Origin of the sequence: Brevibacterium sp. FAM 24630 (genome assembly GCF_049804075.1) — a bacterium.
GTDB lineage: Bacteria > Actinomycetota > Actinomycetes > Actinomycetales > Brevibacteriaceae > Brevibacterium.
Map to the genome: position 1 here is coordinate 172040 of NZ_JBNBZD010000001.1, position 115343 is coordinate 287382.

Annotated in this window: 101 protein-coding genes and 4 tRNA genes (2 of these 105 running past the window's edge); 40 read left to right on the forward strand and 65 right to left on the reverse strand. The window is 65.8% G+C overall.

The window, feature by feature from the left end; genetic code table 11:
- Positions 1–758, reverse strand: the 5' end (the start) of a protein-coding gene (locus tag ACPUD7_RS00780) for a DAK2 domain-containing protein (RefSeq protein ID WP_135539490.1). Its footprint begins 874 nt before the window's first position; the window shows 758 of its 1632 coding nt (coding positions 1–758); it begins with the start codon at positions 756–758; its stop codon lies beyond the left edge, outside the window.
- A gap of 1 nt (position 759) precedes the next feature.
- Positions 760–1803, reverse strand: coding sequence for a thiamine-phosphate kinase (gene thiL, locus ACPUD7_RS00785; protein ID WP_135539492.1), 1044 nt, complete (start codon positions 1801–1803; stop codon positions 760–762).
- Positions 1804–1835: 32 nt separating this feature from the next.
- On the opposite strand from thiL, the gene ACPUD7_RS00790 reads away from it, so the two are divergent.
- Positions 1836–2384: a DUF3515 domain-containing protein gene (locus tag ACPUD7_RS00790; RefSeq protein ID WP_135539494.1), complete on the forward strand. Its 549-nt coding sequence runs from the start codon at positions 1836–1838 to the stop codon at positions 2382–2384.
- 4 nt (positions 2385–2388) lie between these two features.
- Here ACPUD7_RS00790 and ACPUD7_RS00795 read toward each other — a convergent pair whose 3' ends face one another.
- The 7 genes from ACPUD7_RS00795 to leuC form a co-directional block, all read right to left on the reverse strand.
- On the reverse strand, positions 2389–3504 hold the full coding sequence (locus ACPUD7_RS00795; protein ID WP_135539496.1) for a D-alanine--D-alanine ligase family protein: 1116 nt from the start codon (positions 3502–3504) through the stop codon (positions 2389–2391).
- A 92-nt stretch (positions 3505–3596) separates the two neighbouring features.
- Positions 3597–4130 carry a YbhB/YbcL family Raf kinase inhibitor-like protein gene (locus tag ACPUD7_RS00800; RefSeq protein ID WP_135539498.1) on the reverse strand — a complete coding sequence of 178 codons (534 nt, stop codon included), beginning with the start codon at positions 4128–4130 and terminating at the stop codon, positions 3597–3599.
- 8 nt (positions 4131–4138) lie between these two features.
- Positions 4139–5152 carry an NAD(P)H-dependent glycerol-3-phosphate dehydrogenase gene (locus tag ACPUD7_RS00805; RefSeq protein WP_425118817.1) on the reverse strand — a complete coding sequence of 338 codons (1014 nt, stop codon included), beginning with the start codon at positions 5150–5152 and terminating at the stop codon, positions 4139–4141.
- Entirely contained in the window at positions 5149–5916 is a 768-nt protein-coding gene (locus tag ACPUD7_RS00810; RefSeq protein ID WP_425118818.1) for a lysophospholipid acyltransferase family protein, read from the reverse strand. The genes ACPUD7_RS00805 and ACPUD7_RS00810 overlap by 4 nt, the downstream gene beginning before the upstream one ends.
- Positions 5913–7229 (reverse strand): UDP-N-acetylglucosamine 1-carboxyvinyltransferase, encoded by a 1317-nt coding sequence (gene murA, locus ACPUD7_RS00815; RefSeq protein WP_425118820.1) that lies wholly within the window; start codon positions 7227–7229, stop codon positions 5913–5915. Before murA ends, ACPUD7_RS00810 begins: the two co-directional genes overlap by 4 nt.
- 162 nt (positions 7230–7391) lie before the next feature.
- On the reverse strand, positions 7392–7991 hold the full coding sequence (gene leuD, locus ACPUD7_RS00820) for a 3-isopropylmalate dehydratase small subunit (protein WP_135539506.1): 600 nt from the start codon (positions 7989–7991) through the stop codon (positions 7392–7394).
- A gap of 16 nt (positions 7992–8007) precedes the next feature.
- The gene (gene leuC / locus ACPUD7_RS00825; protein ID WP_425118821.1) at positions 8008–9492 is read right to left on the reverse strand and encodes a 3-isopropylmalate dehydratase large subunit; all 1485 of its coding nucleotides are present in this window, start codon (positions 9490–9492) and stop codon (positions 8008–8010) included.
- A 176-nt stretch (positions 9493–9668) separates the two neighbouring features.
- Here leuC and ACPUD7_RS00830 point away from each other — a divergent pair, with 176 nt between their 5' ends.
- The 4 genes from ACPUD7_RS00830 to ACPUD7_RS00845 all read left to right on the forward strand — a co-directional run bounded on the left by ACPUD7_RS00830 (position 9669) and on the right by ACPUD7_RS00845 (position 13395).
- On the forward strand, positions 9669–10385 hold the full coding sequence (locus tag ACPUD7_RS00830) for an IclR family transcriptional regulator (protein ID WP_166972796.1): 717 nt from the start codon (positions 9669–9671) through the stop codon (positions 10383–10385).
- Positions 10386–10461: 76 nt separating this feature from the next.
- Positions 10462–11220, forward strand: coding sequence for a DeoR/GlpR family DNA-binding transcription regulator (locus tag ACPUD7_RS00835; protein ID WP_135539512.1), 759 nt, complete (start codon positions 10462–10464; stop codon positions 11218–11220).
- Positions 11221–11392: 172 nt separating this feature from the next.
- Positions 11393–13090: a sodium:solute symporter family protein gene (locus ACPUD7_RS00840; protein ID WP_135539514.1), complete on the forward strand. Its 1698-nt coding sequence runs from the start codon at positions 11393–11395 to the stop codon at positions 13088–13090.
- 17 nt (positions 13091–13107) lie between these two features.
- A complete protein-coding gene (locus ACPUD7_RS00845; protein WP_135539515.1) occupies positions 13108–13395 on the forward strand; it encodes a hypothetical protein in 288 nt (95 codons plus the stop codon).
- Positions 13396–13422: 27 nt separating this feature from the next.
- Here ACPUD7_RS00845 and galK read toward each other — a convergent pair whose 3' ends face one another.
- Complete coding sequence (gene galK, locus ACPUD7_RS00850) at positions 13423–14715, reverse strand: galactokinase (RefSeq protein ID WP_135539517.1); 1293 nt, start codon at positions 14713–14715, stop codon at positions 13423–13425.
- A complete protein-coding gene (gene galT, locus ACPUD7_RS00855) occupies positions 14712–15938 on the reverse strand; it encodes a galactose-1-phosphate uridylyltransferase (RefSeq protein ID WP_135539519.1) in 1227 nt (408 codons plus the stop codon). Before galT ends, galK begins: the two co-directional genes overlap by 4 nt.
- A 122-nt stretch (positions 15939–16060) precedes the next feature.
- On the opposite strand from galT, the gene ACPUD7_RS00860 reads away from it, so the two are divergent.
- Entirely contained in the window at positions 16061–17134 is a 1074-nt protein-coding gene (locus tag ACPUD7_RS00860; protein WP_135539521.1) for an aldose 1-epimerase family protein, read from the forward strand.
- A 138-nt stretch (positions 17135–17272) separates the two neighbouring features.
- Positions 17273–17989, forward strand: a complete 717-nt coding sequence (locus ACPUD7_RS00865; protein ID WP_135539523.1) for a DUF4282 domain-containing protein — start codon at positions 17273–17275, stop codon at positions 17987–17989.
- 118 nt (positions 17990–18107) lie between these two features.
- Here the strand turns inward: ACPUD7_RS00865 and ACPUD7_RS00870 are convergent.
- The 5 genes from ACPUD7_RS00870 to ACPUD7_RS00890 form a co-directional block, all read right to left on the reverse strand.
- A tRNA-Glu gene (locus tag ACPUD7_RS00870) sits at positions 18108–18180 on the reverse strand.
- 40 nt (positions 18181–18220) lie between these two features.
- A tRNA-Gln gene (locus tag ACPUD7_RS00875) sits at positions 18221–18292 on the reverse strand.
- Between the two features lie 126 nt (positions 18293–18418).
- On the reverse strand, positions 18419–19759 hold the full coding sequence (locus tag ACPUD7_RS00880; protein WP_135539525.1) for an alpha/beta fold hydrolase: 1341 nt from the start codon (positions 19757–19759) through the stop codon (positions 18419–18421).
- Positions 19760–19761: 2 nt separating this feature from the next.
- Entirely contained in the window at positions 19762–21174 is a 1413-nt protein-coding gene (gene gltX / locus ACPUD7_RS00885; RefSeq protein ID WP_240689777.1) for a glutamate--tRNA ligase, read from the reverse strand.
- A 122-nt stretch (positions 21175–21296) separates the two neighbouring features.
- Positions 21297–22103 carry a fumarylacetoacetate hydrolase family protein gene (locus ACPUD7_RS00890; RefSeq protein ID WP_135539529.1) on the reverse strand — a complete coding sequence of 269 codons (807 nt, stop codon included), beginning with the start codon at positions 22101–22103 and terminating at the stop codon, positions 21297–21299.
- A 179-nt stretch (positions 22104–22282) separates the two neighbouring features.
- Between ACPUD7_RS00890 and hrpB the strand changes: the two genes are divergently transcribed.
- The 3 genes from hrpB to ACPUD7_RS00905 all read left to right on the forward strand — a co-directional run bounded on the left by hrpB (position 22283) and on the right by ACPUD7_RS00905 (position 27172).
- A complete protein-coding gene (gene hrpB / locus ACPUD7_RS00895) occupies positions 22283–25018 on the forward strand; it encodes an ATP-dependent helicase HrpB (RefSeq protein ID WP_135539531.1) in 2736 nt (911 codons plus the stop codon).
- Positions 25019–25102: 84 nt separating this feature from the next.
- Complete coding sequence (locus ACPUD7_RS00900; RefSeq protein WP_346763084.1) at positions 25103–26056, forward strand: 3-methyladenine DNA glycosylase; 954 nt, start codon at positions 25103–25105, stop codon at positions 26054–26056.
- A 60-nt stretch (positions 26057–26116) separates the two neighbouring features.
- Entirely contained in the window at positions 26117–27172 is a 1056-nt protein-coding gene (locus ACPUD7_RS00905; protein WP_135539533.1) for a zinc-binding dehydrogenase, read from the forward strand.
- A gap of 45 nt (positions 27173–27217) precedes the next feature.
- Here the strand turns inward: ACPUD7_RS00905 and ACPUD7_RS00910 are convergent, their stop codons facing one another.
- The 10 genes from ACPUD7_RS00910 to ACPUD7_RS00955 form a co-directional block, all read right to left on the reverse strand.
- A complete protein-coding gene (locus ACPUD7_RS00910) occupies positions 27218–27796 on the reverse strand; it encodes a CG0192-related protein (RefSeq protein WP_135539535.1) in 579 nt (192 codons plus the stop codon).
- A 23-nt stretch (positions 27797–27819) separates the two neighbouring features.
- On the reverse strand, positions 27820–28605 hold the full coding sequence (thyX, locus tag ACPUD7_RS00915) for an FAD-dependent thymidylate synthase (RefSeq protein WP_135539536.1): 786 nt from the start codon (positions 28603–28605) through the stop codon (positions 27820–27822).
- 63 nt (positions 28606–28668) lie between these two features.
- On the reverse strand, positions 28669–29538 hold the full coding sequence (locus tag ACPUD7_RS00920; protein WP_135539538.1) for a peptidase E: 870 nt from the start codon (positions 29536–29538) through the stop codon (positions 28669–28671).
- A 28-nt stretch (positions 29539–29566) separates the two neighbouring features.
- Complete coding sequence (locus ACPUD7_RS00925; RefSeq protein WP_135539540.1) at positions 29567–30646, reverse strand: lipoate--protein ligase family protein; 1080 nt, start codon at positions 30644–30646, stop codon at positions 29567–29569.
- Positions 30647–30655: 9 nt separating this feature from the next.
- On the reverse strand, positions 30656–32887 hold the full coding sequence (locus ACPUD7_RS00930; RefSeq protein ID WP_135539542.1) for a prolyl oligopeptidase family serine peptidase: 2232 nt from the start codon (positions 32885–32887) through the stop codon (positions 30656–30658).
- A 65-nt stretch (positions 32888–32952) separates the two neighbouring features.
- A complete protein-coding gene (locus tag ACPUD7_RS00935; protein ID WP_135539693.1) occupies positions 32953–33600 on the reverse strand; it encodes a GNAT family N-acetyltransferase in 648 nt (215 codons plus the stop codon).
- 189 nt (positions 33601–33789) lie between these two features.
- Complete coding sequence (locus ACPUD7_RS00940; RefSeq protein WP_135539544.1) at positions 33790–35319, reverse strand: HNH endonuclease; 1530 nt, start codon at positions 35317–35319, stop codon at positions 33790–33792.
- Positions 35320–35475: 156 nt separating this feature from the next.
- A complete protein-coding gene (locus tag ACPUD7_RS00945) occupies positions 35476–36993 on the reverse strand; it encodes an MFS transporter (protein WP_135539546.1) in 1518 nt (505 codons plus the stop codon).
- 250 nt (positions 36994–37243) lie between these two features.
- Positions 37244–38335, reverse strand: a complete 1092-nt coding sequence (locus ACPUD7_RS00950) for a branched-chain amino acid aminotransferase (RefSeq protein WP_135539548.1) — start codon at positions 38333–38335, stop codon at positions 37244–37246.
- Positions 38336–38571: 236 nt separating this feature from the next.
- Positions 38572–39609, reverse strand: coding sequence for a 3-isopropylmalate dehydrogenase (locus tag ACPUD7_RS00955; protein ID WP_135539550.1), 1038 nt, complete (start codon positions 39607–39609; stop codon positions 38572–38574).
- A gap of 249 nt (positions 39610–39858) precedes the next feature.
- On the opposite strand from ACPUD7_RS00955, the gene ACPUD7_RS00960 reads away from it, so the two are divergent.
- Together ACPUD7_RS00960 and ACPUD7_RS00965 are read left to right on the forward strand one after the other, a co-directional pair.
- Complete coding sequence (locus tag ACPUD7_RS00960; RefSeq protein WP_135539552.1) at positions 39859–40710, forward strand: HpcH/HpaI aldolase/citrate lyase family protein; 852 nt, start codon at positions 39859–39861, stop codon at positions 40708–40710.
- A complete protein-coding gene (locus ACPUD7_RS00965; RefSeq protein ID WP_135539554.1) occupies positions 40707–41450 on the forward strand; it encodes a phosphatase PAP2 family protein in 744 nt (247 codons plus the stop codon). The genes ACPUD7_RS00960 and ACPUD7_RS00965 overlap by 4 nt, the downstream gene beginning before the upstream one ends.
- A gap of 29 nt (positions 41451–41479) precedes the next feature.
- Here the strand turns inward: ACPUD7_RS00965 and serA are convergent, their stop codons facing one another.
- The 5 genes from serA to ACPUD7_RS00990 all read right to left on the reverse strand — a co-directional run bounded on the left by serA (position 41480) and on the right by ACPUD7_RS00990 (position 48348).
- Positions 41480–43072 (reverse strand): phosphoglycerate dehydrogenase, encoded by a 1593-nt coding sequence (serA, locus tag ACPUD7_RS00970; RefSeq protein ID WP_135539556.1) that lies wholly within the window; start codon positions 43070–43072, stop codon positions 41480–41482.
- A gap of 106 nt (positions 43073–43178) precedes the next feature.
- On the reverse strand, positions 43179–44471 hold the full coding sequence (locus ACPUD7_RS00975; RefSeq protein WP_135539558.1) for a GNAT family N-acetyltransferase: 1293 nt from the start codon (positions 44469–44471) through the stop codon (positions 43179–43181).
- 245 nt (positions 44472–44716) lie between these two features.
- On the reverse strand, positions 44717–45748 hold the full coding sequence (gene ilvC / locus ACPUD7_RS00980; protein ID WP_135539560.1) for a ketol-acid reductoisomerase: 1032 nt from the start codon (positions 45746–45748) through the stop codon (positions 44717–44719).
- A 156-nt stretch (positions 45749–45904) separates the two neighbouring features.
- A complete protein-coding gene (gene ilvN, locus ACPUD7_RS00985) occupies positions 45905–46417 on the reverse strand; it encodes an acetolactate synthase small subunit (RefSeq protein WP_135539562.1) in 513 nt (170 codons plus the stop codon).
- Positions 46414–48348, reverse strand: a complete 1935-nt coding sequence (locus ACPUD7_RS00990; RefSeq protein WP_135539564.1) for an acetolactate synthase large subunit — start codon at positions 48346–48348, stop codon at positions 46414–46416. The genes ilvN and ACPUD7_RS00990 overlap by 4 nt, the downstream gene beginning before the upstream one ends.
- Positions 48349–48706: 358 nt before the next feature.
- Between ACPUD7_RS00990 and ACPUD7_RS00995 the strand changes: the two genes are divergently transcribed.
- The 3 genes from ACPUD7_RS00995 (at position 48707) to ACPUD7_RS01005 (ending at position 52845) form a co-directional block, all read left to right on the forward strand.
- Positions 48707–50488 (forward strand): ABC transporter ATP-binding protein, encoded by a 1782-nt coding sequence (locus ACPUD7_RS00995; protein WP_346763085.1) that lies wholly within the window; start codon positions 48707–48709, stop codon positions 50486–50488.
- Complete coding sequence (locus ACPUD7_RS01000; protein WP_135539565.1) at positions 50485–52299, forward strand: ABC transporter ATP-binding protein; 1815 nt, start codon at positions 50485–50487, stop codon at positions 52297–52299. Before ACPUD7_RS00995 ends, ACPUD7_RS01000 begins: the two co-directional genes overlap by 4 nt.
- Positions 52300–52365: 66 nt before the next feature.
- A complete protein-coding gene (locus tag ACPUD7_RS01005; RefSeq protein WP_135539567.1) occupies positions 52366–52845 on the forward strand; it encodes a hypothetical protein in 480 nt (159 codons plus the stop codon).
- Positions 52846–52877: 32 nt separating this feature from the next.
- Here ACPUD7_RS01005 and ACPUD7_RS01010 read toward each other — a convergent pair whose 3' ends face one another.
- Positions 52878–53498: a protein-L-isoaspartate O-methyltransferase family protein gene (locus ACPUD7_RS01010; protein ID WP_135539569.1), complete on the reverse strand. Its 621-nt coding sequence runs from the start codon at positions 53496–53498 to the stop codon at positions 52878–52880.
- Between the two features lie 131 nt (positions 53499–53629).
- Here ACPUD7_RS01010 and ACPUD7_RS01015 point away from each other — a divergent pair, with 131 nt between their 5' ends.
- Entirely contained in the window at positions 53630–54148 is a 519-nt protein-coding gene (locus tag ACPUD7_RS01015) for an adenine phosphoribosyltransferase (protein ID WP_425118824.1), read from the forward strand.
- 33 nt (positions 54149–54181) lie between these two features.
- Here ACPUD7_RS01015 and ACPUD7_RS01020 read toward each other — a convergent pair whose 3' ends face one another.
- On the reverse strand, positions 54182–54655 hold the full coding sequence (locus ACPUD7_RS01020) for a PTS sugar transporter subunit IIA (RefSeq protein ID WP_135539573.1): 474 nt from the start codon (positions 54653–54655) through the stop codon (positions 54182–54184).
- Between the two features lie 108 nt (positions 54656–54763).
- Complete coding sequence (locus ACPUD7_RS01025; RefSeq protein WP_135539575.1) at positions 54764–55099, reverse strand: glucose PTS transporter subunit EIIB; 336 nt, start codon at positions 55097–55099, stop codon at positions 54764–54766.
- A gap of 84 nt (positions 55100–55183) precedes the next feature.
- On the opposite strand from ACPUD7_RS01025, the gene ACPUD7_RS01030 reads away from it, so the two are divergent.
- Positions 55184–56554, forward strand: a complete 1371-nt coding sequence (locus ACPUD7_RS01030) for a PTS transporter subunit EIIC (protein ID WP_135539577.1) — start codon at positions 55184–55186, stop codon at positions 56552–56554.
- A 45-nt stretch (positions 56555–56599) separates the two neighbouring features.
- On the opposite strand, the gene ACPUD7_RS01035 is transcribed toward ACPUD7_RS01030, so the two are convergent.
- Complete coding sequence (locus tag ACPUD7_RS01035) at positions 56600–57574, reverse strand: hypothetical protein (protein WP_135539578.1); 975 nt, start codon at positions 57572–57574, stop codon at positions 56600–56602.
- A gap of 172 nt (positions 57575–57746) precedes the next feature.
- Between ACPUD7_RS01035 and ACPUD7_RS01040 the strand changes: the two genes are divergently transcribed.
- On the forward strand, positions 57747–58568 hold the full coding sequence (locus ACPUD7_RS01040) for an aldo/keto reductase (protein ID WP_425118826.1): 822 nt from the start codon (positions 57747–57749) through the stop codon (positions 58566–58568).
- 126 nt (positions 58569–58694) lie between these two features.
- On the opposite strand, the gene ACPUD7_RS01045 is transcribed toward ACPUD7_RS01040, so the two are convergent.
- Positions 58695–59636 carry a D-2-hydroxyacid dehydrogenase family protein gene (locus ACPUD7_RS01045; protein WP_425118827.1) on the reverse strand — a complete coding sequence of 314 codons (942 nt, stop codon included), beginning with the start codon at positions 59634–59636 and terminating at the stop codon, positions 58695–58697.
- 452 nt (positions 59637–60088) lie between these two features.
- Here ACPUD7_RS01045 and ACPUD7_RS01050 point away from each other — a divergent pair, with 452 nt between their 5' ends.
- The 4 genes from ACPUD7_RS01050 to ACPUD7_RS01065 all read left to right on the forward strand — a co-directional run bounded on the left by ACPUD7_RS01050 (position 60089) and on the right by ACPUD7_RS01065 (position 65719).
- Complete coding sequence (locus tag ACPUD7_RS01050; RefSeq protein ID WP_425118829.1) at positions 60089–61069, forward strand: ABC transporter permease; 981 nt, start codon at positions 60089–60091, stop codon at positions 61067–61069.
- A 101-nt stretch (positions 61070–61170) separates the two neighbouring features.
- Positions 61171–62043 carry an ABC transporter permease gene (locus tag ACPUD7_RS01055; protein ID WP_425118831.1) on the forward strand — a complete coding sequence of 291 codons (873 nt, stop codon included), beginning with the start codon at positions 61171–61173 and terminating at the stop codon, positions 62041–62043.
- A gap of 11 nt (positions 62044–62054) precedes the next feature.
- The gene (locus tag ACPUD7_RS01060; protein ID WP_425118834.1) at positions 62055–63794 is read left to right on the forward strand and encodes an ABC transporter ATP-binding protein; all 1740 of its coding nucleotides are present in this window, start codon (positions 62055–62057) and stop codon (positions 63792–63794) included.
- A 212-nt stretch (positions 63795–64006) separates the two neighbouring features.
- Positions 64007–65719, forward strand: coding sequence for an ABC transporter family substrate-binding protein (locus ACPUD7_RS01065; RefSeq protein ID WP_425118835.1), 1713 nt, complete (start codon positions 64007–64009; stop codon positions 65717–65719).
- A gap of 206 nt (positions 65720–65925) precedes the next feature.
- Here ACPUD7_RS01065 and ilvD read toward each other — a convergent pair whose 3' ends face one another.
- The 7 genes from ilvD to cysK form a co-directional block, all read right to left on the reverse strand.
- Positions 65926–67638: a dihydroxy-acid dehydratase gene (gene ilvD / locus ACPUD7_RS01070; protein WP_425118837.1), complete on the reverse strand. Its 1713-nt coding sequence runs from the start codon at positions 67636–67638 to the stop codon at positions 65926–65928.
- A gap of 144 nt (positions 67639–67782) precedes the next feature.
- A complete protein-coding gene (locus ACPUD7_RS01075) occupies positions 67783–68727 on the reverse strand; it encodes a 2-hydroxyacid dehydrogenase (RefSeq protein WP_135539591.1) in 945 nt (314 codons plus the stop codon).
- Between the two features lie 67 nt (positions 68728–68794).
- Positions 68795–69259 (reverse strand): MarR family winged helix-turn-helix transcriptional regulator, encoded by a 465-nt coding sequence (locus ACPUD7_RS01080; RefSeq protein WP_135539593.1) that lies wholly within the window; start codon positions 69257–69259, stop codon positions 68795–68797.
- Position 69260: 1 nt separating this feature from the next.
- Positions 69261–69962, reverse strand: a complete 702-nt coding sequence (locus ACPUD7_RS01085; protein ID WP_425118839.1) for a CE1759 family FMN reductase — start codon at positions 69960–69962, stop codon at positions 69261–69263.
- Complete coding sequence (locus ACPUD7_RS01090) at positions 69959–71137, reverse strand: LLM class flavin-dependent oxidoreductase (RefSeq protein WP_425118840.1); 1179 nt, start codon at positions 71135–71137, stop codon at positions 69959–69961. Before ACPUD7_RS01090 ends, ACPUD7_RS01085 begins: the two co-directional genes overlap by 4 nt.
- Positions 71138–71328: 191 nt before the next feature.
- The gene (gene cysE / locus ACPUD7_RS01095; protein ID WP_425118893.1) at positions 71329–72072 is read right to left on the reverse strand and encodes a serine O-acetyltransferase; all 744 of its coding nucleotides are present in this window, start codon (positions 72070–72072) and stop codon (positions 71329–71331) included.
- 196 nt (positions 72073–72268) lie between these two features.
- Positions 72269–73195: a cysteine synthase A gene (cysK, locus tag ACPUD7_RS01100; protein ID WP_135539597.1), complete on the reverse strand. Its 927-nt coding sequence runs from the start codon at positions 73193–73195 to the stop codon at positions 72269–72271.
- Positions 73196–73552: 357 nt separating this feature from the next.
- On the opposite strand from cysK, the gene def reads away from it, so the two are divergent.
- A complete protein-coding gene (def, locus tag ACPUD7_RS01105; RefSeq protein ID WP_135539599.1) occupies positions 73553–74125 on the forward strand; it encodes a peptide deformylase in 573 nt (190 codons plus the stop codon).
- A 55-nt stretch (positions 74126–74180) separates the two neighbouring features.
- Here def and ACPUD7_RS01110 read toward each other — a convergent pair whose 3' ends face one another.
- From ACPUD7_RS01110 to ACPUD7_RS01130, 5 genes are all read right to left on the reverse strand, one after another.
- Entirely contained in the window at positions 74181–75215 is a 1035-nt protein-coding gene (locus ACPUD7_RS01110) for a hypothetical protein (protein WP_425118841.1), read from the reverse strand.
- A 174-nt stretch (positions 75216–75389) separates the two neighbouring features.
- Positions 75390–76871, reverse strand: coding sequence for an Asp-tRNA(Asn)/Glu-tRNA(Gln) amidotransferase subunit GatB (gatB, locus tag ACPUD7_RS01115; protein WP_135539601.1), 1482 nt, complete (start codon positions 76869–76871; stop codon positions 75390–75392).
- On the reverse strand, positions 76868–78370 hold the full coding sequence (gatA, locus tag ACPUD7_RS01120; protein WP_135539603.1) for an Asp-tRNA(Asn)/Glu-tRNA(Gln) amidotransferase subunit GatA: 1503 nt from the start codon (positions 78368–78370) through the stop codon (positions 76868–76870). The genes gatB and gatA overlap by 4 nt, the downstream gene beginning before the upstream one ends.
- 1 nt (position 78371) lies before the next feature.
- Positions 78372–78677 (reverse strand): Asp-tRNA(Asn)/Glu-tRNA(Gln) amidotransferase subunit GatC, encoded by a 306-nt coding sequence (gatC, locus tag ACPUD7_RS01125; RefSeq protein ID WP_425118842.1) that lies wholly within the window; start codon positions 78675–78677, stop codon positions 78372–78374.
- A 92-nt stretch (positions 78678–78769) separates the two neighbouring features.
- Positions 78770–79669: a LysR family transcriptional regulator gene (locus ACPUD7_RS01130; RefSeq protein ID WP_425118843.1), complete on the reverse strand. Its 900-nt coding sequence runs from the start codon at positions 79667–79669 to the stop codon at positions 78770–78772.
- 108 nt (positions 79670–79777) lie between these two features.
- Between ACPUD7_RS01130 and ACPUD7_RS01135 the strand changes: the two genes are divergently transcribed.
- Entirely contained in the window at positions 79778–81193 is a 1416-nt protein-coding gene (locus ACPUD7_RS01135) for a YfcC family protein (RefSeq protein ID WP_425118844.1), read from the forward strand.
- A 70-nt stretch (positions 81194–81263) separates the two neighbouring features.
- Positions 81264–82385: a mandelate racemase/muconate lactonizing enzyme family protein gene (locus ACPUD7_RS01140; protein ID WP_425118845.1), complete on the forward strand. Its 1122-nt coding sequence runs from the start codon at positions 81264–81266 to the stop codon at positions 82383–82385.
- Between the two features lie 39 nt (positions 82386–82424).
- Here the strand turns inward: ACPUD7_RS01140 and ACPUD7_RS01145 are convergent, their stop codons facing one another.
- From ACPUD7_RS01145 to ACPUD7_RS01170, 6 genes are all read right to left on the reverse strand, one after another.
- Entirely contained in the window at positions 82425–82820 is a 396-nt protein-coding gene (locus ACPUD7_RS01145) for a hypothetical protein (protein ID WP_425118846.1), read from the reverse strand.
- Positions 82821–82976: 156 nt separating this feature from the next.
- Complete coding sequence (ligA, locus tag ACPUD7_RS01150; protein ID WP_425118847.1) at positions 82977–85223, reverse strand: NAD-dependent DNA ligase LigA; 2247 nt, start codon at positions 85221–85223, stop codon at positions 82977–82979.
- Positions 85220–86413, reverse strand: coding sequence for a hypothetical protein (locus ACPUD7_RS01155; protein WP_240689766.1), 1194 nt, complete (start codon positions 86411–86413; stop codon positions 85220–85222). Before ACPUD7_RS01155 ends, ligA begins: the two co-directional genes overlap by 4 nt.
- On the reverse strand, positions 86379–88397 hold the full coding sequence (locus tag ACPUD7_RS01160; protein ID WP_425118848.1) for a S9 family peptidase: 2019 nt from the start codon (positions 88395–88397) through the stop codon (positions 86379–86381). Before ACPUD7_RS01160 ends, ACPUD7_RS01155 begins: the two co-directional genes overlap by 35 nt.
- 148 nt (positions 88398–88545) lie before the next feature.
- Positions 88546–89766 (reverse strand): tRNA 2-thiouridine(34) synthase MnmA, encoded by a 1221-nt coding sequence (gene mnmA, locus ACPUD7_RS01165; RefSeq protein WP_135539613.1) that lies wholly within the window; start codon positions 89764–89766, stop codon positions 88546–88548.
- Positions 89763–90974 carry a cysteine desulfurase family protein gene (locus ACPUD7_RS01170; protein WP_425118849.1) on the reverse strand — a complete coding sequence of 404 codons (1212 nt, stop codon included), beginning with the start codon at positions 90972–90974 and terminating at the stop codon, positions 89763–89765. The genes mnmA and ACPUD7_RS01170 overlap by 4 nt, the downstream gene beginning before the upstream one ends.
- 115 nt (positions 90975–91089) lie before the next feature.
- Here ACPUD7_RS01170 and ACPUD7_RS01175 point away from each other — a divergent pair, with 115 nt between their 5' ends.
- On the forward strand, positions 91090–91440 hold the full coding sequence (locus ACPUD7_RS01175; protein WP_135539617.1) for a hypothetical protein: 351 nt from the start codon (positions 91090–91092) through the stop codon (positions 91438–91440).
- Between the two features lie 29 nt (positions 91441–91469).
- Positions 91470–91862, forward strand: a complete 393-nt coding sequence (locus tag ACPUD7_RS01180; RefSeq protein ID WP_425118894.1) for a hypothetical protein — start codon at positions 91470–91472, stop codon at positions 91860–91862.
- Positions 91863–91949: 87 nt separating this feature from the next.
- Here ACPUD7_RS01180 and ACPUD7_RS01185 read toward each other — a convergent pair whose 3' ends face one another.
- The 3 genes from ACPUD7_RS01185 to ACPUD7_RS01195 form a co-directional block, all read right to left on the reverse strand.
- A complete protein-coding gene (locus ACPUD7_RS01185; RefSeq protein ID WP_240689768.1) occupies positions 91950–93701 on the reverse strand; it encodes a hypothetical protein in 1752 nt (583 codons plus the stop codon).
- Positions 93702–93763: 62 nt separating this feature from the next.
- Entirely contained in the window at positions 93764–94732 is a 969-nt protein-coding gene (locus ACPUD7_RS01190; protein ID WP_425118895.1) for a tetratricopeptide repeat protein, read from the reverse strand.
- 149 nt (positions 94733–94881) lie between these two features.
- The gene (locus ACPUD7_RS01195; RefSeq protein ID WP_135539621.1) at positions 94882–96501 is read right to left on the reverse strand and encodes a hypothetical protein; all 1620 of its coding nucleotides are present in this window, start codon (positions 96499–96501) and stop codon (positions 94882–94884) included.
- Positions 96502–96728: 227 nt separating this feature from the next.
- Between ACPUD7_RS01195 and orn the strand changes: the two genes are divergently transcribed.
- The 3 genes from orn to ACPUD7_RS01210 all read left to right on the forward strand — a co-directional run bounded on the left by orn (position 96729) and on the right by ACPUD7_RS01210 (position 99546).
- Positions 96729–97334 carry an oligoribonuclease gene (gene orn, locus ACPUD7_RS01200; protein ID WP_276606433.1) on the forward strand — a complete coding sequence of 202 codons (606 nt, stop codon included), beginning with the start codon at positions 96729–96731 and terminating at the stop codon, positions 97332–97334.
- A gap of 143 nt (positions 97335–97477) precedes the next feature.
- On the forward strand, positions 97478–97861 hold the full coding sequence (locus ACPUD7_RS01205) for an ArsR/SmtB family transcription factor (RefSeq protein WP_135539623.1): 384 nt from the start codon (positions 97478–97480) through the stop codon (positions 97859–97861).
- Positions 97858–99546: a SulP family inorganic anion transporter gene (locus ACPUD7_RS01210; protein WP_425118851.1), complete on the forward strand. Its 1689-nt coding sequence runs from the start codon at positions 97858–97860 to the stop codon at positions 99544–99546. Before ACPUD7_RS01205 ends, ACPUD7_RS01210 begins: the two co-directional genes overlap by 4 nt.
- Positions 99547–99571: 25 nt before the next feature.
- Here the strand turns inward: ACPUD7_RS01210 and ACPUD7_RS01215 are convergent, their stop codons facing one another.
- A complete protein-coding gene (locus tag ACPUD7_RS01215) occupies positions 99572–100492 on the reverse strand; it encodes an SCO6745 family protein (protein ID WP_135539626.1) in 921 nt (306 codons plus the stop codon).
- 95 nt (positions 100493–100587) lie between these two features.
- Here ACPUD7_RS01215 and ACPUD7_RS01220 point away from each other — a divergent pair, with 95 nt between their 5' ends.
- Together ACPUD7_RS01220 and ACPUD7_RS01225 are read left to right on the forward strand one after the other, a co-directional pair.
- The gene (locus tag ACPUD7_RS01220; protein ID WP_135539628.1) at positions 100588–101322 is read left to right on the forward strand and encodes a DUF2993 domain-containing protein; all 735 of its coding nucleotides are present in this window, start codon (positions 100588–100590) and stop codon (positions 101320–101322) included.
- Positions 101319–102827 carry a SulP family inorganic anion transporter gene (locus ACPUD7_RS01225; RefSeq protein ID WP_425118852.1) on the forward strand — a complete coding sequence of 503 codons (1509 nt, stop codon included), beginning with the start codon at positions 101319–101321 and terminating at the stop codon, positions 102825–102827. The genes ACPUD7_RS01220 and ACPUD7_RS01225 overlap by 4 nt, the downstream gene beginning before the upstream one ends.
- Positions 102828–102907: 80 nt before the next feature.
- Here ACPUD7_RS01225 and ACPUD7_RS01230 read toward each other — a convergent pair whose 3' ends face one another.
- Together ACPUD7_RS01230 and ACPUD7_RS01235 are read right to left on the reverse strand one after the other, a co-directional pair.
- Positions 102908–103642, reverse strand: a complete 735-nt coding sequence (locus ACPUD7_RS01230; protein WP_425118853.1) for a hypothetical protein — start codon at positions 103640–103642, stop codon at positions 102908–102910.
- Positions 103643–103725: 83 nt separating this feature from the next.
- Positions 103726–104652, reverse strand: a complete 927-nt coding sequence (locus ACPUD7_RS01235; RefSeq protein WP_425118854.1) for a hypothetical protein — start codon at positions 104650–104652, stop codon at positions 103726–103728.
- 111 nt (positions 104653–104763) lie between these two features.
- Here ACPUD7_RS01235 and ACPUD7_RS01240 point away from each other — a divergent pair, with 111 nt between their 5' ends.
- On the forward strand, positions 104764–106095 hold the full coding sequence (locus ACPUD7_RS01240; RefSeq protein ID WP_135539636.1) for a glutaminase: 1332 nt from the start codon (positions 104764–104766) through the stop codon (positions 106093–106095).
- A 74-nt stretch (positions 106096–106169) separates the two neighbouring features.
- Positions 106170–106991, forward strand: a complete 822-nt coding sequence (locus ACPUD7_RS01245) for a siderophore-interacting protein (protein ID WP_425118855.1) — start codon at positions 106170–106172, stop codon at positions 106989–106991.
- 27 nt (positions 106992–107018) lie between these two features.
- On the opposite strand, the gene ACPUD7_RS01250 is transcribed toward ACPUD7_RS01245, so the two are convergent.
- From ACPUD7_RS01250 to ACPUD7_RS01260, 3 genes are all read right to left on the reverse strand, one after another.
- Positions 107019–107942, reverse strand: coding sequence for a dihydrodipicolinate synthase family protein (locus tag ACPUD7_RS01250; protein ID WP_425118856.1), 924 nt, complete (start codon positions 107940–107942; stop codon positions 107019–107021).
- A gap of 84 nt (positions 107943–108026) precedes the next feature.
- Complete coding sequence (locus ACPUD7_RS01255) at positions 108027–108905, reverse strand: ribokinase (protein WP_425118857.1); 879 nt, start codon at positions 108903–108905, stop codon at positions 108027–108029.
- A gap of 79 nt (positions 108906–108984) precedes the next feature.
- Positions 108985–109057: transfer RNA gene (locus tag ACPUD7_RS01260), tRNA-His, on the reverse strand.
- 227 nt (positions 109058–109284) lie between these two features.
- Between ACPUD7_RS01260 and ACPUD7_RS01265 the strand changes: the two genes are divergently transcribed.
- The 6 genes from ACPUD7_RS01265 (at position 109285) to ACPUD7_RS01290 (ending at position 114417) form a co-directional block, all read left to right on the forward strand.
- Entirely contained in the window at positions 109285–110916 is a 1632-nt protein-coding gene (locus ACPUD7_RS01265) for a hypothetical protein (protein WP_425118858.1), read from the forward strand.
- Positions 110917–111063: 147 nt separating this feature from the next.
- Positions 111064–112689 carry a hypothetical protein gene (locus tag ACPUD7_RS01270; protein ID WP_425118859.1) on the forward strand — a complete coding sequence of 542 codons (1626 nt, stop codon included), beginning with the start codon at positions 111064–111066 and terminating at the stop codon, positions 112687–112689.
- A 92-nt stretch (positions 112690–112781) separates the two neighbouring features.
- Positions 112782–113504, forward strand: a complete 723-nt coding sequence (locus tag ACPUD7_RS01275) for an ASCH domain-containing protein (RefSeq protein WP_425118860.1) — start codon at positions 112782–112784, stop codon at positions 113502–113504.
- Between the two features lie 96 nt (positions 113505–113600).
- Positions 113601–113888: a DUF3618 domain-containing protein gene (locus ACPUD7_RS01280; RefSeq protein ID WP_135539651.1), complete on the forward strand. Its 288-nt coding sequence runs from the start codon at positions 113601–113603 to the stop codon at positions 113886–113888.
- Positions 113881–114201, forward strand: coding sequence for a GroES family chaperonin (locus tag ACPUD7_RS01285; protein ID WP_135539653.1), 321 nt, complete (start codon positions 113881–113883; stop codon positions 114199–114201). The genes ACPUD7_RS01280 and ACPUD7_RS01285 overlap by 8 nt, the downstream gene beginning before the upstream one ends.
- A 140-nt stretch (positions 114202–114341) precedes the next feature.
- Positions 114342–114417: transfer RNA gene (locus tag ACPUD7_RS01290), tRNA-Lys, on the forward strand.
- An 81-nt stretch (positions 114418–114498) separates the two neighbouring features.
- Here the strand turns inward: ACPUD7_RS01290 and ACPUD7_RS01295 are convergent.
- Together ACPUD7_RS01295 and ACPUD7_RS01300 are read right to left on the reverse strand one after the other, a co-directional pair.
- On the reverse strand, positions 114499–114705 hold the full coding sequence (locus ACPUD7_RS01295; RefSeq protein ID WP_135541357.1) for a hypothetical protein: 207 nt from the start codon (positions 114703–114705) through the stop codon (positions 114499–114501).
- Positions 114706–114842: 137 nt separating this feature from the next.
- On the reverse strand, positions 114843–115343 hold the 3' portion of the coding sequence (locus ACPUD7_RS01300) for a GntR family transcriptional regulator (protein WP_425118861.1). Its footprint extends 138 nt past the window's final position; 501 of the gene's 639 nt are visible here — the last part of the coding sequence; its start codon lies beyond the right edge, outside the window; it ends in the stop codon at positions 114843–114845.

Sequence of the window (115343 nt, forward strand, 5' to 3'; positions counted from 1 at the left end):
CGGTCGAGCTCCTCAGCGAGCTCGGCGGCGGGGGCGGTCGCGAGGATCACGACGATCTCGAGCTCCTCGGCCGTGGCCTCGTGGATGATCTTCGGGGCGCGGGCCACCTCGGTGAGCATCGAATCCTGCGGGGTGCGTCCGGTGACGGTCGCGTAGAGGAGGTCGAAGAGTTCGACGATGCCGGTCGATCCCGCGTCGACGACTTCGGCTTCGCGCAGGACCGTGAGCTGACCGGTGGTCTCACGCAGGGCCGAACGCGAGCGTTCGCGCACGGCTTCGATGACTTCGAGCAGGTCACCACCGGTCTCGGCGCGTTCACGCGCCTCGGTGGCCATCGCGTCAAGGACCGTGAGCATGGTGCCGTCGACGGGCCGGGCGACGGCGGCGCGGGCCCGGTCGGATGCGGTCTCGAGGGCGGTGGCCATCGCGTCGGCGGTGGCGACGGTGACCTCGGCCAAGGCATCGGCGACGCCTTGGAGGGCGACGGCGAGGATGAGTCCGGAGTTGCCGCGTGCGCCTCGGCCGGCACCGGCGGCGAGTGCGGCCACGACCTGCGGGAGGGTGACGGGTCCGGTGAGTTCTTCGACGGCGAGGTAGGCCGAGCGCAGGGTGTGGTACATGTTCGTGCCGGTGTCGCCGTCGGGGACGGGGAAGACGTTGAGTTCGTCGATCTCGGTGCGTTCCTTGCGCAGCCGGTCGACCGCCCGACGGGCCCAACGGGCGGCCAGTCGACCGTTGAGGCTGATGGCGTTGCTCATGTCACTTCCCGAAATGGCTGAAACCGCTCGTCGGCACGGGTGTGCCGTCGAGGCTGACATCGTGTCCGGTGCGGATCTCACCGATTCTCCGCCAGCCTACTCCAGGGTCCTGACTCGAGGCGCTCGACGCGACGAAGCCGTGGTCCTCTCCTCCGTGGAGGACCCAGGACAGGGCGAGGTCCGCTGCACCCGCCACTTCACCGAGCACCTGTTCAGCGGCCGGCAGCAGCGGGTCGACGAGATCCTGCAGCGCCGTCCGGTCGAGCTCGACGCCGACCCCCGAGGCGACGGCGATCCGGGCCAGATCGAGGCTCAGACCGTCGGAGACGTCGATCATCGCCGAGGCGGCCCTCAGACCGAGCAGCGCCCCGTAGTCGGGGCGTGGGGCCAGTTGGGCGGTGATGAGGGAGGCGAGTTCGGGTGCGGCCGTGTCCGGTCGGAGACCGGAGAAGAGGAGGTCGAGTCCGGCCGCGGCCCGACCGACCGTCCCGGCGAGGTAGAGAGAATCTCCCGGTCGGGCGCCGGAGCGCAGAATCGCCGGACCCGTGCCCGGCCCGTCCACACCTGCGGTGCCGACAGCGGCCGCGGTGCTGCCCTGGCCCACGGTCCCGAGTGCGGTGATCGCGACGACGATGAGGCCGGAGGACGACAGATCTCCGCCGATGATCGGCACGGTGGTCTCGAGTGCGGCACCGGCACGCCCCGCCTCGGCGAAAAGACCCGAGTACAGGGCTTCGACGGCGGTGATGTCCGTGTCGTCGGGAACGGCCAGGGACACGAGCAGTCCGTGCGGGCGGGCACCCATGGCGCAGACATCGGCGAGGTTCTGGGCGGCGGCCTTCCGGCCGAGCTTCTCCCATTCCAACCAGTCGCGGGTGAAATCCTCGTTCTCCACCAGCATGTCCGCCGTCGATACGAGCCGACCGTCCGGTGCGGTCACGGCCGCATCGTCTCCGGGTCCGACGATCACGTGAGCGCTGCTCGGGTTGCCAGTGAGCACGCGGGCGATGATGTGTGATTCGCGAAGTTCGGACAGTCGGGTCATGCCTCCAGGTTATCGGGAGATACGGTAGTCCTATGAGATCTCGCTCTGCTTCGCCGCGCCGCGTCTCACAGTCGCCGCGCCGCGCCTCGCGGTCGCCGCATCGCCCGCGCTCTCTGGCCCTGGCCGCCGTGGCCGCCGTATTGGTCGGCGTCGCGCTCTCCGGCTGTGCGCACAAGGTCATCGTCGAACCGGCGAAGGATGCCGCGAACCCGAAGTGTGCGGACATCATGCTCACCCTGCCCGATGAGATCTCCGGGCAGAAGGCCCGCACCACGTCCTCACAGGGCACGAAGGCGTGGGGCGATCCGAACATCGCGGTGCTGCGCTGCGGGGTCACCCCGCCCGGGCCGACGACCGATCAGTGTGTGAGTGTCAGCGGAGTCGATTGGATCTCGAAGCCGTCGGACGACGATGACGATGCGACGTGGATGTTCACCAGCTATGGCCGGAAGCCCGCCGTCGAGGTGCTCGTCAACCGCAAGGCCGAATCCGGCAACGATGTGCTCGCCGCGGTCTCCCCGGCCCTGGCGAAGCTCGAGCCCGAAGCCGAATGCGTCGGCGCCGAGGACGTCGAAGACTAGAGGTTCACTTCGCGCGGGCGTGATCGACGAGCGCGATGGAGATGAGTTCGCCGATGAGCTCGGAGTATTCGACTCCCGACTTCGCCCACATGAACGGGTACGCCGAGGTGGGGGTGAACCCGGGCAGGGTGTTGAGTTCGTTGACGACGACGTCCCCGGTGTCCGTGACGAAGGTGTCGACACGGGCCAGGCCGGTGCAGTCGAAGAGACGGAACACCGCTGCGGCCACGTCCTGCACCGCCTCCGTCGTCATCTCATCGAGGTCGGCCGGGCAGGTGACCTCGGCATCGGCGAGATCGAGATACTTCGCATCGAAATCGTAGAAGGCGTGGTCGCCGGTGACGCTGATCTCCCCCGGTGAGGACACGCGCAGGGTCGTATCGTAGAGCGAGCCGAGCACCGCGCATTCGACCTCTCGGCCGTTGACCTGGGGTTCGACGATGACCTTGGAATCGTGTTCGAAGGCTCCGGCGAGTGCGGCCTCGAGGTCGGCCGCCTCGGCGACTCGGCTCACGCCCATGGACGAGCCGGCGCGGGCAGGTTTGACGAACACGGGCAGGCCCAGGCCGGCGATGCGGGCCTCGACCTCGGCACGGTCGATCTCCCACATCGTCTCGGTCACGAGCTCCCACGGGCAGGTGGGGATCCCGGCCTGCGCCATGAGCGACTTCGTGAAGTGCTTGTCCATGCTCGCGGCCGAGGAGAACACACCGGAACCGACGAACGCGGTATCGCTGAGCTCGAACAGACCCTGCAGCGTCCCGTCCTCACCGAAGCGTCCGTGCAGGAGCGGGAAGAACACATCCACGGAGCCGAGTTCGGAGCAGTTGCCCTCGGCGTCGCGCTGCAGAAGAGGCGCCCCGTCTGCGGCCAGCGGAGGAATCACCTCGGTGCCGTTGTCGGTGACCTCGGGCATGTCCTGGGGGTCGAAGCGCATGCTCGCCCAGTCGTCGACGACCCGCCACACGCCGGTCTTCGTGATGCCGATCGGCAGGACGTCGAAGGCTTCGGCGTCGATGGCACCGATCACTCCGGCCGCGGTGACGCAGCTGACGGAATGCTCGCTCGAACGCCCGCCGAAGAGAACTGCGACGAGGGGCCGGTGATCGTTGTCTGCCATGAGATTCCTTGTTGTGTGGAGCTCCCCCGAACTGGGACCGGAAACGGGGGTGCGCACGCCGTCGAGGTGTGCGCGGACTGAAAGACTCTAGCTCACTTGGCCTCGAAGGTGCATTCCAGCCACGCGCGGCCGATGCCCTTGAAGAACATGTTGAAACCGGCGAAGGCAGGTGAGGCGGATTCGTCGATGCCCAGCGGTTCGGCCAGGGCCGTGACGATGAAGAAGTAGCGGTGCGGGCCGTGGCCTTCCGGAGGGGCGGCACCGACGAAGCGCGGCTCTCCGGCGTCGTTGCGCAGCGTCACGGCACCACCGGGCAGCAGGTCTGCGGCCGGGTCACCGGCGTTGGCGGGCAGGCTCGTCGTCGTGGCGTCGAGGTCGGTGACGACCCAGTGCCAGAATCCCGATCCGGTCGGGGCATCGGGGTCGAAGCAGGTCACGGCGAAGGCCTTGGTCTCGGCCGGGAAGCCGGACCAGGACAGCTGCGGGGAGACGTCCTCGCCGCCGGGAACACCCATGGCACCGGAGAGCTGGGGGCCGGTGAGCACCCCGCCGTCCTCGATGTCAGTGCTGGTCAGCGTGAAGGTCGGGAGTTCGGGAAGATTGTAGAACGGTGAGTTCGCACTCATGATGCTCCTTAGGCCGGGGGTCCTTCGTGCTTACGCTTCCGAGACAACAGCAAACCGGCGAGTTCGTCAACCCGCAGCTTGCCGGCGAGCACCGCGCACACCGCCTCGGTGATGGGCAGGTCGACGTCGAAGCGGCGGCCCAGGGCGAGCACGGCCGGGGCCGACTTCACGCCTTCGGCCGTCTGCGAGGTGTGGGCGATGACGTCCTCGAGGCTCATCCCCTCACCGAGGTGGCGCCCGAAGGTGCGGTTGCGCGACAAGGGTGAGGCGCAGGTGGCGACGAGGTCGCCGAGCCCGGCCAGCCCGGACAGGGTGTGCGCTTCCGCGCCCATGGCCGCGGCCAGTCGGGAGGTCTCGGCGAGTCCGCGGGTGATGATCGAGGCCTTCGAGTTGTCGCCGAGCTTCTGCCCGTCGGCGATGCCCACGGACAGGGCGATGATGTTCTTGATCGCACCGCCGACCTCCACGCCGACGACGTCGGTGTTCGTGTACGGACGGAAGTACGCGTTCGCGCTGATCTCCGCGACCACCTCGGCGGTGGTGATATCGGCCGATGCCACGACGGTGGCGGTCGGCTGCCGGTCCGCGATCTCACGGGCGAGGTTCGGGCCCGAGACGACGGCGATCTGGTTCTCGTCCACCTCGGCGACCTCGGCGATGACTTCGGACATGCGTTTGCCGGTGTCGACCTCGATGCCCTTCATCAGGCTCACGAGCTTGACCCCGGGACGCAGGTGCGGCTTCCACCGGGAGAGGTTCTGTCGCAGAGTCTGGGCGGGAACGGCGAGCACGATGACCTCGGCGTCGGTGACGGCGGCGATGTCATCAGCGGTCGCGGACAGACCCGCGGGCAGGATGCGCTCGCCGAGGTAGCGGTCGTTCGTGTGTGAGGTGTTGATCTCCTCGGCGACCTCGGCGCGGCGGGCCCACAGGGTGACGGGGAACCCGGCGTCGGCGATGACCGCGGCATAGGTCGTCCCCCACGATCCGGCTCCGAGGACCGCGATCTTGTCCACACTCATTCGCCCGTCTCCTTCTCTTCGAATCGCTGCGGCAGTGCACGTTCGGACAGTTCGGCGACCATCCGTGCGATGGTGTCCTTCAGCCGTTTGGACAGCTTCCCCATCGTCGCCTTCTCGGCACGGTGGACCCACAGGTCCGAGTAGTCGACGGGCGGTCCGAAGACGACCGTCGACTCATTGCTGAAGGGTTTGAAGCGCAGCTTCTTCTGGCCGCGCGGGAAGATCGTGTTCAGTCCCCAGTGGGCGGCGGGGATGATCGGGGCTCCGGTCTCGAGCGCGAGCCGGGCGGTGCCGGTCTTGAAATGCTGGGGCCAGAGCTCGGGGTCCTTCGTCAGCGTGCCTTCGGGGTAGATGACGACGGTCTGCCCGTGGGCCAGGGCGTCTTTCGCGTATTCGAGGGAGTCTCCCGCCGAAGCCGATGACCGCAGCACGGGGATCTGTCCGATCGTCTTGAGGATGAGGCCGAGTGCCCCGGAGAACAGGGTGGACTTCGCGAGGAAGTGCGGCATCCGACCGTTGCGTTTGAGGGCGAGGCCGACGAGGATCGGGTCGAGGTGGTTCGCGTGGTAGGCCGCGACGATGATTCCGGTGCCCTTCGGCGGCAGGTGTTCGATGCCGCGCACGCTCATCTTCGTGGCTGTGCGCATGAGCCCGAAGGCCGCGGTCGCGGCCACGGTGCCCGCCCGGTTCTGAGACCGCACCGAGGCGGGGTCGAAGGAGACCAGGTCGTGGTTGTTCGAGTCCGGTTCGGTGACCGCGCTCATGCGGACACCTCGGCGCCGAGTCCGACGAGCTTGTCGAGGAAGTTCTCGTATCCGCGGTTGATGAGTTCGATGCCGTGGACTTCGCTCGCGCCCTGGGCGGCCAGAGCGGCGATGAGGTGGCTGAATCCGCCGCGCAGGTCCGGTACGTCGATGCGGGTGCCCTTGAGGTCGGTGGGGCCGGAGACCACGGCCGAATGCTGGTAGTTGCGGCGGCCGAAGCGGCAGGGGGTGCCGCCGAGGCATTCGCGGTAGAGCTGGATCTGTGCCCCCATATCGCGCAGGGCCTCGGTGAAGCCGAAGCGGTTCTCATACACGGTTTCGTGAATGATCGACAGTCCCTCGGCCTGGGTCATTGCGACGACGAGCGGCTGCTGCCAGTCGGTCATGAAGCCGGGGTGGACGTCGGTTTCGAGGGCGAAGGATTTGAGTTTGCCGCCGGGATGGCGGAAACGGATCCCCGATTCCTGGACCTCGAACTCGCCGCCGATCTTGCGGAAGATGTTGAGGAAGGTGATGAGCTCGGGCTGGCTGGCTCCGGCGACGAAGATGTCTCCCCCGGTGGCCAGGGCGGCCGAGGCCCAGGAGGCGGTCTCATTGCGATCGGGCAGGGCACGGTGGATGAAGCCGCGCAGCGACTCCACGCCTTCGATGCGCACGACCCGGTCGGTGTCGACGGTGATGATCGCACCCATCTTCTGCAGCAGCGCAATGAGGTCCATGATCTCGGGTTCGATCGCGGCATTGCGCAGCTCGGTCACGCCTTCGGCACGCACGGCCGTCAGCAGCACCTGTTCGGTGGCGCCGACCGAGGGGTAGGGCAGTTCGACCTTCGTTCCCTGCAGGCAGCTGGTCGCCTTGAGCATGATGCCGCCGGGAGTCTTGTCGACCTCGGCACCGAACTGGCGGAGGACGTCGAGGTGGAAGTTGATGGGCCGGTCCCCGATATGGCAGCCGCCGAGGTCGGGGATGAAGGCCTGCCCGAGACTGTGCAGCAGCGGTCCGCAGAAGAGGATCGGGATGCGCGAGGAGCCGGCGTGAGCGTCGATGTCGACGATCGAGCCCTGCGCGACGTCGGCCGGGTCGAGGTGGAGTTCACCGTCGGGCTGGTCTCCGTCGGGGGCCGAGCTCACACGCACCCCGTGGAGCTCGAGGAGTCCGGTGACGATTTCGACGTCGCGGATCTGGGGCACACCGCGGAGCACGGATGGGGTCTCTCCCAGCAGGGAGGCGACCATCGCCTTGGGCACCAGGTTCTTGGCGCCGCGGACTCTGACGGTGCCGTCCAGCGGGTTTCCCCCACGTACTTCGAGCATGTTCCTCCCTGATTCCGATGATCGGATCCGGGCATGGTGACGCCCGGAGACGGTGCCCGAACGTTGGCCGGGGCACCGTCCTAGACTATCGCAGGCATCGGGTTCCCACCGACTCGCCGAGGCGGGGCCGACCCGAGCCGGAGTCGGCCGCCTCGGCGAGGGTCAGACCTTGGCGGGCAGGGTCTTGGGCTTGAATGCGAACCGGGAGGATTCGTAGGCGACGATGTCCTCTTCCTTGGCCAGGGTGAGGCTGATGTCGTCGTGGCCTTCGAGCAGGCGCCAGCGCGTGTAGTCGTCGATCTGGAAGGGCACGGTGACCGAATCGCAGGTCACTGTCTTCTCCTCGAGATCGACGGTGATGGAAGTACCCGGCTGGTTTTCGAGGATCTTCCAGATCAGCTCGATGTCGTGCTGTTCGAGCTGCGCGGCCAGCAGGCCCTCCTTGCCGGAGTTGCCGCGGAAGATGTCGCCGAAGCGCGAGGACAGCACGACCCGGAAGCCGTAGTCCTTGAGCGCCCAGACGGCATGTTCGCGTGAGGACCCGGTGCCGAAGTCGGGGCCGGCCACGAGCACGGAGCCGGCCGAGAAGTCCGGGTCATTGAGGACGAAGTCGTCACTGGTCCGCCACCGGTAGAACAGAGCATCTTCGAAGCCGGTGCGGGTGACCCGCTTGAGGAACTTCGCGGGGATGATCTGGTCGGTGTCGATATTGGATCGGCGCAGAGGAACGCCGACGCCGGTGTGGGTGCTGAAAGCTTCCATGGCTCGTCTTCCTTCTTCAGTCGTTCGCCGAGATCGGGGTCAGGGACAGGCTGAGTCGTTCGTCGGCCCATTCCACGGGTTCGGCGTCCCGCGGCAGGTCGGCGACGTCGCCAGGCGAGGACAGGGTGCCGCGCACCGCGGTGGCCGCAGCCACGAGCGGTGAGACGAGGTGGGTGCGTCCGCCCTTGCCCTGGCGGCCTTCGAAGTTGCGGTTCGATGTCGAGGCGCAGCGTTCGCCTTCGGCGAGCTGGTCGGGGTTCATGCCCAGGCACATCGAGCAGCCGGCGAAGCGCCATTCGCCGCCGAAGTCCTTGAAGATCCTGTCCAGGCCTTCCTCCTCGGCCTGGAGGCGGACCTTCGCCGAGCCGGGCACGACCATGAAGCGGACGTTCTCGGCTTTCTTCCGGCTGCGGACGATCTCGGCAGCGGCCCGCAGGTCCTCGATCCGGGAGTTCGTGCAGGAGCCGAGGAAGACGGTGTCCACGGCGATCTCGCGCAGTGGGGTGCCCGGGGTCAGCCCCATGTAGGCCAGGGCGTTGGCCGCGGCGGTCTTGTCGTTCTCGTCGGTGAAGTCATCGGGGCTGGGCACCGAGGCCGACAGCGGCAGGCCCTGCCCGGGGTTCGTGCCCCAGGTGACGAAGGGTTCGATGTCTTCGGCCTTGAGGACGACCTCGGCGTCGAATTCGGCGCCTTCATCGGTGTAGAGGGTCTTCCAGTATTCGACTGCGGCGTCCCAGTCTTCGCCTTCGGGGGCATGCGGGCGGCCCTTGACGTAGTCGAAGGTCGTCTCGTCGGGGGCGACCATTCCGGCGCGGGCGCCGGCTTCGATCGACATATTGCAGATCGTCATGCGCGCTTCCATCGACAGCTGGCGGATGGCCGAGCCGCGGTATTCGAGGACGTAGCCCTGTCCGCCGCCGGTGCCGATCTTCGCGATGATGGCGAGGATGATGTCCTTGGCGCTCGAGCCTTCGGGCAGGTCACCGTCGACGGTGATCGACATCGTCTTGAACGGTTTGAGACTCAGCGTCTGAGTGGCGAGCACATGCTCGACCTCGGAGGTGCCGATGCCGAAGGCCAGAGCCCCGAAAGCACCGTGGGTGGAGGTGTGCGAGTCGCCGCAGACGACGGTCGTGCCCGGCTGGGTCAAGCCCAGCTGCGGTCCGACCACGTGGACGATGCCCTGGTCGGCGTCGCCGAGGCTGTGCAGGCGGATCCCGAACTCTTCGGCGTTCTTGCGCAGGGTGTTGATCTGCGTGGCCGAGGTGGGTTCGGCGATCGGCTTGTCGATGTCCCAGGTCGGTGTGTTGTGGTCCTCGGTGGCGATCGTGAGGTCGGGGCGGCGCACGGGGCGCCCGGCGAGTCGGAGTCCATCGAAGGCCTGCGGGCTGGTGACCTCGTGGACGAGGTGGAGGTCGATGTAGATAAGGTCCGGCGCACCGTCAACACCAAGTGAGACGACGTGATCGGCCCAGACCTTCTCGGCCAATGTGCGTGGCATGGTTCCTCCCGCCGGTGCAGGGGTTCCCTGCACCCGATGTAGATCTGACGCGACGAGGGTCGGCGCGTCGATGAACTGGGTTGTCTGCACTGGAGTGAGTGCGTAAGGGAAATCTACTCGCCCGTATCGCAATGCGAACTTGCATCTCGCCCACTGAGACGCGCACAATGGTGTCTATGACAAGCAATGGTAGCGGCGTCGGGGTCATCGACAAGGCCGCAATGGTTCTCTCCGCACTTGAGGCCGGACCCGCCTCTCTCGCCGAATTGGTGACGCTGACCGGACTGGCACGCCCCACTGCCCACCGCCTGGCTGTTGCCCTCGAATTCCACCGCATCGTCGGTCGTGACCTGCAGGGGCGCTTCGTCCTCGGTCCGCGCCTGGCCGAGCTGTCCTCGGCCGCCGGCGAGGATCGCCTGCTGGCCGCGGCCGGTCCCGTGCTCGGGCAGCTGCGCGATCAGACCGGTGAGTCCGCCCAGCTCTTCCGCCGTCAGGGCGATCTGCGTCTGTGCGTGGCCGCGGCCGAACGCCCCGTGGGCCTGCGCGACTCCGTGCCGATCGGGGCGACCCTGTCGATGCGCGCCGGTTCCGCCGCCCAGGTGCTGCTGGCCTGGGAGGAGCCCGACCGTCTGCACACCGGGCTGCGCGGGGCCCGGTTCTCCGCGACCATGCTCTCCGGCGTCCGTCGCCGAGGATGGGCGCAGTCGATCGCTGAACGCGAGCGCGGTGTCGCCTCGGTGTCGGCCCCCGTGCGCGGGCCGAGCAATCGCGTGGTCGCGGCCGTCTCGATCTCCGGCCCCGTCGACCGGCTCACCCGGCAGCCGGGTCGCCTGCACGCGAAGTCCGTCATCGACGCCGCGAGGACGCTGACCGAAGCACTCGTGCGCGGCTAGCCACGCTCCCGAAGCCGCACCCGACCGCGGGCCCGGAGGAACTCTCCTCCGGGCCCGCGGTCTGTACTATGGCCCCATGATCGCCGCTCAGAGACGCAACATCATCGTCGACACGATCGAACGCGATGGAGCCGTATCGATCTCCTCGCTCTCGGAGAAGCTCGACACCTCGGCCGTGACCATCCGGCGCGACCTCGACCAGCTCGCCGATGAGGGGCGGCTCATCCGCACGCATGGCGGCGCCGTGCTGGTATCGAGTGCCCGCGAGTCGAGCTATGCGGAGAAGCTCGAACAGGCGCTGGCAGAGAAGACCGCAATCGCCAGGGCCGCGGCGGCGCATGTGCGCAACGGCGACGTCGTGGCACTCGGCCCCGGCACGACGACCGAACTGCTGGCCAAGGAGCTCGTCGGCCGCTCAGGACTGCGAGTCGTGACGAACTCACTCCTCGTCGCCGAGGCCATGGTCTCCTCCCCCGACAACGAGGTCATCGTCGTCGGGGGAATCCTCCGCCACTCCATCCGAGCCTTCGTCGGCGGCGGGACGGTCTCCCAGCTGCTCGGACTGCGCGCCGACACCGTGTTCCTCTCCGGCAATGGGCTGGCCGCGGACTTCGGTCTCTCGACTCCCGCCTTCCCCGTCGCCGACACGGATCGCGCCATGGCTGCCGGCGCCACTCGCGTCATCGCGCTCGTCGATCACACGAAGATCGGCCTGCGTTCCTCTGTGCTCACCGTGCCCACCGACGAGATCGACCACCTCATCACCGACGGCAAGAGCGAGAAGACCCCGCTCGAGGCGCTGCGGTCTGCAGGCGTCGATGTCGAAGTTGCGTGACCTTCCGACCCACTGTCGACGCCTCCGTCGACACCGGCTTCGACACACCCCCGGACAAGCGATCAAAACTGTTCAGGTTCGATCACTAGCGATCAAGCTCACAATCCTCTAAAGTGTCGGTTTGGGTGGCTCAGACCACAGACGACCATTCACCGACGCTGTTGGAGGAACCTTGGAAGCAATCCGCTTGGACGCACAGTGGATCGACTATCTGCTGATTGCGATCTACTTCATCTTCGTCCTCGGAATCGGGTGGTTCGCCAAACGCGGGATCTCCTCGAGCATCGAGTTCCTCCTCTCGGGCCGGAGCCTTCCGGCGTGGGTCACGGCTCTCGCGTTCGTCTCGGCCAACCTCGGTGCCGTGGAGATCATGGGCATGTCGGCCACCGGCGCTCAGTACGGCATGCCGACGATGCACTACTTCTGGATCGGAGCGGTGCCGGCGATGCTCTTCCTCGGCGTCGTCATGATGCCCTTCTACTACGGGTCGAAGGTCAGATCCGTACCGGAGTTCATGCGCAAGCGCTTCGGTCCGGGTGCTCACCTGGTCAATGCGCTGTCGTTCGCGGTCGCGCAGATCCTCATCGCCGGCGTCAACCTCTTCCTGCTCGGCACGATCGTCAACCGTCTGCTCGGGTGGCCGCTGTGGATCGCCCTCGTCGTCGCCGCGGTCATCGTCCTGTCCTACATCACCCTCGGCGGACTGACCGCAGCGATCTACAACGAGGTGCTCCAGTTCTTCGTCATCGTCGCAGCCCTTCTGCCGCTGACGATCATCGGGCTGAACCGGGTCGGCGGCTGGGACGGCCTCGTGGAGAAGGTGAGCAACGACGGCATGCTCGGTGCCGAGCAGCTGAGCAGCTGGCCCGGTGAGCAGCTTTCCGGTTTCGCCAACCCCGTGCTCTCGGTCGTCGGCATCGTCTTCGGTCTCGGCTTCGTCCTCTCCTTCGGCTACTGGACGACGAACTTCGTCGAAGTCCAGCGGGCCATGGCCTCGAAGAGCATCAATGCCGCGCGGATGACACCGATCCTCGGTGCATTCCCGAAGATGCTCATCCCCTTCATCGTCGTCATCCCCGGCATGATCGCCGCCGTCCTCGTCACCCAGCTGTCGAAGTTCAAGGAGATCTCCGCCTCCGTCGGCGAGGCCAGCGCCGCCGCCGAGACGGGAGTGACCTACAACGATGCGCTCCTGCTGCTCATGCGCGAGGTGCTGCCCAACGGCCTGCTGGGCGTCGCGATCGCCGGTCTCCTCGCCGCATTCATGGCCGGAATGGCCGCGAACATCTCCGCGTTCAACACCGTCTTCAGCTACGACCTGTGGCAGCAGTACGTGGTCAAGGACCGCGAGGACGACTACTACCTCAAGGTCGGCCGCTTCGCCACGATCGGCGCCTGCATCGTCGCGATCTTCACCGCGCTCATCGCCGGCAACTTCTCCAACCTCATGGACTACCTGCAGACGCTGTTCGGCTTCTTCAACGCGCCGCTGTTCGCCACGTTCATCCTCGGTATGTTCTGGAAGCGGATGTCCGCAACCGCCGGTTGGGTCGGTCTGGTCGGCGGTACGCTCTCGGCCGTCGCGGTCTTCATCCTCAGCGAGACCGGGGTCTTCGACCTGCCGGGCCAGGGCGCGGCGTTCCTCGCCGCCAGCACGGCCTTCGTCGTCGATATCCTCCTCTCGGTGATCGTCACCTTCCGGACGGCACCGAAGCCTGCCCATGAGCTGCGCGGACTCGTCTACTCCGAGACTCCGAAGGCCGACTTCGAGGACTTCAACGAGCCGAAGCCGCCGGTGTGGAAGCGTCCGGTCCCGGTGGCCGGAGCCGCGCTCGTCCTCGTCATCATCCTCAACGTGACCTTCGGGTGAAGGAGCCAGTGAATCCAATGAGCAATTCGAACGAACTGACCAAGACCGCGGGCGCCTTCGACATCCGCAATTTCATCGGCGTGCTGCTGGGGATCTTCGGGATCGTCCTCACGATCGCCGGCATCGTCGACTTCACTCCCGATGAGGCGGAGCGGACGGGAGGCATCGACGCGAACCTGTGGACCGGAATCGGCCTCATCATCGCGGCCGCACTCTTCCTCGCCTGGGCCAAGGTGCGACCGATCCGGATCGTCGAGACCACCGATGACGTCACCGGCACCGAGGCGGCCCCGGACAACGACTGACACCGGTGTGCGGGGCCCGGCGCCGGTTCACTCGAACCGGCCGGCTCCTCGTCCCGCGCTGACGGCGAAGATGTCCGGTGCCCGGTATCCGAGTTCGGCGAAGGCCGCGGTCACGGCCTGCCCGACAGCGTCGACTTCAGCAGCGTCGATGAGCGCAATCGCCGATCCGCCGAAACCGCCGCCGATCATCCGCGCACCGATCGCCCCGGCTCCCAGCGCCGCCGTCACGGCGGCATCGAGCTCGACGCATGAGACCTCGTAGTCATGGGCCAGGGACTCGTGAGAAGCCACCAGCAGATCGCCGATCGCCTGGACGCGAGCGTCATGGTCGGCGCCTGTCGACGATCTGCTGTCTGTGAGGAGTTCGACGGTGGCGCGGACGCGAGCGTTCTCGGCGAGGACGTGGCGCACCCGCTTGCGCTGCTCCTCGGTGAAACCGGTGAGGTCGACATCGTCGGCGAGTTCCCGCAGGCTCTCGACGCCACAGAGTGCGGCGACGTCCTCGCAGGTCTTCCTCCGGGCCCCGTATCCGCTTTCGCTGTGCGAGTGGGAGACGTGGGTGTCGATGACGAGCAGTCTGAGCCCTTCGGCGTCGAGGTCGAAGGGGATCTGGCGGGCGCTGAGGTCGCGGCAGTCGAGGAACAGCGCATGTCCGGCCTCGGTCATGATCGACGCGGCCTGGTCGACGATTCCTGTCGGCGCGCCGACGAAGTCGTTCTCGGCCCGCTGGGTCAGCAGCACCTTCTCCCGGTCGTCGAGCCCGAGCCCAAAGACCTCGTCGAGGGCGATGAGCACCGCCACTTCGAGGGCGTGCGATGACGACAGTCCCGCACCGACGGGGACGGTCGATTCGATGTAGAGGTCGACTCCGCCGACCATCGTGCCGGTCGTCTTGGCGATCTCGTCGACGACGCCGGCCGGGTGGCTGAGCCAGCCGGGCAGCGTTCCGGGGGTCAGCTCTGCAGCCGTGAACTGTCCGCTGACGCGTTCGCCCGATTCGTCGCGGTGGTCGGAGATGATGCGAATGCTCTCCCCGCACCGAGGCGGCTGCGCACTTCCTCTGCCCGTGTCGTTCGAGTGGTTTCGCCCGAGTGCGCCGTCGTCGGCTTCTTCGGTGTTGTGCGCCGGACGCCGTCCGATGGCCACGTACACGGCCCTGTCGATGGCGATGGGCAGCACGAAGCCGTTGTTGTAGTCCGTGTGCTCGCCGATGAAGTTCACGCGTCCGGGCGCGCGGTAGCAGCCGAGCGGCGCATATCCGAAGAGGGTCTCGAACTCCGTCGAAAGGCTCTCGGGGGTCGGTGCTGCTGCGCTGCTCATCGGCTTCTGCCTTCGTTCGAGTCGTCGACCGTGCCGGTCGCATCGGTGTCCGCACTCGGCACGGCACGCAGCCGTGCCGCGGTCTCTTCGGCCGAGACGTCGCCGACGAAGGCCCCCATGGCCGCTTCGGAGCCGGCGAGGAACTTGAGTTTGGCTTCGGCTCTCCGCGGGCTCGTGATCTCGAGGTGGAGCCATTCGGCGTCGCGATCGTCGCTGTTGACCGGCGCCTGATGCCAGGCCGCGATATAGGGGGTGGACGTCGGATAGAGGCCGTCGATGCGCCGCAGCACTTCGGGATAGGTTCGAGCCAGATCGTCGCGTTCGACCTCATCGAGTTCGTCGAGGCTGCCCACCTGCCGGTGAGGGACGATATGGACTTCGATCGGCCAGCGGGCGGCGAAGGGCACGAAAGCGGAGAAGTGTTCGGATTCGAGGACCATCCGCTCCCCCGACTCGCGTTCGAAGGCCAGCACGTCTCCCATCAGCGCCCGGCCGCTCGCCCGCAGATGCTGCCGTGCCCGGGCCGAGGTGATCGCCGTGTGCGGAGTGACATACGGGTAAGCATAGATCTGACCGTGCGGGTGGTTCATCGTCACCCCGATCTCCTCGCCCCGGTTCTCGAACATGAAGACCTGCTCGATGCCCGGCAGGGCCGACAGTTCGGCTGTCCGATGCGCCCAGGCGTCGATGACGGTGCGAGCGCGGGCGGTGCCGAGCTCGGCGAAGGACCGGTTGTGTTCGGAGGAGAACACGACGACTTCACAGCGGCCGTACCCGGGAGCCGACAGTGCGGCTCTCACGGATTCGGCGGTGGCTGCGTCGGCCCCGGTGGCGGTGTCACCGGAACTGAGTGCTGCCTCGGCGAGGGCCTCGTCGACGGTCGTCACGGGCGGGACCTCGCCGAGGTCGGGTCCCAGCGAGGGGAATCGGTTCTCGAAGACGACGACGTCGAAGTCCTCGGCCGGGACTTCGGTGGGCCGAGCGGTCGTCGACGGGCACAGCGGGCAGTCGGCGGCGGCGGGCAGGTGAGTGCGCGACTGTCGGTGCGTGGCCACGGCCACCCATTCGCCGGTGAGCACATCGAAGCGCAGGGCGCCGCTGGCCGGCCGGGATTCGTCGGGACGGGGGTCCGCGGCGATCGTCGGTGCTGGTGAGTCGGGGTCCTGGAAGAACAGGACCTCACGACCATCGGACAGATTCGTCCGGCGATGCGACGCTGGCATCAGACCTCCCAAAAGTTATCATTTTCGATCATAATGCTAACATCCGCCCGCTGCGGCGACGGCGGACGGCGTAGAATATCGGCAACGAATCCTCCCACCGCCATCGCCGACTCCGGAGACCTATGACCACCAGCATCGAACTCGTCTGCAGCGAGTCCACGGCAGTCGTCTCCCCCATCGGTGCGGCCCTGCTCAGCTTCACCGTCGGCGATCGCCCGATCGTGGTGCCGATGGCGGCCTTCGACGGTGCCGTGCTCGCGCCGTGGCCGAACCGGATCGCCGGTGGGCGCTTCGATTTCGACGGGCGAAATCATCAGCTTCCGATCACCGAGCCCGGCAACGATACCGCTCTGCATGGCCTCGTCGCCGACGTCGAGTGGACGGTGACGCAGCGTTGCGAGTCCACCGTCAGCCTCGACTACGCATTGGAGCCTGCGGAGGGTTACCCGTTCGCCTTCGCACTCCGCATCGTCTACGAGCTCGCCGAGGAGGGGCTGAGCGTCCGCGCCCGTGCCCTCAACACAGGGTCGGATCGGGCTCCGTTCGGTTTCGGTTTCCACCCGTGGATCTCTCCCGGCTCGCACTCCCCCGGCGGCCCCGGCTCGCACTCTTCCGGCGGCCGGGGCTCGGGCTCCCCCGGCGACAGGGGCTCGGGCTCCTCTGGCGGCGCAGTCGACGACGCCCAGCTGGTCGTTCCCGCCACGACCTGGCTCGAGACCGATGACCGGCTCATCCCGACCGACGTCCGTCCTTTCGACGACGGCACGGTGATCCCGGCCGACCATGTGGCCGATGAGTCAGCGTGCATCGTGTGCAAGGACTTCCGGGCGCTGCGCACGATCGGTGACACGGTGCTCGATGATGCCTTCGGTTCGCCTCGGCGCGGGGACGATGCATGGTCACGCGCCCGGCTCAAGGGCGCCGACGATCGTGAGGTCATCATCGGGATGGACCCTGGTTTCCGCACCTGGCAGGTGTGCACCGGTGATGGACTCGGCGCGGATCTGGCCCGGCGGGCGATCGCGATCGAGCCGATGACCTGTCCGCCGAACGCATTCGCCGCCGGAATTCCAGGCGAGGACTTCGACATCGTCGCACCCGGAGACGAGCTCGCCGTCGAGTGGAGCATCGGCCTGCGGCCCCGCGCGGGATCCTCGTCGGCGAGTGCGGACTCCGCTCCGGAGGATGCCGTCTGAATCGTCGTTTCTCCTGTCTCTGTCAACATGACGGACGACGTTCCCTCTGAAAGGGTGCCCTGATAGGTTGCGACTACAGGCAGATAGCCAGGGAGTGCAATCCGGACGGACCGCTCTCCATTCGCGAAAGGGACGAACATGTCGACTCCTCAGAATCCGAACGACCCGAACACCGGCCAGCCGAACCCGAACGACCCCAACAGCGGTCAGCCCAATCCGAATGAACCGCTTCCCGAGGGGCAGCCCACCCCCAATGAACAGCTTTCCGAGAGCCAGGGCGCAGGCGCCGGCGATCAGGGACAGGGCCAGGGCCAGGCCCAACAGGCCGCCTACCAGCAGGGAACGTATGATCCCAACGCCTACCAGTCTCCGTCGTACCAGCAGGGCTCCTACTCACAGCCCGGCGCCTATCAGCAGGGCGCGGGCCAGCAGCAGGCCTACGACCAGCAGGCGTATGGTCAGCCGGTCTACGGTCAGCCCGCGTACGGGCAGGCCCCACAGCAGGCACCCGCCCAGGCAGGATTCTTCAAGTCGCTGTTCGACATCCGCTTCGACAACTTCATTGCGGTGAAGTGGGCGGGCTTCATCTACATCATCGCGATGATCGTCGCCGCGCTTTCGTACCTCGGCACCATCGTCGCCGGCATCAGCGCGGGAGTCGTCGCCGGTACGACGGCGAGCTACTTCAACGACGGCCCGAGCTTCAACGTCCTGCCGCTGATCCTCTCGATCGTCTTCGGCTGGATCATTCCGGCGCTGTGGGTCATCGGCGTGCGTCTCGTGCTCGAGCTCATCGTGTCGAACATCAAGACGGCCGAGAACACGAAGAAGATCGCCGACTCCGTCTCCCGCTGAGTCCGCCGCCGCAGCTCGGGCAGATCGCCGCCCCGGGGGAGGCCGGCGATCCTGCCGAGCTCAGGCCCCGTGAATTAGAGTGAGCCCCGCACCGAAACTTCGATGCGGGGCTCAACCGTACCCCCGAGCAGATTCGAACTGCCGTTACCGCCTTGAGAGGGCGGCGTCCTAGGCCACTAGACGACGGGGGCTCAGAACAACTCACCTGGAGACTCCTCCGGATGATGTCCGCTGGGCTACCAGGACTTGAACCTAGACTAAATGAACCAGAATCACTCGTGCTGCCAATTACACCATAGCCCAATGTTTTTCAAGGTCATCCCCGTGGGGATTTTCCCTGAGCAACGAGATATAACTCTACACAAGCACCCCGCCTCACGACAAATTTCCGGGGCTCCTTTTCAGTGTGAGCTTCTTAACACGCCGGCCTCACCCGCGGGCGAGCCCGATGAGCCGGTCGAGGACTCGGTAGCCGTCGGCTCGCAGCCCGTTGTGCTCGTACTCGTTCGTCACCCACGCCTGCACCCCGGAAAGGTGCTCGGCAGTGGCCAGCGAGTGCTCCACGGGCACGTAGGCGTCCTCGTAGTACACCGCCGCAGCACCGCGGACCTCGGCGGCCCGCAGCGCATCGACGTCGTAGAGCCTCGGCCACTGACGAACGGCAACGAGGTCGGCCACCTCGGCGAACGGCGCGAGCTCGGGATCCTCGTGGAGGGATTCGGGCCCGGCATGTTCGCCGGCCAGCAGAGTGGGATCCTCGGCGACGGCGTCGGGCATCGCCCGTCGCGCGGCCCAGTTCGTCACCGTGCCGTCGGCCCAACACGATTCGTGGATGACCGCGTAGAGCGGGTTGCGTCCCGAGAACGGCAGGGACGCGGCCAGATCGTGCCGGAACGCCGCCGAGGCGGGATCGAGGTCGAGCAGATAGTGCAGCTTCTCCGGTCCGTCGGAGGCTCCGAGGAAGTGCCCGAGCAGACGGATCCGCTCGGGCGTCGCGCGTGCTCCTCCGGGCAGGGCGATGCCCTCGCCGGCCGACGCGAGATCAACCAGACGACGCATCTTCTCCCGGTCGCCGGGGAAGGTCCGATAGTGCTGCTCAGACTTGCCGATCATGCCTTCCCACGTCCGCCCGTACACGGCGGCCGGGTCGAGGCCGATCGCCGGCAGACCGCCCGTGAAGTACACCTCGTCGAGCGAAGACGCGTGCGCTGAGACGTACCGCAGGGTGGTGAAACCCCCGAAGGACTGGCCGAGCAGCGACCAGGATTCCACGCCGAGGTGGCCGCGCAGGACCTCTGCATCCTCGACGATCGAGTCGGCTCGGAAGTACGAGAGCGCCTCGGCGATCGCGGCCGGGTCATCGCCGACGGACTCCAACCCGGTGATCGTCCCGTCGACCGAGCCGATCGGGTTCGAGCGGCCGGTCCCCCGCTGATCGAGCATGACGACCTGGAATTCCTCGAGCGCCCGGGCCACCCAGCTGCCGGGGCTCACCGGTGTCACCGGCCGCGGGGCCTCGACGCCGGGTCCGCCCTGCAGAAAGACGAGATAGGGCTTGGTGCTCGCCGGCTCGGTCGCGATGATCCGTGCGAACACGGTCAGCGTCTGCGGCAGGTTGACCGGCGCCGAGGTCATCCCGCCCGAGGTGGCACCCGCCGAGGCGGCCGTCCCCGGTGCATCGCCCGACCGTCCGAAATGGTCGAAGGGCGCGTCGATGACGATATCGGAGAAGTGCAGTCCCCCGCGGGCCCAGTTCGTCTGTTCGACCATGGTCACAGCTGTGCGGCCAGCGCCTTGAGGCGGGTGAGCGAGGAGTCCTTGCCGAGGATCTCCATCGACTCGAACAGCGGCGGGGAGACCTTGCGGCCGGACACGGCCACGCGCAGCGGACCGTAGGCCAGGCGCGGCTTGATCTCCATCTCATCGACGAGCTTCGCCGAGAGCACTTCCTCGAGCTTCTCCGTCGTCCATTCCTCGAGTCCTTCGAGGACCGAGAGCGAAGCGGCGAGCACTTCGGGAGCAGAGTCTTTGAGCGTCTTCAGCCCGTCTTCGGCCATGACGAGATCCGCGTCGGGTGTGAAGAGGAACGCAAGCAGGTCCGGGGCTTCGCCGAGCAGCTTCATCCGGGTCTGCACGAGAGGTGCCGCCTGGTCGAGGATCGCCAGCTGAGCATCCGTCGGCGTCTCCGGCAGCACCTCGGCGGCCTGAAGGTAGGGCACCAGTCGATCACGGAAGTCATCCGTCTCGAGCATGCGGATGTGGTCGGCGTTGATGGCGGTGGCCTTCTTCACGTCGAAGCGGGCCGGGTTGGGCAGGACATCGTGGATGTCGAAGGCTTCGGTGAATTCCTTGACGCTGAAGATGTCGCGGTCGGGCCCGATCGACCAGCCGAGCAGCGCGAGGTAGTTGATGAGGCCCTCGGGGATGAAGCCGTTGTCGCGGTGGAGGAACAGGTTCGATTCCGGGTCGCGTTTGGACAGCTTCTTGTTGCCTTCGCCCATGACGTAGGGCAGGTGGCCGAACTCGGGGGTCGCCTCGGCGATTCCGATCGCTTTGAGATGTTCGTAGAGCGCGATCTGGCGCGGGGTCGAGGACAGGATGTCCTCACCGCGGAGCACATGAGTGACGCCCATGAGTGCATCGTCGACGGGGTTGACCAGGGTGTACAGCGGCTGCCCGGTGGCGCGGACGACGACGAAGTCGGGCACGGTGCCGGCTTTGAAGGTGATTTCACCGCGGACGAGGTCGGTGAAGGTGATGTCTTCATCGGGCATGCGCACGCGCCACACCGGCTCGCGGCCTTCGGCGCGGAAGGCGTCCTTCTGCTCGTCGGTCAGGTCCCGGTCGAAGCCGTCGTAGCCGAGCTTCGGGTCACGCCCGGCGGCTCTGTGCCGGGCTTCGACCTCTTCGTTCGTCGAGTAGGACTCGTAGATGTGGCCGCCGGCCTTAAGCTTGGCGATGACATCGGCGTAGATCTCACCGCGCTGCGATTGACGGTAGGGTCCGTTGACGCCGCCGACCTCGATGCCTTCGTCCCAGTCCAGGCCCAGCCATTTGAGGGCCTCGACGACCTGGCCGAAGCTCTCCTCAGAGTCACGGGCGGAGTCGGTGTCCTCGATGCGGAAGACGAATTTGCCGCCGGTGTGCTTGGCGTAAGCCCAGTTGAACAGGGCTGTGCGGACCATGCCGACGTGCGGAGTGCCGGTGGGTGATGGGCAGAAACGAACTGTGACGCTCACGATTGTCCTTTGCGTGTTCTTCTCGGGTGTGAGTCGGTGGTGTGTGAGTCGGTGCGCGGTGGCGCGGTTCAGGCGTCCATGACGGGGTTCGACAGGACGCCGAGTCCCTCGATGGCGATGTCGACGCGGTTGCCGGACACGATCTGGCCGACTCCGGCCGGTGTTCCGGTGAGGATGACATCGCCGGGCAGCAGGGTGATCGTCTCCGACAGGTGTTCGATGAGAGTCGGGATGTCGAAGATGAAGTCGGCGGTCGTGCCGTCCTGCTTCTTGTCTCCATCGACCCAGGAGCGGATGTTCAGATCGTCGATGTCGAGTGCGGTTTCGATCCACGGGCCCAGCGGGCAGGAGGTGTCGAAGCCCTTCGCTCGCGACCACTGCTTGTCGGCCTTCTGGACGTCGCGCAGGGTGACGTCGTTGCCGGCCGTGTAGCCGAGGACGTGGTCGAGGGCGTTCTCGGCCTTCACACCCTTGGCGACGCGGCCGATGATGACCGCGAGTTCGGCCTCATAGGAGACGTATTCGCTGACGGCCGGCAGACGGATGGGGTCGCCGGGACCGATGACCGCGGTGTTGGGTTTGAAGAAGGTCAGCGGTGATACGGGTACTTCGTTGCCGAGTTCGGCGGCGTGGTCGGCGAAGTTGCGGCCGACGCCGATGACCTTCGAGCGCGGCAGGATGGGGCTGACCAGACGCACATCGTCGAGCTTCAGCCTCTCCCCCGTCGATTGGGCCGGTGAGAAGAACGGGTCCGAGTCGAGGACGGCGAGTTCGAGTCCCGAGGTGTCCCAGCTGCCGTCGGTGATCGGCGGCACGTCTCCCTCGACGACTCCGTATTTGGGTTCGTCCTGATGCACAAATCTGGCGATACGCATGTGCCCCAGTCTAGTCAGTGACGGGCCGCTTCCGCGCACGGGTCGTTGCCGGTCCGTGAGCCGGTGGGCCCGGATGCGTCCGGATGACTGGTCGGCTCCCGTGCAGGAGCGCCGCGGAGCCGCGTGCGCGGGTGGGGCTGAGTGCGCGGGTGGGGCCGCCCGGCTGAGAGACTGGTGCCATGCCCGATCCGTCCGCCCCGCACACCTTCGATCTCGCCCGCATCGGTGCGGGCCTGCCCGCAGCCGCGCTCATCGGCGAGCTCCACCTCGCCGAGGCGGCCGGTGCCCCGCGATTGGTCGTCGAGGCTCCTCCCGGCACCGGTAAGACCACCGTGGTGCCGCCGATGATTGCCGAGCACCTGGCCCTGACGGCCGGTGCGGCCACTGCTGGCGGTGCGGCCGCTGCCAGCGGTGCAGACGCCGCACCGGGGCGCATCATCGTCACCCAGCCGCGGCGGATGGCTGCCCGCGCGGCGGCCAGGCGACTGGCCGCATTGACGGGAACCCGCCTCGGCGAGGTGGTGGGGTTCACGGTCCGCGGTGATTCGCGGACCTCAGCGCGCACACGCATCGAGTTCGTCACCACCGGTGTGCTCATGGCCAGGATGCTGCGGGATCCGGAGCTGGCCGGGGTGTCGGGGGTGATCCTCGACGAGGTGCACGAGCGGCAGTTGGACACCGATCTGATGTTCGCGATGTGTCGGGAGCTGGTGGATCTGCGCGAGGACCTGTCCGTGATCGTCATGTCGGCGACTCTCGATGCCCGACTGTGGGCTGCACGCCTCGGTGAGGGTCCGCAGTCGCCGGCGACGCTGCTGTCGGTGGCCGCGGACGTCCATCCCCTGGAGATCCGGTGGGCGCCGGCGAAAGAGCGGCCCCTCGACGCCAGGGGTGTGACCCGAGCTTTCCTGGATCATCTGGCGGCGACGACGCTGCGGGCGCTCGCAGAGAACGGGTCCGGTGATGTGCTCGTCTTCGCACCCGGTGCCCGTGAGGTCGACGAAGTGGCTGTGCGGGTGCGGCGGCGTTTGGAGTCAGCTTCGTCCGAATCTGCGTCGTCCGGGACGGAACCCGCCGCGCCGGTCGAAGTGCACACGCTCACCGGCCGGACGCCGGCGAAGGACCAGGACGCGATCCTCCGCCCTCATGAGTCGCAGTCTCCCCGTCGCGTCATCGTCTCGACCTCGGTCGCCGAATCGGCGCTGACGGTTCCGGGTGTGCGGATCGTCGTCGATTCCGGGCTCGCACGCGGGCCGCGATTGGATACACGTCGGCGCATGTCCGGCCTGGTGACGATGCGCGAGTCGAAGGCCTCGGGCACTCAGCGTTCCGGTCGCGCCGCGAGACAGGGGCCCGGTGTGGCCTATCGCTGCCTGTCCGAGGCCGATTGGGCGAGCCTGCCCGAGCACACTCCTCCCGAGGTCGTGACCTCAGACCTCACCGCAGCGGTCTTGGCCCTGGCGGTGTGGGGTGGGGATGAGACGCTGCTGCCCGAACCGCTGCCGGCCGGACCGAAAAGGCAGGCGATCGACAACCTCGTGGCGATCGGCGCTGTCGATGTCAGTGACGCGACGGACGGGCCAGACGGTGCACCCGACCTCCCGATCTCCGGGCTCCACGTCACCGAGACCGGGCGGGCGATCGCGGCGATTCCCGCCTCGGTGTGGTCGGCACGCGGCCTCCTCGACGGCACGGCGCTGCTCACCCCCGCGCTCGCAGCTGAGGCGACCGCCGTCATCGAATCCGACCAGCGCGCTCCCGGAGCCGACCTCTCAGCACTGCTGCGACAGCTGCGCAGCAGCAGCAAGGATTCCCGCTTCGTCCAGGACCGGAAACGCTTCACCGGCATGGCCCGGCAGTTCGGCGACGGCGGACCCGAAGCGCCCGACGACGCCGCGCTCGACAGACTCGGCCGCCTCGGCACGGACGATCTCGGGCTCATCACCGCTCTGTCCTTCCCGCCGCAGATCGCCCGGCTGCGCAGCGGTTCGGACTCCGACTATCTGCTGGCGTCGGGAACCGCGGCGAACCTGCCGCGGGATTCCTCCCTGCAGGGCAGTCCGTGGCTGGCCATCGCCGAGGTGGGGCTGGCCGGTTCGCGGGCGATCATCCGCTCCGCGGTGCCCATCGACCAGGACACTGCCGAACTCGCCGGTGCCGGCCTGCTCCGCACGGAGGAGACAGCGAGCTTCGAGGGCGGCAAGGTGCGGGCGGTCCGGCGCAGCCGCCTCGGCGGGATCGAGCTCTCGGCCACCCCGATTCAGGCCGGTCCCGAACTCGCCCGCCGGGCCATCGCCGAATCCGTGCGTGAGCGTGGGGCGCGGGAGGTGCTGCGCCCCTCGGAGGCCTTCGAAGCGCTGCGGGCCAGACTCGGGATGCTGCGGCTGGTGTTCGGCGAGCCGTGGCCCGAGGTCAGCTGGCAGCACCTCACGGACACGCTTGACCACTGGTGCCCCGAAGCTCTCGACCGGGTTGCGAAGGGTGCCGACCCTGCGCGGGTCGACCTCGTCTCCGCGCTGCGCACGCTGCTGCCGTGGCCGGAGGCGGCCCGCCTCGAGGAGTTGGTGCCGAGCCGCCTCGAGGTGCCCAGCGGATCCCGGGTTCGGCTGGACTACCCGGATCCCGATCTCGTCGATCCGGAACAGATCCCCGGCCCCGTGCTCGCAGTCAAGCTCCAAGAGTGCTTCGGGTGGAGCGAGATCCCCCGCATCTGCGACGGCAGGGTCGCCGTCACCGCGCACCTGCTCTCCCCCGCCCGACGCCCCTTGGCGGTCACCAGCGATCTCGCGTCATTTTGGGCCAATGCGTATGCCCAGGTCAGGGCCGAGAACAGGGGCGCATACCCGAAGCACCCGTGGCCCGCGGACCCGTTGAGCGCTCCAGCGGCGAAAGGCACGAAACGCTCCGGACGCTGAACCGCAGGCGAATCCGATCTCGCCCACTGTCGGCATCGCCGCCGTCGAATCTGCATCCGCCTCGCGGTCTGGGACAATGGACCGGTGACTTCCGCACTCTCGTCGACTCCGTCCGCGACCGAGCGCGCCGACTCCGCGTCGGGCAACCTCGGTGAGGGTGTCGTGCCTGCCGCGATCTGGCGGCCGCTGCGCGATGCGCACGCTGCCGGGATCGCCGAGCGCACCGATGCGCACATCGAGCGGCGGATGCGGCAGGAGTCCCACCCGGTCGAGGATTTCCTCTTCACCTACTATCCGTTCAAGGTCGGGCAGCTGAAGAAGTGGCATCCCGGTCCGGGAGTCCGCGTCGAGCTCGCCGAGGCGGCCGATCATCGGTATTTCGACCGTCGTTGGTATCGCATCGATGAGGACCGGAATTTCGCCGAGGTCGACCTCGGGTCCTGGCGCACAGACCGCGGGGACGGGGCGAAGTTCATCGCCTCTCTGCTGTCGTCGACACTCCATCGGGAAGCGAATTTCGGGTGTTTCGGCATCCATGAGTGGGCGATGGTCTACCGTCTGACCGACGAGCAGCGCCGGCATCAGCAGGTGCCGCTGCGGCTGAGCCCGGCCGAGACCGATACTGTCGTCGAAAGTCACCGCATCCAGTGTTCGCATCATGATGCGTTCCGCTTCTTCACCGAGCCCGCGAGGCCGCTCAACACTCTGCAGCCGCGCCGGGAGGGCATGATCGCCGATGAGCAGCCCGGCTGCCTGCATGCCGGCATGGATCTGTACAAATGGGCGATGAAGATCTCGCCGATCGCTGATTCCGGTCTCGTCGTCGACTGCTTCGATCTCGCGCTCGACATCCGCACGCTCGACATGGAGGCCTCCCCCTATGACCTGCGCGGATGGGGGTACGGTGTCGTCGCCATCGAGACCGCTGCCGGCAAGGCCGAGTACATGCGCCGACAGAAGGAGTTCTCGGCCCGGGCGCAGGCTCTGCGGGCACGGATGCTCGAGGCTCTGGCGGCCGCCGACATCCACCCGCGCTGACGTCCGCCAGAACGCGGACGCGATGATTCCGGGCCGAACGTGCCGTCTACGATCAGCAGTATGCGCGCCATCGTCTTCGATCAGTTCTCCGTCCGCCCTCAGCTGCGCGACATCGCTGCTCCGACCGCGCCCGCTGCGGGCGTGGTCATCGACGTCGAAGCCACGGGGGTCTGCCGCAGCGATCATCATGCCTGGTCGGGCCACGATGCGACGATCGATCTGCCTCATGTTCCCGGACATGAGCTGGTCGGTCGGATCGCCTCGGTGGGGGTCGGCGTGGAGGAATTCCGCACCGGTCAGCGCGTGACCGTGCCGTTCGTCTGCGGCTGCGGGACCTGCCGCTGGTGCCTCTCCGGCAATGCACAGGTCTGCCCCGAGCAGACGCAGCCGGGCTTCACGCATTTCGGCTCATGGGCTGATCAGGTCGTCATCCACCATGCCGATGCGAACCTCGTGGCCGTGCCGGAGGAACTCCCGGCCGCGGCTGTCGTCGGTCTCGGCTGCCGCTTTGCCACGGCTTTCCACGGGCTGCGGGCACGCGCACAGCTGAGCGCCGGGGAGACGGTGGCCGTGTTCGGCTGCGGCGGAGTCGGACTGTCGGCGATCATGATCGCCCGGGCTCTCGGCGCGCAGGTCGTGGCGATCGACATCGCCGAGGCGAGCCTTGAGTCCGCGCGGACCCTCGGTGCCGGCAGGACCGTCAACGCCTCCGGGCTGAGTCCGGACGAGCTGAGCGCCGAGGTGGTCGCGCAGTTCAGCGACGACTGCCCCGATGGAGTGGATGTGACCGTCGATGCGCTGGGTCGGGCCGATACGATCCGGGCGGCGATCGGGGCGTTGGCACCCCTGGGCCGGCATGTGCAGATCGGTCTGCTGCCCGAAGAGCCGGTCATCGATGTGCCGCGGGTGATCGCGCTCGAGCTCAGTGTGCTCGGTTCGCACGGAATGGCCGCCGCCGACTACCCCGGACTCGTCGAACTCGTCGTCGCGGGTCGGCTGCGCCCGCAGGAGCTCGTCACGAAGGTCATCGGTCTCGATGAAGCACCCGAGGCGATGGAGGCGATGAGCGTCCCCGCGGTGACGGCGGGGATGACGATCATCGACCTGGGTCGGTGACGGGCCGACCGTGAGCCGGCCGCCGCGGGTCGGTGCCTCGGAGTCTCAGGCCATGACGGCGAGGACGACCGAGTTTTCCTGACCGGCCCAACGTCCCAGCAGCAGGCCGCCTTCCGAGCCTTCGCCGGGCGAATCGAGGTTGAGCTGGTAGAGCATCTCAACGTCGCCGGCGCCGGGCAGCGGTCCCGTCCCGAAGGCATGGGCCACCTCGGTGATCTCGTCTCCGCGGTTGCCGGCTTCGTCCACGCGGTACTGCTTGGCCGAGGTTCCGGCTGTCGCGATGGCGTCGTCGAGGCGCTGGCGGAACACGGGATCGCCCATGCCCGCGTACACCCAGCGTTTCCCGAGCACCGAGTGCTCCATGGTCGCGACCAGATGCTCATCGGCACCCTTCAGCGGTTCCCCGCGGTAGCTCAGCGGAACCTGGAGGTGCCGGTCACCGCTGCGGACGATGTGGACCTCGAGCCCGACCTCGCCGGCGGGGTCATCGAAGCGGTAGGACGTGACCTGTTCCAGCGGGTTCGCCGCGAGGTCGAGTTCGCTCGCCCACTTCTGCGCGGCAACCCAGTCGGTGACGACCTCGAGCTTGCCGGGATTGAGCTGGGCTGCGTAGATATCGGCCATGACGGTTCCTCCTGGTCTCTGGTTCAGGCCTTGCGTGTGCCGGGGATCCATTCCCCGTCGACGACCTCGTAGTCGGCGAAGACTGCGGGGGCCTCTTCCCGCATCACCTCACCGATCTTGTTGAACACGAGGCGGATCTCCTCTTCGGCGCCCTTGGCGGTGCGCATCTCGATGACGTGGCGCAGGGAGCGCAGGTTCGCGGTGTAGACGATGCCGGTGGCCAGGCCCTCCGGGGCGAAGCGGCGCATGAACGAAGTCATGTGCTTCTTGTGGGAGAACTTCGTGCTCGACTCATCGAGTTCGAAGTGCTCGGCCATCCACTTCTGGTGCTCTTCGAGCGTGTCGAGGACCTTGAGGCTGCGTTCCATGAGTTCGGGATCTTCACGGGCCCATTCGGGGAACCAGAACGGGATGTCGGACAGGCGCACATAGCGCAGGGATTCCTGTGAGAATGCGGAGCCCGCGCGGTGGCGGATGAGCTCGTGGGTGAGCACCCGGGAGACGTTGTGGAGGACGAAGGAGAAGTTCGCGTGTTCGAGCACGGAACCGTGCTGGGACCTCACGACATTGCCGATGTACTGCGCGGAATCGGTGCGCACGCGAGAGACGTTCGGGTTCAGCCCCGGCTCCCACGAGCGGTAGCACATACGACCGGAGAACTCGAGGAGATCCTCGGCGTCGGGAGATTCCGCGTCCTCGACCCGATCCGCCCAGGACGTGCCGCCGACTTCGTCGAGGTAGGTCCGCATCGCTTCCCAATCGATGCTGGGCTTGGCGAGCAGTTCAACGGACGGTTCGACCTGGCGCATGGCTCTCCTCGTGAAGGGGATGTGGTTGACTCCCAATCCTACAGACCACCGGGGCCGATGCGGTCATTCGTCCGTCCCGAAGTTCTCCTCGGTTCGCTCGTGCTCAGCGACGGCCGCGACCTGTCCGTGTTCGTCGAGGATTCGGATCCCGCCGTGTTCATCGACGCTGTAGGCTTTCGCCTCCGGAGCTTCAACCAGCACCGAGGTGGCTCTGCCGTCTTCGAACACGACCGCGGCGTGATCGTCGATGGCGATCCCGGGGCTGGGAAGTCGGCCCTGTTCGATCCAGCGGATGAAGGATTCCTCCCGTCCGGGTTCGCCGTGGAAGTGAGGGCAGGCGCTTCCCGGGAGGAAGCCGAGCCCGTCATCGAGCGGGGCCAAAGGACCGAATGAGTCGGTCGAGGAGGCGGCGAACCAGCAGTTCGCTCCCGCGCTGATCCCGGCGAGGATCGTCCCGCCGTCGGCGGCTAGTGCCATCGCCTCATCGACTCCGTGCCGACGCCACAGGCTGAGGAGGTTCGCCGTCGAACCGCCGCCGACATAGACGAGGTCCATGTCGCCGAGCATGTCCGGGGCTCGGTAGTCCCAGGGACTCTGGCCGAACAGGGAGAGCACGTGGGTGTGCGCCCTCCCGGCGAACGCGGCTTCGAAGCGTTCGATGTAGTCGCTGCTGTCGCCCGACGCCGTGGGGACGAAGCACACATGCGGTCGTGGATCGTCGGCGCGTCGGTCTCCGACACCTGCAGCCTGAGCCATCCGCAGGAGTGCGTCATCGATGGCCGACTCCCCTGTCTCCGACATGGAGAACCCGCCTCCGCCGAGGGCGACGATCGTGCCGCGGAATGTCGGGCGATCGGCGAGGTTCGGCTCGCCTGCGGTCGCCTCGCCAGCCACGGTCGACTGGCCTGCGGTCGCCTCGCCGGCCACGGTCATCTGCTCGTCCAGGATCGCCTGCTCGGCCTCACGGGACTCGGTGCGTCCACTTTTCGGTGCCGAACTTCTCGTCGACGAGCTCCTGCGCTCGCTGCAGCTCCGCCTCGGTGTAGGTGCCGTAGGTGGCCCCGTACCGGGTCGCGAAGGTGTCAGCCATGACGTCGATGATGTCCTTGCGTGCCTCACCGGTCTGGCTGCGCAGCGGATCGACGCGCTTCTTCGCACTCGCTACGCCCTTGTCGGAGATCTTCGCCTCGCCGATGCGCAGGACTTCGACCATCTTGTCGGCATCGATGTCGTAGCTCATCGTGGCGTGGTGGAGCAGGGTGCCGTCGCGCATGCGCTTCTGCGCGGCGCCGCCGATCTTGCCGCCGGTCGAGGAGATGTCGTTGATCGGCTTGTAGAAGGCTTCGACGCCGAGAGTCTTCAGCGCAGCGAGCACCCATTGGTCGAGGAAGACGTAGGACTCCTCGAAGTCGAGGCCGGCGACGAGGGCGGGCGGGACGAACATCGAGTAGGTGATGCAGTTCCCGCCCTCCATGAACATGGCACCTCCGCCGGAGATCCGACGGACAACCTGCACTTCGTGCTTCTCCGCCCCTTCGGGCCGCAGCTCGTTGACGTAGGACTGGAAGGCACCGATGACGGTCGCGGTGTCCTCCCATTCCCAGAACCGCAGGGTCGGCTTGCGGCGGCCGGCAGCGACCTCTTCGAGCAGCACCTGGTCGAGAGCGACGTTGAGCTGGGTCGGCAGCACTTCACCGCGGATGACCTGCCAGTCGAAGTCGGTGAAGTTCGCGGCCGAGCCGAGGGCCCGGCGCACGACCGTGGCGATATCGGCGGTGGAGAACCCGTGCATCGCCAGCTCCGAACCGTAGCCGGCGAGCGCCTCGTCGAGGCGGCCGCGCAGTGCCGCATTATCGGCGCTGACGCTGGCGCCGACGAGTGCCGGGGCGAGGTCGAAGTAGGCTTCTTCGGGTTCGAGGAAGAAATCGCCGGAGATCTTCACCTCGGTGATGGTCTTGCCGTCGGTCACCACATCGGCGACGACGAGTTTGCCGCCGATGACCTTGTATTCGCCGTGGAAGTGCTGTGTCTCGTTCGTCATCTCTCCAACCTACTCCCCTGTCAGGGCGTTCCACAGGAAGCGGTAGCTCAATGCTCTGGTGAACGCTGTCTGCTCATTGTCCGACGCCGCCGAGTGGCCGCCTTCGGTGTCCTCGAAGAACCACACGTCATCGATTCCTGCCGCCTGCATTCGGGCCGCCATCTTCCGGGCCTGGACCGGTCCGACTCGGTCGTCGGACGTGGCGGTCCAGAACAGGACCGGTGGGTAGTCACGGTTGTCTTCGATGAGGTGGTAGGGCGAGAAGCTCTTGATGAACTCCCAATCCTCAGCCACGTCCGGGTCGCCGTATTCGGCCTTCCACGAATATCCTGCGCTGAGCTTCGTGTATCGCCGCATATCCAGCAGGGGTACACCGCAGGACACGGCGCCGAAGAGATCCGGGTACTGGGTGAGCATGTTTCCCACCAGCAGTCCGCCATTGGATCCGCCCGCGCAGCCCAGGCGGCGCGGGCTCGTCACTCCGCGGTCGATGAGGTCACGGGCCACGGCGGAGTGGTCCTCATAGCAGCGCATGCGGTTCTCCCGCATCGCCGAGGTGTGCCATTCGGGTCCGTATTCGCCTCCCCCGCGGATGTTCGCCAGCACGTAGACGCCTCGGCGACCGAGCGAATCGGTGCGGGTCTGTCGGCCGAGCCAGCCGATGCCCACGACCGGAGAGTATCCGGGTGTCCGGCTGACTTCGAAGCCTCCGTAGCCGTCGAGGAGTGTGGGGTTGTTCCCGTCGAGTTCGAGGTCTGAAGCCGCGATCTGGAAGTACGGGATCGTCGTTCCGTCGGCGCTGGTGGCGAAGTGCTGCTCGACGCTGAGCCCCTCGGTCGGGAACAGCGCCGGTGCCGTTTTGATCACCTCGGCGATGGGCGTGCGGGTGGCACCGTCCTCCGAGGTCGAGGTTGCGGGAGTCTCACCCAGCGTTCCGTAGGACAGGGTCGAAGGCGTGAGGAATCCGGTGCTGACCATCCAATAGTCGTTGGCTGTGGCGGGGTCGAACTTGTCGACGGCGCTGAGGCCGACCATGTGGTTGGCGGGGACGCCGGGCAGGGTGGACTCGGCGAAGTCGTTGCCGAGGTCGAACACGGTGAGTTTCGACTGCACATCGGCCAGCAGCTCGAGGACGAGGTAGTCGCGGGTGAAGGTGAACGACTGGAGCGAAGTGTGGGCATCGGGGGTGAAGATCACACGCGGAGTGACTTCGCCCTGCTTGACCGCGCTGATGTCGGCGACGGCGAGTCCGCCGGCGGGCACCTCGGTGGTGGCGGCGTTCCAGTTCGACTGGGGGCGGAAGAGGACGAGGTCGCGTTCGAAACCGACCTCGACATCGGTGGGCACGTCGACCGCGGTGAGTGCTTCGGTCCACTCCGCGGGGTCGGTGGTGAGCGTGCTGTCGGTATCTGCGGTGTCACCGGCGACGCGGATGTCGTCGAGGTCGAGGAAGCTCAGCTGCGAGTTGAAGAAGTCGATGGCATCGACGATGACGGCTCGGTCCGTCGTCTCCGCTCCTGGTCGCACGTCGCTGCCGACGAAGATGGCGACGTGGTCGCGAGGCACCTCGGCGATGATCGGGGCCTCGGATACGGCCTGTCCGCGTTTGAGCACTCGAGCTTGGCGGGGGTAGGACGAAGTCGTCAGCGAGTCGGCGTCGGTTTCGGTGGCGACGAGCACGGTGTCGTCATCGAGCCAGGCCAGTCGAGTCTTCGCGGCGGGAATGTCGAATCCTCCGTCGACGAAGGTTCGGTCGTCGAGGTCGAATTCGCGGACCCTGTGCGAGTCGCCCCCGTCCGGAGACAGGAGGATGAGGGCGCGGCGGTGGTCGCTGCGGCGGACCATGGCACCGGACCAGACCCAGGATGTGTCTTCCCGGGCGGCCAGTTCGTCGACGTCGAGAAGCACGTCCCAGTCCGGCTCCGCGGTGCGGTAGCTGTCCCAGGTGGTGCGTCGCCACACACCTTTCGGGTTCTTCTTGTCTCGCCAGAAGTTGAAGAAGTGGTCGCCGCGTTTGGTGACCATCGGAATGCGGTCGTCGGAGTCCAGGGCGGTGCGCAGATCACCGGCGATCGAGTCGAAGAGAGGGTCGTGGAAACGCTCAAGCGTTTTCGCGTTCTGTTCTTTGACCCAGGCGATCTGCTCGTCACCGTAGATGTCTTCGAGCCAGAGGTTTTCGTCTTCAGGCGTTTCAGCACTCGTCGTCGGGGCTGTCGCTGTGGTGGGGTCATCTTCACGCATGTCCCCATCCTAGTGATCACGGCTGACGTGGACACTTCGCCGGTCCGCGACGCTGCCGAGGGCTGTCAGCTCGGTGCCGGCCGGAACATCACCAGGCCGGGGTGCCCGTTGGGCGCTTCGGGGCCGTGCCCGAGCTCGGTGAACCCAAGGCTCTCGTAGAGACGGCGGGCCGGGCTGTCGATGTCGTCGGTCTGCAGCCAGCACCCGTATCCGGCGACGGCGTTCAGCCACGCTTCGAGAGTCCGTCGGCCGATCCCCTGATCGCGGCGTCGCGGGTCCCGTGCGAGCAGGTTGAGTGCGAACGTCGATTCGAGTTCGGTGCAGCGTTCGCCGAGGCTGCTCTGCAGTTCGAATGCCCACGGATACTTCTGTTCTTCCCAGTTCCAGTAATGCCCGTAGGCGAAAGCGCTCAAACGTCCGTCGGTCTGGGATCGGGCCAGCGCCATCACCACTTGTCCTCTGCGGACCGATACATCGTAGACGTCGGCGAACAGCGTGGCGTATTTGGGATCTTCGCTGAGCGGTGGTTCCGCGGCTGCAGCACCGTAGATCGCTTCGACCTCTCCCCGTGGAGGAAGCACGCCGGACACGCCCGGACCTGAGGGCACGCCCTGCCACCCCGGGCCCAGCCCCGACAGGCGTCCCCACACGACTTCGATCATGGGAGCGACGGACTGTTCGCCGGACACCGGTTGTCCATTGCCGTCGTTCATGGCCATCACCCTAGTGCAGTGCCACAACGATCGGTTGAACTTCCGGTGACCATCTGCCGTTTCAAGTCCAATGACCGGCCGTTCTTCGGGCCGAACGTCCACCCGTTGCTTCAGCTCGAATGACCAGCCTCTGTTTCACGCCGACCGTCCAATCGTGACTCAGACCGAGGGCCAGGCCGCCGCCCCGTCTCACCGGAATCCTGCGTGCGCCTGGATTCCGGTGAGGAGCAGTTCCTCGATGGGGCTCAGCGTTTCATCGTCGGCGTCGAAGATGTCGATTCCGATGGCGGTGCCGCCGACATCGACGGTCGACGGCTGGCCTCTTCGTCGTTTGGCCAGCCATGGGAGCAGCACCTGAATCGATGTGTCGGCTTCCGGCAGTGACGCTGCGGTCCTGTTGTCCGGCGGTGACGCTGCGGTCCTGTTGTCCGGCGGCGCAGTCGTCTCTGCCACGACCTCGCCGTGAACCAGCCCCGGATCGGGGCCGCTGATCGGTTTGGTCCGGGTGCGGTAATGGTGACCAGTCGGAGTGATCACCTCAAGAGCATCTGGGGTCGCCTTGTGGCGCCATCCCGTGAGTTCTTTCGCATAGTTGCAGGCCGCGCAGAGACCGGACGAGTTGTCCCAGTCGGTTTCGCCGCCGGAGGCGAACGAATCCGCGTGATCGGCATGTTTGATGGGCGCCTCGCACCAGGGTGAGCGGCAGACGTCGTCACGGAAGGTAACCATGCGCCGAAGCAGGCCCGAGAATTCCCTGCGCCGCGAGTCCATCCGCACCAGCTGGCCGTCCTCCGGACGGGTGTAGAGCCGTCGAATGAACATGGCGGCGTCGTTTTCGACCACGAAGTCCCGGGCCGACTGCGCGGGGATCGGGCCGGCTCCGGGGAACCAAGCAGGCTCGTCTCCCGGCCCGAACAGACTGCTCGCCTGCATGATGAGGTGGATTTCTGTGGGCACGGCGGCGGTCGTCTCCTGCCCGGTCAGCCGCTCAACCAGCAGGTCAGCGGTGATCTGGCTCTGTGTCCGTCCGTCGGCCTCGCCGGTGGCGATGAGGCTCTGTGCCGACTTCTGCAGGTTGGTGTAGGCGGCAACTGCCTGCGGCATCGGCAGCAGTGCCGTCAGGTAGGCCATGTTCCCTGGTGCCGGGCGCACGGTCACCGCGCGCTCTTCGACGCAGCGTTCGAGGTGGTCGACCGCAGCTTTTTGGTCGAGTTTCTGTGCCAGCGCTCGCACCTCGTTGCCGAGTCGTCTGACTCCCACCTCGGGGAGGCGCTCGGCCATACGTTCATCGAGTTCGTGCTTCTTTTCGCGCGGCAGCCAGTCGGATTCCTTCGCGACGACGCGGGCCTTCTCCTCCGAGATGTCGCCGCCCTTCATCGCCGCATAGGTGTGGGGCAGGTCCATGAGAAGCGTGCGCGAGAACTTCAGGAGCCCGTCGCCACGGTAGCGGGAGACTTTCCTCGCCAGGCCGACCTCGGCCCCGACTCCGAGTCCCTGCTTCTTGCTGGCGACTCCGTCTTCGGCTTCCCGGTTTCGGCGGAGCATGTCGAATGTCAGGGTCTCCCGCGCCTGCGCGGCCGCGCCCGCTGCGGTCAGTTCCTCCAACGCCGTGATCCGGTCGATGGCCTCTTCCTCGGTCGTTGCCGGGGGCAATTCGGACAGGCGGGTGCGCCACCGACGGATCTCGGTGAGTACGTCTGGAACCTGCGCTGCCTCCATGCCTCACACACTATACGGAGGCACTGACACGACTTTTCCCGTGCACGTATCCCCAGGTCACAAGCCTGCAAATCGGCTGACGGCCGCCTTCGACCCAGGCAGCCGCCAGGCGGATTCCCGACCCGTCGATTGACTGGCTCAGCGCAGTAGACTGGCTCAGCTCAGTTCTTCGCCGGTGGTCTCTCGAGCGAGGAAGCTCATGAGCACGACCGCTGCGACGACGAGGGCACCGGTGAGGATGAACGTCAGCGTGAGTCCGAGCACCGGCCACATGAACGCGCCGAAGACGATCGGCGCAATGCCCGTCGCCAATCGTGATGCCGCTGAAGCCCACCCGAATCCAGAGCCGCGCAGACGCGTCGGGTAGAGCTCGGAGACATAGGTGTAGAGGGTCGGGATCGCGATCTGGATGACGAACCCGAATCCGATGATCGTCGCTTTCGCAGTGAAGGTGAGTTCGGCACCGGAGGCTTCGATGAACACCGCTGCCCCGACGAGGAGCACAGCGGCGAGGATCGAAGACACACCCAGCACAGCCTTGCGTCCGAATCGCTCGACGATGAGGGCCGAGACGACCACGCCGAGGATGCCGACCGCAGTCATCGACCCCGTCACGAGGAAGGCCGCCTGGTCGGCCAAACCCTGCTTCTTGAGGATTCCGGGCAGCCATGTCAGTGCCGCGTAGTAGACAAGGAGAACAGAGACGAACAGCGACCAGGAGACGAGAGTCGTCTTGGCCGAGTGCTGCCAGAGCTGCACGAGCTGACCGCTGGCAGCACGCAGCTGCCGGTTCACGCTCGAGCCCGCTGAGCTTGCTGAGCCTGCTGGGCTGGGTAGGCCCGCTGGGTCCGCTGAGTCCGCCGGGTCCGCGGGCCCTGCTGAGGAGTCTGAGTGCTGGGCGGTTTCATCGTCCGGAACAGGCTGGACGTCGCCGTCCGTGCCAACAGCACTCGGCGCATCGTGCGTCCATTCACGGACATCGGCGCCGGTGCGCTCGACAAGCCGGGTGATGACTGCGTCGGCTTCCCGGTAGCGGCCGACCGAAGCGAGATAGAGGGGTGATTCGGGGATTCCGAACCGGACAGCGACGGTGAGCAGCGCCGGGACGATCATGACGAGCATGATCAGTCGCCAGTCGCCGAAGTCGAGCAGATAGGCAGACACGAAAGCACACAGAGATGCACCGATCGGCCACCAGCCGTCCATGGCAGTGAGCACGCGTCCACGATGACGACTGGGAGTGAACTCTCCGACCAGCGCATAGTCGACGGGGATGCATCCGCCGAGTCCGAATCCCGCAAGGAATCGGAAGAGGATGAACCACCCGTAGGCTGGAGCGAAGGCCCCGGCGACCGTGAAGATCGAGAAGACGAGGAGCGTGAGAGTGAATGCCTTCTTCCGGCCGATGACATCGGCGATGCCGCCCCAGATGAATGCGCCCAGCGCCATCCCGATGAGGTTCGCTGTGGCGATCCACGCGGCCTCGCCGACGCTCAGGCTCCAGTAGTCGCTGAGCAGCGGGATGAGGAACCCGTTGAGGGCGACGTCCCACGCGTCGAACATGAAACCGAGCCCACCGATGATGAAGATGGCACCCTGAGTGCGCCATTTCCAGGGGAGCTGGGCGATGACTTCGGAGGCGGTCGGTGTCGACGCCGAGGTTGTCGTGTGCACGAAGACACAGTACCTCAATTTACGCACAATTGAGTAAAACAGTCCATGTGCAGGCACGGAACGTACGCGCCGCCTCAGCAACAAGTAACATCCGCACGAACGCAGAAAGGCCGGACGCTGCGATCACCGCAGCGTCCGGCCCGCCAGCCGAGCCGGGGCCCGTCAACCCCGAGCCAACAACCCCGAGGCAGTCCCCGAGCCATCAGCCCCGAGGCCGTCCCCGCCCCGTCAGTCCCGGTCAGCCCCAGCCTCAGGCCAGGCGCACGAGCCAGTTGTTCTTGTCTTCGAGGCGACCGTACTGGATTCCGAGCAGCGTCTTGCGCAGCTCCATGGTCTTCTCGCCAGCGGCTTCGCCGTGGTCGATGGTGAAGTCTTCACTGACGAGCTTGGCGATCGGTGTGATGACCGCGGCGGTGCCGCACGCGAAAGCTTCGACGATCTCACCGCTGGCCGCACCCTCGCGCCATTCCTCGACGGAGATCTGGCGCTCTTCGGGCTCGAGCCCGAGCTGCGGTGCCAGCTCGAGCAGCGAACGACGGGTGACGCCGTCGAGGATCGAGTCGCTCAGTTCCGGAGTGAGCAGCTTGCCGCTCTTCGTCACGAGCATGAGGTTCATTCCACCGAGCTCGTCGATGTACTTATTCTCCACCGAATCGGTGAACAGCACCTGCTGGCAGCCGTTGGCCGCCGCCTCGTTGGTCGCGACCAGAGAAGAGGCGTAGTTGCCGCCGCACTTGGCGAAACCGGTGCCGCCGGCTCCGGCGCGCTTGAGCTTGGGAGAGAGCCAGATCGACACGGGCTTGATGCCGCCGGAGAAGTACGGTCCGGCAGGGGACGCGATGACGTAGTAGTCGACTTCGTGGCTGGCCCGCACGCCGAGGAACCGCTCCGTCGCGATCATGAAGGGACGCAGGTACAGGCTCGACTCGTCGGCGTCCGACTCCGGCGTCGGAACCCAGACCTGATCCTGGGCGACGAGGGTCTTGAGCGAGTTGACGAAGTCCTCTTCGCTCAGCTGCGGCAGAGCGAGACGCTCGGCTGACTTGTTGATGCGCGCGGCGTTGCGCTCGGGACGGAAGGTCCAGACCGAGCCGTCAGCATGACGGTAGGCCTTGAGCCCTTCGAAGATCTCCTGAGCGTAGTGCAGCACAGCGGCCGCCGGGTCGAGGACGAGCGGACCGTAGGGCTTGACCTCGTGCCCCTGCCAACCGTCATCGACCGTGTATCGGATGTGCGCCATATGGTCGGTGAAGTACTGGCCGAAACCGGGATCCTTCTTGATGTTCTCGCGGACCAGCTCGGGTTGCGGCTGGAGATTCTTAAGAACGGTGAAATCAGTCATGGGAGCTCTCTTCTCATTGTGATGAGTGACACTGTCAGGGTAGTCCATCACCCCGGCACGAGTCGCGCCGGGGTGATGTCCGCTTCGTCCCGCGGTCGGGATGATCGCCACTTCGCCGAGGTGGTTGTGAAGTCACACTCCCGCCCTTGCCCAGGTGGCCGTGAAGTCAGACGCACGCCTTCGCCGAGGCAACCGTGAAGTCACGTGCCGACCGTCGCCGACGACGTGGTGAGGGCTCAGCCGAGCCGTGCCGCGATCGCGTCCCCCACCTCGGTGGTGGAGCGCTTCGTTCCGTCGCGATCGGCGAGGTCGGCTTCGACGGCGACCTCGATCGACTTCGCTACGGTCTCGAGCCCGAGGTGAGAGGCCATGAGTGCACCAGAGAGGATCGATGCCGTCGGGTCCGCGATCTGCTGTCCGGCGATATCCGGTGCCGATCCGTGGATGGGCTCGAAGAGGCTTGGCGCGGTGCCTTCGACGTTGAGGTTGCCCGAGGCGGCCAACCCGATTCCGCCGGTGACTGCGGCGGCGAGGTCGGTGAGGATGTCGCCGAAGAGGTTGTCGGTGACGATGACGTCGTAACGGCTCGGGTCCGTGACCATGTAGATCGTGCAGGCATCCGTGTGCTCGTAGTTGACGGCCACCTCGGGGTACTCCTGCCCGACCTTCTCGACGACGCGGCGCCACAGGTGTCCGGCGTGGACCATGACATTGTGCTTGTGGACGTACGTGAGCTTCTTGTTCCGGGCCTGCGCGCGAGCGAAGGCGTCGCGGACGGCGCGCTCGACTCCGTACCAGGTGTTGACCGAGACCTCGGTCGCGACCTCCTGCGGGGTATCGGTGCGCACGGAGCCGCCCGAACCCGTATAGGAGCCTTCGGTTCCCTCGCGGACGACGACGAAATCGATCTTCCCGGGCGCCGCCAGCGGGCTGGTCACCCCGGCGAACAGCTTCGAGGGACGCAGATTCACCGCATGGCCGAGCCCGAAGCGCATCTTGAGGATGACTCCGCGCTCGAGCACGCCCGAGGGCACGGACGGATCTCCGCAGGCGCCGAAGAAGATGGCGTCATGGTCCCGCAGCGACTCGAGCTCCTCATCGGTGAGCGTCTCACCCGTCTCATGCCAGCGCTGCGCGCCGACCGTGTAGTCGGTGAGCTCGAGCTCGACGGGCTCTCCCGCGACTTCGATGGCACGCTGGAGGACTTTGAGGCCTTCGGGGACGACCTCGTTGCCGATTCCATCTCCGGGCATGACTGCGATTGAGAACTTCATGCTCACAGAATAAGACTTCATCTCACCATTCAACTCCCCTGTCCTATAATGTGGACAGTCGTCTGCGCCGACGCAATGGCGCGGGGGTGCAGCGACGTTCGCGCCCGACCCCCGTGTGCCACCATGAACAAATTCACGTCTCAATCCCTGCTGTCGGCTACACATCTGCGCCGGCAGCGACGAAGATGGACATAGCACCCCAAACCCCGTGGGGGCCGCCAGTTCCCAGCCCCGAGAGAAAGTCGATCATTGACCGAAACCATCCGCAATGCCCGTGCCGCAGCTCTGCCCGCCAAGCTCTCCCGGTCCTGGCTGCTCGTCAACGCTGCCAAAGAGGAGAGCTTCACTCCCGCGCAGACCTCGGAAGCGGATTCCGTCATCTTCGACCTCGAGGCTTCCGTCGCCGAAGACAAGAAGCTCGACGCCCGCGACAATGTCGTACGCGCCCTCGAGAACGGAATGTCCGCCTGGGTGCGCATCAACAAGATGGAATCCGAGTTCTGGGATGACGACCTCGCCGCGATCGCGATGCTCCCCGGCCTGCGCGGAGTGATGCTGCCGGAGACCGAACGCCCCGAGCAGGTGTCCTACACTGCGATGCGCGCAAAGGCAGGCCTGCCCGTGCTCGCGCTCCTCGAATCCGCACGCGGAGTCGAGAACGCCACCCGAATCGCCGAGGCGCCCGGCACTTTCCGGCTCGCGTTCGGCACCAATGACTTCCGCAAGGACACCGGCTTCTCCGGTGATCCCATGGCCCTGGCCTACGCACGATCGCGCCTGACCATCGCCTCCCGTATGGGTGGCCTGCCCGGCCCCATCGACGGCCCGTCGGCCGCCGATGCCGATGCCGAGAAGGTCTGGTCCGACGCCGAGATCACCCACATGATGGGCATGACCGGCAAACTCGTGCTCAGCATCGACCAGGTCAACACCCTCAACGAGGCGATGAGCCCGAGCGAGGACGAACGTGACTGGGCCCGGCAGATGCTCGAAGCCGCGGAGGGCGGATCCGAGATCACCGACGGCTCCTACCTCCCGCGCCTGGCCCGCGCGAAGAAGATCGCTTCGCTGGCCGACACCTACGGCCTCTGGAACGCTTGAGCAGGCAGCCCAGCTGGCTGCTGTGGTCGACGCTGCCGGCCGTCCTGCTCGTCATCGCCTTCGGCTTGTGGCTGCGCCTCGACCACATCGGCCCCACTCCGGTCGATCAGTCCTGGCTCGGATTCGTCGGCCTCGACCACGGCTCCGTCCCGTACTGGGTCGCCGTCGTCCTCGCTGAAGTCGGCGGCGGCACCGGTGTCGTCATCTGCACCGGGCTGCTCACAGCACTCTTCGCTCTGCTTCGACGGTGGAGATCCGCTGCCTTCCTGGCCACAACGATGCTCGCCGGCATCGCCACCTCGGAGATCCTCAAAGCCATCGTCACGCGACTGCGCCCGAGCGATCAGCTCTACGAGTCCCTCGGATTCTCCTACCCTTCGGGGCACTCGATGGGAGCCGCCGCCCTGGCGATGAGCCTGGCGATCATCGCCTCCCGTGCTCACGAACAGCGCAGGGAAGCGCGACGCGCACACGCACAATGCGCGGATGCCGACCGTGCTCACGAACAGCAGATGAGGGCTCCGGCACCGAGGCTGCGCTTCCATTGGTCGTTCATCGCCGCGGGCGTCTGGATCCTGACGATGATGTGGTCACGCACCGCTCTCCAGGTCCACTGGCTCACCGATACTCTCGCCGGAGCACTCATCGGCATCGCCGTTGCCGTACTCGCCGATGAGTTCTGGACTCTGCTGAGACGAAGGACCCGCTCACCCCGCTTCGCTCTGTGGCTGGCGGGATGAACGGGCCCTGATACGGACGCTTCGGTGAGTCAGTCCTCCTGCAGCGACACCGCGGTGAACGTCGATGCATTCACGGCCCCGGCGACGGCCTTGACGACCTCGTCGGAGACGACCGAGTCGACTGCGAGCACAGACAGCGCCTCATTGCTCGTCGACGCGGGCGAGACCTGCATACCGGCGATGTTGACGCTGTTGGCCCCGAGCGCCAGACCCAGCTGACCGATGATGCCCGGCCGATCCTCATAGCGGAAGATCAGCAGGTTGTCGGTCAGCTCGATCTCGAGCGAGTAGCCGTCGACCTCGGTGAGCTTCTGCACGAGTTTCGGTCCGGTCACGGTGCCCGCCACGGAGATCCGCTGTCCTGTGCTCGTCGTCGCCGTGAGTCGAGTGATATTGCGGAACGACTCGCAGTAGGGATCGGTAACGAGCTCGACGCCGATTCCGCGCTCCTCGGCCAGCAGCGGTGCATTGACGTAGGAGACCTGGTCGGACACGACGTCCTTGAACAGGCCCTTGAGAGCGGAGAGCTTGAGGACGGAGACGTCCTTGTCCGCGATCTCACCGTTGACCTCGACCTTGAAGTGCGTGACCGAGGAGTCGGCCAGCGCATTGACGACCCGGCCGAGACGCTCAGCCAGCGGGATGCCCGGGCGCACATCCTCGTGGATGGCACCGCCGGCGACGTTGACCGCATCGGGCACGAGCTCGCCGGCCAGGGCCTTGCGCACGGACTTCGCGACGGCCACTCCGGCCTTCTCCTGTGCTTCATGCGTCGAGGCACCCAGATGCGGGGTGACGTTGACGGAGTCGAGCTCCATGAGTGCCGAATGCTCCGGCGGCTCGGTGTTCCACACGTCGATGCCGGCACCGCCGACCTCACCGGCCGCGATCGCCGAGGCGAGTGCCTCCTCGTCGATGATGCCGCCGCGGGCGACGTTGATGAACCGGGCACCGGGCTTCGCGGCCTTGAGCTCCTCGGTGCTGATCATGCCGATCGTCTCAGGTGTCTTGGGCATGTGCACGGTGACGAAGTCGGACACGGCGAGCAGGCCGGGCAGGTCGACGACCTCGACGCCCATCTGCGCGGCACGGGCCTGCGTGATGTAGGGGTCGTAGCCGACGAGACGCATGCCGAACGACTTCGCGCGCTCGGCGACGAGTCCGCCGATGCGACCGAGTCCGACGATGCCCAGCGTCTTCTCGTAGAGCTCGACGCCGGTGTACTTCTTCCGGTTCCACTCCCCCGCCTTGAGTGAGGTGTTGCCGGCGCCGAAGTAGCGTGCGGATCCCAGGATGTGGGCCATGGTCAATTCGGCAGCCGAGACGATGTTCGACGTCGGTGCGTTGACGACCATGACACCCGCCGAGGTGGCAGCCGGGACATCGACATTGTCGAGTCCGACGCCGGCGCGGGCGATGACCTTGAGATTCTTCGCCGCCGCGATCGCTTCGGCATCGACCTGCGTGGCCGAGCGGACGAGGATCGCATCGGCATCGGCGATGGCGGGAAGGAGCTGGGAACGGTCAGCACCCTCGGTGTGGCGGATATCGAAGTCTCCTCCGAGAGCTTCGATGGTGGCCGGCGACAGTTCTTCGGCGATGAGCACGACGGGTTTGGGCACTGATTTCCTCCTGGTGGTGCATCCGGGACGTGTCCATCTTATGAGACTTCGCGAATGCGCTCACAAGGTCTCAGATTCTGGGAAAATCGCTCAACAGACCGGGCCCTCAGAAACCGTTCGGCGAATACGGTGCCCGACCGAGGCTGAACATCGCGCTGGCGAGCACGGCAGCCCCCGGAGTCTTCTCATCGAGGCGCCCAGCGCGGGAGAGGATGACCGGATCGGCCCCGCCGAAGTACAGGGAGCCGAGCTCGGCGATGCCCAGCCCGAGGTCTGCAGGCGTCGAATCCGAGGCGGGTGTCACCTCGGCGCTCTGCCCGTCCGAAGTGATGGTGAACCGTCCCCCGGTCAGGTCGAGCGAATCGTCGACATCGATCGTCAGGGTCCCGGGCACGTACCAGGGTCGGGCCTCCAATGCGGCCTTGACGTCGAGGATGCGGATCCAGATGTTGTCTTCGGTCGCTACGGTCTTCACGCGTCGCGAATCGGTGAGCAGCCACGGCAGCGGAGAGTATTCGGCGGACTCGGCGAAGGTCACCCGCGTCGAAAGGTCGATCGCGGCGAGGAATGACCACAGGGAGGCGTACGCGGCATCGGTGACGGCCACGAAATCGATGATGTCGACGGTCGGCGGGGTCTTCGACCAACCGGCGAACTTGTAGGAGACATAGCCGTCGGGCTCGCCCTGCTCATCGAAGTGCAGTGCCGCGCGGACTCCGCGGTCCTCTTCCCCGGTCTCGACATTGAGCGCACCGGTGGCGCGCTCGATGTAGGTCTGCTGGCGCTCCATGGCTCCGGGCGAGCTCCGCATGAATTCGCCGTAGATCTTCGGAGCCAGCTCCCGCAGCTCACTGGGCAGGCACATCTCCACCCGCCGGTCGGGTTCGCGGACCATCTTGAACCCGGGCGAGGTGTCGACCTCGATCGAATGCGACCACGTGGCCACACCGAAGCCGAATCGGGAGTAGATTCCGCCCTCGGTCGCCGTCAGCGCGGCGAACGGATAGCCGTTGGCCTTCGCCTCGGCGAGGTCGGTGGTCATCAGCGTGCGGAGCAGTCCGCGCCGCCGATGGGTTGGGCGCACCGTGATCCACGTGATGAGGTGGCCGGGCACGAGGCGTCCCCCGCCGACGTTGACGAGCTTCTCGAACCACGCGAACGTCGCCACCGGGATCGCGGAGTCGAGCCCATGGGCGAACTCCTGATCAGCGTAGACGGCCGTGAGGTTGCGCCCATCGGCGATCGCCCGCTTGACCCGATTGAGCAGGGCCGCATCGGTCGACCGCGGGTCGTGGAAGCCCACGCTCGTCGACGCGAAATAGCCTTTCGTGCGCTCATCGGGCTCGCCGGTGGACTCGTCGATGGTCGGTTTGAAGTCTTCGAATCTGTAGTTCGTCACCCCTCCACAGTAATCGAGATCACCTCCCCGTGCCGCCGAAGGCGTGAGAAACGGCAGAACCTGAGCAGAGAACCGTCGAACAGCTCGCCACCTCGGCGAGGCGGATCCATCGGGCACACCATGACCCGGCAACTCGTCTCCGCACCTGCGCCGGCACACGACGAAGCCCCGGACACCTGTCGGTGTTCGGGGCTTCTCTCACCTCATCCGGCGGTGCTCAAGCACCGCCGCCTCGGCGAGGGGACTCAGCGAGCGGCAGTGCCCTCGGTGTAGTCGTCGTCGCTGTCCTTGAGCCATGCGAACATCTTGCGCAGCTCGCGACCGGTGGACTCGATCGGGTGCTGCTCTTCCTTCGCACGCAGCTCGTTGAACTCCGGTGCACCGTTCTTCTGGTCGTTCATGAAGCGCTCGGCGAACTTGCCGTTCTGGATGTCGTCGAGGACGCCCTTCATGTTCTCCTTCACCTCGGGGGTGATGACCCGCGGGCCGGAGACGTAGTCACCGTACTCAGCGGTGTCGGAGCAGGACCAGCGCTGCTTGGCGATGCCGCCCTCGACCATCAGGTCGACGATGAGCTTGAGCTCGTGGAGGACCTCGAAGTAGGCGATCTCGGGCTGGTAGCCGGCCTCGGTCAGGGTCTCGAAGCCGTACTGCACGAGGTGCGAGACTCCGCCGCAGAGCACGGTCTGCTCACCGAACAGGTCGGTCTCGGTCTCCTCGGTGAAGGTCGTCTTGATGCCGCCGGCGCGCAGGCCGCCGATGGCCTTGGCGTAGGACAGGACGGTGTCCCAGGCCTTGCCGGAAGCGTCGACCTCAACGGCGACGAGGACGGGCACACCGCGTCCGTCGACGAACTCACGACGCACGACGTGGCCGGGGCCCTTCGGGGCGACCATGATGACGTCGACACCCTCGGGAGCCTGGATGTAGTCGTAGCGGATGTTGAAGCCGTGGATGAACACGAGCGTCTTGCCGGGAGCCAGCTGATCCTTGATCTCGCTGTTGTAGATCTCGGCCTGCACCTGGTCGGGTGCGGCGATGGTGATTACATCGGCCCATGCGGCCACCTCGGCGGGGGTGCCGACCTCGAGGCCTTCGGCAGCGGCCTTGTCGCGGCTGGCCGAGCCCTCCTTGAGGCCGATGCGGACCTCGGCGCCCGAGTCGCGCAGGCTCAGCGAGTGCGCGTGGCCCTGGCTGCCGTACCCGATGACGGCGACCTTCTTGCCCTGGATGACGGACAGGTCGGCATCATCATCGTAAAAGCGTTCTGCTGCCATAGTTCTAGCTCCTTAGGATTACGGGGTGATGTCCCCATTGTTTCACAGTTCGGTACTGATGTTCATTTATTGAGATGACGGACGTTCCACCAAATGGAACGCGAATACCTCACCGAGGCGGCCGCCCGGGCGGGCCCGGACGGGGTGCGCGGTCGGTCAGCCGCGCAGGGCGCGGTCGGTGATCGACTTCGCCCCGCGTCCGATCGCCACGGTGCCCGACTGCACGATCTCCTTGATCCCGAAGGGCTCGAGGACCTCACGCAGCGCCTCGACCTTGCCGAGCTCACCGGTGGCTTCGACGCTGACCGACTCCGGACCGACATCGACGATCTTCGCGCGGAACATCTCGACCGCCGAGGCGACCTGCGGGCGGGTCGCGGCGTTGGCCTTGACCTTGTAGATCACATGGGCCCGCCGCACCGAGGTCTCGGGCTCGAGTTCGACGATCTTGATGACGTTGACGAGCTTGTTCAGCTGCTTGGTCACCTGCTCCAGCGGCACATCGTTGACGTCGACGACGACGGTGATGCGGGAGAGTTCGTCGCGCTCGGTCACACCGACGGCGAGGCTGTGGATGTTGAAGCCGCGCCGGGCGATGAGTCCGGTGAACCGGGTGAGCACACCCGGCTTGTTCTCGACCAGGACTGAGAGTGTGTGCCGGTTGTTCATTCCAGGCCTCCTTCGATCTGAGCCACGGAACGCACCGTGCCGTCTTCCTGCTCCCCGGCCTCGGCGATGGCCGCTTCGGCCTCCTCTTCGCCCTCACCGTCGAATTCCGGGCGGATGCCGCGGGCGTATTCGATCTCGTCGTTCGACACACCGGCCGCGACCATCGGCCACACCATCGCATCCGCCGGAACCGTGAAGTCGAGGACGACGGGCCGGTCGTTGATCGACAGAGCCTTCTCGATCGCCGCATCGACATCCTCGTTGCGGTCGACGCGCAGCGCCTCGCAGCCGTAGGACTCGGCGAGCTTGGCGAAATCGGGGATCCGGATCGTCTCATGCCCGGTGTTGAGATCGGTGTTCGAGTATCGGCCGTCGTAGAACAGGGTCTGCCACTGGCGGACCATCCCCAGCGAGGAGTTGTTGATGATCGCGACCTTGATCGGGATGTTGTTGAGCGCGCAGGTCGCGAGCTCCTGATTCGTCATCTGGAAGCATCCGTCGCCGTCGATGGCCCACACAACTCGGTCGGGCTGGGCGACCTTCGCGCCCATGGCCGCGGGCACGGAGTAGCCCATGGTGCCGAGTCCGCCGGAGTTCAGCCAGGACTTCGGGCGTTCGAACTCGACGAACTGCGCCGCCCACATCTGGTGCTGGCCCACGCCTGCGGCATAGACCGCCTCGGGGCCGGTGAGCGCAGAGATCCGCGAGATGACGTACTGCGGATCGCACAGTTCACCGTGACGCTCGTAGCCGAGCGGATAGGTCTGCTTGAGACGATTGAGGAAACGCCACCAGGGTTCGCGCTGACGTTCGAGCGCCTTGGGGAACTTGCTGCGCATCTCCGAGAGCATCTCGGCGAGCACCTCGCGGGCGTCCCCGACGATCGCGACGTCGACGTCACGGTTCTTCCCGATCTCGGCCGGGTCGATATCGGCGTGGATGACCTGCGCCTCCGGAGCGAAGGAGTCGAGCTTACCGGTCACCCGGTCGTCGAAGCGGGCGCCGATGGCGATGAGCAGATCGGCCTTCTGGAATGCGGTCACCGCAGGCACGCTGCCGTGCATTCCGGGCATGCCCAGGTGCAACTGGTGCGAGTCGGGGAAGGCGCCGCGGGCCATGAGCGTGGTGACCACGGGAATGTTCGTCGCCTCGGCCAGGCGCAGCAGCTCCTTCTCCGCTTCCGAGCGGATGACTCCGCCGCCGATGTAGAACACCGGACGCTGGGCTTCGGAGATCAGCCGTACGGCCTCGCGGATCTGCTTGGCGTGCGGTTTGAGGATCGGACGGTAGCCGGGCAGCACGGGCTCATCGGGCCACACGAACGGTGCGGTGCCCGTCTGCGCGTCCTTCGTGATGTCGACGAGGACGGGGCCGGGCCGGCCGGTGGTGGCGATGTGATGAGCGTTGAGCAGCGCAGTCGGAATGTCCTCGGCCTTGGTGACGAGGAAGCTGTGCTTGGTCACCGGCATCGTCATTCCGACGATGTCGGCCTCCTGGAAGGCGTCGGTGCCGAGCAGGCTCGAAGCCTGCTGACCGGTGATCGCGAGCATCGGCACGGAGTCCATATGCGCATCGGCGAGCGCCGTGATGAGGTTCGTCGCACCCGGGCCCGAGGTCGCGATGCACACGCCGAGCTTGCCCGACGCGGCCGCATACCCTTCAGCCGCATGGCCGGCGCCCTGCTCGTGGCGGACGAGGATGTGGCGGATCTTGTCGGTCTCGAACAGCGGGTCATAGGTGGGAAGGATGGTTCCGCCGGGAAGCCCGAACACCGTCTCGACCTCAAGCTTCTCGAGGCTGCGGACGATCGCCTGCGCACCGGTGAGGACCTCCGGTCCGGTGTTGCGACGAATGCTGGACGGTGTGGCGGTGACCGGCGTGGCCGCGGGGGGATTCCCCGTGGGCTTCGCGGTCGAGGGCTTGGCTGCCATCGATTCCTATCCTTCCTAGGTGTCCTTCTCGTCTCCACATGAAAAAAGCCCCTCCGGTTTCGGTAGGGGCGCGCGGAACGTGTCGTCTTGACAGGCTACGGAAGATCCGCGCGCTGATGAATAACGACGACAAGAAGGTGAGTCATGCCTCAATAGTTCACCTCGCCCAGTGGGGGTGTCAAACCTCGCAATCTTTTGTCTTGCCCAATGAGACGCGTTCCGGTTGGCAGGTGAGACAGTGCGCAGGACCTCTGCCCTTCCGGGCGCGCTCAGCCCCGCGTTCAGCGCGGAGTGAAAAGGGAACCGGCGCTGCCGCAAACGTGGAATACCTCACAGTCTGCGACTAGGCTTGATACTCGTGCGCCCCCTCCTCCGCTTCTGGCCCGATCTCCGCTCCCGCATCGGCGTGTACATCCTCGTGCTCGTCCTCACTCTCCTGGCCAACGGCATCCAACTCGTCGTGCCGATGATCACCGGCTACATCATCGACGGACCGATCGCGCACCGTGATCTGTCGGCCCTGTGGCTGCCCGTGCTCGGAGTCCTGGCCATCGGCGTCGCCGAGGCGGTGGGCATGTGGGCCCGTCGGATGATCGTCGCGCCCGTGGTCTCGGGCTGGGAGATCATGTGGCGCTCCCGTCTCTTCGATCGCCTGCAGTACACCTCGGTGGCGATCCACGACTCCTGGGAATCGGGTCAGCTCCTCTCCCGCGCGGTCAACGACCTCTCGCAGATGCGCCGCTTCTTCGCGTTCGGGCTGCCCTTCCTCCTGTCGACGCCGATCGTCATCCTCGTCGGCACTGTCATGCTCTCGATCCTGCAGCCGGTCTTCGGCCTCATCATGATCGCGATGGCCGTGCCGACGATCGTGTCGGTGTCGATCTTCGAACGCAGGTACCGGGAGACCTCGCGGCGGTCTCAGGACACGATCGGTGAGATCACGACAGAGGTCGAGGAGTCCATCCAGGGCATCCGCATCCTCAAATCCTTCGGCCGCTCCCCCTGGGCCGCCGAACGGTTCTCCCTCGTGTCGCAGAAGTTCAAAGGTCTCGAGATCCGCAAGGCCAAACTCGACTCCTGGTTCTGGAGCGTCCTGCTGCTTCTGCCGACCCTGGCGCAGGCCGCCATCGTCGGCGTGGGCACCTGGGGCGTCGTCCAGGGCTGGACGACCATCGGCACCGTCGTCGCCGGTGTGACCATCTCGATGGTGCTGCGGATGCCGATCGAGATGCTCGGCTTCCTGCTTGCCGATGCGCTCATGTCGCTGACCGCGGCGACACGGTACTGGGAGGTCATCGACATCCGGCATGACATCACCGACACCGACGGCAGCGTCGACGACGATCCCGATGTCGGATCCTATCGCGGAGCGCTCGAATTCGATTCCGTCGACTTCCACTTCGCCGACACCGACCGTCTCACTCTGCACGGCCTCGATCTGCGCATCGAACCGGGACAGACGCTGGCACTTGTCGGCGCCACCGGTTCGGGCAAGACGACGCTGGCTTCGCTGGTTCCCCGACTCCAGGACGTCACCGCCGGCGCGGTGCGCATCGACGGGGTCGACATCCGGGACATGCCGGTCAATGAGCTCCGTCATCTCGTGTCGGTGTCCTTCGAGGATCCGATCCTGTTCTCGGCCTCGGTGGCCGAGAACGTGGAGATGGGGGCTCCCGGCTCGGACGAGGACGAGATCTGGACGGCTCTGGAGATCGCCTCGGCGAAGGACTTCGTCTCCCGACTGCCCGAGGGCCTGGGCACTCGGGTCGGTGAACAGGGCCTGTCCCTGTCCGGCGGTCAGCGGCAGCGCTTGGCGCTGGCGCGTGCGGTCATCGGTCGTCCCCGCATCCTCGTCCTCGACGATCCGCTCTCGGCCGTCGACGTCGACACCGAGGACCGGGTGCAGAGGGCCCTGCGCGAGATCCTGCCCGATTCGACGACGCTCATCATCGCCCACCGTCCCTCGACCGCGGCCTTGGCCGATGTCGTCGCCGTGCTCGACGAAGGCAGGATCGCGGCCCTGGGCACCCACGAGCAGCTGCTCGAATCATCACCTCTCTACCGGGAGCTGATGGGAGCGAGCGCGAAGGCCGAAGCACATACGACAGACGCACACAGCTGGGAAGGAGGCCGCCGATGAGCATTCCCCGCCTCGATCGCGACGACGAAGTCGACGAACTGCCGCCGGACATCGCCGCGAAGGCTCGCGCCCTGCTCAAGTCCCTGGTCCGGCCGCACCTGGCGATGGCGATCTTCCTCGCCCTCATCGTCGTCCTCACCGCGCTCATGCTCGTCATCGGGCCGGTCTTCATCGCCGATGCCCTCGACCAGGGCATCCCCCGCGCCGTCGACGGCGACACCGGGCCGCTCATCACGGCGGTCTCCCTGTTCATCGCCTCGGCCGTGGCTTCGGCGGTGCTCGCCTTCACCTCCACCCGCCTCGTCGGGATCACCGCGCAGAAGATCCTCTTCACCCTGCGGGAGAGGGTCTTCACCCACGTGCAGCGACTCGACCTGGGCTATCACGAGAAGTCGACCTCGGGGCGCCTCGTCTCCCGCCAGACCTCGGACATGGAATCCGTGCAGCAGTTCCTGTCCTATTCGCTCTTCGATACGGCCCTGGCGCTGCTGCAGATGATCTTCATCGCCGTCACCCTCATCGTCCTCGACATCCCGCTGGCCATCGTCGTCTTCGCCGGGTTCATCCCGCTGTTCTTCATCACGAAGGCCGCACATTCGACCCAGCGCAACGCCTATCGGCGCACCCGGACCTCGATCGCCAAGGTCATCGTCCACTTCGTCGAGACGATGGGCGGCATCCGCGCGGTCCAGGCCTATCGGCGCCAGCCCGAACGACGTGGGACGCTGAGCGATCAGGATTCGCGCTACCGCGATGCCAACACCGATGCCCTGCGCGGGGTGGCCTGGTTCGCCGGGTGGACCCGGCTGATCGGCAACGTCACCCAGACCGTGATCATCGTCGTCGGTGCCTGGCTCGTCATCGAAGGGTGGACCCAGATCGGTGTGCTCGCCGCGTTCATCCTCTATCTGCGACGGTTCTACGGCCCGCTCGACGAACTCGTGCAGGCGTTCAACCTCTATCAGTCCGCCTCCGCGGCGCTGGAGAAGATCGCGGCCGTACTCGACACCGACCCCGAAGTGATCCCACCCTCCCAGCCCCACTCACTGCCCGCGCAGGACAGCGGCCAGGCCAGCGGCCGCTCGGTCGATCTCACTCATGTGCGATTCTCCTACGGCGACGGGCCCGATGTGCTGCCCCGCTTCGATCTGCGCATTCCGGCGGGCCAGATCGTCGCCCTCGTCGGCGCCACAGGGGCGGGCAAGTCGACCCTGGTCAAGCTCGTCACCCGGTTCTACGATCCCACCGAGGGCCGAATCACCATCGACGAGGTGGACCTGCGCGACCTCGATGACGCGCAGCTGCGATCACACGTCGTCATGGTCACCCAGGAGTCCTTCCTCTTCGCCGGCACCATCGCCGACAACATCAGGATCGGCAACCCCGAAGCCGGTGATGATGAGGTCATCGCCGCAGCGAAGGCGGTGGGACTGGACGGGTTCATCCGCCGCCTGCCCGAAGGCTATGCCACGGATGTCAAGAAGCGCGGCGGCCGGCTGAGTTCGGGTCAGCGTCAGCTCGTGTCCTTCGCCCGAGTCTTCCTCGCCGACCCGGATGTCGTCGTCCTCGACGAGGCGACCGCCCATCTCGACATCCCCTCGGAGAGGCTGGTGCAGAACGCTCTGGCCACCGTGCTCGAGGGCCGGACCGCGATCATCATCGCCCACCGCCTCTCGACCGTCGAGATCGCCGACCGCGTGCTCGTCATGGATGCCGGACGGATCATCGAAGACGGAACCCCGGCCGACCTCATCGCCGGAACGGGCAAGTTCGCGCAGCTGCATCGGGCCTGGAAGGACTCGCTGGTGTGATCGATTCTCCTGTTTCAGCAATGTATATTGCACATTGACAGGAAGTCGACGCGACGAGGAGGACGCATGGATGCCGATGTCGACGATCGTGAACGTCAGATCATCACTGATGCCATCGCCCGCGGCTATACGGTGGCCCAGTGGATCGCCTGCGTCATCTGTCTGGTGTTCATCGCCTCGGGCCTGTGGTGGGCCGGCATCCTCGTGCTCGTCGGCACGCTGTTCGAACTCCCCCGCAGAGCGACACAGCGCTACGCACGCAAACGCGGTGTCGATCTGAGCGTTCCGCCTGGTAAGGAAGTCGAGAAGACGTCGCTGTCGGGCTTGGCGTTCGGGCTCGTCTTCATTCCCCTCGTCTGCGGACTGATCATCGCCGAAGGGAGGCTCGGACACCCCCTGCTGCCCTGGTCCTGGCGGGCGGGGTTCGACGGTTCGGACATCTTTACGCTCATACCCTTCATCTTCCTCGGACTCGTCGTCACCATCTCATGGTTCGTCCACCGACGCAGGGAATCCCGGAAGGTCGATCATGCTCCGTCCCGGTGAGCCTGGGGGATGTGGACGGCCGGCCAGCGCGATCACTCGCGGATGAGGGGAACGAAGCGGTACCGACCGTGCCCCGTGATCGCGATGTCATCGACGTCGACTCCGGTGCGCGTGACCTTGAGCATCTCCCCCTGCACAGGGATGACCATGATGCCGCCGATCTCCAGCTGAGCAACCAGCTGGACGGGCATCTCCTCGGCACCGGCCGAGACGAGGATCCTGTCGAACGGAGCGGCATCGGGCAGCCCGAGCACCCCTGACCTCGCCTCATGAATGTCGACCGCAGCGAGTCCTCCCTCGATTCGTCGAGCGCTCTCCTGCTCGAATCCTCCGATCACCGCTCGCGAGGACTCGACGAGTCCACGGTGCCTTTCGACACCGTTCACCTGCCCCTCCTCCCCGACGAGCACTGCCAGCAGCGCCGTCGTCCACCCCGAGCCGGAACCGAGGTCGAGGACCCGATCGCCGCGGCGGACATCGAGGAGTTCGAGCATATCGGCGACCGTGCTCGGTTGGGAGTTCGTCTGACCGTGGCCGATCGCCAAGGGCACGTTGCTGGCCGAGTGCCTCCGTTCGGCTGCGGGCAGAAAATGGGCACGCGGCACCGCCTCGAACGCCTCGGTCACCGACAGTCGCCTGCGATCGTCGGCCATCGTCGCCTCCTGTCCGGGTGCATGACGGCGGGTGTCGCCCTCATCGGCAGTCTGCGGCGAGCGCCCGCAGATTTCAAGACCCGTGCCGGACCGGCACGAGACTCTGTGGGGCCACCGAGTATCGTTGACCCGTGACGATTACCGAATTGGACCGCGCGAAGTCCCTCATCACCTCGATCCCCGACCATCCTGAGCCGGGAGTGAACTTCCGCGATATCTCACCGCTCATCGCCGACGGTCCCGCGCTGCGGGCCGTCACCGAGGCGCTCATCGCACCCTTCGCCGGTCAGTTCGACTTCGTCGGCGGACTCGAGGCCCGTGGGTTCCTCTTCGCCGGTACGATCGCGGCCATGACCGGCGTCGGCATCCTGCCCATCCGCAAAGCCGGCAAACTCCCGAAGCCCGCTGCTGCAGCCTCCTACTCACTCGAATACGGCACCGCCACGATCGAAGCACCGGATTTGCTGGGAGAGGGCGCACGCGTCCTCCTCGTCGACGACATCCTCGCCACCGGAGGAACACTGACTGCGGCTCAGGCACTCGTGGCCGACCTCGGCGCCGAGGTCATCGGTTCGGCAGTCGTGCTCGAACTGACCGGCCTCGGCGGCAGAGAACACGCGGGAGAGGTCCACGCCCTCTTCTCCGACTGAGGCGACTCGCCCGAGCCGCGAGCAACACCTGTCTCAGTCGACGCGGATGATGGTCTCGCCCGCGGCGATCGGACCGGCCTCGGCGATCGTCAGCGCCTGCGCATCGGCTTCGAGGACCACGACCGGCACGACCACGGACTTCCCTGCCTCACGTGATTCCGCGGTGTCCCAGACGATGACTTCCTCACCTTCCTGGATCTGCTGCCCCACCTCGGCGCACATGGTGAAACCCGCACCGGACAGGTGCACGGTGTCGATGCCGAGGTGGACGAGCACCCCCTGATCGGGTCGGTGGGAGATGACGAACGCATGAGGCTTGAGACTCGTCACCGTACCGGACACGGGGGCCTTGACCGTCAGTGTCGCGGCGTCTCCGGGATCGATGGCTGTCCCAGGGCCGACGAGCGCTTTCGCGAAGACGGGATCGGGGACTTCCGTCAAAGGGATCACCGTACCGGTGATGGGAGATGAGATCGTCACTGTCACTCTCGTCTTCCTGCCCTTCATCGACTGCTGGATTCGTTCACCACTGGATCGGAGCTTTTCACCTAGACTGTCGTGTGTCAAAGGTCACAGACAAGGTTCGCTGTTGAACAAGGAGGGCGAGTACATGACTCAGCCCATGAGGTCTTCGATGTCGTCGACGAGGTTGTCGGCCTCCGGACCGACGACGACTTGGACCGCGCTGCCCTGGACCATGACCCCGAACGCGCCGGCGGCAGTGAGCGCCTGCTCGTCGACGAGTGCGTCATCGCCGACCTCGACACGCAGCCGAGTGATGCACGCTTCGATGTCGTCGATGTTGTCGGCGCCACCCAGGCCGGCGAGAATCTGCGCTGCTTTGTCCATATCTGTCACCTTCATCTCCGGCGATGAAGCGCCGGCGTCGATTTCACATTCTGCGATCTGTGTCACAAGTCTACGGCGACTCGTGGCCGTGTCGCACGGCATCGACGAACCACCGGTCCTGTGCCGAGGGTCCGATCATCGCCCGGACCCCGGCATCCGATCGACCCACCCCCGAGGAGGAATCCGATGACCACTGCATCCGCCGAGTCACCGAAGAAACGCAAGAGGACGGTGCCGGGATTCGCGCAACTTCAGCGCGTCGGCCGTTCTCTCATGCTCCCGATCGCGGTGCTGCCGGCCGCGGCCCTGCTGATGCGGTTCGGACAGCCGGACATGCTCGGTCCCGATGGTCTCGGCAAGTTCGCGGATTGGCTGCTGCCGGTAGCGACGGTCTTCGCCGCCGCCGGCTCCGCTCTGTTTGACAATCTGCCGCTGATCTTCGCCGTCGGTGTCGCCATCGGCTTCGCCAAGAAGGCCGACGGTTCCACGGCACTGGCTGCCGTCGTCGGCTATATGGTCCTCAACGGCGTCTTCACCGCGCTGGCTCCGGTCTTCGGCTCGGACAATGGTGAGGGTGAGAACGTCATCAACTACGGAGTGCTCGGCGGCATCGTCGTCGGTATCGTCACCGCGCTTCTCTATCAGCGCTACCACCGGATCAAACTTCCGACCTACCTCGGTTTCTTCGGCGGTCGCCGCTTCGTTCCGATCGTCACCGCGATCGCCTCGATGTTCATCGCTGTGATCATGGGCCTCATCTACCCTGTCTTCGACACTCTCATCAACAAGGGCGTGGGCGGCTTCCTCATGGAACACGGCGCCAACCCGGGCACTGGATTCGTCTTCGGCACCGTCAACCGACTCCTCATCCCATTCGGGCTTCATCACCTTCTCAACAATCTGCCGTGGTTCCAGTTGGGTTCGTGCACGAATTCCTCGGGAGACACCGTGCACGGCGACATCACGTGCTTCTTCTCCGGGGTGGACGGCACTGCTGATTGGACAGGATCGTTCATGACCGGCTTCTTCCCGATCATGATGTTCGCCCTGCCGGCCGCGGCCCTGGCGATCTATCGCACCGCCCATCCGAAGCGCCGCAAGGTCGTCGGCGGCATCATGCTCTCCGTGGCTCTCACCGCCTTCATCACCGGAATCACGGAACCGCTCGAATACGCATTCGCCTATGTCGCGTTCCCGCTCTACGCGGTCCATGCCGTGCTCACCGGTTCGTCGTTGGCGCTGGTGAATGCGCTCGGCATCAAATCCGGGTTCGGCTTCTCTGCCGGCGCTCTGGACTACCTGCTCAACCTGGGTCGCGCCTCCGAACTGTCAGGAGGCATCGGCCCCGTCCTCCTCCTGCTGGTCATCGGCCTGGCCTATGCCGTCGTGTACTATTTCCTCTTCCGCTGGGCGATCATCCGATTCAATCTGCACACACCCGGTCGCGAAGACGAAAACGAGAACGGCACCGAGGCTCCTTCCGTCTTCGATGAGGCTCAGGTCGCTGCCGAGGAGTCCACGGGCAAGAAGCGGGCTCAGGACGAAGGGCGAAGTTGACCTTCCGACGGCCGGCGTCGACTGCGCAGATCCGCGACCCTGGGCTCAGCCGCAGGTGTCATACTTTCCTCGCAGCTGATCGCGGACCGCGAGCGCACTGGGGGTGTAGTATTCGTCGGGCTCACGCTCCCACTTGCTGTCATGCACGTAGTCGCATCCTCCGACGCTCACGGTCGCTCCGGTCGCCAAACCGCTGCCGCTGTGAGTCGGCTGCCCTGCCGTCCACGAGAGCGTCCACGGCTGTGAGGTCCCGGCATCGATCCTGTCGATGATCGTCATCAGGCGCGGTGCTGCATCCGTTCCGGCTTCCAGACGCGCGGTCACAGAGTTGAGTCGGTCGTCGCTGATCTCAACCTTCTCCACTTCGGGAATACTCGGTCGAAGCACCCCGGCCAACCTGTTCTGCTCCTGTGCGGAATAGGGGAACATCACGGTCCACGCGGCTTGCCGATGGGGTGCGACGGTGGCCTGCACCCGGTCTCGTCCGACCACGGCTCGGACAGCGGAGACAGCGGTGTCAGCGTCGGCGCTCAAGCCCCGGACATCCAACGAGTCCGCCATGTCCGTGTCATTGCGGATCTGCCAGCTGATATGGTCGGGATGCAGTGACGCGTTCAGCTTCTTCATCCCCACCAGCCGCGGCCGCAGCTGATCAGCATCGGGCACGCCTCGAATATCTGCTGTGAAGTCCTCGAACCCCAGCGTCAGCCCACGACTGTAGTCTGCGAACTCTGATCCGACTTCGGCATTGAGCGTTGTTACGACATCGATGGCTTCGTCGTCAGCGGCTCCGGTCCCCATCCGGACTCGAAAGTCGAGTACCTGACCGGAATCGAACCCGTTCCGATAGGAGTGGTCGACGTCATCGACCCCGGGCATGCCAGAGAGCACACCGGCGATCTCTTCGGCCCGGTCGCTGAGGTCGGGGGTCGGGAGGCATCCGACCAGGCCGAGGAGGATTGCCGTCACGGTGAGGGCAAGCGGTGTCTGCCGGGGTCGTCGTCTGCTTCGCTGCTGCATACCCTCAGCCTATTCTCACCGCTCTGGCCGGGCCGGAGCAGGCAGTGACAGTTCTGGCACATGACTGCTTCACGCCTCACACCTGGGACGTGGCCATGGAATTCCACCGTCGACCTTGACGTTATAGGCTCGTGGCAAGACCACCACACAACCCGTGACGAAAGGCGGCACCATGACGGTTCCCACACTCACCCTCAACGACGGCAAGACGATCCCGCAGTTGGGCTTCGGTGTCTTCAAGGTCGACCCCGAGGAGACCGAGCGCATCGTCACCGATGCCCTCGAAGTCGGCTACCGCCACATCGACACGGCTGCCATCTACGGCAATGAGGAGGGCGTGGGCCGAGCGATCGCGAAGTCCGGGATCGCCCGTGACGAGCTCTTCGTCACCACGAAGCTGTGGAACGACCGCCACGGTGCCGAGGAGTCCAAGCGGGCGCTGGGCGAGAGCCTCGAAAAGCTCGGCCTCGACCACGTCGACCTCTACCTCATCCACTGGCCGACCCCGGAGAACAAGAACTCCGTCGAAACCTGGGAGGCCTTCCCCGCCTACCGCGACCAGGGGCTGACCACCTCGATCGGCGTATCGAACTTCGACCACCGCTACCTTCCGGAGATCCTCGACACCGGCATCATCCCGGCTGTCGACCAGATCGAGTGCCACCCGCAGTTCCAGCAGGTCGACACTCGTCCCGTGCTGGCAGCCAATGACATCAGGATCGAAGCCTGGGGACCGCTGGGCCAGGGTCAGGTCGACTACGCGAACACCGTCATCGGTGAGATCGCGACGGCCCACGACAAGTCCTGGGCCCAGACCATCATCCGCTGGCACCTGCAGAAGGGCCACATCCTCTTCCCGAAGTCGAACAACCGCGACCGGATGGCGCAGAACTTCGACGTCTTCGACTTCGAGCTCAGCGATGCCGAGATCGCGTCGATCGATGCGCTGGAGAACGGCGGCCGCGTCTCTGCCGATCCCGCCGAGGTCAACTGACACTGTCCTGACAGACCGGCCCTCGCCGAGGCGGACCGCCCCTTGGCAGGGCCCGCCGGGCAATGCGGAAGCCGCCGGAGAGTTCCGACTCTCCGGCGGCTTCGTCGTCGTCAGCGGCTGGGGTCTCTAGCCGAGGACGCGGATCGGCTCGCCTGCGGCCCAGGCTTCGATGTCCTCAACTGCCTGAGTGAAGAAGATCCGGTACGTGTCCTCGGTGACATAGCCGAGATGCGGGGTGAGCACCGCGCACGGGGTGCTGCGCAGACGGTGGCCGACCGGCAGCGGTTCGAGATCATGGACGTCGAGTCCCGCGCCGCGGATCCGTCCCGCCTCCAGTGCCGCGATGAGCGCGTCGGTGTCGACGAGCCCCGCCCGGGAGGTGTTGACGAGGATGCTGTCTGGTTTCATGAGCCCGAGCTCGGCTGCCGAGACCAGAGCACGGCTGCGCGCACTGAGCTTGTAATGGATCGTGACGACGTCAGCGGTCGAGAACAGTTCCTCCCTGCTCACCGCTCGCACCCCCAGTGCTGCGGCCCGTTCGGCCTCGAGGTTCTGGCTCCACGCCACGACGTCCATCCCGAAGGCCGCACCCACCCTGGCCACCTTCGTTCCCAGCCGGCCCAGACCGACGACGCCGAGGCGGTGTCCGTCGAGGTCTCCCCCGACACTCGTCTGCCAGCCTCCGCTGCGGACCGAGGCGTCCTCGGCCGGGATGCGGCGCAGAACGGAGAGGATGAGTCCCCAGGTCAGCTCCGGCGTCGCCGAGGTGGTCGACTCGGTTCCGCAGACCACGATCCCCTGCGTATGCGCCGCCTCCACATCGATGGAGGCATTCACCCGCCCCGTGGTCACGAGCAGCCGCAGATCCGGCAGTCGTGCCAGTCGGCCGGCCGTGAACGCGGTTCTCTCCCGCATCGCCACAACCACCTCGGCGCCGGTGAGCACCTTGACCAGGTCATCGTCGTCGACGATGGGACGGTGGACGAACTCGACCTCGGAGTCGAGACGGGACCAGTCCGCGAAGTCCGCGGCCACCTGCTGATAGTCATCGAGTACGACGATGCGCATGTCATTCCCCTCGGTCTGTCCGCGAGTCCGAGCGACGACTTCGTCGCTCCATCACCATCTGAACAAATCCTCGTGCAGACACGATCAGCGCCCCGCAGCCGATACCCAGAGCACCAGCCGCAAGCCATGAACTGTAAGTCAGACCCGCGAAGATGAACCCAGCCACCGCGATGAGCCCAACCGGCCATGTCGGCAGATTTCGATGTCCCAGGACATCGCTCACCGCGACCGCGGCAACGGCCCCGACAACCACGATGGCGACATCTATCCAAATCACGAGACTAATCATATCGTCAAATTTTTTAGGATGCCTTGCCGAAATTGTCCAAATGTCGGATACCCTGAATGTAGTACACGTCACATCTGATCACCGTCGACCACAAGGGTTCCACCTGGAATGAAGACTTTCCCCAACCTGAGCAAACGACAAAGGATTCACAGTGCTTAGGTTCATGTCCATCCGAGCACTGACCTACCTGATTCTGGCATTCGTCGCCTCCAGCTTCGCCTACCTTCTGGCCGCCGGCCTGATGCATCCCGAAGCAATCCTCTACCCTCCCATCGCGAAGGAACCGGTCCCCCTCGAGACCGCGCAGCAGTACTTGGATGCTCGCAACATCAATCCGGATGTGCCGCTGTTCCAGCGGTATGCGAACTGGCTCGGCGGATTGGTCCGCGGTGACCTCGGCGTCACCACAGGCACCAATAAGGCGATGGTCCCGGTCTGGGAAGAGCTGCTCAACCGTGTGCCCATCAGCCTGCGCCTGGTGCTGCTCGGTACGATCATCGGAACCGTTCTCGGCGTCGCCCTCGGAATGGTCTCGGCTGTTCGCCGCCGTTCGATCGACGACCGGGCCTTCACCTTCGCTTCGTTTCTCATCCTGGCCCTGCCGACACCGGTGATCATCCTCATCGTCCAGCAGATCAACCAAGGTGTCCTCGACCTCACCGGCTGGGGCCTGCCGGCTATCAACCCCATCAATCCTCTCCTCGAGCCCGGGTCATGGGACGCGATCTCCTATCAGATCAAGGCTCTGGTGATGCCGACGATTGTTCTCACCGCAACTGCCGCAGCTTCGTATTCCAGGTATATGAAAGTCACGGCCCTTGACGTGCTCGGCAGCGACTATCTGAGAACGGCTCGCGCGAAGGGGCTTCGCCGCGGCCAAGCGATGACACGCCACGGTCTGCGCATGGCTCTGATCCCCATGGGACAGTACTTCGCGTTTGCAGTCGGGGCGGCTTTCGCCGGCTCGCTGTTCGTTGAGCTCATGTTCAACTGGCAAGGCATCGGCCGCTTCGCCATATCCTCGATTTCGCTGGCCGACGTGAACGGAACGGTGGGAGTTGTGCTCTACACAGCCGTACTGACCCTGCTGTCAGCAACCCTTGCAGATTTCCTGCAGGGCGTCCTCGATCCCCGGGTGAGGTGAGAGCATTGAGTAAAGAGAGTTCAGGAGTCTGGAACACGACGCTCGGCACACCCGATCCGACACATGTGCCAGATCCGGACCGAACCGACGAAAATGTCCACGTGCCGGCACCCCTCGGACGGACGGCTCTCATCCGACGCAGATTCTTCCGCAGCTCGGGTGCCTGGATCGGACTGACGACCTTCGTGCTGCTGATCCTCGTCGCGATCTTCGCGCCGATGATCTACCAGTACGGGCCGTTCGAACGCGATCTCGCGAATTCACTGACCGGACCGACGCAGTACCATTGGTTCGGAGTCAACGAAAACGGACTCGACATCTTCGCCCGGACCATGCAGGGACTGAGGATCTCGCTGGTCATCGGTATCGGCACCGCCATCCTCACCTCGCTCCTCGCAATACTCGTCGGCACCGTTGCCGGCTACGTCAGCAGCAAAGGAAAATGGGGCGCGATTGCCGACGGGTTCCTCGTCAACCTGACGAACCTCTTCCTCGTCGTCCCCGCGCTTCTGCTGATGATGCTCTTCAGCCCGGCGCTCCAGCAGGCATCATGGCTGTGGATGATCCCGCTGCTGTCTCTGTTCGCCTGGATGCTCACCGCTCGTGTCCTGCGCGCCATGACCCAGCAGCTGGTCAGGACCGAATACGTCGAAGCGGCCAAGTTCATGGGAGTCAATCCTGTCGTCAACATCCTGCGTCACATCATTCCCAATATCGCCAGCTGGATCATCATCGACACGACGCTCGGCGTCAGTGCTGCGATCCTCGGCGAAACCGGTCTGTCGTTCATCGGCTTCGGCATTCAGTACCCGCAGGTCTCGCTGGGAACTGTGCTCCAGGACTACAACATCTCAGCTCCGTACACCTGGATCCCGCCCGCAATGGTGCTCGCGGCGCTCGTCATCTCCATCAACATGATGGGCGAGGCGCTGCGAGACGCCCTCGACCCGACCAGCGATTCCAGCAGACTCTGAGGCCGATGACAATGACTGACACTGTGCTCACAGTGAACGATCTGAGCGTATCGTTCCCGTCCGAAACCAACACCGTTCATGCGGTCCAGAACCTGTCCTACGAGGTCAGGAAGGGCGAGGCCCTGGCGATCGTCGGGGAATCCGGTTCAGGCAAATCCGTCAGTTCGCTGGCCGTGATGGGGCTGCTGCCGGCCAACGCGAGCGTCTCTGGTCGCATCGACCTGCTCGGCCGCAACATGTTCGAGCTCAATGACAGACAACTGTCCACCCTCCGCGGAAACACGGTTTCGATGGTGTTCCAGGACCCGTTGTCGGCTTTGACTCCCGTCTACGAAGTCGGTCGACAGATCTCCGAGGTCGTTCGGATCCATCACCCCGAGGTATCACAAGCCAAGGCTGATGCGCGCTCGGTCGAGCTCCTCGACTCTGTCGGCATCCCGGATCCGAGCAGGCGCGCCAAACAGTATCCGCACGAGTTCTCCGGCGGAATGCGGCAACGAGCCATGATCGCCATGGCGATCGCCAATGAACCCGAACTGATCATCGCCGACGAACCGACAACCGCCTTGGACGTCACTATCCAGGCGCAGGTGATGGACCTGCTGAAGTCGGCACAGGAAATGCTTGGTGCCGCCACCGTTCTCATCACGCATGACATGGGCGTGGTGGCCGGGTTCGCCGACCGCGTCTTGGTCATGAAGGAATCGCGGATGGTTGAGGAAGGGGATGTCGAGGAGATCTTCTACAGACCCAGGGAGAAGTACACCCGAGACCTCTTGGCCGCAGTGCCGCGTATCGATCTCGACGATCCGAGCGAATCGAAGAGCATCGCGGGTTCGGCGATGGCCAAAGTTGCTGAGGTCTCCGAGACCCTCCTCCCTCGGGAGAAGCGTCCCGTCGTCCTCGAGGTGACCGACCTCGAACGCATCTTCCCTATCACCAAGGGTGCGCTCATCCGTAAGAAGATCGGCGAGCAACGGGCCGTAGACGGCATTTCGTTCGACATCCGTGAAGGCGAATGCCTTGCTCTGGTCGGTGAATCCGGATCGGGTAAGACCACTACCCTGCTGGAGATCATGCAGCTGCGCAAGCCGCAGAAGGGCGCGATCAGGATCAACGGCAAAGACACTTCTTCGCTCACTCGCGCAGACCGAGCGACGATGCGCAGCGACGTGACGGTAGTGTTCCAAGACCCGATGGCGGCACTGGATCCGAGGATGCCGATCAGCGACATCCTCAAGGAGCCGATGCAGGTTCAGGGGTACAGCAAGGAACGTATGAATGAGCGGGTCGATTGGCTGCTGACGACCGTCGGCCTCACGCCCGAACATGCTTCTCGGTATCCGGCACAGTTCTCCGGCGGTCAGCGACAGCGTGTGGGGGTGGCTCGCGCACTTGCCTGCGAGCCGAAACTCATCGTTCTCGACGAGCCGACCAGCGCTCTGGACGTCACTGTTCAGGCCGGAGTGCTGAAGATGCTTGCCGACCTCAGGTCCCGATTGGGCGTGAGCTTCCTCTTCGTCTCCCACGATCTGTCGGTCGTCCGTCACATCTCCGACCGCATCGCGGTGATGAAGTCCGGAAAGCTGGTCGAAATAGGAGACACCGCAAACGTCTTCGACGACCCGCGGCACGAGTACAGCCGCGAGCTGCTTGCTGCAGTTCCGATCCCTGATCCGGCCAAGGCCCGGGCTCGCCGCAGCACCACGATCGATGCCGAGGCGTTCTCCGGTTTTGGTGAGTCCCGATGACGAGAGAACTCATCGCTCTTGCCGGCTGTCACTCGCCCCCGGCCGTTCGACTGCGTGACCGAACCGTAAAGGAGCATCCACCAGGCAACGTCTCAAGAGCTTGACCACCATGTGAGTTCGTGGTGCGGACCACCACCGGCTCAGATTCTCAGCCCCCACCGTCCGAATACCGTCGCAAGGCGGCGGCCTCGAAATCAAAGGAGATGCAGAAAATGATTCTCAGACAGAAGTTCACCTGCGGAGTTGCCGCCATGGCAATCGCGGGTCTCGCGCTGGCAGGGTGTTCTCAAGCACCCGAAGGCGGCGGCAAGGACGGCGATGACAAAGCGCTCGACGCCAGCGCCAATGAGATCAATGCGAAAGACCGCGGTGAGGTCGGCGACGGAGGCGACCTGCGGCTGACCAACAATGCCTTCCCAGCGAATTGGAACATCCTCAATCTCGACGGTTACGAGCGCAATACCACCGACATGATGGAAGGCATGTTGTATCCGAAGCTCTACAGCTACACGGCCGATGGCGAGGTCGTCCCGAACAAAAATTACACGAAGCGTCTCGACGTGGTCTCCGAGGATCCTCTCGTCGTCGAGATCGAGCTCAACGAGGGGATGAAGTGGTCGGACGGCACTCCGATTGACTACAAGTCCATTGAAAATGTCTTCAAGACGATGGACGGTTCGAAGGAGGACTACAATATCGTGTCCTCCGAGGGCTATGACCAGGTCAAGAAGATCGAGAAGGGCGACAACGACCTCACTGCCAAGGTGACGTTCAAAGAACCCTACGCGGACTGGAAGGGGCTGGCCGACGTTGCCCCTGATTCTCTCGTCAAGTCTGCCGAAGCGTTTAACGAGTCGTGGGTCAAGGAGCCGAAGGTCACGGCCGGGCCGTACAAAATCAAGAAGATCGATTCGAAAAACAAGACCGTTCAGGCTGTCCCCGACGACAACTGGTGGGGAGACAAGGCTCCCCTGGATTCTGTCCTCATCACCACGATCGAAGATCCTTCGGCAGCGGCCTCCAGCTTCCAGAACGGACAGCTCGACGCCATCGAAACCACGGTTCCCGCCCAATACTCCGTCGTCAAGCCGATGATCGACAATGGTGCCGAACTGCGCCGCGCATCAGCACCAGACTGGAGCCACATCACCCTCAACGGCGAAAAGGGCGGACCGTTGGCTGACGAGACTCTGCGCCAGGCGGTCTTCAAGACCCTCGACCGCGAAGAGATCTTCCTCTCGGTCAACTCGACGATGCCTTACCCGAAGGACACCGAGCAGCTCAACAACCGCATGCTCATGACCAACCAGAACGGATACAAAGACACTGCCGGCGACCGCGCAGATGCTGACCCAGCCGCCGGAAAGAAGATGCTCGAAGACGCCGGCTACGAGTACGACGACTCGGGCAAGGCGACGAAGGACGGCGAGCCGATCACACTCGAATACGTCTACAACGACGGGTCGAAGACGAACGAAGCAGTCCTGCCCGTTGTCCAGGAGAACCTCAAGGAGATCGGAGTCACAGTCAAGGAGCACAAGGTCCCGCCGACGGATCTCTTCGCCAAGTACATCGACCCCGGCAAGTACGATATGACGCTGTTCGGCTACGTGGGCAATCCGTTCCTGTCCAGTGGTGACTCGATCTGGAAGACCAACGGTGGCCAGAACTTCAGCAATACCGGCGATAAGGAAGTCGATAAGCTCCTCAACAAGGCAGCGGCTTCCACCGATGAGGACGAGCGAACAGATCTGATGAATCAGGCAGACGATAAGCTCTGGGACGTCGCCGGCGTCATCCCGCTGTGGCAGTCCTACGACTTCTTCGTTGTCAACCCCGACCTCGCCAACTACGGCGCCTTCGGCTTCGAAAGCCCCGACTGGACGAAGATCGGATACGTCAAGGGATCTGACAAGCTCAAGTGATCCTCAGGTGATTCTCGTCTGAGTGGCTGGGGCCGCTGCCGACAGGCAGCGGCCCCAGTTGCTTCCTCCGTTCCCTCTCCCTGCTTCGGCAGTGCCAACGGAAAACGCACAGAAACGCCGAGGCGGTGCAGATGATTCGTCTGCACCGCCTCGGCGCTGGTGTTGGTTCTGCCGCGGACGACGGTCAGCGGCTGATCAGGACATGCTCAGAAGCAGACCGCGCCCTTCGACGCCGACTGCACGAGCTTCGCGTACTTGCCGAGCACACCGGTCAGGCGGTGGTTGTCCGGAATCGTCCAGGTCTTGCGACGTTCGGCGAGCACCTCCTCATCGACGTGGAGCTCGATGGAGCGAGCGGCGATGTCGACGGTGATTCGGTCCCCGTCCTCGACGAGCGCGATCGGGCCGCCGTCGACGGCTTCGGGAGCGATGTGGCCGATGCACAGCCCCGTCGATCCTCCGGAGAAGCGGCCGTCGGTGAGCAGCAGGACGTCCTTGCCGATCCCTGCGCCCTTGATGGCTCCGGTGATCGCGAGCATCTCGCGCATTCCGGGGCCGCCCTTGGGACCCTCATAGCGGATGACGACGACATCGCCCTTCTTCAACTCACCGCCCAGCACAGCGTCCATGGCCGGCTTCTCCTGGTTGAACACGCGCGCCGTGCCTTCGAAGACGTCGGCGTCGAAGCCGGCCGACTTCACCACGGCACCTTCGGGTGCCAGCGATCCCTGCAGCACGGTGAGACCGCCGGTGGCGTGGATCGGGTTGTTCAGGGCCCGCAGGATCTTCCCGTCCGGGTCCGGAGGGTTGATGGACTCGAGGTTCTCGGCCACGGTCTTGCCGGTCACCGTCATGCAGTCGCCGTTGAGCAGCCCGTTGTCGAGCAGGGCCTTCATGATCACGGGCACGCCGCCGATCTTGAAGACGTCGTTCATCACGTACTGGCCGAAGGGCTTGACGTTGCCCAGGTGCGGGACCTTGTCGCCGATGCGGTTGAAGTCGTCGAGCTCGAGGGTGACACCGGCCTCGTGGGCGATGGCCAGCAGGTGGAGCACGGCATTGGTCGAGCCGCCGAAGGCCATGACCACGGCGATCGCATTGTGCAGCGATTCGCGGGTGATGATGTCCTTCGTCGTGATGCCGCGACGCAGCAGTTCGACGACGGCTTCGCCCGACTTCCGCGCGAACATCGTCCGGTTGCGGTGGATGGCCGGCGGGGCGGCCGAGCCGGGCAGCGACATCCCCATGGCTTCGGCCGCAGAGGCCATGGTGTTCGCCGTGTACATTCCGCCGCAGGCACCCTCACCGGGGCAGACGGCGCGCTCGATGGCGTCGACGTCACCTTGGGTGATCGTCCCCGCCCGGCAGGCGCCGACGGCTTCGAAGGCGTCGATGAGGGTGACTTCCTCCTCCGAACCGTCCGAGAGCTTCGCCGTTCCCGGCATGATCGAACCGTTGTAGAGGAACACGCTGGACAGCCCGAGGCGGGCGGAGGCCATGAGCATTCCGGGAATCGACTTGTCGCAGCCGGCCATGAGGACCGAACCGTCGAGCCGTTCGGCACTCATCACCGTCTCGACGGAGTCGGTGATGACCTCGCGGGAGACCAGCGAGTAGTGCATGCCCTCATGGCCCATGGAGATGCCGTCGGAGACCGAGATGGTTCCGAACTCCAACGGGAAGCCGCCGGCCTCGTGGACACCTTCTTTGGAGGCCTGGCCGAGGCGCTGCAGCGACATGTTGCAGGGCGTGATCTCGTTCCACGAGGTCGCGATGGCGATCTGGGGTTTGACCCAGTCGTCGTCGCCCATGCCGACGGCGCGCAGCATGCCGCGCGCAGCGGTGGCTTCGAGCCCATCGGTGACATCGCGGGAACGGGGTTTGATGTCGGGGGTGTTCGTGTTCGTATCGATGCTCATGCAGGCATGCTACGCCCGATTCCAGCATCCGCACGCCCGACTCTCGCATGGTGGAACCTCTCCTGGGCACCATGCGAGAGTCGGTCGCTCAGCCGACGATTCGAACCTGCTTAGGTCAGGCTCTCGTGACCTATTGTCGGTGCCTCAGATCTTGACGAGGTTGACCGGTTTCTCACCGTCGTTGATCCGGCGGACCTGCTCGGCGAGGATCTTCACGACCCGCGGTTCGAAGGCCGAGGTGTCCCCGCCGACATGCGGAGTCACGAGCGTATTCGGCGTCCCCCACAGCGGGTGATTCCGCGGCAGCGGCTCGGGGTCGGTGACGTCGAGAGCGGCGTGGAGGCGCCCGGTCGTCAGCTCGGCCACGAGAGCGTCGGTGTCGACGACCTTGCCGCGGGCGACATTGACGATGAGCGCATTGTCGGGCAGCAGTCCGAGGAACTCGGCATCGACGAGGTGGTGCGTGCCCTCGTTGAGCGGGGTGATGAGCACGACCACCTCGGTGTGGGGAAGCAGCTGGGGCAGCTCATCGACGCCGTGGATCTTGCCGCGGTCGTCCTCACGTGCACTCGAGGCGACTCGGGTGAGCTGAACTTCGAACGGGTCGAAGCGGTCGGCGATGGCCGAACCGATCTCGCCGACGCCGACGATCATCACCCGGCGATCCTGCAGGGACCGGTACCGGTGATGCTCCCACGTCCGGGAGACCTGTGAGCGCACGGCGTCATCGATGCCGCGCAGGCTCGCCAGGGTCAGGGCGAGCGCGAGCTCGGCGGTTCCTCCGGTGTGCACTCCCGAGGCGGTCGCGACCTCGATGCCGCGCTCGGGCAGATGCGCCACGGGGTCGTAACCGGTCGTCTGGGTGATGACGAGCCGCAGGTTCGTCAGCTCGTCGAGCATCTCGATGGTCGGGCCGGAATTCAGATACGGCAGGACGACGACGTCGACGTCATCGTGGCTGAGCTTCGGTGAACGCTCGGCGTCGGAGAAGACGACGAGGTCGACATTGGCCCGTTGGTGGGCGGGGATCTGGGCGATCACCCGGTTGCGGAGCTCGGAATTCGGGAATGCGATCGTGGTGATGGACATGCCCTCATTCTGACACGCCGCCCGAACCGGCGCCGAGACCTTCATCACTCTGAGATGACCGGCCTCGTCACTCAGGCAGAGCGCGTCCGATCCGCGCGAACACCGATTGGAGGACCTCAAGCTCCTCATCGCTGACATGCTCGAAGAAGATCTCGTCGACATAGTCCTTGTGCTGCGATCCGGCGGCGAGGAACGCCTGCGCCCCGGCCTCGGTGAGCGCCACATTGTGGGCACGCCCGTCCTCGGGACACGGAGTCTTCGTCACCAGCCCCGAGTCTTCGAGGACCTTGATCCGGTAGTTCAGTCGCGACGGCGAGAACACGAGTTTCCTGGCCAGGGCGCTCATCGTCAGCGTCCGCTCGGGCGCCTCCCACAGCAGGAGGAGCGTGTTGTAGTCGCTGACGGTCAGGCCCGCATCGTTCTTCAGCTGCGCCTCGAGGGCCTGGCGGACCCGCTGCGATGTCTCGAAGTAGGTCCGCCAGGCGTTCTGCGCCAGGGCCTCCCGGCCGAGGCCGAATCTGATCTCGGTCATCTCAGCCCTCGAGCAGCTGCGCGAACGGAGTGATGCGTTCGGGGTCGAACTCATCGCCGCCGCGCTCACCCGAAACCGCGCCGAAGACGGATCGTGCGGGCGCGGATTCCGGGTCGTCCGCCTCGGCGAGGTCATCGACTCCGAGCCCGGTCAGGCTCGCGGTCAGCGAGACGAGCTCTTCGGCGGCCTGCCGGATGCGCGCATTGAGCGCCCGGCCGCTTTCGACGGAACCCCAGTCGTCGGTGGCGGCGAAGACCGTGGTCGGCACGACGATGCCCTTGAGATAGGCGAGCATCGGCCGCAGCACCGCGTCCCCGGCCAGGGAATGTCGGGCGGTGCCGCCGGTGGAGGCGATGAGCACGGGGGTGCGTGCCAGCGTCCGATCGTCGATGAGCTGCCAGAACAGTGTGTGCAGCCCGACCGGGGCGGCCTTGTAGACGGGGGCGACCGAGACGATGGCGTCCGCGTTCGCGACCGTCGTGAACGCCGCTTCCAGCGCTTCGGACCGGAAGCCGGTCAGGGTCATATCCGTGAGCGCGGTGGCGAGGCTGCGGACGTTGATGATCTCGGTGACCACCTCGGTGCCCACGGACTCCCCCACCGAGGCGGCTGTGGCGAGGATCCGTTCGGTGAGTTTGAGTGTGGTCGAGTCCTCGCTGAGCGAGGTGTTCACGGCCACGATCTTCATCGTCTGTGTGCTCATGCCTGGTCGGCTCCTTCCTTCTTCGCTTCTGCGGCGCGTGCCTGCCGGTCCTCGTATGCTCGCGAACCGGGTGCGCCGCCGGGGACCGGGTCGCGGCCCTCGCGGTGGCGGATGACGAGCGATTCGTGGGTCGGGGCGTCGGGAACTTCGGCGGGCCGGTCCTTCGCGAATTCCTCACGCAGCACCGGGATGACCTCTTCGCCGAGGAGGTCGAGCTGCTCGAGCACGGTCTTGTGCGGCAGCCCGGCGTGGTCGATGAGGAACAGCTGGCGCTGGTAGTCCCCGGCCCAGTCGCGGAAGCCCAGGGTCCGCTCGATGACCTGCTGCGGCGAGCCGACGGTCAACGGGGTCTGCGTCGAGAAGTCCTCGAGGCTGGGGCCGTGGCCGTAGACCGGGGCGTTGTCGAAGTAGGGCCGGAATTCGCGCACGGCATCCTGAGAGTTCTTGCGCATGAACACCTGTCCGCCGAGGCCCACGATCGCCTGGCTCGCGGTGCCGTGCCCGTAGTACTCAAAACGCTGCCGGTACAGCTGGACCATCCGGGCGGTGTGCGAGGTGGGCCAGAAGATGTTGTTGTGGAAGAACCCGTCACCGTAGTAAGCGGCCTGTTCGGCGATCTCGGGACTGCGGATCGAGCCGTGCCAGACGAAGGGCGGCACCTCGTCCAGCGGAGTGGGCGTGACGGTGAAGCCGTTGAGAGGAGTGCGGAACTTGCCCTCCCAGTCGAGGTTCTTCTCCCGCCAGAGACGGTAGAGCAGATTGTAGTTCTCGACGGCCAGCGGAACACCCGAGCGGATGTCCTTGCCGAACCAGGGGTAGACGGGCCCGGTGTTGCCGCGCCCCATGATGAGGCTGATGCGGCCGTCGGAGAGGTGCTGGGCGTACGAGTAGTCTTCGGCGATGCGCACGGGGTCGGTCGTGGTGATGAGCGTGGTCGCCGTGGAGAGTTCGAGCGTCTCTGTCTGTGCGGCGATATTGGCCAGCAGCACCGGCGGGTTCGCGGGAGCCACGAACGGCGGATTGTGATGCTGGCCGGTGGCGAAGACGTCGAGGCCGACCTCTTCCGCCTTCTTCGCGATCTCCACGGTGTTCTTGATCCGCTGGTGTTCGCTGACCGTGGTGCCGTCGGTGGGGTCGGTCGTGACATCCCCGATGGTGAAGATTCCGAATTCCATGTCTGCTCCTGCTTCTCGGGACTGCGTTCACTAGCTTCAATTTTGAAGTAACTAGTTGAAAGCTTAACAGACATGGTCGTGGAAGTATTCCCGGGGACCGATCGAGGCTGAGAACGGGGACCGAACGAGGCTGAGGACACAGAAGTGCCCCACCTCCGAGGTGGGGCACTTCGCGGGAAGTTCGGCTGAGTTCAGATCCAGAGCGCGGGATCCTCGAGGACGAAGTCCGGGTACTTCGCTGCGCTCTCCGCGTTCGCGGAGGACGTCGAGTCGGCGGCATCCGCGCTGGACTTCGCGCCGCCAGAGGCGGAGGAGGCGGCCCCCGTCTCCTCGGCGACGGCGTCGGGCTTCCTCTTCGCGCGCACCGTCGCGGGAATTCCTACGGCACTCGAATCCGCTGCGACGTCCTTGACGACGACGGCGTTAGCGCCGACAGCAGAATTGTCGCCGACGACGACGGGACCGAGGATCTTCGCCCCCGCGCCGATGAGCACATGATTGCCGATCGTCGGATGCCGCTTCGTCTGCGCCATCGAGGTGCCGCCGAGCGTCACCTGGTGGTAGAGCATGACATCATCGCCGATCTCCGAGGTCTCGCCGATGACGACTCCATTGGCGTGGTCAATGAAGAACCGACGGCCGATCTTCGCTCCCGGGTGGATCTCGACCCCGGTGAGCGTGCGCACCATCTGCGATATGAGTCGCGCCGGGGTCTTGCCGGAATCGCGCTGCCAGAGTCTGTGCAGTCCGCGGTGAGCCCAGATCGCGTGCATTCCCGGATACGAGACCAAGGAGACGAAATCACTCGTCGCCGCGGGATCACGCCGGCGCACGGTCTCGAGGTCTTCGCGCAGGGTCTTGCGCACCTCGGGGCGGCTGAGCCCATAGACCGCCGCTCCCGCGGCCGCAGCGGCCGCCGTCCACAGTGCTTTCATCATGTCCGTCCTCGTGCTCACTCGTCGTGTCTGGTCTGCTGTGCTTCTGCACCTGCGCCACCTCGGTGTGCGGCCTGCGCCGCCTCGGTGTGTCGCTTCGCTTCGCTCGGGCCGTGCCGCCTCGTGGTCGTCGACAGATCCGAGACAGCGAGGGCGCCAAACCGGAGTTTGACGCCCTCATGCCGATGCCTCGGTGTCAGTCGAGGTACTCGGAGAACAGCGGGGTCGACAGGTAGCGCTCACCGAAGTCGGGCAGGATCGCGACGACGCGCTTGCCGGCGTTCTCCGGCCGGGCGCCGACCGCCTCGGCGGCAACGAGCGCGGCACCGGAGGAGATGCCCACGAGCAGCCCCTCTTCCTTCGCGACTTCACGGGCACGGTCGATGGCGGCATCGTTCTCAACGGCGACGACCTCGTCGTAGATCTCGGTGTCGAGGATGCCGGGGACGAAGTTCGCGCCGAGGCCCTGGATGGCGTGCGGGCCGGCCTTGCCTTCGGTCAGCAGCGGCGAGGCGGCGGGTTCGACGGCGACGATCTTGACGTCGGGGTTGGCCTCGCGCAGGGCAGCGCCGGCACCGGAGATGGTGCCGCCGGTGCCGATGCCGGAGACGAAGATGTCGACCTTGCCGTCGGTGTCGGCGAGGATCTCGGGGCCGGTGGTCGACTTGTGGATCTCAGCATTCGCCTGGTTCTCGAACTGGCGCACGAGCACAGCGCCGTCAGCGGCGAGTTCCTCAGCCTTGGCGACAGCGCCCTTCATGCCCTCGGCCTTGTCGGTGAGGACGAGCTCGGCACCGAAAGCGCGCAGCAGTGCACGACGCTCCTTCGACATCGACTCCGGCATGGTCAGCTTCACCTGGTACCCGCGGGAGGTGCCGACCATCGCCAACGCGATGCCGGTGTTGCCCGAGGTGGCCTCGACGATCGTGCCGCCGGGCTTGAGCTCACCCGACTTCTCTGCCGCGTCGATCATGGCCACGCCGATCCGGTCCTTGACGGAATTGCCGGGGTTGTACGACTCGAGCTTGGCGACGATCTCGGCACCGGTTCGCTCGCTGGCCTTGTTGACGCGGATCAGCGGCGTACGGCCGACCAGGTCGGAGACATTGTTGAAGATGGTCAATGTAAGTCCTTTCACGCTTCTGTATTCACCCACCGCCACAGGCCCTCACTGTTTGGCAGACCTGCTGAGACAGGGATTGAGCGACAGCTGGCATCTCGTGGTCCGAGACGGCTTGTGCTCATCTTAACCACGCCTCCCCTGAACATGTTCCCAGAATTGTTGCTCAACAATCCGTGTTCGCTCGCGGCGAAACCATTCGACTTATCGTGTAACATTCGGCGTTCCTGCGGCGAGGACTCGTGAACGTCGATCGCATACGACCCTTCAACCGCTGAGCAATCGGGACCGGCTTCTCGCGCCCGCGGCAGCACGGGTGCCGGGCGCGGCGCGGACGTCGATACCGATACGATTGTGCTCATGGCTATTCATCCCATCGTCGTCTACGGCGAGCCCGTTCTGCATCGCCGGGCCGAGAAGATCACCGAGTTCGACGAGGCTCTCGCCGCGCTCGTCGCTGACATGCACGAGACGCTTGACGCCAGCAACGGCGTCGGCCTGGCCGCACCGCAGATCGGCGTCGGCAAGGCTATCTTCGTCTTCAACGCCGATGACGATCACGGCGTCCGCCGCCGCGGCACCTTCGTCAACCCCATCCTCATCGCCTCGAAAGTCCCCGATACCCGCCCGGATCCCGAGGACGAGTCCGAGGGGTGCCTATCGGTGCCCAGTCTCGACTTCCCCCTCAAGCGCGCCGACCGGGTCACCGTCAACGGCGTCGATGAATCGGGACGGCCGGTGACGCTCACCGCCGAAGGCTGGTTCGCCCGCATCATGCAGCACGAGTACGACCACCTGCAGGGGACTCTCTACGTCGACCGGTTGGACAAACGCTGGTCGAAGAAGTGGAAAAGTGCGCAGGCGGCCCACGGCTACAACGAACCCGGCCGTTCCTGGATGCCGGGAGTCGACCCGGACCCCTTCGGACACTGAGGAGATCGGGCCTCGAGTTCGTCGATGGACTCAGGCCTCGAGTTCGTCGATGGACTCAGGCCTCGAGTTCGTCGATCGACTTCTGTGCCGCGGCCAGTCGGGTGTCGAAGTCGTCGAAGTCATCGGCCGTCTCGTCGAGTTCAGCGACGAGACCGGAGATGATCGACGATTGTGATTCCGCATCGATGCGCAGCTCCCGGAACTGCCAGTCGGCGGAATCGTCGGCGGCGGTGCGGGAGAGCACGTCGAGGACGCGGTCACCGAGTTCGCGTGAGCGTTCGGAGTTGTGCAGCAGCATGAGCTGCTCGTCGAGTTCCAGCAGCCGTTCATAGTACTCGTACATCGACTCGACTCGATGCGCCATCGAGGTGAAGGCGACGGCCAGCTTCTGCAGATAGGTCTCAACCGACTTCGCGGTTCCCGCATCGCGGATGCCCTCGATCTCCTCCCGCAGGCTCACGAGTTCCTGCAGACGGATGCCCACGGATGCCACAGCATGGTCGAGGTCGACTCGCGAGACATGGTCTCTGAGGATCGGATGGGTCCACGCACGGGTCCGAACGATCTTGCGGGCGATCATCACGGCCAGGTGGAACAGCCGCTGCTCATCGGTGTCGCGCCCGTCCTTGCGCCCGGCGATATAGCCGAGGCTGGTCGGGGTGATCCAGCGGGCGCCGGTGGCCGTGGAACGATTCTTCCGGCTCAGGCGCTTCGGATCACGCAGGTATTTCGGCCCGGTGACGGCGGCGAAGATACCGGTGCCCACCGCTGTGGCCGCTCCCATCCCGCCGAAGGTCAGTGCCGCGTCCCCGAACCCTGACAGCAGGGCGATCCCTCCGGGTGCGGCGAATCCGGCGGTCATGGCCGTACCGGCGGCGGTGCCGCCTTTGAAGAGAACACTCGAGCGGAAGAAGTTGCGGCCCATCCCGCCGGTGAGCATGATCGCGCTCGGCGCTCCTGCCGTGTATCGGTAGCCGCGGGCATTCCACGCGCGCATGACGTCGTCGTTGACGCTCTCGGGCACGAGGACCCGATAGATCGGGGCCGTCTTCCCGCACTCTCTCTTCCACAGAGACTTCCACTCGGACACCGTTTCACCTCCACGCGTGTGGTGCACGACTGCGGCACCCAGACTGCCGAGGGGAATCGGCAGCGACCGCAGGAGAATGCGGAAAAGCCACACCCTCCGCTGTGCTCGGGAGCCGGTCGGCTCCCTTGGACGCACAGTCTAGAGGGTGTGGCTGGATCAATCCTGAGTCGAAGCTCAGCCGTTGATCTTCGCGAGGATGAGATCCTTGGCCTTGCCGGCATCGGCCTGACCGCGGGTGGCCTTCATGATCGGGCCCATGAGCGCACCGATGGCCTGCATCTTTCCGCCCTTGATCTTCTCGACCACATCGGGGTTGGCTGCGATGGCCTCCTCGACTGCGGCTTCGAGAGCTCCGGTGTCCTCGACGATCTCGAGGTCACGGGCCTTCATCACCTCGGCGGGGTCGCCCTCACCGGCAGCGACTCCGGACAGGACGTCCTTGGCCAGCTTGTCGTTGAGTTTGCCCTGACCGATGAGCTCGACGAGCTCGGCCACCTGTGCAGGGGTGACGAGCTCGGTGGGGCGCTTCTCTTCCTGGTTCGCCAGGCGGGCGACCTCACCGGTCCACCACTTGCGGGCCTGGGCCGGCTTCGTGCCGGCGGCCACGGTGTCCTCGATGGCCTCCAGCAGTCCGGCGTTGACGATGTCACGCATCTCGAGATCGCTGAAATTCCACTCGGCGAGCAGCCGCCGACGCTTCTGCGCCGGCAGCTCGGGCAGAGTCGCCCGCAGCTGCTCGACCCAGTCGCGGCTGGGCTCCAACGGTACGAGATCCGGTTCCGGGAAGTAGCGGTAGTCATCGGCATCGGACTTCGGCCGTCCCGAGGAGGTCTCGCCGGTCTCTTCGTGGAAGTGACGGGTCTCCTGGACGATCTTCTCGCCGGCCTCGAGCAGGGTCGCCTGGCGGGCGATCTCGAAGCGCACGGCGCGTTCGATCGAGCGGAAGGAGTTGACGTTCTTCGTCTCCGTGCGGGTGCCCAGCGGAGCATCGGGGCTCTCGCGCAGGGAGACGTTGACGTCGGCGCGGACATTGCCCTGTTCCATGCGGGCCTCGGAGACGTCGAGGGCGCGGAAGATGTCCCTCAGCGTGCGCACATAGGCTGCGGCCACCTCGGCGGCGCGTTCTCCCGTCCCGGTGATCGGGTGGGTGACGATCTCCACGAGAGGAACACCGGCGCGGTTGTAGTCGACGAGCGAATGGTCCGCGCCCTGGATGCGGCCGGTGGCCCCGCCCACATGCGTGTTCTTGCCCGCGTCCTCCTCCATGTGGGCGCGTTCGACGGGGACGGTGACGATGGTGCCGTCCTCGAGTTCGACCTCGACCTGACCTTCGGAGGCGATGGGCTCATCGGACTGGCTGGTCTGGAAGTCCTTGGGCACGTCCGGGTAGAAGTAGTTCTTGCGTGCGAACCGGCAGGTCTCGGCGATCTCGCAGCCGAGCGCCAGACCGATCTTGATCGCGTACTCCACGCCCTTCTCGTTGACCACGGGCAGGGACCCGGGCAGACCGAGAGACGTGGGGGTCACGTTCGTGTTCGGTCCCCCGCCGAAGGTGTTGGGGGCGGCATCGAACATCTTGGTCGCGGTGCCGAGCTCGACGTGGACCTCGATGCCGATGACCGGATCGTACTTCTTGATCGCGTCTTCGTATTTCACTTGGCTTCCAGTCCTTCCGCGAGAGTGTCGAGCACACGTCCGCCGGCAGATTCGAGTGCGGCTTCGAGCGGTCCTGCCACCTCGTAGAGCTTGATGTCTTCGCGGGCCGGGGCCAGTATCTGGAATCCGACGGGCAGACCGTCGGCCAGTCCTGCCGGCAGCGACAGACCGGGGATGCCGGCGAGGTTCGCCGGGATCGTGGCGACATCGCCGAGGTAGAGGGCCATGGGATCCGCGGCCTTCTCCGCGCCGAACTTCAGCGCGGTGGTCGGAGCGGTCGGGGACACGAGGACGTCGGCGGCTTCGAAGGCCTTGGCGAAGTCGTTCTGGACCAGGGTGCGGATCTTCTGCGCCGAACCGTAGTAGGCGTCGAAGTATCCGGCCGACAGCGCGTAGGTGCCGAGGATGATGCGGCGTTTGACCTCATCACCGAAACCGGCGGCGCGGGTGGCCGACATGACGGTCTCCGCGGTGACGGGCCCGGACTCGGGTTCGACCCGCAGACCGTAGCGCATGCCGTCATAGCGGGCGAGGTTCGATGATACTTCGGAGGGCATGATGAGGTAGTAGGCGTCGAGCGCATAGGAGATCGCCGGGCAGTCGACCTCGACGATCTCGGCACCGGCGGCTGCTGCGACATCGAGGGCGGCGGAGAACGCGTCGCGCACTCCGTCCTGGTAGCCCTCGCCGCGCAGCTGCTTGATCACGCCGAGCTTCTTGCCCTTGAGGTCACTGGTCTGTGCGGCATCGAGGAACCCGCCGACCGGTTCGGGCAGCGAGGTCGAGTCGAGCGGATCGTGTCCGGCCAGCAGCTCATGCAGGGCCGCGGCGTCGGCGACGGACCGGCCCATCGGGCCGACCTGGTCGAGGCTTGAGGCCATGGCGATGATGCCGAACCGGGAGATCGATCCGTAGGTCGGCTTGACGCCGACGGTGCCGGTGAACGCGGCGGGTTGGCGGACGGAGCCACCGGTGTCGGTGCCCACGGACAGCGGTGCCTGGAATCCGGCCAGTGCAGCCGCCGCACCGCCGGAGGAGCCGCCGGGAACATGGTCGAGGCTCCACGGGTTGCGGGTGTCACCGAAAGCCGAGTGCTCGGTCGTCGATCCCATCGCGAATTCGTCGAGGTTGGTCTTGCCGAGCACCGGCAGACCGGCGGCCTTGACCTTGTTGTGCACCGTCGACTCGTACGGCGGCACCCAGTTCTCAAGCATCTTCGAACCAGCGGTCGTGCGCACCCCCTCGGTGACGACGAGGTCCTTGAGCGCGACCGGCACACCGGCGAGCGCATGGACGTCCTCACCGGCTGCGCGCTTGGCGTCGACGGCCTTCGCGGTCTGCAGTGCCAGCTCGTCGGTGACGGTGATGAAGGAGTTGAAGTCATCCTCGGTGGCGGCGATGCGGTCGAGGTGCGCCTGAGTGACCTCGACGGAGGAGAACTCGCCGGACTTCAGTCCTGCCGCGAGTTCGAGTGCGCTCTTATTCGTCATCTCTGTCATCTCATTCCTCCCCGAGGATCTGCGGAACGAGGAACTTGTCATCGGCTGCGGCCGGGGCCGAAGCCAGGGCCTGCTCGCTGCTCAGCGTCTCGCCCACGACATCGGGTCGCATGACGTTCGTCAGCGGGATCGGATGGCTCGTCGCGGGCACATCGTCGCCGGCCACTTCGTTGATCCTGGCGACGTTTCCCAGAATTGTGCTCAGGTCACCGGCGAGCGATTTCAGCTCGTCTTCGCTCATGGCGATCCGAGACAGTGAAGCCAGATGCTCCACCTGTTCGGGGGTGATTGCGGAAGACTCCGTCATTCCCTGCCTTTCATCGTCGTTAACACTGCCACCCAGTCTAGTCTCTCAGCCGGGCACGACCGTCGGCTGCGGGAGTCGGCGTCGGTCACATCTCACATTCGTCGGATCACCTCCAGCGTCGTCCGTCGGAACGCTGCCACAGCCGCATGCTCTTCGTCCCGCCTCGTCGCCAGAAACACTCGCCTCTCTAGAGGCTGGGACAGCCTCTTGGCCACCAATGGATAACTAGCCGGGATCGCCATGATCGGCATGAGCGTCATCGCGATGCCTGAGCTGGCCATAGCGGCGGCGACAAAGTATTCCCCGACTTCGGCCACGTGGATCGGGACCACGTCCAGGTCGTCGAACAGGGCATCGAGGACCCGTCGGTCGTCGTCTTCGACCCGACCGACGATCAGGTCCTGTCCATCGAGCTGTGTCAAATCGATGGGCTCGGGCCAATGGGCGGCTGGATGCCGAAGCGCCGTGACCAGCCGAAGGGCATCGGCGAAGAGGAATTCCAGAGACAGACCCGAGGAATCTTCGTCACCTGGTGACTCGGGATGCTCATGGATCAGCGCCACATCGGCGTCGTGCTGCCTCAGCAGCTGGAATGCTTCGGCTCGAGGGACTTGGACGAACTCCAGACTCATGCGCGGAAAGCGCTGGCACAGCGGCGCGAGGATCTTCGGCAGCAGACCGGCCGACGCCGACTGGAACGTCGCAATCCGCAGTTTGGCCTTCTCCAGTCCAGCGAGCTGCCGAGCGTTGTCTTCAGCCTGGGCCAGTCGCAGGATAACTTCCCGCCCAGCACCCGCCAGTTCCTCACCGGGCGGAGTCAGCGTGACTCCTCGCGAATGCCGCAGGAACAGACACAAGCCGGTTTCCCGTTCCAGCTTCGACATCTGCTGGGAGACGGCGGCCGGGGTGTAGTTCAGAGTTCTGGCGGCGGCCGCGATGCTGCCCTCATCGTGTATGGCCATGAGCATTCGTAAACGAGGCAGATCCAACATGTAACTGTTCCTTACGGCAGAGCCCAGCAATCCTTGCTTGTGAGTCAACGATTCGAATCATACTGTGTGACAAAGCTCACTTGTCTTTCAGGAATCGGAAAGGTCGCCATGCCAGTTCTGACAGCTCTGCGGAAGACCGCTGATCGACGGCTGCACGTTCCTCATGTGTATGTCATCATCTTCGGCCTGATCATCATCGCCGCCGCAGCGACGTACATCGTGCCAGCAGGCTCGTTCGATCGAGTCGAAGATTCCGAGGGCCAGGAGGTCGTCGTTGACGGCAGCTATCAGGCAGCGGAGTCGTCACCAGCCGGCATCATGGACGTCCTGACGTCGGTGCACGCCGGAATGGTCGAGGCAGCTCCGATCATCTTCTTCATCTTCATCGTCGGCGGCGCGTTCGGGGTGTTCCGCGCCACTGGGACTGCCGACGCGGCTGTCTCCCGTATCGCCGACAAGACCAAAGGTCGGGAGATCCTGGTGGTCCCCGCGCTCATGCTCTTCTTCGCTGTCGGAGGCGCCGTCTTCGGTCTGGCGGAGGAAACGATCCCATACATCATGATCATCGCTCCTCTGGCCATCATGCTCGGCTACGATTCGCTGGTCGGAGCTGCCATCGTCCTCGTCGGTGCAGGCTCAGGCTTCTCGGCGGCGTTCATGAACCCCTTCACAGTGGGAGTCGCTCAGGGCATCGCGGGGTTGCCCATCTTCTCTGGGCTGGTACCGCGCATCGTGTTCTGGGTGCTCTTCGTCGCTGTGAGCACGACATATGTCACCTGGTATGCAGTCCGGGTGAGAAGAAACCCGTCGGCGAGCCTGGTCCACGAAGACGATCAGAAACGAGATGACATCGGACCGGCCGAGTCCACGCCGCTGAGTCCCCGGCATATCGCCAATCTCGTCGTTCTGCTGCTGACGATCTGCATTCTCGCCGGCGGCGTGATCGCCTTCGGCTGGTACATTCCCGAGATCTCCGGTCTGTTCCTCGCCATGGGGCTCGTGATGGCTCTCATCGGCGGACTAGGCTTCAGCGAAACGGCGGAGGCGTTCGTGAATGGGTTCCTCGCCATGACCATGGGAGCTCTCGTCATCGGACTGGCCTATGGCGTGCTGACAGTGCTCAGAGACGGCAACATCATGGATACGATGATCCTCGGACTGGCTGATTCCGTCCGGCACCTGCCGACGGAGTTCTCGGCCCTGGGAATGTACGGCGCACAGAGCCTGACGAACTTCGTCGTTCCCTCCGGCAGCGGGCAGGCTGCTCTGACGATGCCGATCATGACGCCTCTGTCCGATCTTGTCGGAGTGAGTCGGCAGACAGCCGTACTGGCCTTTCAATTCGGCGACGGCACCTCGAACATCCTGACGCCCACCTCCGGATACTTCATGGCCGCGCTGGCCGCCGCCGGTGTCTCCTGGACGAAATGGGTGCGCTGGATCTGGCCGCTCATCCTCATCCAGTACGCCCTCGGTGGGATCTTCGTCCTGGTCGCCCATCTGTTCATCTGGCCCGGGAACTGATGGAAGCCGTGGTGAATGCCGACTGCGGCCCGGGCCGGAACTACGAGACCTACGTCCGGGGAGGGCAATCGTGAAGATCGTCGGAGCCGAAGTCCACGCCGTCCGGTTGCCGCTGCATCGGCCGTTCGTCGTCTCCTACGGCCGGTTCGATGACATGCCCTCGATTCTGCTGCGGATCGTCACTGACGAGGGCGTCGAGGGATGGGGCGAAGCGGTTCCGGACCCCCATGTCACGGGTGAGACCTTCGAAGGGGCATATGCCTCCCTGTGCCATGTGCTCCTTCCATGTTTGGAGGGGCTCACCGTCTTCGATACGGCGCAGCTGCATCAGCGCATGGACCGCACCCTGCGGGGCAACCCATCTATCAAGGCCGCTGTCGACATCGCGGTCCATGACGCTTTGGCCACGGCCGTGGATCTCCCACTGTTTCGGGTGCTGGGTGGTCAGGCGCACTCCGAACTCACGCAGCCGTACGTCATCGGCATCACATCCCCGGAGGCTGCGGCAGACGAGGCGAGCGCCGCGGTCGCAGCCGGATACACCGAGATCAAGTTGAAGGTCGGCAGCGACGACGGCGATGACATTCGCCGCATCCGTTCACTCCACCGCGCAGTCAACGGCAGGGCTCGACTCCGGGTCGACGCCAATCAGGGATGGGACCGATCGACTGCGCTGCAGGTCATCAGTCAGACGGCGGACTGCGCGGTCCAATGGTACGAGCAGCCCCTGCCGGCCGACGAGTTGGAGAGCCTGGCAGAGCTTGCTCGTGCGACGGACGCACGCTTGATGATCGACGAAGCCGTCCACACCCCGTCCGACCTGATCCGTGCGGTCCACCTATCAGCTGCGGACATGGTCAACATCAAATTGATGAAGGCAGGCGGGGTGAGACCATCTCTTGCCCTGGCCTCGATCTCAGAAGCCGCAGGCATGCCCTGTCAGATCGGCTCGATGGTCGAGTCGGCGGTCGGAACGATGGCCGGCGTCCACGTCGCCTTCGCGCATCCGGCCATCGTGTCGAATGAGCTCGTGGGTCCCGAGATGATTGCCGAAGACATTGCGGACGTACCTATCCGCGCGGGCCGGGTTCCTCTTCCTGACGGGTCGGGCCTCGGCATTGAGGTCAACCTCAACGCCATTGCTCGGCTCAGGGTCGCCCAGTCGGAGTGGAGCACTTCGTCATCTCGCTGAGGACAGCGGGGCAGACCTCGCAGACGACATGCTGAAGAATCAGGCTGTCTGTCTCTCCGGCCATGTTCTCTCGCCCAAGATGTACCCCGACATGTCGGCGAGCACCCGGTCGGCGTCGGCCTGGGTGAACTCTCCAGCAACGACTCCGGCCTGGAGGTCAGCGGCGAGCTCGGACACGCGAGCATGAGCGGTGTCGACGATGGTGCCTTCGACAATCTGATGCGATCCGCCGTCAGCAACGGCCGACTCCTCGGGGCGGTTGGTCGGCGGTGTGTTCGTGCGCTGGGACGTCAGAGCAGGCTGAGCACTGCGTTTGGTCGACTGCGGTCCTGGATTGAGCACCAGGTCGGCCAGTCCTGCCGTCACCGGTACCGCCGTCAGGGCGCCGGCGACGACCACGCAGGTACCGGCGAGGAGTCGGGGAATCCATCTCATGTCCCACACTCTTCCATCCGAAGCTGTCTCTGAGCTTGGCTGAGTCTGTACCCGGACTTCGAGTTCGGTCACGAATGAGTAAACAGCCACACCATGGAACCGCCCGGGCCCGGGATAAATTCCCTTGGGGCGCCCGGCTCGGAACTCAGACGGTGCTCAGTCGAGGTCTCCTGTCTCCAATAGGGTCCTGAACTGGTCTTCGTCGAGGACGGGCACGCCCAGCGATTCGGCCTTCTCCAGCTTCGACCCGGCGTTCTCACCGGCGACGACATAATCGGTCTTCTTCGACACCGAGCCCGCGGCCTTGCCGCCGGCACCGAGGATCGCCTCCTTGATCCCGTCTCGAGTGAAGGAGCTGAGCGAACCGGTGGCCACGATCGTCAGACCGTCGAGAGTCTGTGCCGAAGCGTCGCCCTCTTCGTCCTCCATCCGCACCCCGGCGGCCTTCCACTCCTCGACGATCTCGACATGCCAGTCGGCGTCGAACCAATCGCGGACGCTCTTCGCGATCGTCGGTCCGATGCCCTCGACTTCGGAGAGCTCCTCAAGCTCGGCGGTGCGAATGGCATCGAGGGTACGGAACTTCGCGGCCAGAGTCCGCGCGGCGGTGGGTCCGACATGTCGGATCGACAGCGCCACGAGCACCCGCCACAGATCCTGATCCTTGGCCTTCCTGATCTCGTCGAACAGCTTCTCCGTGTTCGCGCTCGGCGCACTCGGCTTCTTCGCGGTCCCACGCGTATAGAAGTAGGGGACGAGCTCCCGCTCCCCCGTCGCCACACCCTTGACCTTCTTGTCCCGCCAGATCTTCACATCCGCCAGCGACGCCCGCAGCTGCGAATCCTCGTCGGCGAGTTCGAAGAGGAAGGCCTCGGAGGTCAGCGGCGGCGTCCCGGGCTCGGCCGGGGCCGTGAGGGCGAGTGCGGCCTCCTCGCCGAGGGCTTCGATGTCGAAGGCCGCACGGGAGGCGAGGTAGAAGATTCGATTGGCCAGCTGCGCGGGGCACGACCTGGAGTTCGGGCAGCGCAGGTCCTTGTCGCCCTCCTTCTGCTCTCCCAGCTCGGTCCCGCACGACGGGCAGTGGGTCGGCATGACGAATTCGTGTTCGGACCCATCCCGCAGGGCCGCGACCGGTCCGAGCACCTCGGGGATGACGTCCCCGGCCTTGCGCAGCGTGACGGTGTCGCCGATGAGCACGCCTTTGCGTTTGACCTCGTGACCGTTGTGCAGCGTCGCCCGCTCCACGGTCGATCCGGCCACGGTCACCGGCTCCATCACCGCAAACGGCGTGACCCGTCCGGTCCGACCGACCTGCACCTGGATGTCAAGGAGCTTCGTCGTGACCTCCTCGGGCGGGTACTTGAACGCCGTCGCCCACCTCGGCGCACGGGAGGTGTACCCGAGCGTCTCCTGCACGGCGATGTCATCGATCTTGATGACGATGCCGTCGATCTCATGCGTGACGTCGTGACGATGCTCGCCGTAGTAGGAGATGAAGTCTTCGATCTCGTCGACGGTCTCCAGCACCTTGAAGTAGTCGCTGATCGGCAGGCCCCAGGACCGAAACTGTTCGTAGACCTCGGATTGGCGGGCCGGTTCCGGATGCGAATCATCGGCCGGAGTCCACACGGCGATGCCGTGGACGAGCATATGCAGCGGCCTGCGGGCGGTGACGGCCGGGTCCTTCTGGCGCAGCGATCCGGCCGCGGAGTTCCGGGGGTTGGCGAAGGGGGCCTTGCCTTCGGCGACGAGCGCGGCGTTGAGTTCGCCGAACTCCTCGATGGGGAAGAACACCTCACCGCGGATCTCGACCTCGGCCGGAGGATGCTCGGTGTCGAGGTGGTGCGGGATGTCGGAGATGGTGCGCACGTTCGCCGTGATGTCCTCACCGATGCGGCCGTCGCCGCGGGTCGCGGCCCGCACGAGTTCCCCGTTGCGGTAGAGCAGGTTGACGGCAAGACCGTCGATCTTGAGTTCGCAGAGGAACTTCGACTTCGCCGAGGTGGCCGACCGCACACGGTCATACCAGGTTCGCAGCTCCTCGTAGTCGAAGACATTGTCGAGACTGTACATCGGACCGATGTGCTCGACCGGGTCGAAGGTCGAGGTGTCGACGACGCCGCCGACCGTCTGCGTCGGTGAGGAGTCCGTGACGAGTTCGGGGAACTGCTTCTCGAGGTCTTCGAGCCGGTGGACGAGGTCGTCGTACTCGGCGTCGGAGACGAGCAGGGAATCCTGGTAGTACGCGGCCCGATACTCCTCGATCCGCTCCGTCAGCTGCGCATGGGCCTGCACGCGTGCGGCCGCGTCCGTGAGGTCGACGTCCGACAGATCCACATTCGATGCGTCTGCGTTCGACGGGTTCTCTTTCGACGAGCCCGCGTTCTCCGGTGTGGTGGTCATTCGATCTCCTCAAGAGCGCGCCGCAGACCGGCGGCGATGGTCATGGTCCCCCGATTGTGTTCGGGACTGAGTTCGCATCTCTCGTCCAGCAGCGGCGGGTAGGTCATCGGCAGTTCGGGACCGGCGATGATGCCGACTTCGCGCAGGCTCGCTGACCCCATGCCGATGCGCGACCACGGGATGCGGATGCGCTCAGTCCAGTGGTTGACCGCATCCGGTCGCCCACCGGCCTCGGTGGGCAGGTGGATCCAGAGACCGAGCCCCGCCTCGGCGAGGATGGCCGCCTGCTCCCAGCTGTGTGGTCTCAGGGCCGCCAACGGCACGGACACCGCCGTCGCCCCGGTGCGGCGGACCGCCTCGGCGGCGGGGATCTCCTTGCCCTGCAGGTGCAGGGGATCGAGGTTGGGCAGCGCGAGCACGGTCGGCGGCAGGTGGCGCAGCGTCGATTCGAGAGCCGCCCACACGTGGGTTTCGCTGATCGCGGGCAGGCTCGCCCACCCGGAGACGCTCGGCCAGGTGCCGGTGAGGACCGGGCTGAGGCGGGATTCGACGAGGCGGACGGTCGGCTGCATGCCCAGGCCCGCGATGCGGTCGGTGAAGGCGGCGATGCCGAAGGCGTACGCCTGCACGACGTCGCGGCGAGCGCCGTGATCGCCGAGGACGCGGGCTCCCGAGCGCAGACTCAGCGCGGTCACGAGCGTCCAGGGCCCCGGCAGGGAGAGTTGGATCTGACCGGGTCGGGACTGACCGTATTCGGCGATCGCGTCGAACGCCTCATCGAGGGCAGAGTCCTCGAGTCGTTCGTCCCTTCCCGCCGAGGCGGTCAGCCGCCAGCCGAAGGAGGTGCGGTCGACGTGGAGATCGGTGAGCAGGCCGACGGCACGGCCGATGGCGTCGGCACCCCAGTGGTCCTCGGACGAGTGCGCGGTCAGCGGGACGGGCGGCAGCTGGTCGGCGAGAATGTCGAACCCGGCTGCGGCGGCCTCGCGGACGGGGCTCGTGGCGATGTAGCTGCGGTGCGGGTCCCGGACTCCGGGCAGCCAGATGCCGGTGGTCGTGGCGGCGGGCAGGACGGTGGTGGGCACGGTGGGGGCGGCGACCGCCTCGGCGGGGTGCGGGGCGTGTCCCGTCTCGTCCCGGCGTTGGCCGAGGCTCTCAGCCGCCGCGCGGGATTCCGAAGACGTCGGCATAGAATCGGAACTCGCTTTCCAGGGAATCGATGATGGTCTCGGCGCGGACGAAGCCGTGGGATTCGCCCTTGTACAGACGGTAAATGTACTCCACTCCGAACAGTTCGAGTGTATCGACGAACTCCTGAGCCTGTGAGGGCGGCACGATCGGGTCGCGGTCGCCCTGCATGACGGCCACCGGCACGTCGATCTCGGTGACACGGCGGATCGGCGAGCGGCGGATGTAGTCGTCCTGAGCTTCGGGCCAGGGTCCGACGAGACCGTCGATGTAATGGGATTCGAAGTCATGGGTGTCGACGACGAAGCGGATGAGATCGGTGACACCGAAGTAGGAGGTGCCGCAGGCGAACACGTCCGTGGCGGCCAGGGCCGAGAGCACCGTCCACCCGCCCGAGGAGGCCCCGGAGATCGCGATGCGCTCCGGGTCCGCGAGACCGGCGGCGATGAGCCCTTCGACGGCGGCCACGGTGTCGGCGACGTCGACGATCCCCCATTGTCCGCGCAGTCGGTCCCGCCAGGCCCGGCCGAAGCCGGTCGATCCGCCGTAGTTGACCTCGAGGACGCCGATGCCCTGTGAGGTGAAGAAACTCGAGCGTGCCGACATGTCCGGGGTCGCCTGACCGGTGGGTCCGCCGTGGATCGAGACGATATAGGGCGGAAGTTCGCGCTCGGAGGCGGCGAAGCGGGGATTGTGCGGCGGGTGGATGACGACGGGCACTCCCCCGAGCTCGCCGACTCGAGGTCTGGAGTAGTAGCCCTGATGGGTGTCGAGTCGTTCCCGGGCGATCTCGGTGAACTGCCCGGTCGCGCGGTCGACGGCGCAGAGGACGCCGGGCCGGCTCGTCGATTTCGCGGTCATGAGCAGGTGGGTCCGGCCGAGGGCGAGGAGCTCGATCGTGCCGAAGGTCTCCCCGACCGGGTTGATCGGCTCCCAGGTGTTCGGGGCTTGTGCGTGGCTGCGCACGAGGGTGGCCGTGGCCGACTGCGTGTGCGCCCACACTTCGCCGCTATCGTGGAGGTGCCAGCGGGTGCCCAACTGCCACAGTGCCCCGCCGATCTCATCCCCGGTGTCGAGGACGGGGCGCAGACGGTCGGGGCTGAGCACCTCGGGGGCCGGGGTGTGATCGGGGTCCGTGACGAGCGGGCGTGCGGCCACGGGGTCGAAGTCGAGACCGTGCAGCGCCCAATGACCGCCGTGATCGGAGATGACGTGAAGAGACGAGTCCGAGGTGAACTCGGGTTGGAGGAGGGAGACTCCCCCGTCGTCGGGGGTCGGCAGAGTGGGCGGGGCCTGTCGGGGGCGTGCGATCGCATCCCCGCGGACCATGGCCACCGGCGGTGTCGCAGGGGTGCGCACGTCGACGAGCCACAGGTTCGTGCCGTCCCATGGCATGTTCGGGTGCTCCCAGCCGATGAACGCCAGCGTGCTGCCGTCGGGCGAGAGACGCGGCCAGGCCATGAAATGCGACAGCGTCGAAAGCACGTTCGTCGTCCCGTGCTTGGTCAGCAGCACAACGGCGCGCTGGCGACGAGTGGATCGGCAGTCCTCGCGCACGCACAGCAGTCCCCACGGGGTCATGTGCAGATCCCCGTAGCGGATCCGACCCGAGGTGTCCGGGGTCAGGGCGTGCGGAGCCCGACCGGGGATGATCTGCCACACACGCTGATCGGCGGCGTTGACGAAGTAGATGACCTCGCTGTCGGGGTCGAGAGCCCAGGCCGCTCCCCCGTATTCGTGGACGGCGGAGCGGATGTTGAAGCCGGTGGGCAGGATCTGTTCCCAGTCGCCGGGACGAGACAGCGAGGTGCGGACGAGTCCGGTGCGGGCCTTCTCGGCGGGGATCTTCGTCGAGTAGAAGATCTCGTCTCCGCGGAAGGCGGCATCGAAGATCGGAGCGGCACCGGCGGCCACCTCGGCGGCGTTGAGAGGTGACGTCCAGGTTCCATAAGGTGCCGAGACGACATCTTGGGGAAATTCCTTCATGCCCCCAGAGTATCGCCAGTCACGGACATTCCGGCGGTGATGCCTCGCCCCGGGGCACCGGGCCAGGTGCCTGCCTCGCCCCGGGGCACCAAGCCAGGTGCCTGCGTTGCCCTGGGCGTCGGGCTCAGGTGATTAGCTGCCCGGGACCTCAGGCGTCGGCGAGCACAGCGTCCGGAGCCGGGGTGATGCGGTCCTTCGCCGTGGAGTCGATGGTCGCCTGCCCGAGCACACGGGTGCCGCGGTAGATGACCATCGTCTGCCCCGGTGCCACACCGGAGAGCTCCTCGTCGACGTCGACGTGCATGAGCTGCCCGGCCGGGCGGGCCGCAGGCACCTCGACCTCGTCGATGATGGGATTCGCTTCGTGTTCGGGCGCCTCGGCGACGAAGTCTCCGAGCCAGGCACGGGCCGGTACGGGATCGGCGTGGGCACGGATCTGGACCTCGCAGTCGATGCCGTCCTCCGGGCTGTGTCCCATGTCCGCAGGAGCCGCGCCGGCCCACGAGGTGCGGATGCCGGTCAGATGCGACACGGCGAGGTCGGCACGCGAACCCACGGTGACCGTGTTCGAGGCCGGATCGAGCCCGGTGACGAAGCGCGGCTTGCCGTCGGCGGCGGGCTTCTCGATGCCCAGGCCCTTGCGCTGACCGATCGTGTACGTCATCGCCCCGTCGTGCTCACCGAGGACCTCGCCCTCGGAGTCCTTGATGAGGCCCGGACGCATCGGGATCTTGTCGGCCAGCCACGCCTTCGTATCCCCATCGGGGATGAAGCAGATGTCGTAGGAGTCGGGCTTGCTCGCCACGGAGAAACCGCGCTCGGCCGCCTCGGCGCGCACCTCGGCCTTCGAGGCCGTGGCACCGATCGGGAAGTAGCAGTGCTCGAGCTGATCGGAGGTGAGCACGCCGAGGACATAGGACTGGTCCTTGGCCAGGTCCTCTCCGCGGTGGAGCTCCGGCTTCCCGTCATCGTCGCGCAGCACCTCCGCGTAGTGGCCCGTGGCGATGGCGTCGAAGCCCAGCGCCAGCGCCCGGTCGAGGAGGGCGGCGAATTTGATGCGCTCATTGCAGCGCATGCACGGGTTCGGGGTCCTCCCGGCCGCGTACTCGGCGATGAAGTCATCGACGATGTCTTCCTTGAACCGCTCGGAGAAGTCCCAGACGTAGAAGGGGATGTCGAGCATCCCGGCGACGCGGTGGGCGTCGCGGGAGTCTTCGATCGTGCAGCAGCCGCGCGAACCGGTGCGCAGGGTGCCGGGCATCCGGGACAGGGCGAGGTGGACGCCGACGACTTCGTGTCCGGCATCGACGGCGCGGGCGGCGGCGACGGAGGAATCGACTCCGCCGGACATGGCGACGAGTACTCTCATGAGGCTCCTTGCATCCATCGGGGTGTTGCCGAAACCATCCCGGCTCGGCGTGCCTGTTCGACGACCTCGGGCAGGGCCGTAAGCAGGGCATCGATATCGTCCTCGGTCGTCTCGTGGCCGAGGGTGAAGCGCTGAGTGGACCGGGCCGTGTCCTCATCGACCCCGCAGGCCAGAAGCACATGCGAGGGACGCGAGACTCCGGCCGAGCAGGCCGATCCCGTCGAGGTGGCCAGTCCGCGGGCGTCGAGACCGAACAGCAGCGAGTCCCCCTCGCAGCCGGTGAACGTGAAGTGCGCATTGGCCGGCAGCCGGCCCGGACCGGGCGGGCCCGAGAGCGCGACTCCGTCGATGCTCGATTCGATTCCGGCGACGAGGCGGTCCCGCAGACCCGCCAGACGTGCCGACCGTGCTTCGAGGTCTCCGGTGACGAGGTCGACGGCGGCGGCGAAGGCCACCGCGCCGGCGACGTCGAGGGTTCCCGAGCGCACACCGCGCTCCTGTCCCCCGCCGTGGAGGATCGCCGTCGGGGTGGCTGCACGGTCGAGCAGGAGGGCCCCGATGCCGACGGGTCCGCCGATCTTATGGGCGGTGATCGTCATCGCCGTGGCTCTGAACCCGGCGAAGTCGAGTGGGATCTGGCCGAGCGCTTGGACAGCGTCGATGTGGAAGGGGATGCCGAGTTCGGCGGCGACCTCACCGATCTCGCGGATCGGCTGCAGAGTGCCGATCTCATTGTTCGCGGCCATGACGCTGATGAGCGCCGTGGATTCTGGGGCCCGGCGCAGTTCGGCAAGGGCCGCGTCGACGTCGAGGCGACCGGTCGAATCGACGTCGAGATAGACGGCCTCGGCGCCGAGGCTCTCCAGCCATTCCACGGTCTCGAGGACCGCGGGGTGTTCGATCGTGGTCGTCAGCACGCGCGGGCGCACCGGGTCGACGAACGACCCGTTGTTGCGGGAGAGGTAGAGGCCCTTGAGCGCGAAATTGTCCGCCTCGGTGCCTCCCGAAGTGAAGATGACCTCCGACGAGGTGGCCGCGCCGACTGCGCGGGCAATGTCCTCGCGTGCTTCTTCGATGCGCATCCGTGCCGCCTGCCCGACAGCGTGCAGGGCCGAGGGATTGGCCCGGCGGGCCAGCTCCTTCGTGTACACCTCGAGCACCTCGGCGGGCATCGGCGAGGTGGCTGCGTGGTCGAGATAGATGGGCATCCCCTCAAGTTTAGGGCGTGTGCGGGATGACGGCCAGGATCCGTGCGGCATCTCACCCGTCCTGTGACCGCACCGGAGGATCTGCTTTGAGCCGATGCCGACTAAACTGGGTCGGGTGTTCACCGTTTTCACCATCGTCCTCTATGCCGTCACCGGTATCCTGACCGTGTGGTCGATCGTCGAGACCATCCGCAACCGACCGGCGGGCAAGGCCCTGCTGGCGGGTGCCGCGTTCCTGCTTCTGCTGCTCATCGTGCAGCTGATCCTCTCGATCGCCACCTTCGGCTCCGCGCACGATGTCGACCCGCTCCTCTACTTCGGCTATGTGATCACCGCGATCCTCGTCATCGCGTTGGCCGGGTTCTGGGCGTTCGCCGAACTCAGTCGGTGGGGGCCGGGAGTGCTGGCAGCAGCCGGACTGACGGTGATCGTGATGATCGAGAGATTGGACCAGATTTGGCAGTGACGAAAAGCAGCCGCTCCCCGTATTCGGCGATGCACAGCGGACCCGGGCGGGCGCTGACCGCCGTCTACGGGATCTTCGCACTCTCGGCCACGGCGAGAGCCGGCTACCAGCTCATCCGCGAATTCGATTTCGCCCCGATCGCGTACTCGCTTTCGGCAGTGGCCGCGGTCATCTACATCCTCGCCACGATCTGCCTCGTCATCGGCAATCGGATCTCGCATCGGATCGCCGTGGCCGCCTGCGCGATCGAATTCCTCGGCGTCATCGTCGTCGGCATCCTCAGCCACACCCATCCGGAGGACTTCGCGAAGCCGTCGGTGTGGTCGAACTTCGGCAGCGGCTACGGGTTCATCCCGCTCGTCCTGCCGCTCATCGGTCTGTGGTGGCTGTGGCGCGTCGGCCGCCGCGCGCACCGGGACTGAACACTCCCGGTGCCTGGCCGCCTCGGGGCGGAACGCACCCGGTGCCGCACCGGGACTGAACACTCCCGGTAACTGGCCGCCTCGGGATCATTCCACGCGGGAGGACAGCACATTCCAGTCGGTGGCGATGGCCGTGACGTCGTCTCCGGTCTCCATGAGCACGTAGGGGTGCGCGGTGTCGACCTTGACGGTGTCGCCGTCCTTGTCATTGGTCTTCACGGCTTCGACGGTGTCGCCGAGGTCGATTGAGTAATCGGTGGGAACCTTGATCGTCAGCGTGCAGCGGACCTCACCCATGCCGATCGCACCGTTCTCCGTGCTCAGTGTCATGTCTTCGAAGTCAAGATCCGCATAGGGCTTGCAGTCCACGTCGACCTTGTCGAAGCCGGAGTCCTTGTCGCGCAGTGTGCCGAGGTAGTCGCGGAATCCCTTGAAACCGCCCTCCTTGAGGCCATCGGGGGTGCCGGATTTCGCCTTGCCGTCGACGAGGTAGGACGCGACATCATCGGCCGCGGTCGTCATCTCCTCATCGAAGGCCTCGGGGCCCGGCTTCACGGCTCCCTGCCCGTCGGCCATGAGCGTGGGCATCTGCTCGGCCGGAATATAGGATGCGGAACGCACGAGCGGCTCAGTCGATGCCGAGTCCCGCGTCACAAGCATCACCTGCGTGAGCTGTTTGTCACCGTCGGTGGACTTCTTGTCCGCGGTGCCGAAGGCGTAGAACCACATCGGGTACTTCGTGAAGCTCGGGCTGGCGGCGACGACCTCGGTGAAGTTCGGAGCGCGCAGCTTCTGCTTGGCCTTCTCCGCGATCTGGATCTGGGCCTGCGTCTGGTCGATGAGCGGGGCGGCCTGGATCGCGTCGAGGTCCGTGCCCTTGTCACCGAGCGTCTTATCGAGCGCCTCGGTGTAGTTCGTCATGAACTTCCCGGCTTCCCCGGCCCGCAGCGCGGGGCGTTCGTATGGGGTGATGTCGGGGCTGCTCGGCTTGGCGATGGGCATGCTCGCGCATCCGCTGAGCACGAGCCCGGTGCCGACCAGCCCGGCTGTGACGGCCGTGAACGACCTTCGGTTGCGCAGGTCCCGTCGCCGAGGCGGTGGCCCGGCGGCCGTGCCCGGCTGCACGGTCGAGATCGGCTGAGTCGCCGGACCGGAACGGTCGGTCTCGGTCCCGCCGGAGCGATGGTCAGCATCGGGGCCGGAGCGGTGGTCCCGATCCTCGTCTCGTGCCGGCCCGTTCCCGCCTCCACCGCCGGTGGAGCTGTCGTGGTTCTTCTTCGGCGGGCGGATGCGCGCCTGCCACCAGCGGAGGAAGAAGAACAGAGCGAATCCGGCGAAGATGATCCCGCCGGCGAGGCCGAGCAGGCTGAGTCCGAGCACACCGTTGACACGCATCTCCAGGCTCACCGTCGTGCCGTCGAGACTGTCATCGGAATTCGCCGGAGCGATGACGAGCACCTGCGGCTCGGCCTCGAGGTTGAAGGTCTTCGCGACCGTCTTCCCCGTATCCTGGCTGATCCACCAATCCCGATCGGCGATCTCGGCCTCGGGCTTCGCATCCCCGGGAATGAACCGATGATCGGTGGCGTTCGGGAAGGACACATCACTGATCTGCTCCTGCGCCACCCCGTCGAGGTAGCTGTCCGCGTCGACCCCGTTGGCGGTGCCGACGAACAGCTCGGTCCCCTTCGAGTTCTTCGCCGTCACGGTCACGCTCGAACCCGAATAGGGCACGATCGCCTCGTCGAGGACGACGGCATAGGCTCCGTCCTTGACCTTGAAGGCCGGGGTCTCGGTGATCTCGTCGGTGCCGACGACCGAGAGCGCGGAGATGACCAATCCGGCGAGCGTGAGCGCCGCAACGCCGAAGAGGATGGCAGTGATGAGTCGGATTCGCTGGATCAGAACAATGCCCTCATGAGTGCGGTCCGTGCCTTGGTCACGGCTGGATCGTCGGCACTGAGGACTTCGAAGAGTTCGAGGACGCGCAGGCGCAGGGATTCCTTCTCGTCACCCGCGGTGGTGCGGATGAGACCGATGAGACGGGTGAACGCGCCCGCGGCATTGCCGCTGACGACCTCGGCATCGGCCGCGGCCTTCGCGGCCTCGACATCGGTCGGGTTCGCATCGGCGGCGGCGATGAGCTCTGCCGGCTCCTTGTCGATGAGGCGCCGACCCAGGCTCGCATGGGCGAGTCCGAACTTCGCCTCCTCATCGGCCGGCGACGACGCGAGAGCGGCCTTGAACAGGTTCTCCGCGGTGTCGAAGTCCCCCTTGGCCAGGGCCTCTTCGGCCTCCGGGTGGGCGGGACCTGCCGGTTCGGGTTCGGCACCGTCGGCGACGGCATGGCCGGTGACTCCGTTCTCTCCGGCGAGCTTGAGCAGCTCATCGAAGTAGGCCGTGACCTGCGGTTCGGGCAGGGCACTCTGGAACAGAGGCACGGGCTGGCCCTTGACGAGAGCGACCACCGAGGGGATCGACTGCACGCCGAAGGCCTGCTGCAGACGCGGGTTCGCATCGACATCGACCTTGGCCAGAACCAGACGCCCGCCGTAGGAGGCGATGACGCGTTCGAGGATCGGCGACAGCTGCTTGCACGGTTCGCACCATTCGGCCCACAGGTCGATGACGACGGGCACACGGTCGGAGATCGCAACGACGCCGTTGAAGCTCGCCTCGTCGACGTCGAAGATCAGGGACGGAACGGCGACCGCATTCGGGTCCTGCCCGCCGGCCGCACCGCCGGGAGCTCCGGCACCAGCGGGCGCGTGTCCGGCCTGGCCGGTCTGTTCATGAGGCAGGTTCTTCCCGCGCACCGCAGACAGGTCGAGGCCCTGATTCTGCTGCGCGCTGCCCTGCGAGGGATCCATTGACACGTGGTCTCCTTTGTGACGCGATCGGTGGGAGCCGCTGATTCCGCCCCGCACCTGGTCCATGATTATCCAACAGAACGTATCAACACCGGTGTGCCCGCGGCTATTTCCTCAACGGAGGGCCGCGGCGGTGCCGAATCGGTCGCTCAGCCTTCCTCTGCCCCGGCGAGGGTCTCGAGGCCGCCGACGAGCTTGATCTTCCCGTCCTTGGGCACGAGGAAGGTGAGCACCTGGGTGGTCTTCGTCGTCACCGGCTTCTGCGTCGACGACGAGCCCAGCAGCTCCTTCTGCGGCGAGGACAGGGTCAGGGTGCCGGTGCGGCCGTCCTTCGACTCGGGGCTGATGGTCGATTCGGCCTCGACGACACCGGTGACGATGGCGGCGTCACCGGCCGTGCCCTGAGCGACGAGTTCCTTGCCCGGAGCGTACTTGTACTTCACCTCGGCCTTGCCCGATTCGGCGCTGGCTTTCTGCTCCTTCTGGTTCTTCCAGATCGACTTCGCGAAATCGTCGCCTGCGAACTTCTTCGCTTCCTTCGAATCCGCTCCGCTGCCGAGCGCCTTCGCATAATCGGCCACGGCCTTCTCCGGGGTTGCGACGAAACCCTTGGCACCGGGTTCGAGCATCTTCGCGCCCTGCCGGGAATCGGGCAGCTCGGGCAGCTTCGTGCCCGAGACCAACTGGGTCTGCGACCAGAGCTTGTAGTCGCTGCGCGGGTCCTCCTGAGTGAGGACGAGCAGCTGAGAATTGCCTCCGGCCGAGGTGATCAGGCTCGTCACCCGCGGCCAGGCATCGGTGGCCGAGGTGTAGTTCGCCACGATCTCCTCGCTGGCCACCGCCGGCGGCAGCTTCTGATCGTCGACGTCCTTCTTCACTGTGTACAGATCTTCGCGCTGTTTGAGCGCGGGACCCGCGGCACGCTGGGCCAGTGCCTTCTTGTCGGTCTTCTTGTCTGCGGTCTTGACGTCGTCGGCCACCGCGTCGAGGATCCGCTTTGCCTGATCGTCGGTGATGCCTGCGGCCGCCGAGCTCGGCGCTTCGGAGGGTTCGGGCTTCGGCAGCTCTTCGGGCCCGCAGGCGCTGAGCGCGAGCACGGGGACGATGGCGAAGGCGGTGCCGTATTCGGCGAGCTTGCGGCGACGCTCCTGGCGTGCCTTGCGACGATTCGCCTCCTTCTTCGTCTTGTTCATGCCGAAGAAGAGCAGGACGACGCCGCCGACGAAGGAGACGCCGCCGATGATCATCAGCGGGATCGCCCACGGGGTCTCGGCGTGGTTGGGCCATTCGAGGGTGACGGAAGTGACCTGTCCGGGCTCACCGCTGCCGGCGATGAGGAAGCCGGTGCGGTTGGCTTCGTCGTTCCATTCGAGCTCCACCGAATCCGTGCCGGTGACTTCGGACTGCCACAGATCGGCTCCGGCCGGGTCGGGCACTTTCCCTTCGCCGTCGGTGGCTTTGGTCGTGAGCTTTCCGTCTTCGGCCAAGCCGGTGACGCGGTCAAAGGCGGACTGTCCGGCCCAGGCTTCGACGTTCTCGATCGGGGCCTGGGCGATCGTCAGGTCACCGCTGCCCTTGACCGTGAGCGTGGCTGGGGTTTCGTAGAGGTTGAGCATCCCGGGGTCGACGATGACCGCCGGTTTGTCGGCGTCGACCTGCGCGGTGGCAGTGATCGTATCCTCCGGCGCCCACAGGGTCTTCTGCAGGATGCCGAGGCCACCGACGACGACACCCACCACCATGAGAATCACAGCGATTGTGTAACGCACGTGCGTACCTTCCCTCAGCCGAGCAAAAATGGCACCCCTGGTTCGGGGACTCTCCAAGTTTAAGTCACACACGCGATATCCCCTTTGTGCGCACGTTCAGTGTGTGTCGACGTTCACATGATCGGGTGGGCCGGACCCGCTCGGACACCGTCGCCGAGGCCGAACCCGGCCGGCCGCGGAACCGCCCCGAGATGCCCCGAACCTCTGCCGTGTCCTAAGCTGGGCGGGTGAGCAACGACAGAATTGTGTGGATCGACTGCGAAATGACCGGCCTCGACGAGGTCAGAGACGAACTCATCGAGGTGGCCGCGATCGTCACCGATTTCGAGCTCAATCGCCTCGACGACGGCATCGACATCGTCATCAAGCCCTCCGCCGAGGCGCGGGCGAACATGAACGAGTTCGTCACGAACATGCACACCACCTCCGGCCTGATCACCGAGCTCGACTCCGGCACGACCGTCGCCGAGGCGCAGCAGCGGGTCCTCGAGTACGTGAAGAAGCATGTCCCTGAGTCGGGCAAGGCTCCGCTGGGCGGCAATTCCGTGGGCACCGACAAGGTGTTCCTCACCAAGCAGATGCCCGAACTCGTCGGACACCTGCACTACCGGATCATCGACGTCTCCTCGATCAAGGAACTGAGCAAGCAGTGGTTCCCCCGCGCGTACTTCCAGGCGCCGGCCAAGCACGGCGGCCACCGCGCGCTCGGTGACATCATCGACTCGATCATCGAGCTCCAGTACTACCGGAAGGCCGTGTTCTCCGCCGAGGGCCCGAGCTCCGACGAGGCGAAGGCCATCGCCGCCGAAGTCGCCGCAGACAGCACCAGCTGAGCACTCCCGAGCCGTCCGCCCTCCGACCGCGTTCGACGCGGCACCGCGCGTTCTCCGGCCCGTCACCCGCCGAGGTCGGTTCGAGTGCACAGCCTGAGATCGGTTCGCGTGCACGGCCTCGTCCGTGACATGATGATTCCATCATGCCATTAGATCAACGTCAGCGCCCCCTCTACGAGGTCAAGGCGAACCTGTTCAAGGGACTCGCCCATCCCTATCGGATCCGCATCCTCGAACTCCTTGCCGACGGGACCGAAGTCAGCGTCGCCGATCTGCAGTCCGAGACCGAGCTCGAGGCCTCTCACCTGTCCCAGCATCTGGCAGTGCTGCGTCGGCACCGCCTCGTGGTGTCCGAACGCCGGGCCAGCCACGTCTACTACCGCCTCGCCGATCGCCGCACCGAACAGCTGCTCGCCGTCGCCCGGGCCCTGCTCGTCTCGATGCTCGAAGACGATGAGGGACGCTTGGCGCAGGCGAGGTCCCTGCCGCAGATCGCGGGCGGAGCCGCGAAGGGGTCGCAGTCGTGAGCGCACCGAACGGCACCTCGGCTCGGGTGGGATCGGTCCTGCGACACACGCGGTCGCTGCTTCCCTCGTTCCGTGACTACAGCGAGACGACGCGCTCCTGGCCGAAGGACCTCCTCGCCGGAGTCACCGTCGGCATCGTGGCCCTGCCGCTGGCCCTCGGCTTCGGCGTCAGCTCGGGTCTGACGGCGGAGCAGGGGCTGGTCACCGCCATCGTCGCCGGCTTCCTTGCCGCCGTCTTCGGCGGCTCTCACATCCAGATCTCCGGGCCGACCGGAGCGATGGCGGTCGTGCTCGTGCCCATCGTCGCCAGCCAGGGAGCTTCGGCGGTCGTCGCCGTGACCCTCATCGCCGGCATCATCGTCGTCGCCGCGGGCCTGCTCCGTCTGGGACGCGCGGTGTCGTTCATCCCGTGGCCGGTGATCGAGGGATTCACCCTCGGCATCGCCGCGATCATCTTCCTCCAGCAGGTCCCCTTCGTCACCACGGCGCAGGAATCGCTGCCCGGCGAACACAGCACGAACGCCCTCGTCGCCGCGACCCAGCTGATCGCCGAGGCCGATTGGTCCTATGTGCCCTATTCGCTGGCGGCGGTGGGCATCGTCGTCGTGTGCATGGTCGTCTCCCCGAAGATCCACCCCTCGATCCCCGGGTCCCTGGTGGGCATCATCATCGTCACCGTCCTCGCAGCACTCATCCCCAACCCCCTGGCCACGATCGGCACGATCCCCCAGTCGCTGCCGGCTCCCTCGATCCCCTCCATCGACCTCACCCAGATCGCAGGACTGCTGCCGGCGGCCGGAACCATCGCCGCGCTGGCCGCGATCGAATCGCTGCTCTCGGTCCGCGTCGCCGCGTCGATGTCGGACTCCGGGGCCTACCATCCGGACCGGGAACTCGTCGGGCAGGGCATCGCCTCGATCGGTTCCTCACTGTTCGGCGGCATGCCCGCCACCGGTGCGATCGCCCGCACCTCGGTCAATATCCGAGCGGGCGGACGCACACGTCTGGCCTCGATCGTCCACGCCCTCGTCCTGCTCGTCATCGTCCTCATCGCGGCCGCACCCGTCGGGCAGATCCCGCTCGCCGCCCTCGGCGGAGTCCTCTTCGTCACGGCTGTGCGGATGATCCACCTGTCGACGCTGCGCGCGATCATGCTCTCGACCCGCTCGGATGCCATCGGCTTCATCGTCACCGCACTCATCACGATCTCCTTCGACCTCATCGTGGCCGTGGGGATCGGCATGGTCGTCGCCGCGGTCTTCGCCCTGCGCAATCTCTCCCGGGCCACCGGCGTGACGATCGAACGCGTCGAGGATGAGGCGGACCCGCACTTCGGGGATCAGTCGATCGCCATCGTCCGCTTCGACGGCCCGCTGTTCTTCGCCTCCTCGGACCGGGTCTTCGACGAAGTCACGAAACTCGACGAGGTGGTCGTGGTGGTCCTGCGCATGTCCCAGCTCGAACTCGTCGATGCCACGGGCGCACGCATCCTCTCCGAGGTGGTCCGTGCCTTCGAACGCCGCGGAATCACCGTCCTCATCAAGGGCGTGAAAACCGGTCACGTCGAACTGTTCCGACATGTCGGGGTGCTCGGCGCGCTGCGCCATCACAAGCACCTCTTCGACGACCTGCCGACCGCGATCGAACACGCCCGTTCGCATGTCGAGCGCGCCGCGAAGCTCTGAGACTCCCCGGCGCGGGAGGGTCGGCTCAGCCGGCCTTCTTCGCCGGCTGAGCGAAGATCGTCGCGGGGAAGGCCCCGGACTGCGCAAAGACCTTGATCAGCGTCCGCGTCGGTGAGAGCAGCGCCGCAATCTCCTCATCGCTGAGCACCGACCAGGCCGCTGCCACGGTGCCGTCGGTGAGCGCTTCGACCTGGTCCTTGAGCTCACGTCCCGCCTCGGTGATGGCGGGCAGGTCGAACCCGCGGTCGTCCGTGCCCACGGTGATCAGCCCCGCCTCGGCGAGCCGAGACTGTGCGGTCTGCCATTCCTCATCGGTGTAGCCGCGGGTCTTCTGCGCGGCACGCGGGCGGAATGAGGCCCCGGTGGCGACATCGAGCATGAGCGCGTCGATGCCGGGAACACCGGCGGTGACGAGCGAGGCGACGTGGCCGTCACCGCGGAATTCGCGTGCGACGGTGGCCACGTCCCACAGCCGTTCGAAGGCGGTGGCAGGCTCGTGGCGGCCGATGACGTCGGCGGTGGCCGCGGCCAGGGTCCGCCCGGAGAAGTCCATGGCGGCGAGCACGGGGGTCAGCGTTTCGGTGATCTGGGTGGCCGCCTCGGTGAGCAGGGCGATGTCGTCGCGGTCACCGAAGAGTTCGGCCATATAGGCGCTCACGGCGTCGAAGCGGGCCTGGACCATCTCCTCCGGACTCACCCGCTCCCACAGGCGCGGCAGCATCTCGGCGACGAAGTTCGGCGAATAGTTGTAGTAGGCAGCGCTGACGACCCCGGGATTCACCCGGCCCAGGGGTGCCGAGCGGGCTGCCATATTCCCTTCGACTCCCGGTTCGAGTCCGTGCTCGGCATATTCGGCGCCGACCGTCGACGAGAAGTAGATCGAAGAGTGGAAGGAGTTGATGCGGGCGGAGACCGTCCTGATGTCCTGTGTGCGCTGGGATTCCATATCGTCATCCTAGAGCCGGCACCGTCCCAGGTAAATGAGTGCGCACAGGCGACCGGCGGATGCCGCCCGAACGCGAGTGCGGGAGAATGGAGCCCATGACTACGGCCAGAACCCTCGAATACCCGCAGCCGCAGAACGGCCGCCCACCGCGGCGGCGCCGGACGACGATCATCGTCTCCGCGATCGTCATCGTCCTCACCCTCATCATCGGGGCCATCGCCGCCGATCGGGTCGTCGACTACATGACCGAGCAGCGCATCGCGAAGAGCCTCGAGTCCTACGGGGACGCCGAGGTGGCGGTCGAAGGGTTCCCGGTGCTCACCCAGATGGCGGCCGGCAAGCTCGATACGGTGCACATCACCGCCGCCGAGGCGAACTACGAGGGCGTCGACTTCGCCGATGTCGATGCGAAGCTCTACGACGTGCCCACCGACACCTCGCGGCCCGTCGGCACCGTCGACGCCACTGCGGTCCTGCCCCACTCCACCCTCGATGAGCTCGCTGCCGAGCACGCTTCGCTGCCGGAGGGCATGGAGTTCACCACCGACGACGGTGAGCTCGCTCTCAAGGGTTCGATGTTCGGTCAGGATCTGCTCGTCGGCATCGACCCGAAGGCCGACGGCAGGCGTGCCGTGGTCAACGCATCGACGATTCGGCTCGGTTCGGCTGAGTTCTCCCTCGACCGGCTGCCCGGGTTCCTCACCTCGGCGATCTCCGACATCGTCATCGACCTCGATTTCCTGCCCGCCGGACTCGAACTCACCGACATCACGGCCACGGAGGCGGGGCTGAAGGTCCGGCTGCACGGCACCGGGGTCAGCCTGGAATGACGACACCTCTTCCCGCCGCGACGGACGACGACTCTTCGCGCTGGCGACCCGATCCCTCCGTGCGCACCGCACTGACCTCGCCACGGCTGCTCACCCGCGAGGTCCTCGCCGGCCTCGTCGTCGGACTCGCCCTCATCCCCGAGGCGATCGCGTTCTCGATCATCGCCGGAGTCGATCCGAAGGTCGGCCTGTTCTCCGCGTTCATCATGGCCACCTCGATCGCCTTCCTCGGCGGCAGACCGGCCATGATCTCGGCGGCGACCGGGGCGGTGGCACTCGTCATCGCCCCGGTGGCCCGGGAGCACGGCATGGACATGTTCATCGCCACCGTCATGCTCGCCGGAGTCTTCCAGATCCTGCTCGCCGTCGCCGGTGTCGCGAAGCTCATCCGCTTCATCCCCCGCAGCGTCATGGTCGGGTTCGTCAACGCTCTGTCCATCCTCGTCTTCGCCGCTCAGCTGCCCCATGTCATCGGAGTGCCGTGGCTGGTCTACCCGCTGCTGGCGATCGGCGTCGCGGTCCTCGTCCTCATGCCGAAGCTGACGAAGGTCGTGCCCGCTCCGCTGGTGACGATCGTGCTCATCACTGGCATCGCCGTCGTCTTCGCCATCGACGTCCCCACCGTCAGCGACCAAGGCGAACTGCCGCGCAGCCTGCCCGAACTCTTCATCCCCCACGTGCCGCTGACCTGGCAGACTCTGTCGACGATCGCCCCGTACTCCCTGGCGATGGCTCTGGTCGGACTGATGGAATCGCTCATGACGGCCAAACTCGTCGACGAGATCACCGACACCCACTCGAACAAGACGCGCGAATCCTGGGGCCAAGGGGCTGCGAACATGATCTCCGGCCTCTTCGGCGGGATGGGCGGCTGCGCGATGATCGGGCAGACGATGATCAACGTCCGCGCTTCGGGAGCCCGAACCCGGATCTCGACGTTCATGGCCGGTGCGTTCCTGCTCGTCTTCGTCGTCGTCCTCGGAGACATCGTCGGCATGATCCCCATGGTCGCGCTCGCAGCGATCATGATGATGGTCTGCTTCGACACCTTCGACTGGCATTCGGTGCGTCCCTCCACTCTGCGGATGCTTCCGAAGTCCGAGACCTTCGTCATGGTGGCCACCGTCGCGGTCGTCGTCGCCACCGGCAACCTCGCCATCGGCGTCGTCGCCGGCGTCTTCGTGGCCAGCGTGCTCTTCGTCCGCCGCGTCGCCCACTTCGTCACCGTCGAACGAACAGTCACCGAGGCGACGGCTCACTACACGGTCCGCGGCGAGCTCTTCTTCGCGTCGTCGAACGATCTCACCACCCAGTTCCGCTACGTCCTCGATCCCGGCCGGGTCGTCATCGATATGAGCGAATCGCATGTCTGGGATGCCTCGAGCGTGGCCGCCCTCGACGCGATCGTGACGAAATACGAAGCCTTGGGCACGAGTGTGAAGATCGTCGGAATGAATGAGTACACCGAGACTCTGCACGCGCGACTCTCCGGAGGGCTCGGGTAGATCGGTCCCGGCCGCGGACGGCCGCGGTCGGCAGCGGGGAGCCGCGGCGGCGAAGGTCGTCCCGGGAGTGATCATGCGGGTCAGGGATCGATGACGGGATCGGCCAGTTCCCTCGGATCGGCGTCGAGCGTGATCCGCACGGCGTCGATGCTCTGACCATCGCGCAGCAGGTCCTCACCGTCCACGGTCCACCTCTCACCTGCCCTCTCCCCGCAGGGCTGACCGTGCGGCGCCAGCTCCTCACAGTCGACACCGGTGATCGGCACCTCGGATTCGATGATGACCTCACCCCGGTCCAGAGGTCGGAAATACACGACCACGCCCGACTCCCCGCCCGCATCTTCTGCCTCCGGGCCGTTCTCTTCTCGCACCGTCTGCGCCGGGACCGCGGCACCGGAGACCGCGTAGTCGAGCACTCCCCTGTGGAGCCCGGGATCAAGCTCTCCGGTGGAGAAGCCGATGTCCACGGAATGCAGGTGCTTGTCCACGCCGGAATCACCGGGAGCCGAATCGATGCTGCCCTGCGGCTGCGAATACTCCGCCCGCAGGTGGGGCGGCAGCGGGGATTCGGTGTCGGGCAGACGGAACCCGTCGTAGATCTCACCACCGAACGTCCAACTGGTCGGCAGCGCGAGATCGAACTGCGTGTCCATCCGCACCGTGTAGCTGCCGTCGGCGGCGATGCTCACCGTATGCGTCGCCTTCTTGCTCCGCATCGGGTTCGGGGCCGCATCCGCACCGCGGGGCAGAAGCCCGACGACGATCATCACGACTGCGGCCGCCGATAGGATCAGGGCAGGCAGCGTGGACACCATTCGCCCGGTTCGGCGGGCAGATCCGAGTCGGAGACCCGGCCCGGTTCGTCGGCCAGGTCGCAGTTGTCGTTCACTCATTGCCGTCAGCCTCTGCTGTAGGGGCGGGTCGCAGGCACGGTCATGCCCTCCGGCGGTGCGAACGCGACGACGTCGATGTTCTTGCCGTAGCTTCTTCTCACGATCAGCCGACTGCTGTGCTCTCGCTCATCGCCGCTGTGAGCTGCGGTGCCATCATGGGGCGTCGACTCCTCGTCGGTGTTCGACTCCTCGTCTGGGTGCGCATCATCGACCTGTGCGAAGTCGTTGTCCGTGCAGTCGTTCATGAGGTCGAAATCGGTATTCGACACCGGGCAGTACAGCGGCCCGTCGGTGTCGATCGACAGCGTGTGCGTCGTCGTGGTCGTCCTCCCCGCACCGAGTGTGGGCACGGGAAGAACGAGGAACTCCTCCCCTTCCACCGTCAGGAAGACCTTGTCGAGGACGTAGCTGAGCTCGACGACGTGGCGTCCCTCACCCCATGTCGTCGGCATCCCGTCAGCATCCTGCGGACGGAACGAGAAATGAGCCGAGGGGTAGTCGAAGCCCTCCTCGCGTTTCGTCTCGACGTCGATGTCGAGGTCTCCCGCCGTCTTCGGCGACTCCCGGGTCGACCCCTCCTCTGTGCTCAGCTCCACCCCGGTGACCTCGGATGCTTCGGGCATCATCCGCAAACGGCTGCCACTGGCCGGCTTCCGCCCCAGACCGGCGGAGCTGATCCACAGCCCCACCGCATCATCGCCTTCGGGCGGTGTTTCGAAGCTCATCCGCTGACGGATGGTCAGCGTGCCGTCTGTGGACGGGGCCGCCTCGGTGAGGATCTCCACCGGGGTCAGCGCGGTCTCGGGCAGGAGCTGGGACTGTCCCCGGGGTGCCGTGTACCGGATGATCGACGCGACGACGAGGACGGCGACGATGATGACGGCCACGGCCGAGACTGCGAGCCCGATGAGGAACAGCTTGGTCCGGGTCATGGTCCCACCGTATGATCGAGCGCGGTGCCGGGGGTGCGACAACCGGTGCCAGACCTGGAACATCCCTTGGCCGCGGCCGCGCGGACAACCACAACTGCTGCAGGAGGTGCTATGCGATCGCCCATCCCGGATTTCCTCGATGAGACGCTCGACCGTTTCCGTCCCGATCGGTCCGGAGAGAATGCGGACTACATCCCGGATCTCGCCGCGGCCGATTCGGAGAAGCTCGCGATCTGCATCTCCACCCTCGACGGCATCGAATACACCGCCGGGGACGCCGATCACGAATTCTCCATCCAGTCGATGTCGAAGCCCTTCATCTACGGGCTCGCCCTCGAACAGGAAGGCTTGGCCGGGGTCTTCGAGAAGGTCGGCGTCGAACCCAGCGGTGAGAAGTTCAACGAGCTCTCACTCGACAAGATGTCGGGCAAACCGCTCAACCCGATGATCAACGCCGGTGCGATGACCATCCACTCCATCATCGGCGATCCGGGCGCCAGCCTGGCCGAACGCACCGAGATCGTCCGTGCGGGCCTCTCGCGCTTCGCCGGCCGGGAGCTGACCATCGACGAGAACGTCGCCGACGGCGAATGGCGCGAGGCCTACCGCAATGTCGCGATCGCGAACATGCTCCGGTCCTACGACATCTTCTACGACGACCCCGACGAGGTCGTCCGCGGCTACATCGAGCAGTGCTCCATCCTCGTCACCGTCAAGGACCTCGCGATCATGGCCTCGACCCTGGCCGGCGGCGGCCTCAACCCGCTCACCGGGGAGCAGGTGCTCTCTCCCCGAGTCAACCGGCAGGTGCTCGCGGTGATGATGACCTGCGGCATGTACGACGCCGCCGGCGACTGGATGACAGAGATCGGGATCCCCGCCAAGAGCGGCGTCTCCGGCGGAGTCTTCGGAGTCATGCCCGGTCAGGTCGGCATCTCCACGTTCTCTCCGCGCTTGGACAAGCACGGCACGAGCGTGCGGGGGGCGAAGATCTTCCAAGACCTCTCCGACCGGTTGAGCCTGCACATCATGGACGCCCCAGAACCGGCACGCTCGATCATCCGCCGCGACCGCCGTTTCGTCGACGGTCAGGGCAAGACAGTCCGTATCTGCAGCCTGCAGGGACTCATCCAGTGGAGCGGTTCGGAGAACGTGCTGCGGGCCATGGACGAACCGGAATCGAGCACGGACACGTTCGTGCTCGACCTGCGACGGGTCAACGAGATCAACTCGGTGGCCCGGACCATGCTCACCGAGGCCCTGTCCCGCCTCGAGGACGAAGGCACCCGAGTGGTGCTCATGGACCCCGACGACATGATGCAGTGCAAGGGTCCGAACTCGGCGCTGCCGGGCGTGACGATCCTCGATTCGCTCAAATCCGTCAAGGGGCTCAAGCGCATCCGTGACGACCGCCGCCGGGAGATGGCCGAACGCTCCCGGTGACCGTACCCGGCCGTGGACACCACAAGGGTGTTTGATAAGGTGAGCCTAACCGAATCGCTGGAGAAAGGCCGTTGATGACGACCGCACCGACCACACCCGAACGCACTGCCCGACCGGCCCGCCCGCAGGCGATCCTCACCGTCCTCGACGTCACCGAGGTCACGCCGAACCTGGTGCGGGTCCGCCTCGGCGGAGATGACACCTTCGACAACATCACCTCGAACGATGCGACCGACAAGTACGTCAAGCTCCTCTTCGCCGACCCCGCCCACGGTCTCGTTCCGCCCTACGACCTCACCGAGCTGCGCGAACAGGCGCCGGAGAAGCTGCCGAGCCGCCGCACCTACACGATCCGCGAGATCGATGTGGACGAGAAATGGCTGAGCATCGACTTCGTCATCCACGATGCCGACGGCATCGCCGGTCCGTGGGCGAAGGCCGCCGCTCCCGGTGACACGCTCGTCCTCGTCGGCGCCGGAGGCAAGTACGCTCCCGCCGCCGAATCCGACTGGCACCTCATCATCGCCGACCACTCGGCGATTCCCGCAGTGAGTTCGGCGATCGAGGCGATGCCCGCCGATGCGCGCGGTGTCATCGTCGCCTATGTCGCCGAGGCGGCCGACCGTGTGCTGCCCGAGGCACCGGCCGGCATCGACGTGAAGTGGGTGGAATCGTACGAGGAGCTCATCAGCAGCGTGCAGGAACTCGACTGGCTGCCGGGCACCCCGCAGGTCTTCGCCCACGGCGAGCGCGAGAGGGTCAAGGCGATCCGGAAGATCCTCAAGGAACGCGAGGTGCCGAGGGAGGCACTGTCGATCTCGGCATACTGGGCCAGCGGCCGCGCCGAAGACCAGTTCCAGGCCGAGAAGCGCGAACCCATCGGCAAGATCGACTGAGTCGCCCCGGCCGCGACCGGACCGAGCTCAGGCGAGATCGAGGCGGTCGGCCACCTCGGCGACCTTGAGTTTCGCATCCGCGTCGAGGTCCTGGATCGGCAGAGGCAGACTGTTCGCACCCACAAGACCGAGGTGCTCGGCGATGGCTGCGCTCACTCGCAGGCTGCCGCCGAACTCGGTGAAGAGGTCCCACAGCGGCTGGAGTTCGGCGGAGAGCTCACGCGCGATATCGGCGTTGCCGAGTTCGGCCGCGCGGGTGATCTCGAGCATCGGCTCCGGCAGGGTGCCGCCGACAGCTGTGTACCAGGCATCGCAGCCGGCGTTGAGCCCCTCGGCGCCGAACGCGTCGCCGGAGATGCCGATCGACACCTCATTGCCGACGGCCGCGCGGATCTCACCGATGCGCTCGTCCCAACCCGACGGTGAGAGTGCGAGCCCCGGGATCTTGATCGACGCCACACCGTCGAGCGCGGCCAGGCGGGCGTACAGCTCGGTGGAGAAGGTGAAGTGCGTGGTGCCCGGATTGTCGTAGACGACGATCGGCAGGTCGGTGGAGGACGCAACGGTGCCGAAGAGTTCGAAGACCTCGTCGTCGGTCAGGGGCTGATAGCTCACGGGAGCGAGGAGAAGTCCCTGTGCCCCGGCCGCCTCGGCGGAGGCGACATTGGCCAGCACGTCTCTCGTCCGCAGCGCCCCGACGCCGACGAGGACGGGGATGTCGAGAGCGGATTCGACCGTCAGCTGCGCGACTCGGGCGCGCTCCTGCCCGTCGAGGTAGGCATACGACCCTGTCGACCCGAGCGCGGTGATCGAGTCGACACCGGCGAGGACGAGCCTTTCGACGAGTCCGATGAAGGCCTCCTCATCCAGTTCTTCGCCGCGCATCGGGGTGAGCGGGAAGGCGCTCAGTCCGTTGAATACAGACGGGTCGTAGGCGGGTGTCCTCGTCATTGGTCCTCCTCGAGGGGTGGGATGGTTCAAGGGCGGTCGGGAGTGCGCGGGTCTGCGCCGGCGCGGTCCCTGTGGCCGTGACGGTCACTCGGGTTCGTCCGATTCCAGTCTGCCAGGTCGCTCGCGGCCCGGCAGGTACGTCTCGAAGCGATCGAACTCCGGCTGTGCTGAGATGTCCTCGACGGCCGCGGAACCGACGGCGTTCGCCGCCTGCAGCGCCGCCTCGGGACCGAGCCCGGACCGCAGCCCGATGGTCAGGGCCGCGCAGAAGGCGTCCCCGGCTCCCACGGTACTCACGGGGATCGCCGGGGCCGCCTCGGCGAACGCGATCTGCGTGCCACGCGCCACCAGTGCCGAACCTCGAGCACCATAGGTCACGGCCACGAGCTTCGCCTCCTGCAGCTGCGGCAGGAGGGAGTATTCGGTTTCGTTGACGATGAGGAGATCGGCACGGTCGACCACCTCGGCGGGCAGGGGCTGGGCGGGTGCGGCGTTGACGGCGAGGAAGCCGGGCACACGGTCGGCGAGTTCGGTGATGAGGTCCATGGAGATCTCGAGCTGCGTGAGCACGGCCTCACTCTTCGCGAATTCCACGCCGTCGAGGCCGACCAGGGCATTCGCGCCCTCACACACGGCGATCTGGTTCTCACCGGCGGCGTCGACGATGATGAGCGCGGTCCCGGTCTCTGCGTCCACCTCGGCGATATCGGACACGTCGACCCCGGCAGTGCGCAGTGCCTGCAGCATCGCCTGACCTTCGGCGTCGGCACCGACCGCGCCGATCATTCGGGTGCGCGCACCGAGGCGTGCCGCCGCAGCGGCCTGGTTCGCGCCCTTGCCTCCGGGCGAACGGCTCAGGCGGCCGCCGCCGATGGTCTCTCCGGCGGCGGGCAGTCGGGAGGTGGTGGCGGTGATATCGGCGTTGATGCTGCCGACGATCGTCAGGGAGCAGTCGATGGTCATGTCCACCATTATGAACTGCGGGAACGGAAGAAGCCCCGTGATCCTTGATCTCCCAAGGCTCACGGGGCTTCCCGATCGGGGTGAGTAACGGGACTTGAACCCGCGACATCCGCGACCACAACGCGGCGCTCTACCAGCTGAGCTATACCCACCACATGCGCTGCACCACTGGTGCAGACAGCAAGATATATCCTAACCTCACCCACTCGACGCGGGCAAACTCGGGCCGCCCATTGCGGACAATGAGACGCAGATCTCCTCACATGCAACGATTCAGTAGCGTTGTATAACGGTTTCAGAAAACTGGTAGGAGCAGTCCTCGACATTCATTAGGATTGGTTCGGCCCTGTCCTCGACAACCTCCCAAGGAACCCTGTACATGACTCGTGCGTTGATCTCCGTCTCTGAAGACGAGTTCACCTATATCTCCCTCAACGGGGCGACGAGTCGCTATTCGGACATCGGGGAGGCCATCTCGTACCTCGGCGACTATGCACGAGAGACCGCCACTCCCCTGACCGTGACGATCGACGACGGCGAGAAGAAGACCGAAATCTCCATCGATGCGCATGGCAAAGTCGGATCCGCACCGAAGCCAGCGACCGGTGTCGATGCTGCCCAGCCCGAGGTCGGGACAGCCGATACCGTGGCCACCGACCAATCCCCCACCGGCGCCGAGGCGGCCGCGAGCACATCTGCAGACGCGGCGGCAGGGCAGACGGAGCCACCGAGTTCCGACAATGACGGCTATCCGCAGGGGACCCCGTTCTCCGGCCCGGCCGCTCCCGCGGCGCCGAAGGTGAAGAAGACCCGGGTGCGCAAGCACTCTTCTCGCAGCCGCCCGCAGCGGCTGAAGAAGATCACCGTTCCGGGTCTCGTCCTCATCGGCATGGCGATCCTCATGATCGGCGCATTCGTCGTGCCCAATATCGTCCCCGTCGACTCCGACGACACCCCGCAGACGATCGGTTCGGAACAGCAGGTCAATCCGGCCTCAGAACTCTCCGTCGACAAGACCCGCGACGTCGTGCCGAGCTTCGACAACTCCCCCGTCTGGGAAGCCAAGGTGCCCAATCGCGCTTCGGTGACCGCTTCCGATCGCGGCATCCTCCTCGTCGACAAGGGCAGGCTCGAAGTCCTCGACTCCGATACGGGCAAGACGCGTTACAAAGCCAAGATCAACGAGTCTCCGACCTTCGCCGTCGACACCATCATCGATGGCCGCCCGGCCCTGCTGTGGCAGTCCGGCGACACCGCCGAGGCGCTCTTCGACGGCGACAAGAAGCCGAAGTCCTACCAGCTTCCCAAAGATGCTCGCATCACCTCGGCCGGCAAGAGCGTGCTCATCAAGTCCGGCAACAAGCTGTCGACCTTCGGCGCCGACGGCTTGGAGAACGTGCCGACCCCACAGGCGGGTTCGACCCCGATGGCCATCGACAACAATGAGCTCTTCAGCTCCGACTGGCACGGCCCGGTCAAGGCGAAGAACATCGAGACCGGTGCCGAACGCAACATCAAACTCGAACGCCCCGCCGACGGATTCCAGATCATCGACTGGATCTCGGCCGGCCACGGCAAGACCATCACCCTGTGGGGCGAGCAGGGCGCCTCGACGAATTCGGGCCACCGGATCCAGCTCGTCGTCCACTCCCTCGAAGACGGCTCCATCCTCTCGACCGTGACGACGACGACCGACATCGTCGGCGAGAAGACGTGGGTCCGCGGTCAAGCCGGCAAACGCGCCTACATCGGCCCCTACCTCTTCGACCTGCAGTCGGGCCTGCTGCTCATGGACGTCTCCAGCCGAGACATCCACCTCTCCGAACCGCGCGGCACGATCGTGCCCTGCACTATGGACACCAGCACTTCCTGCCTGCTCGCCGGCAAGCAGGCGTTCAAGACCGACACCGACCTGCTTGCAGTCGTCGACGACGGCAACGAAGCCTTGGTGCTCGGTGACGACTCCACCGTTCGGGCCTACCCGAAGAAGTCGGAGGCTCACGATCGCTGAGCCGCCCCTCGCCCCGGCAGCACGCCACGGCGAATCACCCCCGAGGCTTTTACACATCTGTTCAAGATATTAAGATGGCAACGACCTGCCTGCCCGTCATGTCCCCTTGACCGAATGAAGTCGGAATCCCCACCGCGAAGGAACGAAGTGCCAGCAATACGCCAGTTCAACCGCAGAATCGCCGCTATCGGCGCTGCGTTTGCCCTGGCAGCACTCCCTGTTTCCAGCACGATCACCCCCGCATTCGCCGAGCCGGATCCGACCCCTTCCGCCGAATCAGGTGCGGCAGGCACAGCCGACACCGAGGCGGCCAGCAGTGCCGATGCGGACGATTCCTCCGGTGCCGACGAGGGCAGCTCCGACACCGGATCCTCGAAGAACGAGGGCTCCAGCACCGACAACGGGGTCACCGAGGTCGAAGGCGAGACTGAAGCCGGGGGCAGTTCCGATCCGGATCCCGACTACGACACGGCATGCAAGGCCCCTGAAAAAGACGAGCCGGTTCCGGGCACAGACGGGCCGTGCGAGACCGATGAACCGCTGAAAGCGAAGTGGCACCCGGGGAGCAAGACACTGACCGTCACCAAACCGAAGAACAAGCCTGGCAGCCTCCCCGAGAGCTGGGTCGGCGTAGCCTTCGATAACCCTGGACGAAACACGGTCAGCGTTCCGGTCCAGTCGGAGCGGCGCTCGGCGGGCGATGACTCCACCCGCTCGGCTCACAGTGATTCGGACACCGATGACAGTGGACGCTCCGTCGCCGAGGCTGCGGCTCAGGCAGACGCCCCCGCGAGCTTTGAGATCAATTCCGAGGGCGAGATCTTGGCCGAAGGCGCTGACGAACCCATGAAGTTCACGAGCTTCAAATCCGACCCGAAGTGGAGCTTCACCGCCGACGGCACATCCATCACCGCCGAAGGAAAGCGGTACCCGGATGACTCCGGCGGTGCCGACAGCGACGACGACGGCTCCTCTTCCAGCGGTTCGACGGCAGGTTCCGACGACAACTCGAACGCGGACAGCGAGCTCACCGCGTCAAAGGACTCGAATGCCGGTGACGACTCGTCGAATCCGTCAGGCAAGACCGACGGTTCCTCTTCCGACAGCAACACCGGTGAGGACAAATCCTCCGACACCGACGGCACCAGCGCCGACGATGGTTCGTCCTCCACCAGCGACTCTTCCCGAGACGACAACGCGTCTGGGGCCAAGACCACCTCGTCCGATAAAGACGCCGACGGACGCAACTCGAACTCCGACACCGGTTCGCGGGCCGAGGCATCAGGCAGCAGTGATTCCGAAGGCTCTGCATCCGATTCGGACTCAGGGAAAGACAAAGACAAGGACTCAGGCAAAGACAACGAGAAGGACTCGGACAAGGACGGTTCCGGCTCCACGCTCGGCACGTCCGACGCCAACGGCACCACTCCTGACCCCTCGAACGGCAACGGCTCGCAGGACGGGCGAGAAACCATCCCCGGCACCACCGGCGACGAATGGCTGCCCGGAGACGAGGACTCCGAACACCAACCGGACTACTCCGACCCGGTACCGCGCAACCCCGACGAGCCTGCCCCCAAAGACGACTCCGATCTCATCACCGGCGGCGACCAACCCTCCCCGCGGGCCAATCAGCACCCGGCGACCTCATTCGGCGAGTCCATCATCTCCACGATCGTGAGCTCCTGGCCAGTCTTCGTCCTCGCCGCCTCGGGCATGGCCGCGGTCGGCTTCATCATCTACCTCATGGGACGTCGCGGAAAGCAGGACTGAGGCCGGCCGCGGAAGTGGTCCGGCCGCCTCGGTGAGCGATTTCTTCTCCTCGTCCCGGTCCGATCCGGCAATCCTCGCCTAAGATCGCTGACATGGATCTCTTCGACTCCGAACTGCGCGTGATCGCCGCGGCCGAGGACCTCGCGCGGACGCTCGGAGCCGACGCGAACCACACTGTCGCCGCGGCCGCGATGGACACGACCGGCCGCATCCACACCGGGGTCAATGTGGACCACTTCACCGGCGGACCCTGCGCGGAACTCGTGATGATCGGCAGCGCCGCGGCCGCAGGAGCGGGCCCGCTGGTCACCATCGCCGCGGTCGGCGACCACGACCGAGGACTGCTCGCACCGTGCGGACGCTGCCGGCAGGTCATCCTCGACCTCCACCCCGACGCCCTCGTGGCGATCCCCGACAAAGCCACCGGCGAGCGGTCGATCGCGCCGATACCCGCGCTCCTCCCCCACGCCTACCGCCACCCCGACGCAGCACCGATGCGGCTGCTGCGCTTCAACGCCCGCTACCGCGAGGCGGTCATGAACGGAACGAAGACGCTGACGGTGCGCTGGAACGAAGCTCATCGCACGGGTTCCGCACTGGCCTATTTCGAGGGCACCGAGCACGGTGCCGTCCCCGTGAGCATCACCTCGGTGACGGCAGAACGACTCAGCGAACTCAGCGCAGCAGACCTCGAACTCAGCCGACCCGGCGGCCTGGACCGCTATCGTGCGAACCTCCGCGACCACTACCCGGCCATGCCGGACGACGCAATCGTCGAAATCGTAAGATTCCGTCGAACCGCGCCCGATATCTGACACTCACTGTGCCCAGCCGCTAAGCTGGACAGCGAAGCACTGTGGCACAAGGTCACAGGCGCAAGAATGCATTCTCGACCGGGAGGACTCGACCCGATGACTGACAACGTCTACACCTCAGATGTGACCGTCGACCAGGCAACACCTGCACAGCTCGCGGAGTCGATCCGTCTGCGTGAGGAACGCATCGCGGACAACATCGACGAGCTCGTCGGCCGCATCCACCCGAAGGTGCTCGCGACGCGCGCCGTCAACAAGGCGAAGTCAGAGGTCGTCGAGGAAGACGGTTCACCCAAGCCCGAGATCATTGCGCTCGGTGCAGGTGCCGTGCTCGGCGTTGCTGCTCTCATCGTCGGCCTGTCCGGTCGGGGCAAGCGTGGCTGATGCCGCTCTGCCGATCCGGATGCTCCATGACCGGATCCTGCTCGAACCCGGCGCGGAAGCCGGTGAGCGCAAATCCTCGGCGGGCATCGTCATTCCCGCCACCGCCAGCATGGGCCGGCGCCTCGTCTGGGGCAGGGCCGTGGCGGCGGGCCCGCACGTGAGGCAGGCCAACCTCGGCGACACCGTCCTCTACGACCCCGAAGAGCTCGCCGAGGTGGAGCTCGAGGGGCGGGTCTATGTGCTCCTGCGTGAGCGCGACGTCCACGCGATCGCCGAACCTGCCGAGCAGTCCAGTTCCGGCATGTATCTGTGACGTTCCGGGCTGTCCCTCAGCGGGCCTCTGACCAGGGGCTTGCGACCTTCATCACAAAATCGGACGGGGGCCGATCTCGGTTTGCATGATCGGCGAACACCTGAGTAATATTAATTCTCGTTGCGCAACATGTGCGGCACGCACCTCTAGCTCAATTGGTAGAGCAACTGACTCTTAATCAGTGTGTTCCGGGTTCGAGTCCCGGGGGGTGCACCACAGATCGAGAACCGCCATTCGGATGATCCGGGTGGCGGTTCTTCGTCATTCACACCGGCAGTCGACTCTGCCGGATGCCTCTCATCTGCGGCTCTTGATCCCGGGACGGACTCGATTGTCCATCCGAGTCCGGTACGGCCGGAGCGCTTTGTCGGAGACTCCGCACCCGGCTTCGCATTCGAGCAGCGGGGCATTCGCCAGTGGCGCCTCGGCGCCGGGTTCGATGGTGCCGGCGGTGTCGATGAGACGGCAGTAGCAGTCCGGACACAGGAATGGTGCATATCTCATACAGATGCTCCTCATGGGCCAGACTCCGCTGACCTGTCATTGGGCATGCGGGCCACGGGCCGACATGAGCGCATGCAATCTGCACGCACCGTCGTTTTCAGACTAGCAGTCGCAGATGTGTGCCGGACGCGATTCGCTCAGGCTTGGCCGGCCCGAGCATAGGCGCCGAGGACCTGACGCTCGGAGTCTCCGAGGTAGGTTGCAAGCTTCTCCGCGGCAGCGCCCGGGCTGTCCTCGAGGTAGGTCTCGAGCACCTGGTGATTGCGGCCGATGAACGGCGCGTGCAGATAGTCGAGGACCTCGACCTTGAGGAAGGCCAAACGCAGCTCGGCGAGCACATTGGCAAACGAACGCATCAGCCGCCTGCTGTCCGAGAGCGAGACCACCGCGTTGTGGAAGGCCATGTTCGCCGTGCCCACGCTCATCCAGTCCTCGGCCGCCGCCGCAGTTTCCGCGGCTTCGATGGCCACTCTCATCTGCGTCGCGTTCGGGTGGTTCCTCTGCGCGTGCTCGAGCACCGAGCATTCGACGTGATGACGGACCCGGTAGATGTCGATGACGTCGGCCGTGCTCGGCGAGGCCACGGACACGCCTCGGTGCGGGATATGTGTGACCAGCCCCTGCTCCCCGAGCACCCG

Excerpts from the sequence above, each read along its gene's own strand:
- ACPUD7_RS00955 (WP_135539550.1), bottom strand. The coding sequence starts at position 39,609 with ATGAAGTTCTCAATCGCAGTCATGCCCGGAGATGGAATCGGCAACGAG.
- galT (WP_135539519.1), bottom strand. The coding sequence starts at position 15,938 with ATGCCAGCGTCGCATCGCCGGACGAATCTGTCCGATGGTCGTGAGGTC.
- ACPUD7_RS01005 (WP_135539567.1), top strand. The coding sequence starts at position 52,366 with ATGGATGCCGATGTCGACGATCGTGAACGTCAGATCATCACTGATGCC.
- ACPUD7_RS01025 (WP_135539575.1), bottom strand. The coding sequence starts at position 55,099 with ATGCCGTGCGACACGGCCACGAGTCGCCGTAGACTTGTGACACAGATC.
- ACPUD7_RS01080 (WP_135539593.1), bottom strand. The coding sequence starts at position 69,259 with ATGACCGAGATCAGATTCGGCCTCGGCCGGGAGGCCCTGGCGCAGAAC.
- ACPUD7_RS00910 (WP_135539535.1), bottom strand. The coding sequence starts at position 27,796 with ATGGCCGATATCTACGCAGCCCAGCTCAATCCCGGCAAGCTCGAGGTC.
- ACPUD7_RS01190 (WP_425118895.1), bottom strand. The coding sequence starts at position 94,732 with ATGGATCCCTCGCAGGGCAGCGCGCAGCAGAATCAGGGCCTCGACCTG.
- ilvN (WP_135539562.1), bottom strand. The coding sequence starts at position 46,417 with ATGAACAACCGGCACACACTCTCAGTCCTGGTCGAGAACAAGCCGGGT.
- ACPUD7_RS01130 (WP_425118843.1), bottom strand. The coding sequence starts at position 79,669 with ATGTTGGATCTGCCTCGTTTACGAATGCTCATGGCCATACACGATGAG.
- ACPUD7_RS01085 (WP_425118839.1), bottom strand. The coding sequence starts at position 69,962 with ATGAGCACACAGACGATGAAGATCGTGGCCGTGAACACCTCGCTCAGC.
- gatC (WP_425118842.1), bottom strand. The coding sequence starts at position 78,677 with ATGACGGAGTCTTCCGCAATCACCCCCGAACAGGTGGAGCATCTGGCT.
- ACPUD7_RS01265 (WP_425118858.1), top strand. The coding sequence starts at position 109,285 with ATGACTCGTGCGTTGATCTCCGTCTCTGAAGACGAGTTCACCTATATC.
- ACPUD7_RS00865 (WP_135539523.1), top strand. The coding sequence starts at position 17,273 with ATGTCGACTCCTCAGAATCCGAACGACCCGAACACCGGCCAGCCGAAC.
- ACPUD7_RS01250 (WP_425118856.1), bottom strand. The coding sequence starts at position 107,942 with ATGACGAGGACACCCGCCTACGACCCGTCTGTATTCAACGGACTGAGC.
- ACPUD7_RS00880 (WP_135539525.1), bottom strand. The coding sequence starts at position 19,759 with ATGGTCGAACAGACGAACTGGGCCCGCGGGGGACTGCACTTCTCCGAT.
- ACPUD7_RS00905 (WP_135539533.1), top strand. The coding sequence starts at position 26,117 with ATGCGCGCCATCGTCTTCGATCAGTTCTCCGTCCGCCCTCAGCTGCGC.
- ACPUD7_RS01235 (WP_425118854.1), bottom strand. The coding sequence starts at position 104,652 with ATGACCCGGACCAAGCTGTTCCTCATCGGGCTCGCAGTCTCGGCCGTG.
- ACPUD7_RS00790 (WP_135539494.1), top strand. The coding sequence starts at position 1,836 with ATGAGATCTCGCTCTGCTTCGCCGCGCCGCGTCTCACAGTCGCCGCGC.
- ilvD (WP_425118837.1), bottom strand. The coding sequence starts at position 67,638 with ATGAGCATCGATACGAACACGAACACCCCCGACATCAAACCCCGTTCC.
- ACPUD7_RS01145 (WP_425118846.1), bottom strand. The coding sequence starts at position 82,820 with ATGAGATGGATTCCCCGACTCCTCGCCGGTACCTGCGTGGTCGTCGCC.
- ACPUD7_RS01020 (WP_135539573.1), bottom strand. The coding sequence starts at position 54,655 with ATGAAGGGCAGGAAGACGAGAGTGACAGTGACGATCTCATCTCCCATC.
- ACPUD7_RS00890 (WP_135539529.1), bottom strand. The coding sequence starts at position 22,103 with ATGCGTATCGCCAGATTTGTGCATCAGGACGAACCCAAATACGGAGTC.
- ACPUD7_RS01050 (WP_425118829.1), top strand. The coding sequence starts at position 60,089 with ATGTCCATCCGAGCACTGACCTACCTGATTCTGGCATTCGTCGCCTCC.
- thyX (WP_135539536.1), bottom strand. The coding sequence starts at position 28,605 with ATGCGCCAGGTCGAACCGTCCGTTGAACTGCTCGCCAAGCCCAGCATC.
- murA (WP_425118820.1), bottom strand. The coding sequence starts at position 7,229 with ATGCTCGAAGTACGTGGGGGAAACCCGCTGGACGGCACCGTCAGAGTC.
- leuD (WP_135539506.1), bottom strand. The coding sequence starts at position 7,991 with ATGGAAGCTTTCAGCACCCACACCGGCGTCGGCGTTCCTCTGCGCCGA.
- ACPUD7_RS00950 (WP_135539548.1), bottom strand. The coding sequence starts at position 38,335 with ATGACTGATTTCACCGTTCTTAAGAATCTCCAGCCGCAACCCGAGCTG.
- ACPUD7_RS00935 (WP_135539693.1), bottom strand. The coding sequence starts at position 33,600 with ATGAACGACGGCAATGGACAACCGGTGTCCGGCGAACAGTCCGTCGCT.
- def (WP_135539599.1), top strand. The coding sequence starts at position 73,553 with ATGGCTATTCATCCCATCGTCGTCTACGGCGAGCCCGTTCTGCATCGC.
- ACPUD7_RS01065 (WP_425118835.1), top strand. The coding sequence starts at position 64,007 with ATGATTCTCAGACAGAAGTTCACCTGCGGAGTTGCCGCCATGGCAATC.
- ACPUD7_RS01135 (WP_425118844.1), top strand. The coding sequence starts at position 79,778 with ATGCCAGTTCTGACAGCTCTGCGGAAGACCGCTGATCGACGGCTGCAC.
- ACPUD7_RS00795 (WP_135539496.1), bottom strand. The coding sequence starts at position 3,504 with ATGGCAGACAACGATCACCGGCCCCTCGTCGCAGTTCTCTTCGGCGGG.
- hrpB (WP_135539531.1), top strand. The coding sequence starts at position 22,283 with ATGCCCGATCCGTCCGCCCCGCACACCTTCGATCTCGCCCGCATCGGT.
- ACPUD7_RS01275 (WP_425118860.1), top strand. The coding sequence starts at position 112,782 with ATGGATCTCTTCGACTCCGAACTGCGCGTGATCGCCGCGGCCGAGGAC.
- ACPUD7_RS01075 (WP_135539591.1), bottom strand. The coding sequence starts at position 68,727 with ATGTCCATCACCACGATCGCATTCCCGAATTCCGAGCTCCGCAACCGG.
- ACPUD7_RS00805 (WP_425118817.1), bottom strand. The coding sequence starts at position 5,152 with ATGAGTGTGGACAAGATCGCGGTCCTCGGAGCCGGATCGTGGGGGACG.
- ACPUD7_RS01225 (WP_425118852.1), top strand. The coding sequence starts at position 101,319 with ATGACGACACCTCTTCCCGCCGCGACGGACGACGACTCTTCGCGCTGG.
- ACPUD7_RS00920 (WP_135539538.1), bottom strand. The coding sequence starts at position 29,538 with ATGACCGTGGCCGGCGAGGCGACCGCAGGCCAGTCGACCGTGGCTGGC.
- ACPUD7_RS01295 (WP_135541357.1), bottom strand. The coding sequence starts at position 114,705 with ATGAGATATGCACCATTCCTGTGTCCGGACTGCTACTGCCGTCTCATC.
- ACPUD7_RS01215 (WP_135539626.1), bottom strand. The coding sequence starts at position 100,492 with ATGGAATCCCAGCGCACACAGGACATCAGGACGGTCTCCGCCCGCATC.
- ACPUD7_RS01240 (WP_135539636.1), top strand. The coding sequence starts at position 104,764 with ATGCGATCGCCCATCCCGGATTTCCTCGATGAGACGCTCGACCGTTTC.
- ACPUD7_RS01160 (WP_425118848.1), bottom strand. The coding sequence starts at position 88,397 with ATGAAGGAATTTCCCCAAGATGTCGTCTCGGCACCTTATGGAACCTGG.
- thiL (WP_135539492.1), bottom strand. The coding sequence starts at position 1,803 with ATGACCCGACTGTCCGAACTTCGCGAATCACACATCATCGCCCGCGTG.
- ACPUD7_RS01045 (WP_425118827.1), bottom strand. The coding sequence starts at position 59,636 with ATGCGCATCGTCGTACTCGATGACTATCAGCAGGTGGCCGCGGACTTC.
- ACPUD7_RS01170 (WP_425118849.1), bottom strand. The coding sequence starts at position 90,974 with ATGCCCATCTATCTCGACCACGCAGCCACCTCGCCGATGCCCGCCGAG.
- ACPUD7_RS01205 (WP_135539623.1), top strand. The coding sequence starts at position 97,478 with ATGCCATTAGATCAACGTCAGCGCCCCCTCTACGAGGTCAAGGCGAAC.
- mnmA (WP_135539613.1), bottom strand. The coding sequence starts at position 89,766 with ATGAGAGTACTCGTCGCCATGTCCGGCGGAGTCGATTCCTCCGTCGCC.
- ACPUD7_RS00860 (WP_135539521.1), top strand. The coding sequence starts at position 16,061 with ATGACCACCAGCATCGAACTCGTCTGCAGCGAGTCCACGGCAGTCGTC.
- ilvC (WP_135539560.1), bottom strand. The coding sequence starts at position 45,748 with ATGGCAGCAGAACGCTTTTACGATGATGATGCCGACCTGTCCGTCATC.
- ACPUD7_RS01245 (WP_425118855.1), top strand. The coding sequence starts at position 106,170 with ATGACGACCGCACCGACCACACCCGAACGCACTGCCCGACCGGCCCGC.
- ACPUD7_RS01040 (WP_425118826.1), top strand. The coding sequence starts at position 57,747 with ATGACGGTTCCCACACTCACCCTCAACGACGGCAAGACGATCCCGCAG.
- ACPUD7_RS01010 (WP_135539569.1), bottom strand. The coding sequence starts at position 53,498 with ATGGCCGACGATCGCAGGCGACTGTCGGTGACCGAGGCGTTCGAGGCG.
- gatA (WP_135539603.1), bottom strand. The coding sequence starts at position 78,370 with ATGACAGAGATGACGAATAAGAGCGCACTCGAACTCGCGGCAGGACTG.
- ACPUD7_RS00830 (WP_166972796.1), top strand. The coding sequence starts at position 9,669 with ATGACAAGCAATGGTAGCGGCGTCGGGGTCATCGACAAGGCCGCAATG.
- ACPUD7_RS00925 (WP_135539540.1), bottom strand. The coding sequence starts at position 30,646 with ATGACGAACGAGACACAGCACTTCCACGGCGAATACAAGGTCATCGGC.
- ACPUD7_RS01000 (WP_135539565.1), top strand. The coding sequence starts at position 50,485 with ATGAGCATTCCCCGCCTCGATCGCGACGACGAAGTCGACGAACTGCCG.
- ACPUD7_RS01180 (WP_425118894.1), top strand. The coding sequence starts at position 91,470 with ATGCACAGCGGACCCGGGCGGGCGCTGACCGCCGTCTACGGGATCTTC.
- ACPUD7_RS00835 (WP_135539512.1), top strand. The coding sequence starts at position 10,462 with ATGATCGCCGCTCAGAGACGCAACATCATCGTCGACACGATCGAACGC.
- ACPUD7_RS01090 (WP_425118840.1), bottom strand. The coding sequence starts at position 71,137 with ATGGAATTCGGAATCTTCACCATCGGGGATGTCACGACCGACCCCACC.
- ACPUD7_RS01280 (WP_135539651.1), top strand. The coding sequence starts at position 113,601 with ATGACTGACAACGTCTACACCTCAGATGTGACCGTCGACCAGGCAACA.
- ACPUD7_RS01155 (WP_240689766.1), bottom strand. The coding sequence starts at position 86,413 with ATGCCGACGTCTTCGGAATCCCGCGCGGCGGCTGAGAGCCTCGGCCAA.
- ACPUD7_RS01030 (WP_135539577.1), top strand. The coding sequence starts at position 55,184 with ATGACCACTGCATCCGCCGAGTCACCGAAGAAACGCAAGAGGACGGTG.
- ACPUD7_RS00810 (WP_425118818.1), bottom strand. The coding sequence starts at position 5,916 with ATGAGCGCGGTCACCGAACCGGACTCGAACAACCACGACCTGGTCTCC.
- ACPUD7_RS01220 (WP_135539628.1), top strand. The coding sequence starts at position 100,588 with ATGACTACGGCCAGAACCCTCGAATACCCGCAGCCGCAGAACGGCCGC.
- ACPUD7_RS00990 (WP_135539564.1), bottom strand. The coding sequence starts at position 48,348 with ATGGCAGCCAAGCCCTCGACCGCGAAGCCCACGGGGAATCCCCCCGCG.
- ACPUD7_RS00940 (WP_135539544.1), bottom strand. The coding sequence starts at position 35,319 with ATGGAGGCAGCGCAGGTTCCAGACGTACTCACCGAGATCCGTCGGTGG.
- ACPUD7_RS01230 (WP_425118853.1), bottom strand. The coding sequence starts at position 103,642 with ATGGTGTCCACGCTGCCTGCCCTGATCCTATCGGCGGCCGCAGTCGTG.
- gltX (WP_240689777.1), bottom strand. The coding sequence starts at position 21,174 with ATGGTCCGCACAGCCCTGTTCAACTGGGCTTACGCCAAGCACACCGGC.
- ACPUD7_RS00800 (WP_135539498.1), bottom strand. The coding sequence starts at position 4,130 with ATGAGTGCGAACTCACCGTTCTACAATCTTCCCGAACTCCCGACCTTC.
- ACPUD7_RS00930 (WP_135539542.1), bottom strand. The coding sequence starts at position 32,887 with ATGCGTGAAGATGACCCCACCACAGCGACAGCCCCGACGACGAGTGCT.
- ACPUD7_RS00845 (WP_135539515.1), top strand. The coding sequence starts at position 13,108 with ATGAGCAATTCGAACGAACTGACCAAGACCGCGGGCGCCTTCGACATC.
- cysE (WP_425118893.1), bottom strand. The coding sequence starts at position 72,072 with ATGAAAGCACTGTGGACGGCGGCCGCTGCGGCCGCGGGAGCGGCGGTC.
- ACPUD7_RS01255 (WP_425118857.1), bottom strand. The coding sequence starts at position 108,905 with ATGACCATCGACTGCTCCCTGACGATCGTCGGCAGCATCAACGCCGAT.
- galK (WP_135539517.1), bottom strand. The coding sequence starts at position 14,715 with ATGAGCAGCGCAGCAGCACCGACCCCCGAGAGCCTTTCGACGGAGTTC.
- leuC (WP_425118821.1), bottom strand. The coding sequence starts at position 9,492 with ATGCCACGCACATTGGCCGAGAAGGTCTGGGCCGATCACGTCGTCTCA.
- ligA (WP_425118847.1), bottom strand. The coding sequence starts at position 85,223 with ATGACCACCACACCGGAGAACGCGGGCTCGTCGAAAGAGAACCCGTCG.
- ACPUD7_RS01060 (WP_425118834.1), top strand. The coding sequence starts at position 62,055 with ATGACTGACACTGTGCTCACAGTGAACGATCTGAGCGTATCGTTCCCG.
- ACPUD7_RS01035 (WP_135539578.1), bottom strand. The coding sequence starts at position 57,574 with ATGCAGCAGCGAAGCAGACGACGACCCCGGCAGACACCGCTTGCCCTC.